This is a genomic window from Achromobacter sp. B7, from assembly GCF_003600685.1.
GTDB classification, from domain to species: Bacteria; Pseudomonadota; Gammaproteobacteria; order Burkholderiales; family Burkholderiaceae_B; genus Achromobacter; species Achromobacter spanius_B.
In genome coordinates this window covers 5,129,555-5,244,897 of the sequence record NZ_CP032084.1, presented here as the reverse complement: position 1 = coordinate 5,244,897, position 115,343 = coordinate 5,129,555, and the positions used below count along the sequence as shown (strand labels likewise).

The 115,343-nt window shown below is 64.9% G+C and carries 85 protein-coding genes and 1 pseudogene (1 of these 86 cut by a window edge); 37 read left to right on the top strand and 49 right to left on the bottom strand.

Translation table 11 applies throughout. From position 1 onward, the window contains the following. From DVB37_RS23715 to groES, 9 genes are all read right to left on the bottom strand, one after another. A protein-coding gene (locus DVB37_RS23715) for a branched-chain amino acid ABC transporter permease (protein WP_240433987.1) crosses the window boundary here: on the bottom strand, nt 1-527 show its 5' portion. The gene continues 460 nt to the left of window position 1, outside the view; the window shows 527 of its 987 coding nt (coding positions 1-527); its start codon is at nt 525-527; its stop codon lies beyond the left edge, outside the window. A gap of 10 nt (nt 528-537) precedes the next feature. Then, complete coding sequence (locus DVB37_RS23710) at nt 538-1,458, bottom strand: branched-chain amino acid ABC transporter permease (RefSeq protein WP_046803785.1); 921 nt, start codon at nt 1,456-1,458, stop codon at nt 538-540. 40 nt (nt 1,459-1,498) lie between these two features. After that, on the bottom strand, nt 1,499-2,674 hold the full coding sequence (locus tag DVB37_RS23705) for an ABC transporter substrate-binding protein (RefSeq protein WP_120156959.1): 1,176 nt from the start codon (nt 2,672-2,674) through the stop codon (nt 1,499-1,501). A 57-nt stretch (nt 2,675-2,731) separates the two neighbouring features. Beyond that, nucleotides 2,732-3,733 carry an amidohydrolase family protein gene (locus tag DVB37_RS23700; protein WP_120156958.1) on the bottom strand — a complete coding sequence of 334 codons (1,002 nt, stop codon included), beginning with the start codon at nt 3,731-3,733 and terminating at the stop codon, nt 2,732-2,734. 28 nt (nt 3,734-3,761) lie between these two features. Continuing rightward, the gene (locus DVB37_RS23695; protein WP_120156957.1) at nt 3,762-4,313 is read right to left on the bottom strand and encodes a 3-hydroxyanthranilate 3,4-dioxygenase; all 552 of its coding nucleotides are present in this window, start codon (nt 4,311-4,313) and stop codon (nt 3,762-3,764) included. 164 nt (nt 4,314-4,477) lie between these two features. Beyond that, nucleotides 4,478-5,455 carry a LysR substrate-binding domain-containing protein gene (locus DVB37_RS23690; RefSeq protein ID WP_120156956.1) on the bottom strand — a complete coding sequence of 326 codons (978 nt, stop codon included), beginning with the start codon at nt 5,453-5,455 and terminating at the stop codon, nt 4,478-4,480. 127 nt (nt 5,456-5,582) lie between these two features. Continuing rightward, complete coding sequence (locus DVB37_RS23680; RefSeq protein ID WP_120157625.1) at nt 5,583-6,506, bottom strand: YihY/virulence factor BrkB family protein; 924 nt, start codon at nt 6,504-6,506, stop codon at nt 5,583-5,585. A gap of 289 nt (nt 6,507-6,795) precedes the next feature. Next, nucleotides 6,796-8,436: a chaperonin GroEL gene (gene groL, locus DVB37_RS23675; RefSeq protein ID WP_046803791.1), complete on the bottom strand. Its 1,641-nt coding sequence runs from the start codon at nt 8,434-8,436 to the stop codon at nt 6,796-6,798. A gap of 37 nt (nt 8,437-8,473) precedes the next feature. Beyond that, entirely contained in the window at nt 8,474-8,761 is a 288-nt protein-coding gene (groES, locus tag DVB37_RS23670) for a co-chaperone GroES (protein ID WP_006221616.1), read from the bottom strand. A gap of 322 nt (nt 8,762-9,083) precedes the next feature. Here groES and DVB37_RS23665 point away from each other — a divergent pair, with 322 nt between their 5' ends. From DVB37_RS23665 to DVB37_RS23655, 3 genes are all read left to right on the top strand, one after another. Then, the gene (locus tag DVB37_RS23665) at nt 9,084-10,169 is read left to right on the top strand and encodes a mannonate dehydratase (protein WP_104142012.1); all 1,086 of its coding nucleotides are present in this window, start codon (nt 9,084-9,086) and stop codon (nt 10,167-10,169) included. Between the two features lie 6 nt (nt 10,170-10,175). Then, a complete protein-coding gene (locus DVB37_RS23660) occupies nt 10,176-11,243 on the top strand; it encodes a dihydroxy-acid dehydratase (RefSeq protein ID WP_120156955.1) in 1,068 nt (355 codons plus the stop codon). A gap of 88 nt (nt 11,244-11,331) precedes the next feature. Beyond that, the gene (locus DVB37_RS23655) at nt 11,332-12,705 is read left to right on the top strand and encodes an MFS transporter (protein ID WP_120156954.1); all 1,374 of its coding nucleotides are present in this window, start codon (nt 11,332-11,334) and stop codon (nt 12,703-12,705) included. A 14-nt stretch (nt 12,706-12,719) separates the two neighbouring features. Here the strand turns inward: DVB37_RS23655 and DVB37_RS23650 are convergent, their stop codons facing one another. After that, nucleotides 12,720-13,724, bottom strand: coding sequence for a LacI family DNA-binding transcriptional regulator (locus tag DVB37_RS23650; protein ID WP_120156953.1), 1,005 nt, complete (start codon nt 13,722-13,724; stop codon nt 12,720-12,722). Beyond that, on the bottom strand, nt 13,721-14,806 hold the full coding sequence (locus DVB37_RS23645; protein ID WP_162941278.1) for a LacI family DNA-binding transcriptional regulator: 1,086 nt from the start codon (nt 14,804-14,806) through the stop codon (nt 13,721-13,723). The genes DVB37_RS23650 and DVB37_RS23645 overlap by 4 nt, the downstream gene beginning before the upstream one ends. Nucleotides 14,807-14,869: 63 nt before the next feature. Here DVB37_RS23645 and DVB37_RS23640 point away from each other — a divergent pair, with 63 nt between their 5' ends. Both DVB37_RS23640 and DVB37_RS23635 read left to right on the top strand, forming a co-directional pair. Next, nucleotides 14,870-15,847, top strand: a complete 978-nt coding sequence (locus DVB37_RS23640) for a tripartite tricarboxylate transporter substrate binding protein (protein WP_120156951.1) — start codon at nt 14,870-14,872, stop codon at nt 15,845-15,847. Nucleotides 15,848-15,889: 42 nt separating this feature from the next. After that, nucleotides 15,890-17,086 carry a mandelate racemase/muconate lactonizing enzyme family protein gene (locus DVB37_RS23635; protein WP_120156950.1) on the top strand — a complete coding sequence of 399 codons (1,197 nt, stop codon included), beginning with the start codon at nt 15,890-15,892 and terminating at the stop codon, nt 17,084-17,086. Between the two features lie 88 nt (nt 17,087-17,174). On the opposite strand, the gene DVB37_RS23630 is transcribed toward DVB37_RS23635, so the two are convergent. Genes DVB37_RS23630 through DVB37_RS23615 form a run of 4 tightly spaced genes read right to left on the bottom strand, consistent with a single transcriptional unit; the run spans nt 17,175 to nt 20,384 of the window. Beyond that, a complete protein-coding gene (locus DVB37_RS23630; RefSeq protein ID WP_120157624.1) occupies nt 17,175-18,761 on the bottom strand; it encodes an aldehyde dehydrogenase (NADP(+)) in 1,587 nt (528 codons plus the stop codon). 31 nt (nt 18,762-18,792) lie between these two features. Further along, nucleotides 18,793-19,086, bottom strand: coding sequence for a Dabb family protein (locus DVB37_RS23625; protein WP_104142022.1), 294 nt, complete (start codon nt 19,084-19,086; stop codon nt 18,793-18,795). Continuing rightward, nucleotides 19,083-19,550: a nuclear transport factor 2 family protein gene (locus tag DVB37_RS23620; RefSeq protein WP_120156949.1), complete on the bottom strand. Its 468-nt coding sequence runs from the start codon at nt 19,548-19,550 to the stop codon at nt 19,083-19,085. Before DVB37_RS23620 ends, DVB37_RS23625 begins: the two co-directional genes overlap by 4 nt. A 24-nt stretch (nt 19,551-19,574) precedes the next feature. Then, the gene (locus DVB37_RS23615) at nt 19,575-20,384 is read right to left on the bottom strand and encodes a ribonuclease activity regulator RraA (protein ID WP_104142025.1); all 810 of its coding nucleotides are present in this window, start codon (nt 20,382-20,384) and stop codon (nt 19,575-19,577) included. A gap of 234 nt (nt 20,385-20,618) precedes the next feature. Here DVB37_RS23615 and DVB37_RS23610 point away from each other — a divergent pair, with 234 nt between their 5' ends. After that, nucleotides 20,619-22,172, top strand: a complete 1,554-nt coding sequence (locus DVB37_RS23610; RefSeq protein ID WP_240433986.1) for an IclR family transcriptional regulator C-terminal domain-containing protein — start codon at nt 20,619-20,621, stop codon at nt 22,170-22,172. Nucleotides 22,173-22,335: 163 nt separating this feature from the next. Here the strand turns inward: DVB37_RS23610 and DVB37_RS23605 are convergent, their stop codons facing one another. The 4 genes from DVB37_RS23605 to DVB37_RS23585 form a co-directional block, all read right to left on the bottom strand. Further along, entirely contained in the window at nt 22,336-23,472 is a 1,137-nt protein-coding gene (locus tag DVB37_RS23605; RefSeq protein WP_120156947.1) for an AAA family ATPase, read from the bottom strand. Nucleotides 23,473-23,482: 10 nt separating this feature from the next. Then, on the bottom strand, nt 23,483-24,349 hold the full coding sequence (locus DVB37_RS23600) for an RNA ligase family protein (protein WP_120156946.1): 867 nt from the start codon (nt 24,347-24,349) through the stop codon (nt 23,483-23,485). Between the two features lie 306 nt (nt 24,350-24,655). Continuing rightward, nucleotides 24,656-25,348, bottom strand: a complete 693-nt coding sequence (locus DVB37_RS23595) for a hypothetical protein (RefSeq protein WP_120156945.1) — start codon at nt 25,346-25,348, stop codon at nt 24,656-24,658. A gap of 196 nt (nt 25,349-25,544) precedes the next feature. Further along, nucleotides 25,545-27,005, bottom strand: coding sequence for an efflux transporter outer membrane subunit (locus tag DVB37_RS23585; protein ID WP_120156943.1), 1,461 nt, complete (start codon nt 27,003-27,005; stop codon nt 25,545-25,547). A gap of 89 nt (nt 27,006-27,094) precedes the next feature. On the opposite strand from DVB37_RS23585, the gene DVB37_RS23580 reads away from it, so the two are divergent. The 6 genes from DVB37_RS23580 to DVB37_RS23555 all read left to right on the top strand — a co-directional run bounded on the left by DVB37_RS23580 (nt 27,095) and on the right by DVB37_RS23555 (nt 35,933). Continuing rightward, a complete protein-coding gene (locus tag DVB37_RS23580; protein ID WP_120156942.1) occupies nt 27,095-27,709 on the top strand; it encodes a TetR/AcrR family transcriptional regulator in 615 nt (204 codons plus the stop codon). Nucleotides 27,710-27,788: 79 nt separating this feature from the next. Then, nucleotides 27,789-28,898: an efflux RND transporter periplasmic adaptor subunit gene (locus DVB37_RS23575; protein ID WP_120156941.1), complete on the top strand. Its 1,110-nt coding sequence runs from the start codon at nt 27,789-27,791 to the stop codon at nt 28,896-28,898. After that, the gene (locus DVB37_RS23570) at nt 28,895-31,984 is read left to right on the top strand and encodes an efflux RND transporter permease subunit (protein WP_120156940.1); all 3,090 of its coding nucleotides are present in this window, start codon (nt 28,895-28,897) and stop codon (nt 31,982-31,984) included. The genes DVB37_RS23575 and DVB37_RS23570 overlap by 4 nt, the downstream gene beginning before the upstream one ends. Nucleotides 31,985-32,458: 474 nt before the next feature. Continuing rightward, nucleotides 32,459-33,499, top strand: a complete 1,041-nt coding sequence (locus tag DVB37_RS23565) for a glycosyltransferase (RefSeq protein WP_371683090.1) — start codon at nt 32,459-32,461, stop codon at nt 33,497-33,499. Between the two features lie 104 nt (nt 33,500-33,603). Then, on the top strand, nt 33,604-34,419 hold the full coding sequence (locus DVB37_RS23560) for a hypothetical protein (protein ID WP_240433985.1): 816 nt from the start codon (nt 33,604-33,606) through the stop codon (nt 34,417-34,419). Nucleotides 34,420-34,511: 92 nt separating this feature from the next. Next, on the top strand, nt 34,512-35,933 hold the full coding sequence (locus tag DVB37_RS23555) for a DUF1254 domain-containing protein (RefSeq protein WP_120156939.1): 1,422 nt from the start codon (nt 34,512-34,514) through the stop codon (nt 35,931-35,933). A gap of 24 nt (nt 35,934-35,957) precedes the next feature. Here the strand turns inward: DVB37_RS23555 and DVB37_RS23550 are convergent, their stop codons facing one another. The 3 genes from DVB37_RS23550 to DVB37_RS23540 form a co-directional block, all read right to left on the bottom strand. Then, the gene (locus DVB37_RS23550) at nt 35,958-36,443 is read right to left on the bottom strand and encodes a DUF6644 family protein (RefSeq protein WP_120156938.1); all 486 of its coding nucleotides are present in this window, start codon (nt 36,441-36,443) and stop codon (nt 35,958-35,960) included. A gap of 16 nt (nt 36,444-36,459) precedes the next feature. Further along, nucleotides 36,460-36,846 carry a DUF6152 family protein gene (locus tag DVB37_RS23545; protein WP_104142044.1) on the bottom strand — a complete coding sequence of 129 codons (387 nt, stop codon included), beginning with the start codon at nt 36,844-36,846 and terminating at the stop codon, nt 36,460-36,462. A gap of 78 nt (nt 36,847-36,924) precedes the next feature. After that, complete coding sequence (locus tag DVB37_RS23540) at nt 36,925-43,983, bottom strand: autotransporter outer membrane beta-barrel domain-containing protein (RefSeq protein ID WP_162941277.1); 7,059 nt, start codon at nt 43,981-43,983, stop codon at nt 36,925-36,927. 202 nt (nt 43,984-44,185) lie between these two features. Here DVB37_RS23540 and DVB37_RS23535 point away from each other — a divergent pair, with 202 nt between their 5' ends. Further along, on the top strand, nt 44,186-44,956 hold the full coding sequence (locus DVB37_RS23535) for a response regulator transcription factor (protein WP_104142047.1): 771 nt from the start codon (nt 44,186-44,188) through the stop codon (nt 44,954-44,956). 139 nt (nt 44,957-45,095) lie between these two features. Further along, the gene (locus DVB37_RS23530) at nt 45,096-47,012 is read left to right on the top strand and encodes a histidine kinase (RefSeq protein WP_240433984.1); all 1,917 of its coding nucleotides are present in this window, start codon (nt 45,096-45,098) and stop codon (nt 47,010-47,012) included. Nucleotides 47,013-47,036: 24 nt separating this feature from the next. On the opposite strand, the gene DVB37_RS23525 is transcribed toward DVB37_RS23530, so the two are convergent. From DVB37_RS23525 to DVB37_RS23485, 9 genes are all read right to left on the bottom strand, one after another. After that, entirely contained in the window at nt 47,037-48,023 is a 987-nt protein-coding gene (locus DVB37_RS23525; protein WP_046803813.1) for a tripartite tricarboxylate transporter substrate binding protein, read from the bottom strand. Between the two features lie 98 nt (nt 48,024-48,121). Then, nucleotides 48,122-49,069: a hydroxymethylglutaryl-CoA lyase gene (locus DVB37_RS23520; protein WP_120156935.1), complete on the bottom strand. Its 948-nt coding sequence runs from the start codon at nt 49,067-49,069 to the stop codon at nt 48,122-48,124. After that, a complete protein-coding gene (locus DVB37_RS23515; RefSeq protein ID WP_162941276.1) occupies nt 49,066-50,259 on the bottom strand; it encodes a CaiB/BaiF CoA-transferase family protein in 1,194 nt (397 codons plus the stop codon). Before DVB37_RS23515 ends, DVB37_RS23520 begins: the two co-directional genes overlap by 4 nt. A gap of 156 nt (nt 50,260-50,415) precedes the next feature. Further along, on the bottom strand, nt 50,416-51,312 hold the full coding sequence (locus DVB37_RS23510) for a LysR substrate-binding domain-containing protein (protein ID WP_046803884.1): 897 nt from the start codon (nt 51,310-51,312) through the stop codon (nt 50,416-50,418). A gap of 172 nt (nt 51,313-51,484) precedes the next feature. Then, the gene (locus tag DVB37_RS23505; protein WP_046803815.1) at nt 51,485-51,802 is read right to left on the bottom strand and encodes an NIPSNAP family protein; all 318 of its coding nucleotides are present in this window, start codon (nt 51,800-51,802) and stop codon (nt 51,485-51,487) included. 130 nt (nt 51,803-51,932) lie between these two features. Next, nucleotides 51,933-52,934 carry a tripartite tricarboxylate transporter substrate binding protein gene (locus DVB37_RS23500; protein ID WP_120156934.1) on the bottom strand — a complete coding sequence of 334 codons (1,002 nt, stop codon included), beginning with the start codon at nt 52,932-52,934 and terminating at the stop codon, nt 51,933-51,935. An 84-nt stretch (nt 52,935-53,018) separates the two neighbouring features. Beyond that, on the bottom strand, nt 53,019-54,704 hold the full coding sequence (locus DVB37_RS23495; protein WP_120156933.1) for a thiamine pyrophosphate-binding protein: 1,686 nt from the start codon (nt 54,702-54,704) through the stop codon (nt 53,019-53,021). Between the two features lie 128 nt (nt 54,705-54,832). After that, entirely contained in the window at nt 54,833-55,732 is a 900-nt protein-coding gene (locus DVB37_RS23490) for a helix-turn-helix domain-containing protein (RefSeq protein ID WP_046803818.1), read from the bottom strand. A gap of 152 nt (nt 55,733-55,884) precedes the next feature. Further along, nucleotides 55,885-56,286, bottom strand: a complete 402-nt coding sequence (locus DVB37_RS23485; RefSeq protein ID WP_046803819.1) for a RidA family protein — start codon at nt 56,284-56,286, stop codon at nt 55,885-55,887. Between the two features lie 142 nt (nt 56,287-56,428). Here DVB37_RS23485 and DVB37_RS23480 point away from each other — a divergent pair, with 142 nt between their 5' ends. Continuing rightward, nucleotides 56,429-57,511: a LysR family transcriptional regulator gene (locus DVB37_RS23480; protein WP_120156932.1), complete on the top strand. Its 1,083-nt coding sequence runs from the start codon at nt 56,429-56,431 to the stop codon at nt 57,509-57,511. A gap of 49 nt (nt 57,512-57,560) precedes the next feature. On the opposite strand, the gene DVB37_RS23475 is transcribed toward DVB37_RS23480, so the two are convergent. Beyond that, nucleotides 57,561-58,742 carry an MFS transporter gene (locus DVB37_RS23475; RefSeq protein ID WP_120156931.1) on the bottom strand — a complete coding sequence of 394 codons (1,182 nt, stop codon included), beginning with the start codon at nt 58,740-58,742 and terminating at the stop codon, nt 57,561-57,563. 238 nt (nt 58,743-58,980) lie between these two features. After that, the gene (locus DVB37_RS23470; protein ID WP_120156930.1) at nt 58,981-59,538 is read right to left on the bottom strand and encodes a MarR family winged helix-turn-helix transcriptional regulator; all 558 of its coding nucleotides are present in this window, start codon (nt 59,536-59,538) and stop codon (nt 58,981-58,983) included. A gap of 251 nt (nt 59,539-59,789) precedes the next feature. Here DVB37_RS23470 and DVB37_RS23465 point away from each other — a divergent pair, with 251 nt between their 5' ends. The 7 genes from DVB37_RS23465 to DVB37_RS23435 all read left to right on the top strand — a co-directional run bounded on the left by DVB37_RS23465 (nt 59,790) and on the right by DVB37_RS23435 (nt 66,336). Continuing rightward, the gene (locus tag DVB37_RS23465) at nt 59,790-60,713 is read left to right on the top strand and encodes a tRNA U-34 5-methylaminomethyl-2-thiouridine biosynthesis protein (protein WP_120156929.1); all 924 of its coding nucleotides are present in this window, start codon (nt 59,790-59,792) and stop codon (nt 60,711-60,713) included. A 33-nt stretch (nt 60,714-60,746) separates the two neighbouring features. Continuing rightward, complete coding sequence (locus DVB37_RS23460; RefSeq protein WP_120156928.1) at nt 60,747-61,559, top strand: tRNA U-34 5-methylaminomethyl-2-thiouridine biosynthesis protein; 813 nt, start codon at nt 60,747-60,749, stop codon at nt 61,557-61,559. A gap of 51 nt (nt 61,560-61,610) precedes the next feature. Further along, complete coding sequence (locus tag DVB37_RS23455; protein ID WP_120156927.1) at nt 61,611-63,089, top strand: 2-hydroxymuconic semialdehyde dehydrogenase; 1,479 nt, start codon at nt 61,611-61,613, stop codon at nt 63,087-63,089. A gap of 7 nt (nt 63,090-63,096) precedes the next feature. Continuing rightward, nucleotides 63,097-63,534 (top strand): RidA family protein, encoded by a 438-nt coding sequence (locus DVB37_RS23450; RefSeq protein ID WP_120156926.1) that lies wholly within the window; start codon nt 63,097-63,099, stop codon nt 63,532-63,534. A 14-nt stretch (nt 63,535-63,548) separates the two neighbouring features. Continuing rightward, a complete protein-coding gene (locus DVB37_RS23445) occupies nt 63,549-64,412 on the top strand; it encodes an alpha/beta hydrolase (RefSeq protein WP_120156925.1) in 864 nt (287 codons plus the stop codon). Between the two features lie 68 nt (nt 64,413-64,480). Then, on the top strand, nt 64,481-65,341 hold the full coding sequence (locus tag DVB37_RS23440; protein ID WP_120156924.1) for an alpha/beta hydrolase: 861 nt from the start codon (nt 64,481-64,483) through the stop codon (nt 65,339-65,341). 29 nt (nt 65,342-65,370) lie between these two features. Beyond that, nucleotides 65,371-66,336 carry a tripartite tricarboxylate transporter substrate binding protein gene (locus DVB37_RS23435; protein WP_120156923.1) on the top strand — a complete coding sequence of 322 codons (966 nt, stop codon included), beginning with the start codon at nt 65,371-65,373 and terminating at the stop codon, nt 66,334-66,336. A gap of 51 nt (nt 66,337-66,387) precedes the next feature. Here the strand turns inward: DVB37_RS23435 and DVB37_RS23430 are convergent, their stop codons facing one another. Beyond that, entirely contained in the window at nt 66,388-67,206 is an 819-nt protein-coding gene (locus DVB37_RS23430) for a class I SAM-dependent methyltransferase (RefSeq protein WP_120156922.1), read from the bottom strand. A 306-nt stretch (nt 67,207-67,512) separates the two neighbouring features. Here DVB37_RS23430 and DVB37_RS23425 point away from each other — a divergent pair, with 306 nt between their 5' ends. From DVB37_RS23425 to DVB37_RS28570, 5 genes are all read left to right on the top strand, one after another. After that, a complete protein-coding gene (locus DVB37_RS23425) occupies nt 67,513-68,214 on the top strand; it encodes a response regulator (RefSeq protein WP_046803828.1) in 702 nt (233 codons plus the stop codon). Continuing rightward, nucleotides 68,207-69,514 (top strand): ATP-binding protein, encoded by a 1,308-nt coding sequence (locus DVB37_RS23420; RefSeq protein ID WP_120156921.1) that lies wholly within the window; start codon nt 68,207-68,209, stop codon nt 69,512-69,514. The genes DVB37_RS23425 and DVB37_RS23420 overlap by 8 nt, the downstream gene beginning before the upstream one ends. 193 nt (nt 69,515-69,707) lie before the next feature. Next, the gene (locus tag DVB37_RS23415; protein WP_120156920.1) at nt 69,708-70,928 is read left to right on the top strand and encodes a serine hydrolase; all 1,221 of its coding nucleotides are present in this window, start codon (nt 69,708-69,710) and stop codon (nt 70,926-70,928) included. A 169-nt stretch (nt 70,929-71,097) separates the two neighbouring features. After that, nucleotides 71,098-72,054: a glycosyltransferase family 9 protein gene (locus tag DVB37_RS23410; RefSeq protein WP_120156919.1), complete on the top strand. Its 957-nt coding sequence runs from the start codon at nt 71,098-71,100 to the stop codon at nt 72,052-72,054. Next, complete coding sequence (locus DVB37_RS28570) at nt 72,029-74,011, top strand: alpha/beta fold hydrolase (protein ID WP_205571584.1); 1,983 nt, start codon at nt 72,029-72,031, stop codon at nt 74,009-74,011. The genes DVB37_RS23410 and DVB37_RS28570 overlap by 26 nt, the downstream gene beginning before the upstream one ends. A 139-nt stretch (nt 74,012-74,150) precedes the next feature. On the opposite strand, the pseudogene DVB37_RS23395 reads toward DVB37_RS28570, so the two are convergent. After that, nucleotides 74,151-74,357, bottom strand: a pseudogene (locus tag DVB37_RS23395) (alpha/beta hydrolase); the annotation flags it as partial. A 195-nt stretch (nt 74,358-74,552) separates the two neighbouring features. Further along, entirely contained in the window at nt 74,553-75,473 is a 921-nt protein-coding gene (locus DVB37_RS23390) for a LysR family transcriptional regulator (protein WP_120156918.1), read from the bottom strand. Between the two features lie 93 nt (nt 75,474-75,566). Between DVB37_RS23390 and DVB37_RS23385 the strand changes: the two genes are divergently transcribed. The 5 genes from DVB37_RS23385 (at nt 75,567) to DVB37_RS23365 (ending at nt 79,536) form a co-directional block, all read left to right on the top strand. Beyond that, nucleotides 75,567-75,995 (top strand): DoxX family protein, encoded by a 429-nt coding sequence (locus DVB37_RS23385; protein WP_120156917.1) that lies wholly within the window; start codon nt 75,567-75,569, stop codon nt 75,993-75,995. A gap of 29 nt (nt 75,996-76,024) precedes the next feature. Then, complete coding sequence (locus DVB37_RS23380; RefSeq protein ID WP_120156916.1) at nt 76,025-76,453, top strand: nuclear transport factor 2 family protein; 429 nt, start codon at nt 76,025-76,027, stop codon at nt 76,451-76,453. Continuing rightward, entirely contained in the window at nt 76,453-77,382 is a 930-nt protein-coding gene (locus tag DVB37_RS23375; protein WP_120156915.1) for an NADP-dependent oxidoreductase, read from the top strand. The genes DVB37_RS23380 and DVB37_RS23375 overlap by 1 nt, the downstream gene beginning before the upstream one ends. Nucleotides 77,383-77,621: 239 nt before the next feature. Then, complete coding sequence (locus tag DVB37_RS23370; RefSeq protein WP_240433982.1) at nt 77,622-78,245, top strand: glutathione S-transferase family protein; 624 nt, start codon at nt 77,622-77,624, stop codon at nt 78,243-78,245. Beyond that, nucleotides 78,223-79,536 (top strand): MFS transporter, encoded by a 1,314-nt coding sequence (locus tag DVB37_RS23365; protein WP_120156913.1) that lies wholly within the window; start codon nt 78,223-78,225, stop codon nt 79,534-79,536. The genes DVB37_RS23370 and DVB37_RS23365 overlap by 23 nt, the downstream gene beginning before the upstream one ends. Nucleotides 79,537-79,551: 15 nt before the next feature. Here the strand turns inward: DVB37_RS23365 and DVB37_RS23360 are convergent, their stop codons facing one another. Next, complete coding sequence (locus tag DVB37_RS23360) at nt 79,552-80,568, bottom strand: helix-turn-helix domain-containing protein (RefSeq protein WP_120157621.1); 1,017 nt, start codon at nt 80,566-80,568, stop codon at nt 79,552-79,554. Nucleotides 80,569-80,764: 196 nt separating this feature from the next. Between DVB37_RS23360 and DVB37_RS23355 the strand changes: the two genes are divergently transcribed. Next, complete coding sequence (locus tag DVB37_RS23355) at nt 80,765-81,535, top strand: aldolase (RefSeq protein ID WP_120156912.1); 771 nt, start codon at nt 80,765-80,767, stop codon at nt 81,533-81,535. Between the two features lie 135 nt (nt 81,536-81,670). Here the strand turns inward: DVB37_RS23355 and DVB37_RS23350 are convergent, their stop codons facing one another. The 3 genes from DVB37_RS23350 to DVB37_RS23340 are packed head-to-tail and all read right to left on the bottom strand — an operon-like array spanning nt 81,671 to nt 98,782. Further along, nucleotides 81,671-82,429 carry a SapC family protein gene (locus DVB37_RS23350; RefSeq protein WP_120156911.1) on the bottom strand — a complete coding sequence of 253 codons (759 nt, stop codon included), beginning with the start codon at nt 82,427-82,429 and terminating at the stop codon, nt 81,671-81,673. Nucleotides 82,430-82,438: 9 nt separating this feature from the next. Continuing rightward, nucleotides 82,439-97,114 carry a filamentous hemagglutinin N-terminal domain-containing protein gene (locus DVB37_RS23345; protein WP_120156910.1) on the bottom strand — a complete coding sequence of 4,892 codons (14,676 nt, stop codon included), beginning with the start codon at nt 97,112-97,114 and terminating at the stop codon, nt 82,439-82,441. 24 nt (nt 97,115-97,138) lie between these two features. Beyond that, complete coding sequence (locus tag DVB37_RS23340) at nt 97,139-98,782, bottom strand: ShlB/FhaC/HecB family hemolysin secretion/activation protein (RefSeq protein ID WP_240433981.1); 1,644 nt, start codon at nt 98,780-98,782, stop codon at nt 97,139-97,141. Nucleotides 98,783-99,248: 466 nt separating this feature from the next. On the opposite strand from DVB37_RS23340, the gene DVB37_RS23335 reads away from it, so the two are divergent. Both DVB37_RS23335 and DVB37_RS23330 read left to right on the top strand, forming a co-directional pair. Continuing rightward, nucleotides 99,249-100,088 (top strand): DNA-binding response regulator, encoded by an 840-nt coding sequence (locus tag DVB37_RS23335; RefSeq protein WP_120156908.1) that lies wholly within the window; start codon nt 99,249-99,251, stop codon nt 100,086-100,088. Further along, nucleotides 100,081-102,822 carry a hybrid sensor histidine kinase/response regulator gene (locus DVB37_RS23330; RefSeq protein ID WP_240433980.1) on the top strand — a complete coding sequence of 914 codons (2,742 nt, stop codon included), beginning with the start codon at nt 100,081-100,083 and terminating at the stop codon, nt 102,820-102,822. The genes DVB37_RS23335 and DVB37_RS23330 overlap by 8 nt, the downstream gene beginning before the upstream one ends. Before the next feature lie 58 nt (nt 102,823-102,880). Here the strand turns inward: DVB37_RS23330 and DVB37_RS23325 are convergent, their stop codons facing one another. The 3 genes from DVB37_RS23325 to DVB37_RS23315 are packed head-to-tail and all read right to left on the bottom strand — an operon-like array spanning nt 102,881 to nt 106,835. Beyond that, on the bottom strand, nt 102,881-104,428 hold the full coding sequence (locus tag DVB37_RS23325; RefSeq protein WP_120157619.1) for an amidase: 1,548 nt from the start codon (nt 104,426-104,428) through the stop codon (nt 102,881-102,883). A gap of 11 nt (nt 104,429-104,439) precedes the next feature. Next, nucleotides 104,440-105,426 (bottom strand): tripartite tricarboxylate transporter substrate binding protein, encoded by a 987-nt coding sequence (locus DVB37_RS23320; protein WP_046803838.1) that lies wholly within the window; start codon nt 105,424-105,426, stop codon nt 104,440-104,442. 2 nt (nt 105,427-105,428) lie between these two features. Then, nucleotides 105,429-106,835 carry a D-serine ammonia-lyase gene (locus DVB37_RS23315; RefSeq protein WP_120156907.1) on the bottom strand — a complete coding sequence of 469 codons (1,407 nt, stop codon included), beginning with the start codon at nt 106,833-106,835 and terminating at the stop codon, nt 105,429-105,431. 133 nt (nt 106,836-106,968) lie between these two features. On the opposite strand from DVB37_RS23315, the gene DVB37_RS23310 reads away from it, so the two are divergent. Continuing rightward, entirely contained in the window at nt 106,969-107,892 is a 924-nt protein-coding gene (locus tag DVB37_RS23310; RefSeq protein WP_046803840.1) for a LysR family transcriptional regulator, read from the top strand. Between the two features lie 50 nt (nt 107,893-107,942). Here DVB37_RS23310 and DVB37_RS23305 read toward each other — a convergent pair whose 3' ends face one another. From DVB37_RS23305 to DVB37_RS23290, 4 genes are all read right to left on the bottom strand, one after another. After that, nucleotides 107,943-108,689: a hypothetical protein gene (locus DVB37_RS23305; protein ID WP_240433979.1), complete on the bottom strand. Its 747-nt coding sequence runs from the start codon at nt 108,687-108,689 to the stop codon at nt 107,943-107,945. A gap of 134 nt (nt 108,690-108,823) precedes the next feature. Continuing rightward, entirely contained in the window at nt 108,824-109,765 is a 942-nt protein-coding gene (locus tag DVB37_RS23300; protein ID WP_120156906.1) for an NAD(P)-dependent oxidoreductase, read from the bottom strand. Between the two features lie 2 nt (nt 109,766-109,767). Beyond that, complete coding sequence (locus DVB37_RS23295; protein ID WP_205571583.1) at nt 109,768-110,451, bottom strand: RraA family protein; 684 nt, start codon at nt 110,449-110,451, stop codon at nt 109,768-109,770. A gap of 73 nt (nt 110,452-110,524) precedes the next feature. Next, a complete protein-coding gene (locus DVB37_RS23290) occupies nt 110,525-111,493 on the bottom strand; it encodes a tripartite tricarboxylate transporter substrate binding protein (protein ID WP_046803843.1) in 969 nt (322 codons plus the stop codon). 179 nt (nt 111,494-111,672) lie between these two features. On the opposite strand from DVB37_RS23290, the gene DVB37_RS23285 reads away from it, so the two are divergent. Beyond that, a complete protein-coding gene (locus DVB37_RS23285; protein ID WP_240434178.1) occupies nt 111,673-112,392 on the top strand; it encodes an IclR family transcriptional regulator in 720 nt (239 codons plus the stop codon). Between the two features lie 49 nt (nt 112,393-112,441). Here the strand turns inward: DVB37_RS23285 and DVB37_RS23280 are convergent, their stop codons facing one another. Both DVB37_RS23280 and DVB37_RS23275 read right to left on the bottom strand, forming a co-directional pair. Then, on the bottom strand, nt 112,442-113,884 hold the full coding sequence (locus tag DVB37_RS23280; RefSeq protein ID WP_104142094.1) for a M81 family metallopeptidase: 1,443 nt from the start codon (nt 113,882-113,884) through the stop codon (nt 112,442-112,444). Nucleotides 113,885-113,913: 29 nt separating this feature from the next. Next, nucleotides 113,914-115,161 carry a D-amino acid dehydrogenase gene (locus DVB37_RS23275; protein ID WP_120156904.1) on the bottom strand — a complete coding sequence of 416 codons (1,248 nt, stop codon included), beginning with the start codon at nt 115,159-115,161 and terminating at the stop codon, nt 113,914-113,916. Nucleotides 115,162-115,343: the final 182 nt, after the last annotated feature.

The window sequence follows — 115,343 nt, the reverse complement described above, 5'->3', positions numbered from 1 at the left end:
AGCGCCAGCACCAACACCAGCACGCCGAAAGCCGCGTAGTACAGCGCCAGCGGCGTATCCAGCCGGAACGCACCGAAGTCACTGCCCGCAAACAAGGACATGCCGTCGTCGCCGCCAAAGCCGTCCAGCCCTGTGGCCAGAAAGTAGAACATCTGCGCGAACGCCAGCGTAATCGTGATGAAGGCGATGCCCGAGGTGCGCATCACGACGAACCCGCTGACCAAGCCCACCACGGCGCACGCGCCCAGCGCTCCCGCCAGATGCAGCCAGCCGCTTTCGATACCGTAGTGCGACATCACCCCCACCGAATACGCGCCCAGGCCCAGGTACAACGCATGGCCAAAGCTGACCATGCCGCCAAAGCCCAGCAACAGGTTCAGGGCCAGCGCCGCCACGCCGTACACCAGCACGCGGCCGAACAAGGCCAGTAGGAAAGGTTCACCCTGCCAGTGGGCATACACCGGCACCAAGGCCAGCAGCACCAGCAAGGCGGCGGCAACCAGAAAGCGCGCGGACGGAATGTGCATGCGATGCCCCTTATCCATGCTTGACGGGAAACAGGCCCTGCGGCCGCATGGCCAGCACCAGCGCCATCACCACGTAGATCAGCATGGACGCAATGGCGGGCCCGGCGGCATTGGCCGCGGCGGGCGGTAGCGTGGCGCGCAACAAGGTGGGCAGCAGCGCGCGGCCCAGCGTGTCGATCAGCCCCACCATCAACGCCGCCAGAAACGCGCCGCGCACCGAGCCGATGCCGCCGATCACGATCACCACCAGCGTCAGGATCAGGATGGGTTCGCCCATGCCCGTCTGCGCCGACAGGATCGGGCCTGCCATCAAGCCCGCCAGCCCGGCCAGCACCGCGCCCAGCACAAACAGCAAGGTGTTCAGCCGCGCAATGTTCACCCCCAGCGCGCCCACCATCATGCGGTCGGTGGAACCCGCGCGGATCAACATGCCCAGCCGCGTGCGGTGGATCAGCACATAGCAGCCGCCGGCCACCAGCAAGCCCACCACGATGATCAAAAAGCGGTACAGCGGATAGGTCACGCCCAGGATGTCGATGGTGCCCGACAGCCACGACGGCAGCCCCATGCTGATGGGCGCGGGCCCCCAGATGATGCGGGTCAGCTCATTGAAGAACAGGATGAAGCCGAAGGTGGCCAGCACCTGGTCAAGGTGGTCGCGGGGATACAGCCGCGCCAGCGCGATGCGGTCCAGCAGCAGGCCCAGCGCCGCCATGCCTGCGATGACGGCGGCGCCGGCCAGCAGAAACGACCCGGTGTGGCGGAACACGGTGGCCGCGATGAACGCGCCCATCATGTACAGCGACCCGTGCGCCAGGTTGATGAAGTTCATGATGCCGAACACCAGCGTCAGGCCAGCGGCCAGCAGAAACAGCAGGATGCCAAGCTGCAAGCCGTTCAAGGCCTGCACAAGCAGCAGCGTCGCGGACATGGTTGTCACCTTTGGCGCGGGGCCGGCGCGGCCCTGCGCATCACTTCATTACGCATTGCGCGGCGTACTGGTCGGACACTTTGGACAGGTCCGCGAAGATGGGGCCCTTGTTCACGAACGCCACCTTGCCGTCCGCACCGGCCTGCACGTCGGCACGGAAAAATCCGGCCACCGGAAAGTGATTGGGCTGATAGCGGAATTCCCCCCGCACCGAAGCAAAGTCGGCCGCTTCCAGCGCCTTGCGCAACGCGTCCTTATCGTCGACCTTGCCGCCCGTTTTCTTTAACGCCGAGCCGATCAGTTGCGCCGCGTCGAACGATTGCGCCGCATAGCTGGACGGTTCGCGTCCGTACTTCTGGCGAAACGCGGCGGCAAACGCCTTGTTGGCGGCGTTGTCCAGGTCCGGCGAATACGGCACGTTGGTCACGGCGCCCAGCGCATCCTGTTGCAGCGCGGGCAGCGTGGCACCGTCGATGGTGTCCACCGACAACAGCGGTATCTTGCCGAACAGCCCGGCCTGCCGGTACTGCTTGATGAAATTCACGCCCATGCCGCCAGGAAAGAACACATACGCCGCGTCCGGCTTGGCGTCGGCCAGCGCCGCCAGCTCTACCGAGTAGTCGGGCTGGTTGACCTGGGTGAAGACCTCGTTGGCAATCTGGCCTTTGTAGAAGCGCTTGAAACCGGCCATCGCGTCCTTGCCCGCCTGGTAGTTGGGGGCAAGCAGGTAGACCTTCTTGAACCCCATCTGGTTGGCCATTTCGCCGCTGCCTTCATGGCGCTGCGTGTTGTTCCAGGACGTGGAAAAGAAATAGGGCGAACAGTCCTTGCCCGCCAGGTTGGTTGGCCCCGCGTTGGACCCCACCAGGAACACGCCCGCGCTGGTCACCGGCCGTACCACGGCCAGCATCACGTTGGAATACACCACGCCGGTAATGATCGGCACCTTGTCGCTTTGCACCAGCTTGCGCGCGGCCTGCACGCCCACCTCGGGCTTGAACTGGTCGTCTTCCTTGATGACCTGCACCGGCACGCCGCCCAGCTTGCCGCCGCCCTGGTCCACGGCCAGCATGAAACCGTCCAGCTGGTCCTGTCCCAGCACGGAGCCGGGGCCGGTCAATGTGGTCAACAAACCAATCTTCACGTCGGCCATCGCGGCGCTCGACAGGGCCAGGCCCAGGGCCGCGGCGGCGGCCAGTGTGGTGGTGCGTTTCATGTTTTTTCCCTTGAGTTGCCGTGTGTCACGGTCGTGGTCTCTTGCCCCGCGCAGGGGTTACGGCTGCAATCCAAAAAACGTCATCGTGTTGCGAAACAGGATCTTTTGCTGCACCTCGGGCGCGAGTTCCGCGTGCGCCACCAGGCGGCCCACTTCCTGTTCGCCCAGCGGGTAGGGGTAGTCGGAACCCAGCAGCACGCGGTCTTCGCCCATCACGTCAATCAACAGGCGCAGTGAACGCGGGTCGAACACGGCGCTGTCGGTGTAGAAGCGGTCGGTATAGGAAGAGGGCAGGCGCGGGCAGTCTTGCCGGATGATGTCGCGGTGCCGCCAGGCGTTGTCCACGCGGCCCAGCAGGTACGCGAAGCTGCCGCCGCCGTGCGCGAAGCACAGCTTCAGGCTGCGCGGAATGCGCTCGAAGGCGCCGGACAAAATCAACGACAGAATGCCCAACTGCGTTTCGGCGGGCATGGCCACCAGCCAGGGCAGCATCCACTTCTTCATGCGGCCATCGGTCATCATGTCCCACGGATGCACCAGCACCGGGATGTCGTGGTTGGCGCAGTGGATAAGGAATTGCACCAGCGTGTCGTCATCCAGGTCGCGCGGGCCGACGTGGTTGCCGATCTGTACACCCAGGTGGCCGGCGGCGCGTGCGCGGGACGCTTCTTTGCAAGCCAGGTCCAGGTCTTGCAGCGGCACCTGCGCCAGCGCTTTCAGGCGCGCGGGCGCATGGGCGCAGTGTTCCAGCGCCAGGTCGTTCATGCGGGCCGCCCAGTCGGCGGCAAGTTGCCCGGGGTAGGTGTAGCCGAACATGATCGGCGTGGCGCACAGGATCTGCACGTCCACGCCATGCCGATCCATCTGCTCGATGCGCAGCGCCGGGTCCCACAGCGTGGCGTCCACCGGTCGGAACTCGCGATCGCCCGCCATGATCTGGCCGGTGGCGCCGTCGGCGTCCGGGCGCAGCCAGGGCGCGTGCACGGGATCAAGCGCCGCCGCTTCCTGCCGCGTGATCGGCGGAAAGAAATGGGCGTGCATGTCGATTTTCTGAATCATGGATAACGGCTTCGCAAGAGTTGGGGTGCTAGGCGGGCACGGCTTGTCCGGCGGGCGCGTGGCCTTTGCCGGGATGGACCTGGCCACAGCCGGGGCAGGTGCGCTTGTCGGTGCTGTCGTAGAACGCCTGGAATAGCGGTGGCAGGTCGGTGACGATGCTTTTCAACTGCACTTGAACCCGGTGCACCAGGTGGCCGCAATGCGGGCAATACCATTCAAAGCCATCCAGCAGGCCCACGGGGCGCTGGCGTTCAATGACCAGGCAGGCGCTGTCGGCTTCGGGGCGTTGCGGCGAATGGCGTACATGCGGCGGCAACAGGAAGATGTCGCCTTCCTTCAAGTCCACACGTTCGGGCTTGCCGTCTACCCACAGCGACAACCAGGCGTTGCCGCGAAATTGGTAGAAGAATTCTTCCAGCGGGTCGTCGTGATAATCGGTGCGGTGGTTGGGGCCGCCGACCACGGTGACGATGAAGTCGGCGTCTTGCCAGATCTGCTGATTGCCCACGGGCGGCTTGAGCAGATGCGCGTGATCGTCGATCCAGCGCTGGAAATTCAACGGCGGGCCGTAGGCGGGCATGAAGATCTCCGGGGGAGGCTTGGTTTGATGAAGTCTAGGGGGCGAGCGCGCCGAGGGAATAATAGAAATTGCGCGGTTGGATATGCGGCTTATCTATCGCGGGGTTTCCCGTAGGGAAACGGGCGCGCCTGGCCTGCGCACGTTATCCGCGCGATATTCGCGCGTTATGCGCGGCGGGCCGATGCCGGTTCGCGCTGCGCCGTGATGGCTTGCAGGTACTGCACCAGCCGCTGGCAAGCGGGCGTCATCGGACGATCGGCGCGCACGGAATAACCCACGTCGCCAAAGTCTCCGAACACCGTCGTAGGCAGGCGCGCCAGCAAGCCCATGGACAGGAACTGCGCTGCCGCGTCGTAGGGAATCAGCGCCAGCGCGTCGCTGTGCATCAGAATGCCGATGTTGGTCAGCAGCGATAGGGATTCCACGTGGCGCGCGGGCAGGCGCAGGCCCGCGTCGAAAAACGTGCGCTCAACCGAAGCGCGCAGGGGCGAGGTGGGCGCGGGCAGAATCCAGATGTGGTCGGCAAGGTCCGCCAGCGTGACCTCTTGCGCGGCGGCCATGGGATGCTGCGCGCCGACCACCAGGCACAGCGCTTCGCGATAAAGCTTGTGATGGTCGACCGCCACGCCCGATATCGACGCCATGTCGGCGCCGGGCAACCTGCCCACGACGATGTCAACGTCGCCCGTGGCCAGCGCGGGCAGCAACTGGGCCGACGGCCCTTCGCGCACGGTGACCTGGATGCCCGGGTGGTCGGTCATCATGCGGGCAATGGCTTCGGGCAGCAGCTTGGCGGACGCGGCGATCAGCGTGCCCACCACCACGTGGCCGCTGGCGCCGCCCAGTACCGCGTCGATGTCGTCGGCCATGTATCGCACCTCGGCCAACATGGCATGCACGCGGCGCCCCAGCACCAGGGCAAGCTCCGTGGGCGTAACGCCCCGGTTCGACCGTTCGAACAAGGTCGCGCCAAAGAAGGCTTCCAGGTCGTGGATGGCCTTGGTGACGGTGGGCTGGGTCAGATGCAGTTCGCTGGCCGCGCGCGACAGCGACCGGCGCGCCAGCACGCGTTCAAAGATCTGCAATTGATGCAGCTTCAGCTTATGGCTGAGCGCATTGGGCGTGATGCGGAAGTTCGACATGCTTGGAGGCGCCCGCCTTGATTGAAATCAGCAAGTGCGGGTGCGGCAACGGATGCACCGCAGCGCGTGTGCGGGCGGGGCCATCAGCGTCGAAGAACTCGCGGTAGACGCGATTGTATCTACCGGTCTAGGGTTGTGGGGGTGCCGCCTGGGCCGGGTCCGACACGGCAGGCTTTGCGGCATCGCCGAAGCGCAGCGCGAATTGCCGCGTGAACACCGCGCCAAAGAAGAAGATCTGCGCGGAATAGTAGATCCACAGCAGCAGGGCGATCAGCGAACCCGCCGCGCCATAGGCCGACACGGCCGCGCCCCGGCTCAGGTACAGCCCGATGCCCCATTTGCCCACCAGGAACAGCGCGGCCGTCACGATGGCGCCGGGGATCACGTCGCGCCAGGATATCTTTGCGCTGGGCAGCAACTTGAAGATCACCGCAAACAGCGCGACCACCACCGAAAACGAAAACAGCGTCGATGCCCAATCCACCACCCTGGCGACGGTGGACGCCATCCACAGATCGCCATACAGCTTTTGCGCAGCGCCCAGCGCGGCATTCACCGTCAACGACACCAACAGGAACAGCGCCAGCACCAGCACGAGGCCAAACGACAGCATGCGGCTGCGCACCATGCCCTGGATGCCGCCCTTCTGGTTGGCGGGCACTTCCCACAAATCGTCCAGGCTGGCCTTCAGTTCGGCAAAGGCGGTGGTGGCGCTGAAGATCAGCACAAAAATGGAAATCAGCGCGGCGATCCACCCGCCGCCGGATTCATGCGCGCTGGCCAACACCGTCTGGATGACTTCCGCGCCGCGTTCGCCGGTCAGGTCGCGCATCTGCAAGAAAAGCTCTGACCGTACCGCGTCTTCGCCATAGAACGCGCCGGCCACGGCGATCACCAGGATCAGCATCGGCGCCAATGAAAACACCATGTACAACGCCAGCGCGGCGCCCTTGCTGGAGGCGCGGTGGTTTGACCACTGGTTGGCGGAGTCCATCAGCAGCCCGCCGATCTCGGACGGACGCAAGGCTCGCAGGCTCTGGGGTAGGCGCATAGGGCTGGGCGGCGTGGGCGAAGGAATCTTCATTGTAGGGACGCATGCGCCTGGGGGAAACCGCGAGTTTGTGCGCAAACGTGTTCGCGCCGGGCGATAACGGGTGCGCTGGAAACAACAGGCAATGTGTGCGGTGGCCGGCCGCCGAATCCGTCGTCGGTAGCGGGCAGGAGCGCACAAAAGGATGGGCGCACAAAAAGAAAAACCCCCGGGGCGAAGGTCCGGGGGTTTTTCAGATACTGCATTCCCCGGTTTTGACGCCGGGGAGGCCGTGCAAGGAAAGCGGGACTTAGAAGTCCATGCCGCCCATGCCGCCCATGCCACCCGGCATGGCCGGAGCAGCGGGCTTGTCTTCGGCCAGTTCGACCACGGCGGCTTCAGCCGTCAGCAGCAGGCTGGCGACGGAGGCAGCGTTTTGCAGGGCGGTGCGGGTCACCTTGGTGGGATCCAGAACGCCTTGCTCGACCAGGTCGGTGTACTCGCCGGTTGCAGCGTTGTAGCCGTAGTTGCCCTTGCCGTTCAGCACGTTGCTGACCACGACGCTGGCTTCTTCGCCGGCGTTCGTGACGATGGTGCGCAGCGGCTCTTCCACAGCACGCAGGATCAGCTTGATACCGGCGTTCTGGTCAGGCGTGTCGCCCTTCAGTTCAGCAATGGCTTGCTTGGCGCGCAGCAGTGCAACACCGCCACCAGCCACAACGCCTTCTTCCACTGCGGCGCGGGTAGCGTGCAGGGCGTCTTCGACGCGAGCCTTCTTTTCCTTCATTTCGACTTCGGTGGCAGCGCCAACGCGAATCACGGCAACGCCGCCGGCCAGCTTGGCCACGCGTTCTTGCAGCTTTTCACGGTCGTAGTCGGACGTGGCTTCTTCGATCTGGATACGGACTTGCTTGACGCGAGCCTCGATCGACTTGCTGTCGCCAGCGCCGTCGATGATCGTCGTGTTTTCCTTGCCCACTTCGATGCGCTTGGCTTGGCCCAGTTCAGCCAGGCCGGCCTTTTCCAGCGACATGCCGGTTTCTTCGGAGATCACCGTGCCGCCCGTCAGGATGGCGATGTCTTCCAGCATGGCCTTGCGGCGGTCGCCGAAGCCCGGAGCCTTGACGGCGGTGGTCTTCAGGATGCCACGGATGTTGTTCACAACCAGGGTGGCCAGCGCTTCGCCTTCGACGTCTTCTGCAATGATCAGCAGGGGACGGCTCGACTTGGCAACTTGTTCCAGCACGGGCAGCAGGTCACGGATGTTGCTGATCTTCTTGTCGAAAATCAGGACAAACGGATCTTCCAGCACGGCAACTTGCTTTTCCGGGCTGTTGATGAAGTAGGGCGACAGATAGCCGCGGTCGAATTGCATGCCTTCGACGACGTCCAGCTCGTTTTCCAGCGACTTGCCGTCTTCGACGGTGATGACGCCTTCCTTGCCAACCTTGTCCATCGCGTCAGCGATGATCTGGCCGATGGAGGCATCGCTGTTGGCCGAGATCGAACCGACTTGAGCGATTTCCTTGCTGGTCGTGACCGGCTTGGATTGCTTCTTCAGTTCAGCCACGGCAGCGGCGACAGCCTTGTCGATGCCGCGCTTCAGGTCGATCGGGTTGAAACCGGCGGCAACGTACTTCAGGCCTTCCATGACGATGGCTTGAGCCAGCACGGTGGCGGTCGTGGTGCCGTCACCGGCGTTGTCGGAGGTCTTGGAGGCAACGTCCTTGACCAGTTGTGCGCCGATGTTCTCGAACTTGTCCTTCAGTTCGATTTCCTTGGCGACGGACACGCCGTCCTTGGTCACGGTCGGGGCGCCGAACGAGCGCTCCAGCACGACGTTGCGACCCTTGGGGCCCAGGGTGGTCTTAACAGCGTTGGCGAGAACATTCACGCCGCGGACGATACGCACACGGGCGTCGTCACCGAACAATACTTGCTTGGCAGCCATTTCTTAGCTTCCTTCGAAAATTCGTTTGAGGCGGGGTTTACTGAACCACGGCGAGGATTTCGTCCTCGCGGATGACGAGCAGTTCTTCGCCATCAACCTTCACGGACTGGCCGGCGTACTTGCCGAACAGAACCTTGTCGCCAGCCTTCAGGTCGACCGGCAGGATCTTGCCGTCTTCGGTCTTCTTGCCGGGGCCGACGGCCACGACTTCGCCCTGATCAGGCTTTTCAGCGGCGCTGTCGGGGATGACGATGCCCGAGGCAGTCTTGCGCTCGTTTTCGAGGCGTTTGACGATCACGCGATCGCCCAGGGGACGCAAGGCCATGAGGAACTCCTGTTTACTTGATTAAAAGTGAATGATCGGTTAGCCCCGGGAGGGCTGTTAGCACTCACCGGTGTCGAGTGCTAATTATAGGGATGATGTTGCAGGGTTCAAGGGGGGGAAGGACGGCTGTTACATATTCGGGGGTTCGGCTGGACGATGGCCAGACCAGGCCGCCAATTGTCACTCGCGTTCCACCATTTGAGATTCCGGCCCCCATGAGCCGGGCGCCGAACACTTCCCTGCTTGATCACCCAGGCGCTGCCGCCACAGAATGAACACGTGTCCATTTTGTGTTGGACGCGGTTGGAATTCTGGAGACACCATGTATATCAGCGAGCAACTGCTCAATCCTGATGAGCGCCGACTGCGCTTGTCGACTCAACTCGGCGTTCAAAGCGTCGTGCTCGACAACCGTGGCACCGAGCTCGTGTCAGCCCGCGGCGGTGTCAGCAAATGGGACGCCGCCAAGCTCGCCGCCTATCGACAATGGGTTGAAGGTTTTGGCCTGAAGCTGGATGTCTTTGCATTGGATGTGGGTTCCATTCTTCTGGATTCGATGATCGACATGGATAGCGCCAAGCGGCAGCGCGCAACCCTGGCCGACAACATCCAGAAGGCGGCGGATGCGGGCATCACTTGTCTTAAGTACAACGTCCAAATGGTAGGCATCACGCGCACGGGGTTGAAGCCCGGGCGCGGCGGCGCCCGGAACTCCGGATTTGTCTACCGGGAATACTCGCCAGAAAACGATCGCAAGCACTCCTACTGGGGCGTCGGGTATCCCAGCAATCAAGAGGAAGGCGGGTCGGAGTCGGCGCTGCTATGCGGCCAGAAGATGGCGCGTGTAGTGCCGCCGGTGACCGAGCAGGCTGGCTGGGACGCCATCGAATTCCTGGTTGAAGGCTTGGTGCCTGCGGCGGACAAGGCCGGTGTGCGGCTGGCCTGCCATCCGCACGATCCGGCGTACCCGGTCGGGGGCCTAAACGGGGTTGAGCATGTAGTCGGGTCGGCCGACGGCTTGCGCCGCTTCCTGGCCTTGTCTCCCAGCAAGAACCACGGGCTCAATTTCTGCCAGGGAACGGTTGCCGAGATGTTCAAGGAGCCCGCCAGGCACATGATCCCCGTGATCGAAGAGTTCGCCTCTACCGGCCGCATCTTCATGGTCCATTTCCGCAATATCCGGGGCGGCTACCTGGATTTTCAAGAGGTCTTTCCTGACGAGGGTGATGTCGACATGCTGGAGGCCGTGAAGGCGTACCAACGCGGAGGGTACGCCGGGCCGTTGTGTCCCGATCACGTGCCCGTCTCCGACATCGATGAAGGGCGGGAACGTTTCATGGCGTTCGCGCTGGGCTACACGCGCGGCCTGTTGCAGGCCGCCGGCGTGTGGTCGCCGCCGGGGCGCTGAATCGCCATGGCCGAAGCCAGAAAGTTGCGCAGCCAGCGGTGGCTCGCGAAGGATGATTTCCGAACCTTCAACCACCATAGCCGGTTCATGCAAATGGGCTTCGAGCGAAAAGATTGGGAAGGCAAACCGATCGTCGCCATTATCAATAGCTGGTCGGAGTTCAACCCCTGCCATATGCACTTTCGGCAGCGCGTCGATGACGTCAAACGCGGGGTCTTGCAGGCAGGCGGCTTTCCGTTGGAGATGCCCGCCATGTCGCTGAATGATGCGCTGGTCAAGCCCTCGGCGCTGCTCTACCGCAATCTGATGGCGATGGAAATCGAAGAAATGATTCGGTGCTATCCGGTTGACGCCGTGGTGCTGATGGGCGGTTGCGACAAAACGACGCCGGCGATGCTGCTTGGCGCCATCAGCGCCGGCGTGCCTGCGGTGTTCCTGCCCGCGGGTCCCATGCTGCGTGGCCATTCTCGCGGCAAGACGTTAGGCTCGGGATCGGATGCGTTCAAGTTCTGGGACGATCGCCGTGCCGGACTTATTACCCCCCATGTGATCGTGCTTCGCAATGCAGGCCGGAAGGGCGGTCCTGGCATGCCTGAATGGGGCATGATCCCCGTGCCGCTGAAGCTGGTCAGGCAAGGCGTGCGCGACATGCTGCGCATCAGCGACGCGCGCATGAGCGGCACCAGCTATGGCGCATGCGTCTTGCATGTGGCGCCCGAAGCGTATGTGGGCGGCCCGCTGGCACTGGTGCAGGCGGGCGACATCATTGCCATTGATGTGCCAGGGCGACAGATCCGGCTGGAAGTCAGCGACGACGAATTGTCTCGCAGGCGTGCGCAATGGCACGCGCCGCCCGCCCGATTCGGCAGAGGCTACGGCAAGATGTTCACCGACCACATCCTGCAAGCGGATCAAGGCTGCGACATGGATGTGCTGCTGACGCAGGCCGGCGAATGCGCCGGCGAGCCAGATATTTTTTGGGTTTCTTCCTGCTCAATTCCAGAGTCTGAGACAAAGGCACCTGATCGCCCGCGCGCCGCCTTGAGCGCGTGGAGGCGTCGGTACACACTCTGAACCTAGCACCGGGCGCGGTCCTGCGCGGTGTGCATTTCCCGCAATGCGCACGGTCTGCCCCCAACAAAAATAATCTGGAGACCTAGACATGTTGCGTGCGCGCCAGCGCTTTCTCATTCTCGCTTTGATCACGATCGTACTTGCCTTTAGCACGGGCGATCGCGCGACCTTGTCTGTCGCTGGTTCAGGCATGTCCAAGGAGCTGGGTCTGTCTCCTGTGCAGATGGGATGGTTGTTCTCGTCTTTCGCATGGGCCTATGTGCTTGCACATGTTCCTGCGGGGTGGCTGGTCGACAGGCTCGGCGCCAAGCGCACCGTACTGGGCGGCCTGGTGCTGTGGTCGGCGTGCACGATGTGCATGGGCGCCGCCGGATGGTTTGCTTCCGCGTTCGCCGCGTTGCTGGTTCTGCGCTTTCTGCTGGGCACGTTCGAGGCCCCGGTGGGTCCGGCCTCGGGCCGTGTGATCGCCGCTTGGTTTCCCGCGCAGGAGCGCGGCGTGGCCGGCGCCATCTTCAACAGTGCGCAGTATCTGTCGTTGGCCCTGTTCACGCCGTTGATGGGCTGGTTGGACCATATGTTCGGCTGGGAACATGTGTTTTCGGTCATGGGCGCGCTGGGCTTGTTGCTGGCGCTGCTGTGGTGGCGTGCCTATCAGGTTCCAACCGAACACCCCAAGCTCACCGCCCAGGAATTGGAATTGATGCGCAACGGCGGCGCACTCGTTGATCTGCCGGCCCATGGCGTGGCCCCATCCACGGACGGCGATGTGCAGCCCGATGCGGACGGCATGGTGCAGCGCACGCCCAACCTGCTTGATCTATTCCGCAGCAGGATGTTGACGGGCATTTTCCTGGCGCAGTATTGCATTACCGCCATCACCTGGTTCTTCGTGTCGTGGTTTCCGACCTATCTTGTGAAAGAGCGCGGCATGAGCATTCTGACAGCGGGATTTGTGGCGTCGTTGCCGGCCATCGCCGGCTGCGTGGGTGGCGTGCTGACGGGATTTGTGTCGGACTGGCTGCTCAAGCGCACGCAGTCACTGACGATTGCGCGCAAGGTGCCCATCACCATCGGCCTGCTGCTGACCTCGGTCATGATCGGCTGCAACTACGTTGATACCGACTGGATCGTGGTGGCGCTGATGTCGCTGGCCTTCTTTGGCAAGGGCTTCGGATCATTGGGCTGGACGGTGGTGGCCGATACTGCGCCCAAGTCGATGATCGGTTTGACTGGCGGCGTGTTCAATGCGGTCGGGAACACGGCGGGCATCACTACGCCCGTCGTGATTGGGTACATCCTGGGCACGACGGGTTCGTTCCACCAAGCCTTGGTGTTTGTGGGCTTGCACGGTGTAGTTGCCGTGGCGAGTTACTGGGTGCTGGTGGGCCGCATCCAACGCTTTGAGCCCAAGCGCAGAGCGCCGGCGTTGCGCGAGATTCACGCCCGTCCATCAAACCCGTGATGGGGTATTGGGCATCAGGCGCTGTCGCGCACGACAAGCGTGAATCCCAGGTCGTGAACGCGCTGGCCATCGTTGGATGCGCCGCGCAGGCGGCGCGCCAGCAAGTCGCCTGCGTGCTCACCCAGCGCGCGGGAATCGATTCTGATGGTTGTCAGCGCCGGGACGCTGGCGATGGCGACCGGCAGGTCTGAAAATCCGGCGACGGCAATGTTCTGGGGAACGCGCCAGCCGTGGTTTCGGGCCGCCAGCAGCGCGCCTAGCGCCAGGGTGTCGTTACCGCAAAACACACCGTCAAGACCGGGATGCGCATGCACCAATGCTTCCAGACCATGAACGCCATCCTGGATGCTGGAAGGCGGCTTGACAAGGTGCATATGAACGCTGGAGACGCCAGCTGCTGTCGCGGCTTCCCGGAACCCGCGCAAGCGCTGCGCGGAACGGGGTTCATCCGCGCCGATGAATCCCAGCTGCTGGCAGCCGCGGCCTGTCAGATGCCGGGCCATTGTGGCGCCGGCGTCCGCATTGGAAAAGCCCACCACGGTGTCAATCGGCGTATCGATCAAATCCCAGCATTCGATCACCGGTATGCCCGAACGTTGCAGCTTCGCTTGCACGGCAGGCAAATGCTGCGTGCCGGTTACGACGATGGCGTCGACGCGCCGGCCAATAAAGGCGTCAACCAATCGCTCTTCTTCATGCGGGTCGTATCGGGTCTGCCCAAGCAGCAATTGATAACCTGCTGCCGACAAGCGGGCCGACAGACCGTCCATCGTGTCGGCGAACCACGCATTGGATAGGGTGGGCACCAGGGCGCCGACAATGCGTGAACGGCGTGACGCCAGCGTGCCAGCATTCAGATTGGGCACGAATCCCAGGCGGGCGATCGCGGCCAGGACAGTGGCGCGCGTTTTGGGGGCGACGCTGTCCGGCGCATTGATCACGCGCGAGACCGTCACCCGCGCGACGCCGGCTTCGCGGGCGACGTCAGCCATCTGGACGCGGGTTGCGGCGTGCGTCATGTGCTGCTCCGTTCAATGACCTCGAAGCCAAGATCGGCGAATTTCGCGCCGGGCGCGGAGTTGCCCAAACGGGCAATCAACATCTTTCCGGCCCGTTCGCCCATCTCTGCACGGCGGATCCGGATGGTCGACAAGGCGGGAGAGGCCGCCCGGGAAATCGACAGATCGCCAAAGCCCATGATGGCAAGCCGCTCGGGGACCGGCAGGCCGTTTTGCCGGCAGGTGAACAGCAACCCTGCCGCCAGCAGGTCGTTGTTGCAGAACACCGCCGTGATGTCCGGGCGGCGTGTCAGCATCTGTTCCAGACAGGGTCCGGCCGCGTCGATCTGAACCGGAGGCGGGATGAACGCCGCTTCGATTTCAGGCAGGTCGGCGGCCAGCGCTTCTGCGCGAAAGCCTTGCAGGCGTTGCCGGGACCGCGCCTCATCGGCGCCAATGAATGCCAGCGTGCGATGACCTCGATCAATCAGATGGCGCGCGGCGGCGCGTCCTGCGCCTGCATTCGAAAACCCGACGGCCATATCGATCAGCGTGGTGTGCCCCGGGCCCGGTAGGCCCCAGGTCTGCACGACGGGCACGTTCGCGCGTTGCAGTTTCAGGCGCAGCGCTTTGGGCTGCGAAAAGCCGGTCAGCACCAAGCCGTCGACGCGGCGGCCCAGGAACGTATCCACAAGCGCTGCTTCCACCTGTTTGCTGTAGCCACTTTGGCCTAGCAACAATTGATATCCGTCTCCGGCCAGCGTATGCGTCAACGCTTCGATCGTTTCGGCAAAGACCAGGTTGGATATCGTTGGGACGATGGCGGCGACGATGCGGGAACGGTTGGAGGCCAGACTGCCCGCCATCAGGTTGGGCACATAGCCCAGCAGGGCGATTGCGCGGCGCACGGCCGCCAGCGTATCGCGAGACACCTTTTCGGGGGTATTCAAGGCGCGCGAAACAGTGACGAGTGAGACGCCCGCCTCTCGGGCGACGTCGCTCATGCGGGCATTGCCGGGTATGTGAGGCGAAAGTTCCAAAGTGTGGGACGCGAGGCGATGTCGATAAAAGGGGTGGATTGCGAAATCCGGACAGGCGTTCAAAATGAAAGCGCTTCCATAATTCTATCCATAAAAAATCGGCTACGACCGCACAGGAGACAAAGCATGAGCCGTAGATTTCTATTCACCGCGCTATGCCTGGTGGCCAGCATGGTGACACTGCCTGGCGCTGCTTGGGCGCAAGCTGACTATCCGTCGCGTCCCGTGAAAATTGTCGTGCCCTTTCCCGCTGGCGGCACCAGTGATCTGATGGGCCGCTTGATTGCCGATGTGCTCGGCCGCGAGCTCAAGCAGGCTTTCGTCGTTGAGAACAAGGGGGGCGCCGGAGGCGCCATCGGCACGGAGCAAGTGGCAAGAGCGCAGGCCGATGGCTATACGCTGCTGTTGTCGGGGATAGGCAGCAACGCCATTATTCACGGCTTCACGCCAAAGCCGTCGTATGACTCGAACAGCGACTTCGTTCATATTTCGCAATTGGCGGCCGGGCCGAATGTGCTGGTCGTGAACCCCGCCTTTTCTGCGAAGACCTTTCAGGAATTTATTGCCTGGGTTAAGGCACATCCTGGCAAATTCGACTACGGCCAGGTCAATGCGTCATCTGGTCACGTGACGACCGAATACCTGAAGCAGGTGGCGGGCCTGGACATGGTGGGCATCCCTTATAAGGGGGGAGCGCCCGCGTTGAACGATGTGCTGGCGGGCCAGATTCCCGGCATGTTCACCAATCAAGATGCGGTGTTGCCGCATGTGAAAGCGGGAAAGTTGCGGGCATTGGCCGTGACCAGCATCGAACGTAATCCGCTGTACCCCGATGTGCCGACCGTGGCCGAGTCCGGCTATCCGGGTTTCAGCGCCGTGTCGTGGACAGGGTTGTCCGCACCCAAGGGCACGCCCGCCGCTGTCGTCGCCAAGCTGGAGGCGGCGATGGTCAAGGGGTTCTCCGACCCCGCCGCGCGCGCCAAGCTCGAAGCCAGCGGCTTCGTCGTCGTGGCGTCCCGGTCGGCCGATTACAGCCGATTTGTGCAGAAAGAAATCTCGCGCTGGGAACAAGTCGTTCAGAAGGCCGGCATCAAGCTCAACTGAGCAGGCCCACATTTTTATTGTCCTTTATCCGGAATTGATCAAATGAAAGCTGTCCAATCCAACATCGTGTCTTATGCCAAGGCAGACGCCAACGTGCGCACCGCGGCCGAGAGCGGCGACCGTATCGAATGGATCAAGGTATCGCTGGTGCATCTGCCGCTGGCGACGCCCGTCAGTGACGCCAAGGTGCTCACAGGCCGGCAGAAGCCATTGACCGAGATCGCGTTCATCTTTGCCGAGATCCGCACGCGCGACGGCCATGATGGCATCGGCTTCGGCTATTCGAAGCGCGCCGGCGGTCCAGGCATGTATGCGCACGCCAAGGAAATCGCACCCAACCTGTTGGGCGAAGACCCCAGCGATATTTCCAAGCTGTTTACCAAGCTGCTGTGGGCGGGCGCGTCCATGGGCCGCAGCGGCCTGACGACACAGGCGATTGCGCCATTCGACATTGCGCTGTGGGACCTGAAGGCCAAGCGCGCGGGTCTGCCGCTGGCCAAGCTGCTGGGCGCGCATCGCGATTCGGTGCAGTGCTACAACACGTCGGGCGGTTATCTGCATACCCCGCTGGACCAGGTGTTGAAGAACGTGCAGATTTCGCGCGAAAGCGGCATTGGCGGCATCAAGCTCAAAGTGGGCCAGCCTGACTTGGCGATCGATGTCCAGCGCGTGGGCGAGGTGCGCAAGCTGCTGGGCAACGACTTCCCGCTGATGGTCGATGCCAACCAGCAATGGGACCGGCAGAAAGCGACGCGCGCTTGCCGCGCTTTTGAAGACTTTGATCTGACCTGGATTGAAGAGCCCCTGGACGCGTATGACTTCGAGGGCCATGCGCAACTGGCGAACCGCTTTGATACCGCCATTGCTACGGGCGAAATGCTGACCAGTGCGGGCGAGCACGCTCAGTTGATCCTGGCGGAAGGCAGTGATTTCATTCAGCCAGATGCCCCGCGCGTGGGCGGCATCACGCCGTTCCTGGAAATCATGGCGTTGGGAGCGTTCAAGGGCCGCAAGCTGGCCCCGCATTTCGCCATGGAGATTCACTTGCACTTGGCGGCCGCCTATCCCATCGAGCCGTGGCTGGAGCACTTCGAGTGGCTGGGTCCGATGTTTAATGAGCAGATGCACTTGAAGGATGGCCGCATGTACGTGTCGGATCGTCCCGGGCTGGGGTTCTCGCTGAGCGAACAGGCAATTGCCTGGCGCGCGGACTTCGAAGAGTTCGGCAAGCGTCCGTAGCGATCGAAAGGGCCGGCAATGCCGGCCAAGTAAAAAGCGCGCCAGTCTCTCGGGACTGACGCGCTTTTTTCTTGCCTTCTTAGGTGGGCTAGGCTTGTTTGAACGCACCATTCACAAGCCGCCAGAGATTCAGCGGGTTGTCCGCCAGCAGCTCAGCGGGCAGCAGGGCTTCCGGCACGTCCTGATAGCAAACTGGGCGCAAGAATCGGTCGATGGCTTGCGCACCCACCGAGGTGTACATCGCGTTGGTGGTGGCCGGGTAGGGGCCACCGTGAACCATCGCGTGGCAGACTTCCACGCCCGTCGGAAAGCCGTTGGCCAGGATGCGGCCGGCTTTGCGTTCCAGCACGGGCAGCAGCGTGCGCGCCAGCGGATGGTCGGACTCGTCCAGCAACAGGGTAGCGGTCAGTTGGCCCTCAAGATGCTCGGCGACTCGGTGCAGGGTGTCTTCATCCCGCACCCGGATGAGCAACGCAGCGGGCCCGAAGACTTCGGCCTGTAGTGCTGTTTCTTCCAACAGGTGCTCGGCATCGCTGAGATACAACGCGGCCTGAGCGGCGTTGGGGCGCCCTTCGGATGAGAGACCCGTCGCCACGGTGGATACCCCATCGGCAGCTTGCCACGCCGCCTTGCCCGAGCAATACGCGTCGTGGATGCCTGGGGTCAGCATGGTCTGAGCGGGCTTCTTGCCCACTGCCCGGGCAGCGGCGGCGACGAACGCATCCAGGCCGGGCCCGTCCACTGCCAGCACCAGGCCGGGGTTCGTGCAGAACTGGCCGGCGCCCAGCGTCAAGGAATCTACGAAGGCACGGGCCAGTGCTTCGGGACGGGCCGCCAAGGCGCCTGGCAGCAGAAACACGGGGTTGATGCTGCTCATCTCGGCGTATACCGGAATCGGCTCGGCGCGTTGTTGAGCAATGCGCTGCAAGGCCACCCCGCCTTGCCGAGACCCCGTGAAGCCGACCGCCTTGATGGCGGGATGGGCGACCAACGATTCTCCCAGTTTGCGTCCCGATCCGATCAGCAGAGAGAACACCCCCTCGTGCAGTCCCAGCCTGGCAACCGCTTGTTGAATGGCTCGGCCCACCAGCTCCGAGGTGCCCAAGTGCGCCGAGTGGGCTTTGACGATCACGGGGCAGCCTGCCGCCAGCGCGCTGGCGGTGTCGCCGCCAGCCACCGAAAATGCCAGCGGAAAATTGCTGGCGCCAAAGACGGCGACGGGACCCAGCGGCAGTTTGGACATGCGCAGGTCGCTACGGGGCAGCGGCTGCCGCTGCGGCAACGCCGTGTCCAGCGTGGCGCGCAGGAAATGCCCCTGGCGGACAACGCTTGCGAACAGGCGCAGTTGTCCGGTCGTGCGGCCGCGTTCTCCTTGCAGCCGAGCAACGGGCAGGCCCGTTTCTGCATGCGCCCGTTCAATCAGGGTGTCGCCCAGCGCCTCGATGTTGTCGGCGATGGACTCCAGCAAGGCGGCTCGGGTCTCCATGGGTTGCCGTCGATAGGCGTCGAAGGCCTGGGCCGCCAAACGGGCGGCGCGATCCACGTGCGCGGCGCCGCCCAGGCCGAGCGGGGGAGTCGGGATCGCCTGATTGGTTGCCGGATTGATGGCGTGGGCGACGCCTTCGTCGCCCGTTACGTCGGATGCTCCGATGAGCATGCTTCCAGACAGTGTCATGTTGCGGTCTCGCATAGGTTTCAGCGTTGCCCTACACCGTGTAGTCAACGGCGGCCCATTCGAAGTACGGCTTCAAATCAGCCACCAATGCGACATGCAGCGGGTGGAACAGGTAGGCATCGAGCTCGGCTGCGTTGTCGACTTCGGACTCCAGGATGTAATCCCAGCTGATGGGGCGCGTCAGTTCGTTGGCGGCAACGCGCCAGAACCGTATCGCCGGAATGTCGGCGCCCAAGGCGCTCATGCGCTCGGCCAGGCGCGCTTCAAGCGCCGCATCACGCTCGACGCCGGGACGCCTGCGGAACAAGACAATGTGCCGGATCATGTTGCTGCCTTCGTGGCGCTTTGCAGGTGATAGCCCCGATCGGCATAGTCAAACGCAACCAGTTCATTGATGCGGGCAGACGGGTCAGCGGGCGAGGCGTAGTAGGCGCGGATCTCTGAGATTTTTCCCGTCTCGGGATCAAAGTCGTACCACTCCGCGCCGCGCAGGGCCGTGCCGCTTTTGTTCTTCCAATGCGTCCATTCGATCATCGCCTCGGGCGTGTCGTGGCTGACGATGATGCGTTCGATGGTCCACTGGGAACCCAGCGTTTCGACACACCACACCCATTTCTTGGCGATGGTGTCGGCGGTGCGCCACGGCACTTCCGGCAAGCCGGCCGGGAAGTAGTGGACGGCGTCGGGGGTGAAGCAATCAACCAGCGCGTCATAGTCGGCGGCATTGCAGGCGTCGAAATAGCGGCGGATCAGCGCGGCGTGGTCTTCGGGGGTAAACGTTTTTCTCATGAGTGCATCCTGAATGCGGCGTGATCAACGGCTGCCTGCGGGCTTGGCGGCGGGGATCGCGGGGCGGCCGTCAGCGACCCATTGCTTGAATTGCGCACGCGTGGCGTCGCTGGGCGGATACAGGCCCCACAGCGGTTCGCCGGCTTGCACGCGCAAGGCCAGATACGCTTCGATGTCGTCACGCTTTTCGCACAGGTCCGCCATTTCTTCGGCCAGATGCGCGGGGATGACGGTGATGTTGTCGCCATCGCCATGGATCACGTCGCCCGGATAGATCGCCACGCCGGCGCAGCCGATCGGCACTTGCAGATCCGCCACATGGTGGTAGCTCAGCCGAGTGGTCGCGGTGACGCCGGTGCTCCAGATTGGAAAATCCATCTGGCTCAGTTCGGTGCCGTCGCGAAAGGTACCGTCCGTGATGACGCCGCGCGCGCCGCGCATCATCATCCGCGTGATCAGCATATTGCCCATGGATGCGGCGCGGCCGTCCTTGTTGCTGTCAATGACAAGCACATGGCCGGGCTCGATCTGCTCGACGCCCACCCATTGCAGGTTGTCCGCTGAGGGCGACGTAGTCAGGTTGCCATAGACATCCACATCTTCGCGCGCGGGAATGAAGCGCATGGTGTACGCGCGGCCGGCAAAGGGTTTGACCTTTTTGTTCAGCGGCGTCAGGCCGTGCAGCACCGGCTGACGCAGACCCTTGATATACAGCTGCGTGGTCAGCGAGCCGCTGGTTGCACGGGCCAGACGGTCCAGGACGGAGTCGGGAACATAAGGGGCCGGTTCGCGCTGGGGAATTACGGCCAAGGGGGGAGGGTTTGAGACGCTCATGGTGCGTGGCTGTCGCTTTACGTGAAGGGAAATCGGCGGTTTGTCCCAAATGGTGGAACATCCGGGGATGAATGCCCGCGCCGTCACGGCGCGGCATCCGTTCACGAAATGGTATTGAAGTTGCGGCGAACTTAATATGGAGACCAACAGCGCGCGAACGTCAAACTTGGCGCTTTTTTCCACATATTGAGACTTGCCCCGATGACAGCAAATACCGGTGATGGAACTGGCTCTTTGGAGAAAGCCATCGACATGTTGGAGGCGGTGGGCGCGGCACCCGATGGCTTGAGCCAGACCGATCTGGCGGCGCAGTTGGCGCTGCCCAGAACCACCACGTACCGCTTGCTGGCAACGCTGGTGGCGCGCGGCATGTTGCGCCGTGACCCGCTGCGCAAGGTCTATCGGCTGGGATTGCGCTGTTTCGAAATGGCGCGCCAAGCCTATACGATGCCGGACTTGGCCGCTGCGGCCGCCTTGGAAATGCGCGGTCTGCGGGACCTGACCGGAGAGACCTGCTATCTGGCGACGCTGGACGGCCTTGAAGTCATTTCGCTGGAACGCTGCGACGGTGCGCATAGCGTGCGATCCGCGGCGGTGTTGGGACAGCGCAAGCCGGTGCATTGCACCAGCCAGGGAAAAGCGATTTTGTCCGTCATGCAAGCCGCGCCACGAGAAGAAATTGTCCGCGATATGACGCTGAGATCGTTCACCCCCCACACAATCACCGACCGGAGGCGTCTGAATGCGGAATTGAAGATCACCGCAGCCCGAGGCTACGCCATCGATGACGAAGAAATCGTGCTGGGCGTGCGCTGTGTCGGGGCGCCTATCGTGGACGCATCCGGCGTGGTGCGGGGCGCCATCAGCGTGGCGGGGCCTGCCTATCGGCTGACGCGCGCCCGAGTGGAATTGCTGGGGCCCGAAGTGGCTCAAGCGGCCCGCCGCATTGGTGCGCAACTCGAAACCGTGAAGCCGCCTGCGGACGGAACTGCCGCAGTGGCCATCGCCGGGCCTTGGGCGTTTCATGGCGCGCATCCGCAATGGTGCCCGGACCGCAAGAGTCTGGTTTGGGCCGACGTGTTAGCGCCGTCGGTACGGCGCCTGGACATGTCGTCCAGGCCGCCGCGCGATGAGCTCGTCTACCGGCTTGAAAATCCGATCAAGGGCCTGTTGCTGGACGCGGACGGAATGTTGGTGGCGGGCGGCAACAGTGCGGTACGCATCGCGCAAGACGGCACGATCAATCCGCAGGCCGCATGGCCGGGCGCAACGTTGATGGCGTTGTGCCAAGGCGGTAATGCCGGCGAGGCCTGGGCGGCGTTCGAACAGGAGGAAGGAGCAGGCTGCGTGGTAGGCGTGATCGCATTGCCCACGGGTCGGTTTGAGCCCCATTGGGCCATCGCTGAACCCGTGCAGGCCTTGCAGTGGTGCTCCAAGGAATGTGAGCTTTACGCGGTGACGCCCGCGTCCGGCGCCATCCTGATTTTGCAACCGGGCCATGACAGCGTGCGCCGCCTGGCCAGCATGCCCAAAGGCTCAGGACTGCTAAGCGGACTTGCGCTGGACGCCGACGGCGGCATCTGGACCGCGCTCTGCGACGGCTGGAGCGTCGTGCGCTTCACCCGGGATGGGCTGCTGGATCGGGTGGTGGGCTTGCCGGTGCCCTGTCCGACAGATCTGGCGGCGGCTGGTGCGCGCATGATTGTCACGACAGCGCGCCAGCAAGTCGCCCTGGACACGTTGGCCAAGGCGCCTTTGTCCGGATGCCTGTTTGAGTTTCCGCTTTAGGCAACTTCGTACGCGAAGCTTTTGGCAGTAGGCACCGGCGACCCGCCACCTGTCTCCTCCGCATGAACGCCGGCCTTCGTAACCGCCGCGCGGCTTTTGTTTTTGCTTTTCCGGTGCTTCTCCGGTGCTCTTCCCGAGGGGCGGGCACGGTAGGTCCGTCGTGTTAAACCGCATACGTCACCCGGTGCGCCTCGGTCGGCAGCGGCAGGTCCCAGCGGTGTAGCATGCTGGTCAACGTCTTGTTCGATAGTGATGTGTCGCGCCGAGTGTTCCGGCGCAGCAGCTCGGCGCGCGGTTGTTCCAGATAGACCAGTTCAACTTGCGCATGATACGAATACAGCAGATCCAACGTCTTCTTGCGCATCAGCTCGCTAAGGTGGGTGGCGTTCCAGACGAAGGGCGCCTTGCGCCGCAGCAGTTCGCGGGCACGGTCGATAGCCAGGTGCGCCACCATGCCTTCGTTCTTGCCGTGGCGCAGGCCCAGTTCTTCTCGCGCATCGTCGAACGAAATCACCGGCAACTCGGGATGATGCCGGCTCACCCAAGTGTTCTTGCCCGACGCGGGCAACCCGGACATCACAATCACCCGCGATCCAGGTTCCTGAAACAACGGGTAATCGGGATGCACGTCGGCGCCGCGAAAATAGCTGACCGCGGTATGGGCATCGGCGAAGGCGCGTGGCTGACCAAAGCACCGTTCGTCGCGCGCCAGCTCGCAGAACAACGCGATGTTGTCCAGCACGCGTTGACCGTCCGGGCAGATGCGTCCACGCATGTCGGCTTCGGCCAGCATGGCCAGCAATGGAATGTCGACCTGCCAGGACAGTTCACGCACGATGAACTCGGGGGTCTTGCCGCGACGCGAGCCTTCCAGTGCGAAGAACGGTACCTGATGGACCGCGATCAACCGGCACACGGCCTCGCGCACGGCAAAGGGCACGCCTGCTTCCCACAGCGCAATACGCGCGTCGATGGCACCCTTGCGGGAGTGGCCGGGCTGGCCGATGGCGCCGGTGACCGGGTCGATGACGGTCGTGCTGTGCTTGGCGATGTCGTGCAGCAGCGCGGCAAGAAATACGATTTCCTGGTCGGCCCGAGCCGCCGTTTGGTATAGCGGCAATGCCAGCAGCGCTTCCACCACCATTTTCGTATGGGTCCAGACATCGCCCTCGCCGTGATAGCGCGGGTCTTGCGGCGTGGTCTTGGCCAGCTCCAGCGCGGGGAATGCCGCCAAGCAGGCGCTGAAATCCGGCGCCTTGCCCGGAGCAGGCGTAAGTGCCCGCAGTGCTTCGTATTGCATGATCTGTTCCTTATTGTCCGGCGGCGCCGCGCAGCGTGTCCCAGTCCACCGCGAGACGCGGCGCGTAGAGATCAACGCCGGGCGCCAACTGGTTGGGCACGTAGGGCTGCTCGGAATGATGTTTGTCCGAATCCAGGATGGCTTGAACGAAATCTCGTCTTACCCACTTGTAGCGGGCGATCGTCCTGCCGTCGGCTTCCACTTTGACGTACAGGCCTTCCGACAGGTCCGATTTGTCGCATTGTTTCCAGGCGCGCTGCAGGTCCAAGCCTTCTCGTTGCACGGTGGCTTCAAAAGCCTTGCGCCAGTCTGGCGTCTTGGCCAGCGACGGTCGCAGCAGGGCCTTGAGCGTGTCGAGCCTGGGCGGCGCCACGCCTTCATACAGGACGGGCACCGACAGCACGGGGCCATTGGCCAGCAAGACGCGGCGCGCCTGGGTGGACAGGAATTCGCCGCTGTGACGATCCAGGACATCGAACTCAAAAAAATGATGCGGCAAGGCGTCGTAGAAAACCGAGTGTTTCTTCGACAGCGTTTCGCCATACATCACGTAGCGATCCTCCAGGCGGTCAAGCAGCCAGTCGGTGTGCGCCGCGGCCCAGGCTTTTACGAAACTGAATTGCCGTTCGCGGCCGCCTCCCACCAGGTAGTGGCCGCGCGATTGCAGCAGCAGTTCGCCCGATGGGCTGAAGCTGATGCCGGTGTTCGCGCCGTCGAGCTTTTCTTCGACGACCAGGTGCAGGCCGGCCAATTGACGGTACGGCACGTGGTCGTGGCCTTCGTCGCCGTCTTGCAGGCGCGAGCCTTCCAGGTGGGGAGTGCGGGGATAGCGAAACAGGTCCAGCGATTGCGCGTAAGCGCAGAAATCTTGCGTCATGGGATCTTCTCCAGTGTGATGGAAAAGCCGACGACGCAGTCTGGACGGGAAAGGAAAGCGAGTGGGTGTGTGCTTCCTGGAACCGCGCCTGGACCCCATGGTGTGCGCTCAAGACTCAGGCGTCGAGCAGCACGGGGCGCGCAGGCAGACCGCGATTACCAGGGCGGTAGTCGTCGGCGTTTAGGCGTAGTGACGGATGGCAGACACGGTTGCACTCAAATGGAATAGCGGGTTGAAGAAGAGGCGGGATCCTAAGACATCGAAAAGGGTTTTGTCAATGCGAGGCATGACGCGGGTGATAGACGTTTACTTGGCTTGCGCGTCGCCAGCGATCTTCCTGGCCGTCAGCGTCACGGTGAAAAACTCGTTTCGCTTTTCGGCCGAAAGGGTATCCAGCTGGTGCGTTCCGTAATCGGTATGTTGCCCGCCTTCGAATCGGGGGTAATACCCTTTCCAGAAATAGCGCGCCTGGGTACCGCCCGCGAGCATTTTTTTCGCGGGCAGCCCGGCTACGAATCGCGTATCGGCATTATCCGTCCGCGCTTGCAAAGCGACGCGCGCTTCAGTCAATGCCCAATGGCATACCCCGCGCCCGTAATAGTCCTCGTCGAGCAGCATGTCGGCATACACGGTGCCCACGTACTCGGTGGCGGATATACGGGAAAGGCGGAACGGTTCGTGGCTGGACAATGTCGGCACGTGGCCGGACAGGGCGTTGGATTTTCCACAGCGGGCGCCGTTGCTGGCGTCGAACTGCACAGTGCCCTCTGCCACCCTAAACGGCGATTTGCCGTCGCCCGCGCTTGATAGATCGGACGCATTGGCAAGTGTGAGCCGTATCTCATAAGCCTGCGTCGCAGCGGGGTTCAGCTTGCGCAGCGGTGCCTTCGTCGTGCTATCGGCGTAACCGGACCCGCACCCGGCGGTGGCCAGCAGGGCTAGCGTCGGCAAAGCCCAACGTAAGGCCGGCGACGAAAGATATCGAAGGGCGCGCGACAATGTCGATGTTTCCTATGGGAGGGATTTATTGTCGAAGTTTGCCACGAAATTGAGCGTCGGCTTCTGCATCGCCGGTCCGATTACCGGCGTGCGCATGCTGGATGGGGCCGATGAGCGTTTCGCGGGGCGCACCGTGACCTTGCGGGCCGAGCCCTACCTGCCTCAAGGGGCTTGCCGCAGTGGAACAGGATGCCCGTCATCGAACCGCCACGGATTCGAATTGAGGGGGCTGCCAGCCGCCGCCAAGCGCCTTGAACACCGAGATGGCTGCTCGCGCTGAATCGGTCTGCGCTTGCGCCCGGGCATCCGAAGCCTGCAACAGCGTTTCGTCTGCGTGCAGGACATCGATCAGGCTGGCTGTGCCTTTCTCGTAGGCCATGAATGACGACTGACGCGCACGGGTCAGAGAATCTTCGCCACCGGCAAGCGTCGTGGCTTGCGTCTCGCGGTTGACCAGGGCGGAGAAGGCGTTCTCGACGTCTTCGGTGGCGCGCAGCACGGACTGGCGGTAGGCCGCGAGGGCTTCTGCTTCCTGTCCCTTGGCCTGATCGATCTGCGCGTTGATACGACCGAAGTCGAAAAGCCGCCACCGTAGACCTAGAACCGCCGCCGACTGGCTGGCGCCGCTGGAGAAAAGGTTGCCGCTGGAAATGGATGTGGCGCTACCCAGCAAGGCATTCAGGGAGAATTTTGGGTAGTACTCGGCGATAGCCACGCCAATGCGCGCGCTGGACGCGGCAAGCCGACGTTCTGCCACGATGAGATCGGGCCTGCGCCGTAACAGATCCGCGGGCGTCCCTGTGGACGCGATCCGCGGCGCCTTGGGGATAACACCGGTGGCCGCCAGTTCCGAGCGATTGGTGCCGGGCGGGGTGCCTAGCATTACGTCCAGTGCATTCATCGCGGCGTCCAAGCCGGTCTGGATTACGGGAACCGTTGCCAGCACCTGGGCGAGCGAGCCCTCGGTCTGCCGAACCTGGTACTCGGCGGCAAGGCCCTTGCTGTGTAGTAAGCGAACCTTCTCCAGTAACCCTCGTTGCGTCTTTACCTGGTGGCTCGCAATCTCCAGGCGCGCCTGCAATCCGCGAATGGTGATGTAAATGTCGGCGGTCTGCGCGGCGACGGCCAGTCGTGTAGCGGCAGCGCCCGCCTCGGATGCCTGGTATTCGGCCATCGCGGCCTGGCGTTCGCGGCGCAACCCTCCAAACACGTCCAGTTCCCAGCTTGCTCCCAGGTTGGTCTCGTACGAATTGCCGTACCGGTCAAAATCCGGGGTGGCGTTCAGCACCTGCCCGAGCGGAGTTTCAATAGACTGATAAGAACGTCCTGCTTGGCCATTGATATTCCCGGTGGGCAATAATGCGGCTGTCGCAGCGCCGAGGCCGGCGCGCGCCTGAGTCACCCTGGCCAAGGCCTGGGCCAAATCCAGGTTCTGCTCAAGCGCCCTTGTGACGAAGTGACTCAGTACAGGGTCTCCAAAGCCCTCCCACCAGATCGCAAGGCTGGCGGGGGTCGCTGCTGCCCGATTTTCGACGGCGCGCTGGCCCATGTAGTGCTCTGAAAGGGGAGTCTCCGGTCGGTGATAGTCCGGACCCACCGCACAACCCGTCATCAGGCAGGCGCTCATGACGAGGGCGAGAGAGCGAGGGGAAAGCATGGGGGATCCTTGAATGAGCAATCTGAGGTGACGATATTACTATATGGTCACTCGTTGTCAATCACAGTTCGTCAGGCTAAGCTAATTAAATGACTGAAAACGGCACTACCACCCATTCGCGTGGGCCTTCGGAGCACAACGTACGCGACCAGATCGTCGAGGCGGCGACCGAGCACTTCAGCCACTACGGCTATGAGAAGACCACTGTGTCCGATCTGGCCAAGGCGATTGGATTCTCCAAGGCTTATATCTATAAATTCTTCGATTCGAAGCAGGCGATCGGCGAGGTGATTTGCTCGAACCGGCTTGCGATCATCATGCAGGTGGTTGACTCTGTGATCGCTGATTCGCCCACGGCTTCAGAGCGATTGCGCAGGCTTTTCCGCGCTCTGACCGAAACCGGCAGCGATCTTTTCTTCCATGATCGCAAGCTGTACGACATCGCTGCCGTTGCCGCACGCGACCAGTGGCCTTCCGTGCGCGCCCTGGAGGCGCATTTGCGTCAGGTGATCCAAGGCATCCTTCTAGAGGGGCGCGAATCCGGCGAATTCGAGCGCAAGACGCCGCTGGATGAAGCGTCCAACGCAATCTATCTGGTCATGCGGCCTTATATCAATCCCGTACAGCTTCAGTACAACCTCGACATGGCGACTGAGTCGGCAGTGCAGCTTTCCGCCCTCATCTTGAGGAGCCTGTCGCCCTGAATGTGTAGTGACCGTTGACTTTACTGGTCACTAGTTTGAGAATGCGGTTCCTGTTCTACTCATTTAAGTAAGGGAACCCATGCTTCGGCTTCGACCTGCCACTATTGCCGTTTGCTTGCTGCCTTTCGTCTTGACGGCGTGTGGCGAGTCCTCCAAGGCCGACGATCCACGCACGCGCTCGCCACTCGTGAGATCGACAGCGGTCCAACATTCTTCCGACATATCCCGTTCGTTCACCGGCACTGTCGCCGCCCGGGTGCAGAGCGACTTGGGCTTTCGCGTTTCGGGCAAGGTCCTTGAGCGGCTGGTCGATACCGGACAGACCGTCAAGCGCGGTCAGCCCCTGATGCGGCTGGACCCCATTGACCTGGGCCTTCAGGCGCGCGCACAGCAAGAGGCGGTGACGGCCGCGCGGGCACGCGCCAAGCAAACCGCCGATGACGAGGCGCGCTATCGTGATCTGGTCGCGGCCGGCGCCGTGTCGGCATCGGCGTATGACCAGATCAAGGCAGCTGCCGACTCGGCAAAGGCGCAGCTCAGCGCCTCCATCGCACAGGCCGATGTGGCCCGCAATGCCTCGGGCTACGCCGTGCTGCTGGCCGACGCCGATGGTGTGGTTATGGAGACATTGGCCGAGCCCGGGCAGGTCGTCAGCCCTGGGCAGCCCGTGGTTCGACTGGCGCGGGCTGGCCAGCGAGAAGCGATCGTGAACCTGCCGGAGACGCTGCGCCCGCCTCCTGGCTCCACGGCGCAAGCGACGTTATATGGCAGCAACGCCGGTGCGGTATCCGCCAAGCTGAGGCTGTTGTCTGAGTCGGCGGACCGCCTTACTCGGACGTTCGAGGCGCGCTATGTGCTGGAAGGCGCGCTGGCTAACGCGCCACTGGGCGCGACGGTCACTCTTGATATTCCCGACGGGCCCGCCAACAAGCAGGTGCTTCAGGTGCCGATCGCTGCCGTCTACAACGCCGGCAAGGGAACGGGCGTGTGGGCTATTGCGGGCAACCCGGCCATAGTGACTTGGCGACCCGTGGACGTCTTGAGCCTGGGCGATGATGCTGCGCGCGTGTCCGGCGACCTGAAAGCCGGCGAGCAGATTATCGCGCTGGGTGCCCATCTGCTGCATGAGGGCGAGCAGGTTCGGGTGGCGTCTCAGGGCGTTTCCAGCGTAGCGGGGAGCCGTCCATGAGCGAGGGACGTTTCAATCTATCCGCGCTTGCAGTTCGTGAGCGCTCGATTACGGTATTTCTGATCTTTCTGATTGCGATTGCCGGGACCTTGGCGTTCTTCCAATTGGGCCGCGCCGAGGATCCGCCCTTCACCGTCAAACAGCTGACAGTCATTACCGCGTGGCCCGGCGCCACGGCGCAGGAAATGCAAGACCAGGTGGCCGAGCCGCTCGAAAAGCGCATGCAGGAACTGAAGTGGTATGACCGAACGGAAACCTACACCCGTCCGGGCCTGGCCTTCACCATGGTGTCTCTTGCGGACAGGACGCCGCCTTCCGAAGTCCAGGAGGAGTTCTATCAGGCGCGCAAGAAGCTCAGCGACGAATCGGGCAAGTTGCCGGCCGGTGTTATCGGGCCGATGGTCAACGACGAGTTTTCGGATGTGACCTTCGCGCTCTTCGCGCTTAAGGCAAAGGGCGAGCCGCAGCGGCTGTTGGTGCGAGATGCCGAATCGCTGCGACAACGTCTTCTGCACGTGCCTGGTGTTAAGAAAGTCAACATCATTGGCGAGCAAGCCGAACGTATATTTGTCTCGTTTGCGCATGACCGTCTTGCGACGCTCGGGGTCTCGCCACAGGATATTTTTTCTGCCCTGAACAGTCAGAACGTACTTACCCCGGCCGGCTCCATTGATACCGAAGGGCCACAGATTTTCCTGCGGCTTGACGGGGCCTTCGACAAACTGGAAAAGATCCGCGATACGCCCATCGTAGCTCGCGGACGCACGCTGAAGCTCTCGGATGTAGCAACCGTCGAGCGCGGGTATGAAGACCCGTCGACGTTCCTGGTGCGCAATAACGGCGAAGAAGCCTTGCTGCTGGGCGTCATCATGCGCGAGGGTTGGAATGGCTTGGATCTCGGCAAGGCGCTTGATGCAGAGGTAGTCAAAATCAATGAGGACATGCCACTGGGCATGACCCTGACCAAGGTCACCGATCAGTCTGTCAACATCAGCTCGGCGGTCGACGAATTCATGGTCAAATTTTTCGTCGCCCTGCTGGTGGTGATGGTGGTGTGCTTTGTCAGCATGGGCTGGCGCGTAGGCGTGGTCGTGGCGGCGGCTGTGCCGCTGACGTTGGCGGTGGTCTTCGTGATCATGGCCGCCACGGGTAAGAACTTTGACCGCATAACCCTGGGTTCTCTGATTCTGGCGCTTGGCTTGCTGGTCGATGACGCCATCATTGCCATCGAAATGATGGTCGTGAAAATGGAAGAGGGCTACGACCGGATCAGAGCCTCGGCATATGCCTGGAGCCACACCGCCGCGCCAATGCTCTCTGGCACACTGGTCACCGCAGTCGGCTTCATGCCCAACGGCTTTGCCCAGTCGACGGCGGGCGAATACACCAGCAATATGTTCTGGATCGTGGGCATTGCCCTGATCGCCTCTTGGGTCGTCGCCGTGGTGTTTACGCCTTACCTGGGCGTGAAGATGCTGCCGGAGATAAAGAAGGTCGAAGGGGGGCACGCGGCGATTTACGACACGCCTCGCTACAACCGCTTCCGCAGGGTGCTGACCCGGGTCATCGCCCGCAAGTGGCTGGTGGCAGGAACGGTAATCGCGGCATTTATCGTGGCGATCGCCGGCATGGGCGTGGTCAAGAAGCAGTTCTTCCCAAACTCTGATCGTCCGGAAGTACTGGTAGAGGTGCAGATGCCTTATGGCACCTCCATTGAGCAGACGAGCGCCACCACGGCGAAGATCGAAGCGTGGCTGCAAAAGCAGGAAGAAGCGAAGATCGTCACCGCGTATGTCGGTCAGGGCGCACCGCGTTTCTATCTGGCCATGGCGCCTGAGCTGCCCGATCCCTCGTTTGCGAAGATCGTTGTGCTTACCGACAGCCAGGAGGCGCGGGACAAGCTCAAGCTGCGCCTGCGCGAAGCCACGGCTGACGGACTTGCGCCGCAAGCCCGCGTGCGGGTCTCGCAGCTTGTGTTCGGCCCGTATTCGCCATTCCCGGTGGCCTACCGTGTGATGGGACCTGATCCGTCCACGTTGCGCGATATCGCCGGCCAGGTGCAGCAGGTAATGCAAGCCAGCCCCATGATGCGCACGGTCAATACTGACTGGGGACCGCTAGTGCCGACACTGCATTTCTCGCTGGATCAGGATCGTTTGCAGGCCGTTGGGCTGACGTCCTCGGCCGTCGCCCAGCAGTTGCAATTCCTGCTTACGGGTGTGCCGATCACGTCCGTTCGCGAAGACATTCGTTCGGTCCAGGTGATGGGGCGCGCAGCGGGCGATATCCGACTCGATCCGGCCAAGATTGAAGGTTTTACCCTGGTGGGTTCCGCCGGCCAGCGCATTCCTCTGTCTCAGGTGGGGGAAGTCGAGATTCGCATGGAAGATCCCATTCTGCGTCGCCGCGACCGCACGCCCACCATGACGGTAAGGGGTGACATTGCCGAAGGCCTACAGCCGCCGGACGTTTCCTCGGCAATCACCAAGGACCTGCAACCGATCATCGACAAGCTTCCCAATGGATATCGGATCGAGCAGGCCGGGTCGATTGAAGAGTCCGGCAAAGCCAGCACGGCGATGCTGCCACTGTTCCCGATCATGATCGCCCTGACGCTGCTGATCATCATTCTGCAAGTGCGTTCGATGTCGGCCATGGTCATGGTTTTCCTCACTGCGCCGCTCGGGCTGATCGGTGTGGTGCCGACTCTACTGATCTTCCAGCAACCGTTTGGGATCAACGCACTGGTGGGCCTGATCGCTCTGTCCGGCATCCTGATGCGGAACACGCTGATTCTGATTGGGCAGATACACCACAATGAGAACGAGGGGCTGGACCCGTTCCATGCGGTGGTTGAAGCCACGGTGCAGCGCTCGCGTCCGGTGTTGCTCACCGCCCTGGCAGCCATTTTGGCTTTCATTCCGCTCACGCATTCGGTGTTCTGGGGAACGCTGGCCTATACCCTGATTGGGGGCACGCTGGGTGGCACGATCATGACGCTCGTCTTCCTTCCGGCGATGTATTCCATCTGGTTCAAAATTCGCGCGGAGCAGGGCGGAAAGATCGAAGAGGCTCAGCACGCATAATGCGGGCGGCGGGAGATAGCGTTATTTGGTTTCCCGCCCCGCCCTCGTTACAGCAAAGCCATGGCGCAACGCTTTCGCGCCGGGCGTCTTGAATCAAAGACTCATCCGAAAAAGCAAGAACCGTTTGGTCGCCTGTTGCCGTACCCAACATGAGGTATGGATTATTCCTCTGCCGGCAAGTAGCGTGAAGCGCGTCGCTGCGCGCATTGCGTCGGTTGCCAACCGATCCGACCGGGGTTTCAGGGCATATTACTTTTGGTGGTTTTCTCGTTGCGTGGCATGTTTAAAAGCGTTAAGTATCGGTCGCTCGTATTCCCGGGTATCCGACTGTCTTGTTCGCCTTTATCCTGACGCTGTGCATACGGGTAGGCTCGATATGAATCGAAGCCGCAGCGGATTTATTGCGCATGTTCGACGAGTATGGTGGTGAACTTCCGTAGGTCGGCAGTCCTTCGATATCGAACGGGTCATACTGTGATCACATCGCTACCAAGTCCGTCTGAAGCCGTCAAGAAAGCGGTAAGCACGATTCAGATCTCGGTTGTCGTCCCGTTCTTGAACGAACAGGACGTCTTGCCTGTCTGTTATGCGAAGCTGAAAGGGATTCTTGGAGGGCTGGCCCAACCCTACGAAATCGTGTTCGTGGATGATGGAAGCACGGACAACAGCGTGGAGCTCGTGGCTGCGCTGATTCGACGGGATCCCAGGGTGCGAGTCGTGCGCCTGAGCAGAAACTTCGGAAAAGAAGCTGCGATGAGCGCAGGGTTGGCGCATGCCCGCGGTGAGGCCGTGATTATGTTGGATGCCGACCTGCAGGATCCTCCTGAGCTCATTCCGGATATGGTAAAGGCTTGGCGCGACGGCTTCGACATCGTCTCCATGCGACGACGCAAGCGCGAGGGGGAAGGTGCCGCGAAGCGGTTGTCTGCGTATGCGTTCTACCGGATCCTGAGTCGTATGAGCCGTTCGCGGATACCCGCAGACACCGGTGACTTTCGCCTTATGAGTCGAAGAACGGTAGAGGCCCTGCTTCAAATGCCGGAGCGGTGCCGCTATATGAAAGGTCTGTATTCCTGGATCGGATTCCCGACCAAAGTCATCGACTATGACCGCGCGCCCAGGGCTGCCGGCAAGACAAAATGGAACTACTTCGCCCTGTTCGGGCTCGCCCTTGAAGGAATCACCTCCTTCTCAACCGCTCCGTTGCGGTGGGCGACGGGGATAGGCGCCGTTGTGGCATTGGCAGGCGCCGCATTTGGGTTTTGGATTATCTTCAAAACCATGATGTTCGGTGATGACGTACCGGGCTATCCGTCACTGATGGCCATGATTACGTTGCTGAGCGGAATTCAGCTTTTGACTATCGGCCTATTGGGCGAATACGTAGGCAAGGGGTACTTGGAAAGCAAACTGGTCAGCGCGAGCTACAAGGGAGCCATGCTCTATGCCACCTATATCCCAGGTGCAAGCGGCACGGGTAACGTCCTTTTCATATTCGGCCGCTGGCGCTTCTAACGCCTCGGCCCCGCGCCCCGCCCCGGACGGGCAGATTTGCCGGGCTTGAATTTGCAATTAGCGGACTGATGTCGTTTCGATAGGGCCCCTTTGAGGGGGCCGCCGTGAGTAATTCACTGGCTCTTGCGGGCCGAGGCGGGACGATGATAAAGCGCATGCTTGGATGTCTGGTTGGCGGGCTGCTTTACGCTGGATCGAGTTTTGGCGCGGACCAGGTTGATACGCCTGTGTCCGACGGTCGGCGATCAGGCGAATGGGAATTTTCAGTCACGCCCTATGTCTGGGCACCGGCGCTGTCTGGAAAGGTGTCTCACCGACGGTTGCCGGTCATCGATGTAGACACGAGCTTTGATCAGATTCTCGAAAACCTGGATTTCGCGGCCATGCTTAGCGGCGAAGCACGTAAGGGCCGGTACAGCCTTTTCGGCGATTTGATTTATGCAAAGGTCGGCGCTCAGGGCGACACGCCCCGTGAGGTTGTGGCAACCACTGCGGACGTCCACAGCAAGACCTTCACCGGTCTACTGGGCGCAGGGTATTCGGTCCTGGATCAGTCACCTCACAGCCTTGACGTCGTGGCGGGTTTGCGCGTTTGGTCGGTAGACACCGACATCACGCTGAAGGGCGCACGCCTGAATGGCAGGAAAAGCAGCGATGGCGCCACGTGGGTGGATGCCGTCGTAGGGGTGCGGGGCAACTACGTTTTCACTACAAAACTGTACGCGACGGGCTGGGGCCTGGTAGGCGCTGGCGGCGCGAATGCGGATTGGGATGTTGGAATCGGCATGGGATACAACTTCAGCAAGAGCGTCTCAGCGACTGCCGGCTACCGCGCTGTGGGCGTGGATTACAGCGCCGGCGGCTTTAAGTTCGACGCTGTGCTGCACGGCCCAATGGCCGGCTTGACCATTCGTTTTTAAAGGCTGCTTGTCAGACTCGCTTCGACGCACCCAGTCTTCATTCAGTGGCGAGCCGATTCACCCGCTGGACTTAACAGATGGAATAGAGCCTCATGGACATCAAACTACCAAAAGCAGTTTGTCGCGCGATGCTGGTGATTGCGTCCTTCACATCGTCCTATGCCTGCGCGGAAATCAGTCTCTCCGAAACGCGGGCCATCGCGGAGGAAGGGTACATCTACGGTCTTCCTATTGTGATGAACTACGCGATCATGTACGAGTACGCGGTCGACAAGAGCTCGAGCCAGTACAAGGCTCCGTTCAACCAGATTCGCAGCCTGCACCATGTCGCGACCTACAAGGACACGGCCATTATCTCGCCGAACAGCGACACGCCGTATTCCATGATGTTCATGGACCTACGCACCAGGCCGATCGTTTTATCGGTACCGGCAGTGACTAAGCCTCGGTACTACTCGGTTCAGCTTATTGACGGCAGTACCTACAATTTCGGCTACATCGGAAGCCGTTCCACCGGGGACGAGGCTGGCGATTACATGATCGTTGGCCCCGATTGGAAAGGCGTAATGCCTCCAGGCATAAGAAAGGTTTTTCGATCCGAAACGCAGCTTCCCTTCGCGGTCTTTCGGACTCAACTGTTCAACCCGGCCGACATGCCCAACGTCGTAGCGATTCAATCGGGCTACAAAGCACAGCCGCTTTCTGCATATCTCAAACAGCCGGCACCTCCTGCCGCGCCCGCCATCGACTTTCCAAGAATCAATAACGATCTGGCAAAGACCGACTTTTTCACATACTTGGGTTTCGCCTTGCAATTCGGCCCGGCCGCGCCGGAAGAAGTGGCAATTCGTGCGAAGCTTGCTCGTCTGGGCATTGGCGCCGACAAGAAGTTCAGCTTCGAACAGCTGTCCGCCGAGCAAAAGAGCGCCGTCGTCCAAGGCATGCAAGACGGGCATGCCAAGGTCGAAAATGCTATCAAGAATCTGGGCACGAAGGTCAATGGCTGGAACATCGTGGGGGCCGGCGGCGACAGCGCCTTCTACCACGGCGACTGGCTGAAGCGGGCCGCGGTGGCGCAGGCGGGCATATACGCCAACGACGCTGCGGAAGCCACTTACCCCCTGACCACGACCTTGCCCGATGGCGAGCCGCTGGATGCTGGCAAACACAACTACACCATTACCTTTCGCGAGGGGCAGCTGCCGCCGGTCAATGCTTTCTGGTCGGTGACGATGTACGACGGCAAGACGCAGTTGCTGATCGAGAACTCCATCGATCGGTACCTCATTAATTCGCCGATGCTCTCGTCCATGACGAAAAACGCGGATGGCTCGCTGACGCTGTACCTTCAGAAAACGTCACCCGGCGCGGACAAAGAGAACAACTGGCTGCCGGCACCAAACGATCTCATGTACCTGGTCATGCGCCTGTACTGGCCGAAGACCGAGGCGCCTTCCATCCTGCCTCCCGGGAATGGCACGTGGAGTCCGCCCCAGATCGTCAAGGTGATGTAGCGCATTGCACTGAGCGACTCCCGACTACAGGAACCCTATCCATCTGCCCGCTACCAGGCAGCCCGTCCATAGCAGCAGCGAGACGGCGGCCTGGCAGCGCAGCGCGGTGGACGCGGGGCCGCCTTGTAGCACCTGTCCCCATGCCCCGCTCCGGCGCACCAGCCAGGCGTTGATAACCCCGGCGCCCAACAGGCAAATCTTCACCAAGAAGGCCGGATTTTCCAGGTATTCCTGCGCCCGTACGGTGAACAGCGTTGCACCGGTCAGTATGGCCAGCGCAAGGCCAACCGAGGCGGTGCGCGCCAGCACAGGCGCCAGAAGCGCCAAGGATGTGGGCTTGAGCACGCCGAGCAGCCGCAGGTCCAGCGGAACGATCGAACCGATCAATAGGCCGATGGCGCCGATATGGGCGGCGTTGACCAGAAGATAAAGCGTTCCGGATCGTCGCAGCCACAGCGCCGGGGGCAGGGCCGTCAGCGCGTCCAGCGCCAGCCGCAGCGGTTCAGGCATGGGTGAAAGCCGTGGCTCAGGGTTTCTTGATGCGGCTGGGATAGATGTCGTAGGTCTTGCCGCCCACCGTGACCTGGACGGCCTTCATGCGCTTGTTGCCGGCGTCCTGGTCGCGGTTGCCAATGGCGGTGATGGCGTCGCCCGGCTTGGCGGAACCCTCGACGAATCCCGCTTCCTTCGTCTGCGTGGGATTGCCCAGCTCGACCACCCAGACGCCATCATCGGCTCGCACCTTTAACGTGGGATGGGGCGGCGCGACCTGCACCTGCTCGACCGTGCCTTGCAAGGTCATCTGTTCGGATTCCGCCCATGACCAACCGTGATGCGCCATGGCCGTGGGGGCCACTGCGCACAGCGCGGATAGCGCCAGCCCTGCAAATAACGCGCGCTTCGATAGCTTCATGTCGATGCTCCTGGGTTGCGGTGGGGCCGTCGCCACGGCCCGCGCTGGGGCGTGGCGGCCAGTGAGCAAAGCATACCTCTAGAACCGATAAGCCAGCTTCAGCGAGCCCGAATGGCTGTTGCCCCGCGACGCGAACTCGCCGTCGTATTGCAGCCTGAAGTCCAGCGCATTGGCGTGCGTGACCTGGAAGCCCGCGCCGATGCGTCCGACCACATTGTCGGTGGGCATCGTGGTGGTGAAGCTTCCCGCGCTGTCGGGGGCGCCCGCGAGTTTGGACTTGGTTTTCCAGCCGTCTTCCGACAGCAGCGACACGCCTGCGTAGGCAAACGGCCGCAACACGGCGCCCTGCGGTAGCTCGCTGCGTCCGCCGACTTCCAACGTGGGGGCAAGGCCGAAGACCATCTGATCGCTGCTGGCCACCTTCAGATGCAGGGCGTCGCCCGACTCTTCATAGCCGGACATACGCGAGTAAGTCGCGTCCAGATCCGCATAGGGTTTCACGTAGACGTTGCCGTCGGTGAAGGTCCTGGCCACGCGTATGCGCGCGCCGAAGCTGTACACGTCGGGCTTGCTCGTGGCTTGCGACTTGAAATTGGGAATCGCCAGATTGCGGTTCAGGTCATACGACCCATAGCCCGCGCCCAGCGCGCCCGAAATCGTCCAGGGGCCGGCTTCCCGCTTGAGCACCAGACCGGCATACCCGGTGTCGCCGGAACCGGTGACGCGACGATCGTCGCCACGAAGATGCGAGTTCTGGTAGGCGAACGAGCCGCCCAGATACCAGTCCGGCGCGATCCGCCGCTGGCCGCCCAGCTGGTACGTCACGCTGTCCAGTGAGAACCCCGATGAGCCGTTGCCGCCGTCCTGATTCGTATTGCGGCCGGTGACCTGCCCCCAGACGCAATCCTGCTCCTGGGTCATGGGCCCGTTGCCCACGAACGTGGGGCAGGACATCATTGCGCCGGTGAAGCGCGCCATGCCCAGCTGCATTTGCGCGGCGGGCGCCAGCGCAACGCCGGGCGACAGGTCCGACAGGCGATTCTGGTACGAGCCGGCCCCTTGGCGCGAGGCCGCGTCCAGCACCGCGTACAGCTTGGCAAGCCCGGCGGTTCCGCCTTGATCCCAGTCGCGTTGCAAGTGGCTCGCCAGGCTTGTCGCGTTGCGCTTTAACTGCATCGAATCCGCGCTGAAGTTGGCGCCCACAGAGCGCACGTGGGTCGTGCCGCCATCCTGGCGCGCTTCGTAGTCGACCACCGGGGAATCCGATGCAAGCAAGGCGCCGGCCTGGATGCCGTTGACGTTCAATACGGCCAACTCCCGATTCGGCAACAGAGCGAGCGGCGCCACCAGCAATTTGCCATCCAGGGTGGCAGGCCCGTTGATGGTCAGGAAGTCGGATGCCATCTTGTCAAAGTCGGCCCCCACCTTGAGCGTGCCCTGCGCGGATTGCGTGTAAGTCGTGTTGAAGGTCGTGGCGATGAAGCGAGTGCGGTCATAACCCCAGTGGGTGCCTTCGCGCCCGCCCAGCGCAACCAGCCCGTTGTTCTGCAGCGATGTCCCCACGTATTGCGGGCCGGACGAAAAGGTGCCGGTATTCGTCATCCCGCCGCCGTTCTGGTAGACGTTGCCCATCAACAGGCCAGCGTTGTTGATATTGAGCAGGCCGGTGGTGGCCCGGACCGCGGTGTCAGCGGTCACCGAGCCCGTGCTTGCTATGTTCATCATGCTGTCGGCCGCGCTGTCCGTCCAGATGGCGGTTGCCGCCTCGGTGGCCGATCCACCGATGACGCTGCCGTCGATGGCGAGGGTCACGCCGTTTCCATTCGCGTTCTGCGCGAAGATGCCGATGCCATTGACCGCCGTCGACCAGACGCTTGCATTGGCGCCGACCGTGACATTGACAGTGGCGTTGCCGAGCCGTTCCGAAGTGCCTGATCCTGCATAGACCGTATTCCCATCCGCCGCCAGCATCAGGCCACCTGCGCCACTGACGCTTTGCGCCAGGATCCCGATGGCGCCGGCGCCCGTAACGGTGATGATGCCGTTGTTGGTCACCGAGACGTTGCCACCTTGCCCGTTGCCCGGCGATATGGACGCGGCTTGGCTTGCGTCGACGGTGAGGGTGGGCGCGGTGCCAGGCAGGCCGACCAAACCACCGCCTCCGCCCACCGATTGGACGACCAGGCCATGCGATCCGGTCCCGAAAGTCTTGATCCAGCTTTGTGCGCCAAGACTTGCAGTCACCGTGCCGCCGTCAGCCTGTGCGCCGCCCTCGGGTGTGCTGCCGAAAATGCTGGTGTTGATGCCTGCGGTCGCTTGTTGATTTTGCGAATTGATGACGATCCCGCCGCCGCCGCCCACGCTTTGCGCCAGCACCCCAAACGCGTTGTTGCCCTGCGTCGTGATGCGCAGGGCGCCGTTGTCTTGCAGCGTCACGGCGCCGCCGTTGCCTTCGCTTGTATTCTGGGTTTGGCCGGTCGACAGTTTGATGGCCGGTATGGGATCGTCGGCCACGGCAACCCGCACACTGGTGCCCGCACCCGCGAAGCCGCCGCCACCGCCAACCGATTGCAGCACCGTGCCGAATGCCGCTTCGCCCTGCGTGCCGATGGTCGTGATGTTGGCCGGGGCGCCCGCAGCGGTGGATAGCGTGACGGCCCCGCCATTGCCCGCACCACCGCCCGAACCGCCGTAGCCGACGCCGACGGTGAGGGTGCCAAAGAAGCCGTCCGAGCCGTCCGCGGCATGGCCGCCGCCACCGCCCACGCTCTGCGCGTAGATGCCGGCCGCGCCATAGCCGCTGGTGGCAATCGATCCGCCGTTCAGCGCCGTCGTCACACTGCCGCCGGTCGAGCCCTTGCCACCATCGCCGCCCACGCTGTAGTTGGAGTTCACGTCGACTTTCGTCGGATCCACCCAGCCCGAGCCCGTTGCAAGCGCGCCGCCCCCTTTACCGCCGCCGCCGCCGATGCTCTGGGCAAATATCCCCGCGGACCAATCGCCCGCGGTGGTGATCGTGCCTGTGGGATCCAGATTCACCGTGACCGTCCCACCGGTATTGCCCACGCCGCCCGCGCCGCCGACCGACACATCATGATTAAGGTTGAGCTGGTAGTTGGGCGGCTGCTCTTTCAAGAGCTTCTGGTACACATCCTGGAGCACGTTCTTGGCGTCGACGCGACCATCAAGAATGGACACGATGGGATTGTCCGCGGAACCATCCGACCCCGCCGATCCACCTTGCCCGCCACCACCGCCGATGGACTGCGCCTGCACGCCCGCGGCGTCACCGCCGTAGGTGGCGATGTTGCCGCCGACCGTCACCCCCACGGCGCCTCCCGCGCCGCCGGCCCCGCCCGTCTTGCCCACTTTGACGTCGAATGACGGTGATACGTGCATGGCCAGGCCAACGAAGTTATAGGAGCCGCCTTGTGACGCACCTCCGCCGCCGCCAATACTCTGCGCCAGCACGCCCATGGCGCCGGATCCCGCCGTCTGGATCTGCCCCGTGGGCAAGACCTCTACCTGGACCAGGCCCCCATTGCCGCCGACGGCGCCCGAGCCGCCTAAGCCGATGCTGGCCGTCAGGACGGACCCGGTGCCGAAATCTTGCGTGTTTGCGCTGCCGAAGCCGGCGTTGCCGCCCCCGCCACCGATCGATTGCGCGGTGATGCCGTTGGCATAATCGCCGTAAGTCGCGATAGTGCTGCTTGCGGTTCCGGCCGCATCGGGCGTGAACGTTGCTTGCCCGCCGGATACGTTGACCAGGCCCCCCAGGGCGCTCCAGACCGAATTGCCGTTGCCGCCGGCGCCGCCGTCCGCTCCCACGGCCACGGCCACATTCAAGGATAAAGAGAACGCGCCTTCGGGCACCGTACCGCCGTAATCCAGCGCAGCGGCCAGCGACGACGAGTCGCCGCCCGCGCCGCCGCCACCGCCGATGCTTTGGATCAACACACCGTGCGAGCCTTGGCCCCGGGTTTCGATCTGCGCGCCTTGCGCAGCGGCAAAGGTCACGTAATTGCCATCGCCCGCGATACCGCCAGTGCCACCGACCGCGACCGAAACAGGAATCGAAACCTGCGTACCCGCTTCCGTCACCGGGATCCCGATTGCCGCCGCCTTCGCCGTGGCATTACCGCCTAACCCGCCGCCGCCACCTATGCTCTGGATCACGGCGCCAAAGGAATCGATGGGCTGCGCGTTCGCCGTCAGGCAGGGGTCGGCGCAGGTGCCGTTGACCAGCCGCGAGGTCTGCCCCGTCTTGATGCTGCCGCCCAGCATCTGCGAACTGACGACGCCGCTGTTGCCGCCCGTGCCGCCTTGTCCGCCCACCGCCACGGCGACTGTCGCCAGGGGGCCGACGCTATAAGCGAACGCCTGGCCGCCGGTGCCGCCGCCTCCCCCGATGGACTGGCCGACCAGGCCTGCCGCCTTGGTTCCCTGCGTGACGATGTTGGAGTTGTTCAGGTTCAGCACCACGGACCCGCCCGTGCCACCGTCACCGCCCGATGCGCCAATGGCGACCGAATGGAAAATGCCAAAGCTGCTGGCATTGCCCCCGTTGCCGCCGCCACCGCCGATGGATTGGGCGACCAGGCCGTGCGCGTTGTCGCCGCCCGTAGTGAGCGCCAGGTTGGTGGGAGTGCCCATCACTGAGCCGCCCGAGCCGCCTTTGCCGCCGGTGCCGCCAACGCTGATCAGCCCCTGCGTAGCACCGCCCGCGCCGCCGCCGCCGCCAATGGATTGCGCCAGGACACCTATCGCGGACAGCCCCGTGGTGGCGATGGTGCCGGACGCGTTGAAGGTCACCGTGTTGGCATTGGACTCGAACGGGTTGGTGGTGGCATCGCCACCCAGCGAAACCCCCAGCCCGCCCGCGCTTCCCGCCGCGCCGCCGCTGCCGCCGATGGACTGTGCCAGGACGCCCATCGCCATGGTGCCGCTGGTGCGAATGGCGCCGGTGTTCGTCACGGTAATGACCCCGGCTGAACCGGGGGCGCCGCCCGTGCCGCCCTTGCTGTAGAAAATGCCGTAGTCGACCGACCCGGCGCCGCCCGCGCCCGCCAGGGACTGCGCCATGATGCCGACCGAATCCGTGCCGGCGGTCGTTATCGTGCCGGCGTTGGCTACGGTTATCGCGCCCGCCGAGCCACCGTTGCCGCCACTGCCGTCAACGCCGCTCAACTGGCCGTTGCCATTGCCGCCGTTGGCGCCGGCGCCACTGGCGGTTTGTGCCAGGATGCCGGGCGAGCCTTGCCCCTGCGTCGATATGGCGGTGTTTGAATCCGTCGATATCGTTACCGTGCCCGTCGAGCCCCCATTGCCGCCGTTGCCCCCCTGTACGTCCGTGCCTGTGGCGGACGCGGCGGTGCCGCCATCATTACCCAGGTTCTGCACCAGAATGCCGAAGGCGTTCGCGCCCCGCGTCGAGATCGATGTTCCGGCAAGGGACACGTTCATCGATCCGGTGGAACCGCCCGCGCCGCCATCGCCTCCCGAACCGCCCCCGATCGTTCCGGTAAGCGTGCCGCCGTCGGCGCCTTGCCCACCCTGCAACACCGCATAGATGCCATGGGAGTCGTTCGCTGCGGTGGTGATGGTGATGGGCAGGGCCTTGCTGCCCGCCAGTTTGACCGTCAAGCTGCCGGCGTTGCCACCGCTGCCGCCATTGCCGGCGTTGCTGCTGCCGAACCCCAACGCATCGCCGCCGTAGTCCCCGCCCGCACCGCCCGCGCCGCCGACTTGCGAGGTCTGGATCCCCGAAGCGTGATCGCCTGTGGTGGACAAGGTGATGGGGGCGGTGGCCGTGGTGACCCATACGCCCGCGTCGCCCGCCTGCCCGCCAAGACCCCCATTACGATCGTGATAGCTGCCGCTATTGAAGTTGCCGCCGCCCGCGCCGCCGCGCGCTGAAACCAGCAACGCCGGCAGCTGGCTTCCCGCCGTTGACACGCTGGCGTCCGTCACGTTGATCTGCAAGGGAACCTGCGAGCCATTGATGCTGCCCGCGTTGCCGCCATTGCCGCCCAAGGTGTCGTCTTCGTCGGCCAGGCCATTGCCGCCGTTGCCCGCCACGATGATCGCTGCGACGCCCGCTCCGGGCGCTGGCGGCGTGCCGCTCTGGGTGACGGTGACGTTACCGCCGCTTAGCAGGGTGACCTTGGCGCTGAGGTCGCTGGCGGCGCCAATGCCTGCCGCACCGCCATTGCCAAGGCCCTTGTCGGTCGAATCGCCGCCATTGCCCGATGTGGATTGAGCCAGCACGCCATACAGCGCGGACGAGGCGGTCGAGTTGTTGGTCCAGACCCAATTCAACGCGACATTGCCGGAGTTCGTGATCGAAGCACTGCCGCCGCCGCCGCCCATGTTGGCGCCGCCGTCGTATTGATCGGCGCCATTGCCGCCGCTGCTGGACGCCAGGATGCCTGCGTAGCGCCCCGTTCCGGCGAGGTTGACGTTGATGTTTCCCGTATTGACGATGGACGCCCCCGCCGACTGGCCGCCGGCACCGCTGGGGTTATGGTCGTCCGTGGTGCCGCTACCGGCGCCGCCCTGGCTCAGCGCGGCCACGGCCGCGCCGCCCGCTACCGTGACGTTGGGCAGATTGATGCTGACGTCGCCGTGATTGGTCACCGACACGATCTCGGTCTGCGACCGGCCGGCCACGCCGCCATTGCCGCCATAGTCGCCGTTGCTGCTGCTGGCGGCATTGCCGCCCTGCATCTGCGCGAATAGCCCGTAGAGATTGCCGTCGCTGACGATCGGACCTCCCGCGGACTGCAACGTCAGGTTGCCCGTGTTGATCACGGTCAGGCCTTGCGTGTCCGTACCGGTCAGCGTGCCGTCTGGATTGCCGTTGCCGCCTATCGACAAGGCCTGAAGCGCCGCCTTCGTTGAAGAACCAACCGTCACCGTGATGTCCGCGCTGGCGCTTACGTTCATGGGCGGTACCGGGTTGTAGTTTCCGGCCTGGAATATGACCGACTGGCCGGAAGTGCCTGACGTGTTGCAGGACAGTCCGCCGCTGCCACCGCCGCAGTTGTACGTCTGGCCCGACGCCGCAGCCCCCAGGAAGGTGCCGGCAATCGCGGCTGAGAGAGTGGTTACGCGAAGGTAAACCCGGCGGTTGGTCATGCGTTCTTCCGGTTATCAGGACAGCGTTGAGGTGGCTGGCGCAGCATAAAAAACTTGTGCAACACTGTATGTCCCTAAAACTGAGGACATGACGGAACAAGCCGATGAAGGCAGACTCGCCGCTTGTGCTCGCAGCGGGGCTCGCTCTGGCGATCCGGTGCGCCCTGTTCGATATGAATCGAAGCCGTCCGATGATCATCTGATGCGAAAAAAAGACATACAACAAAAGTCTGAACCGGCGGCGCAAACTCCCGACACGAACCAAGCGCTGCCGCGCGCGGACAGCGCATCGGCAGCCAGCGGACCGCCTATACGTGTGGCAACAGTCGAAGACGATGCGGTTTGCCAGCAGGCCTTGGCGCACGCCGTCCAGACCGCGCAGGGATTATGCATGGCCTGGATGGCGGCCAACCGGCGCGAAGCGTTGTCCCTGCTGCCACGCCAGCCGCTTGACGTGCTTTTGGTGGACCTGGGCTTGCCCGACGGCTCCGGCCTGGATGTGATCGCCGCCGCGCGGCAGGCATGGCCGGAATGCGCCGTGATGGTAAGCACGATTTTTGGGGATGAAACCCACGTCCTGCGCGCCATCGAAGCGGGTGCCATGGGCTATGTGCTGAAGGACTTGAGCGCCCAGGAGCTGGTCGCGGAAATCCGCAGCCTGCATGCCGGAGGCAGCCCGATCAACCCGATGGTGGCCAGGAAACTCCTTTTGCGACACACCGTGCAGGCGCCGCCCGTCGAGGCCGTTGCCGCCCCCGCATGCGCGCCGCTTGTATCGCCTTCGGCGCGCGAAGCCGAGACGCTGCGCCTGGTCTCACGCGGCTATACGGTGGACGAAGTCGCCAGCGCTTTGGGCGTTTCGCCGCACACCGTGCAGACCTTTGTACGGCGCATCTATACCAAGCTTCAGGTGAATTCGCGGGCTGAAGCGGTGCGCGAAGGCGCGCGACACGGGTGGCTGAGTGAGGATTGAACTGCCCGGGGGGGCGCGGCCCTGGGTGGCCATGGGCAGCTGGGACGCCGCGCTGAGGTTAATGCTTGGCCTTCTTCTGATTGCCGTTTGCGGGCTGGTGCAAGCCCAATCGCCCGTGCTCCATATCACTGAAGCGCAGATGTGGCCGTCATCGAGCACCACGTGGATGCAGCCGCCTTCGATGGCTGAACTGGACGCCGGGGACAGTGCCATGAATGCCGCCGACGCCGACTGGCAGCCGGTAAGTCTGCCGCATGCCCGGCCGCGAACGCCGTGGCCGGTAGCCGCGCCGGGATCGGCGGACCGTGCGCAGGTGCAGTGGTACCGCGTGCACATTCCTGCCACGGACTTCACGACGCCGCGGCTGCGGCTATACGCCGCGCGCTGGCAGGCAACCGGCACGCTGGCGGTATACGTGAACGGGCGGCGGGCCTGGCAATCACGTGGCGACCGCGCGTGGAACAACTTCAATCATCCTTTGTGGGTGGATCTGGGCGGCCTGTTGCACCCCGGCAAGGATGCATGGGTGTACGTGCGCGTGGCCAACCAGCCCAATACGGGTGGCGCGCTGTCGTCGATGTGGATCGGACCGACCGCCGACTTGCTGCCGTCCTGGCGCTGGCGCACTTTTCTGCAGACGGCGCTGCCGACCTATTGGCGTGGCTCTTTCCTGCTGCTGGGATTCTTTGCCTTGGGCATCGCCATCTGGCTGCGCACGAACCGCCGTCGCGATACCAGCCTGGCGCCTGCCGGCGGCGCGTGGCCGTTCGCGCTTTTCTTTTGCATGGCGGTGGCGCAGGCGCTGGCAGCCTTGCTGTTCCTGGTGGACGACGCGGGCCTGTCCATGAGCTTCGCCTGGTTCTCGTGGATGACGTTGGTGGGCATGGTGACCGTACCCGTCTGCGGATTTCATTTCCTTGGCATGGTGCAGCATCGCCCGCGCCCGCGCTTGGGCCGCGTCCTGCTGGTGTACTGGGCCGTCGTCGTCGTCGCGACGCTGCCCTGTTGGTGGGCGGATCGACCCGGGATTCTGGCCGTGCAGCGCCTGGCAATTCTGCCGCCGGCGCTGGCGCAGATCTATGCCGCCACGGCCAACGCCTGGCATGAACGCAGCCGCGCCAATGTGCTGCTGGCTGCATGGGGGCCCGTGTCGTTGCTGATGGCGTGGCATGACCTGCGCATGCAGAGCTTCAAGACGGACATGGAAGGCATATACCTGACGCCGTATGTGAATCTGGGCTTGCTCACCCTGTTCGTCTATGTCGCGTTCACGCGCTACACCCGTGCGCTGGCCGTGGCTGCGCGCGCCCGCGCGGTGCTGGCCGAGCAATTGGCCGCACAAGAGCGCGAACTGGTCCAGGCGCACGAGCGCCTGCGCCTGGCCGAGCGCGAGCAGACGCTATTGAACGAACGTCAACGCCTGATGAGCGAAATGCATGATGGCGTGGGCTCTTCTCTGATGAGCGCGCTGCGCCAGGTAGAGCTGGGGCGCACGCCGCTGGACATCGCTCAGGTTCTGCGGGAATGCATCGACGACCTGAAGATCGCCATCGATTCCCTGGAAAGCACCGATGCCGACCTGTTGGCCTTGTTGGGGGCCTTGCGCTTTCGATTGGGGCCGAGGTTGACCGGGGCCGGGATCGCGCTGCGTTGGCGGATGAGCGATCTGCCGCCATTGCAGTGGCTCGACGCGCAAAGCGCGCTACACGTGCTGCGTATCCTGCAAGAGGTGCTGACCAATATCGTCAAGCACAGCGACGCGACGGAGATCACCGTGACCACCGCCGAAGCGACGGCGGCCGCGGGCGGCGCGGAAGAGATCGGCGTGTGGGTGTGCGTGCAGGACAACGGCCGACCGTTCATGCCACCGCCGCCCGAGGTGGCATTGCCGGGGCGGCGGGGCGTGGCGAATATACGCAATCGCGTGACGGTACTTGGGGCGCGGTGCGCCTGGCAGCCACTGCCGGGCGGCACGCTGTTCAAGCTGTGGCTGCCCTTGTCCCAGCATTACGGTCAGCAGCAGAAAAAAAGCGCCCAGAGTCTCGTGGCGAACTAGGAACCAGGAACCAGGCCCCCCCCATCAATTCGCCGTGATGTTCGCGGCCTTGACGACCTTGCCCCAGCGGTCCAGTTCCGACTGGGTATACGCGCCCAGTTCCTTCGGCCCCATGAAGATGGCTTCGGCGCCTTGTTCGGCGGCCTTCTGGCGGAAGGCGTCGGTCTTCATGATCTTCTGGATTTCACCGGCGATCTTGTCGACGACCGGCGCGGGCGTGTCCTTGGGCGCGTACATGGCGAACCACGATGACACGATCAAGTCCGGGTAGCCGGCTTCGGCGGCGGTGGGCACGTTGGGCAGGGACGGCAGGCGGGTGTTGCCGGTGACGGCCAGCGCGCGCAGCTTGCCGGCGGCGATCTGGCCCAGCAGCGGCGGGGGCGTGGTGATGGTCATGTCCACGGCGCCGCCCAGCAGGTCGTTCAGCGCGGGGCCGGTGCCCTTGTACGGGATGTGCGTGATCTGCGTGCCGGCCATCTGGTTCAAGAGTTCGGTGGCCACTTGTTGCAGCGAGCCGTTGCCGGATGACGCGTAGTTCAGCTTGCCCGGGTTGGCCTTGGCGTAGGCCACCAGTTCCTTGAGCGAGTTGATGGGCAGGTCCGGGCGCACCACCACGACTTGCGGCGCCGACAGCACGTTGGCGACGGGGGCGAAGTCCTTGATGGGGTCCCAGCCGGCGGCAGGCGTCACGTGGGGCGTGATGACCTGAAAGCCCGAGTATTGCAGCAGCAGCGTATAGCCGTCGGGCTTGGCGCGGGCGACTGCCTGCGCGGCGATGCCGCCGGAGGCGCCCGGCTTGTTCTCGACGACGACGCTTTGGCCCAGCGCCGTGCCCAGGGGCTGGGCGATCAGGCGGGCGGCAATGTCGGTGGTGCCGCCGGGCGCGGCCGATACGATCAGCGTGATGGGGCGATTGGGAAAGTCCGCTTGCGCGCTGGCTGCGCTGGCGCCGAGGGCTAGCGCGGCGGCGATACCGGCGCGCAGAAGGGTGGGCAGGCTGGGCAATGTCATGGGATGTCTCCTTGCTTTTTTATAGGTGTGGGCAAAACAAACGGATGAAACGGTTGCGCGTTTTGGGCCGCGCTGCGTCGTACTTCACTGCATCACTGCTACTGCGGAAATCTCTCAGCCAGCCAGGCGGGCGCGGCATGCGTTGCCAAACGTGGCCCTGCTTGCAGCAAGGCGTTGCTAAGGTCGCGCTGCACCAGCGCGGGCAAGCCGCGCACGATGGCCAGCAAAGGCTCCAGCGGCACGCCGGTGTCCACGCCCATGCAGGCGAACATGTGCACCAGTTCTTCGGTGTTGACGTTGCCGCTGGCGCCGGGCGCGTACGGGCACCCGCCCAGGCCGCCGGCCGCCGCGTCAAAGCGGGTGATGCCGGTTTGCCAGGCGGCCATCGCGTTGGCCAGCGCCATGCCGCGCGTATTGTGCAGGTGCACGGTCAGCGCCACACCCGGCAGGCGCGCGGACGCCTGTTCGCACAAGGCGGCCACTTGCGTCGGATACGCCATGCCGGTGGTGTCGCACAGCGTGATGCCGGTGGCGCCCGCGTCCGCCAGCCGTGCGGCCAGGTCCAGCACCTGGTCCACGGCCACGTCACCGTCAAACGGGCAACCGAAGGCGGTGGACAGCGACACGTTGCACGGCGTGCCGCTGCGGGCGGCGGCGGCCAGCACCTGCGACAGTTCCGCAAGCGACTGATCGCGCGTCATGCGCAGGTTGGCGCGGTTGTGCGTCTCGCTGCACGACATGACCAGGTTCATCTCATCGGTGCCCGCTTCCAACGCGCGTTCCAGCCCGCGGATGTTGGGCACCAGCGCGGTATAGATCACGCCGGGGCGGCGGCGGATGCGGCGCATCACCTCCGTGGCGTCGGCCAGCGCGGGGATGGCCTTGGGCGAGGTAAAGCTGGTGACTTCGATGCGCGCAAAGCCGCAGTCGGACAGGGCGTCCACAAAGGCGACCTTGTCATCGGTGGCGACCAGGTTCTTTTCAATTTGCAGGCCGTCGCGCGGGCCGACTTCGTTGATCTCGATCTTGGCGGGGCCGGCGTTCATGCAATCACTCCCTTAGCGCGCAGCGCGTCGCGTTGTTCGTTCGACAAGCCCGCCTGCGCCAGCACGGCATCGGTGTGCTCGCCCAGCGTGGGCGCGCGTTCGCGCACCGCGCCGGGGTTGGTGGACAGATACGGAAAGACGGCCGGCATTTCCACTTGCACGCCGGCGGCCGATTGCACGGTGGTGATGGCATTGCGGGCGCGGTAGTGCGGGTCGGCGGCAATGTCCGCCACGGAATAGATGCGACCGGCCGGCACGTCGGCTTCGCGCATGGCGGCCAACACGTCGTCGATCAGCCGGGCCTGCGTCCATGCGCCGATGGCGGCGTCGATCTCGGCAACGCGGCGGGCGCGGCCGTCGTTGTGCGCCAAGGCCGGGTCCTGGCCAAGGTCGTCGCGGCCGATGCGCGCCATCAGCCGGGTGTAGATGGCGTCGCCATTGCCGGCGATCAGCACGTAGCCGTCCTGGCAGGGATAGGCGTTGGACGGTGCAATGCCCGGCAGCGCGGCGCCAGCGGGCTCTCGTACGGCGCCGAACACGGAATATTCGGGCAGCAGGCTTTCGCTAAGGTTGAACAGGCTTTCGTACAGCGCCGCATCGATCACTTGGCCGACGCCGCCACGCGCATCGCGCTGGTACAGCGCCATCATCACGCCCAGCGCGCCATGCAGGCCCGCGATGGTGTCGCCCAGCGACAGGCCCGCGCGCACCGGCGCGCGACCCGGCTCGCCGTTCAGGTAGCGCAACCCGGCCATGGCTTCGCCGATGGCGGCAAAGCCCGGTTCGCGCGCCTTGGGGCCGGTCTGGCCGTAGCCCGAGATGCGCAGCATGATCAGGCGCGGATTCAGCGCATGCAGGGCTTCCCAGGACAAGCCCCATTTTTCCAGGGTGCCGGGGCGAAAGTTCTCGATCAGCACGTCGGCCTGTTGCGCCAACAGACGCACGATGTCCTGGCCTTCCTGCTGGCGCAGGTCCACACATACCGACTGCTTGTTGCGCGACTGCGCTTCCCACCACACCGACGTGCCTTCGTGCAGCAAGCGCCATTTGCGCAGCGGGTCGCCCTGCCCGGGGGGTTCGATCTTGATGACCTGCGCGCCAAAATCCGCCAGGGTCTTGGCGGCGAACGGCCCCGCTATCAGTTGGCCCAGCTCCAGCACGCGGATGCCAGCAAGAATCTGCCCAGCCATTTCGCCTCCTTGGCAACGCTTGATATTGATGATTGACAGGCGGCAGTGTGCCCGCGAAGCGGCGGGAAGCGGAATGGACAATCGGGGAAAGGGGTATTCCTGGAACGAGAAACCCCGGGCAAACCCGCAGCGGCAACCGCCTTCTTTGTCGCCGCCTTAGTGGTCGCCGCGCAGATGCGCCAGCAACAGGCGGGCGCCCACGGTCAGCGTGTCGGCATCGCGCACGCCCAGCAGCAGCCAGCGGCGCGCCCATTCGTCGGTCAGGGGGATCAGCTTGAGCGGCATCGAGCGCGCATGCGGCTCGGCGGCGATGCGCGGCAGGATGCCCACGCCGCCCGTGGCCGTGACCATGCGGCAGATCGCGTCAAAGCTGCGCACCTGGATGCGCAGCCGCATTGCCCGGCCCAGGCGACCGCTTTCTTCGGACAAGCGGGTGGCCAGCGACGTGGCGGGCGGCAGGCCCACGTAGTCGTAGGCCAAGGTGTCGGCAAACGCCACCTGCACCTCGGCGGCCAGCGGATGGCGCTGCGGCACGATCAGCACCAGTTCATCCAGCCGATACGGAAAGGTCGACAGCCCCTCGGCCGCCGTCCGGTCGGCGAATACGCCGATATCGGCGCGGTTCTCCAGCACGGCGGTGACGATGTCGCTGCTGTTCTGCTCTTCCAGGTCGATGCGCACCGCCGGGTGTCCGTCCATGAAGGCGGCCAGGTCTTCGGGCAGAAACTGCGTCAGCGACGAGGTATTGGCGGCAATCCGAACCTGCCCGCGCACGCCTTGGGCAAAGTCCGACAGCGCGCCCGTCATCTGCTCGACTTCCTGCAACACACGAAGCGCGTGGACCAGGCAGGCCTGGCCCGCGTCGGTCAGCTCTACCCCGGCGGCGTTGCGGTACAGCAGCGCGGTGCCCAGGGCGGCCTCCAGGTCGGAAATGCGTTTGCTGGCCGCCCCAACCGCCAGATGGGACTGGCGCGCGCCGGCCGAGATGCTGCCCTGGCGCGCAACGGCAACAAACAAGGCAAGGGTGACGAGGTCGATGCGGGCAAGGTTCATGGAAAATCGGGCACGGATAGGCCAGGGCGGGCGGCGGGCGCAAGGCGACTGCCGGGGTGCCAGGGCAATAATTATGTCCGAATTTTTTCTTCCCGCCCGTTGCGGCTCAACCGGGTGTTGCGCCGCCTAGGACGGTCCTCGGCCCTTGGCCCTTGGCCTGGGCCTTGGGCCATCAAGGCTGGAAGAACGCCGTGGGCGTCATCAGCCGGTTTTCCTGGCGGATCAGATAGCCGGCCTCGGCGCTCTTGGTCAGGTAGCCGGCCCAGGCGGGGTCTTTTTGCAGCGCCAGGCGCTTGGCTTCGCGGTCGGCGGCGCTGTCATAGACCCAGATGTGCATGTAGCTGTTGACGTCGCCCGTCTCGGTCTGCATGTAGGCCAGCGGCTTGCCCAGGTGGCGGCTTTGCACCGCATAGCCGTGCTCTGCATAAAGCGCCAGGTGCTTCTTGATGGTGCCGGCGCGGCAGGTGTAGGTCCGTACGTCGTAAAGCATGGTGTTTCCTTTGAGGGGTTGCGATGGGGATTGCGAAGGGGATTGCGAAGGGGGCAACGCGGGCTGCAATGGGGGGGCAACGCGGGTTGCAAAGCGGGCTGCAACGCGCATTGCAGGACCTGATCGATCGTCAGTCCGCCGTGGCGCCGGACTGTTTCACCAGCACGCTCCAGCGATCGACTTCCTGGTTCACGTACTGCTGGAACGCGGCATGGCCGTCGCCGACCGGGTCGGCGCCCAGCCCTTTCAGCTTGTCCTGCACGGCGGGGTCGGCCACGCCCTGGGTGATGGCCTGCGACAACTTTTCCACCACGGGCGCGGGCGTGGCTGCCGGCACGAACAGGCCGAACCAGGACCGGGCGTTCATGGCGGGGTAGGACGTTTCAGAAAACGCCGGCACGTCCGGCAACGCCGCATGGCGCTGCTTGCCGGTGACGGCGATGGGCCGCAAGCGGCCGGCCTGCACCTGCGACAGCACTTCGGGCAAATTCGCGAACATGATCTGGACCTGGCCGCCCATCAGGTCATTCAGCGCCTGCGAGCCGCCCTTGTAGGGCACATGCGTCATCTGCGCGCCGGCCAGTGAATTGAACTGGGCGCCCGCCAGGTGCGACGCCGTGCCCGTGCCGCCCGAGGCGTAGTTCACGCGGTTGCCGCTCGCCTTGGTGTAGGCGGCCAGTTCTTCCGGCGTCTTGGCCGGCACCGACGGGTTCACCACCAGCAGCAAGGGCACCGATGCCAGGTTCGACAGGCCGGCGAAGTCGCCCGTCAAGCTGTAGTCCAGCTTGTGATACAGCGTGGAATTGATGGCATGGCTGGACGTGGCCATCAGCAGCGTATAGCCGTCCGGCTCGGCGCGCGCGGCCATGACGGCGCCAATGTTGCCGTTGGCGCCCGCTTTGTTTTCTACCACCACCGGCTGGCCCAGGCGGGTGGACATGGACTGCGCCACGGTGCGCGCAATCACATCGGTGGCGCCGCCGGCGGCGAAGGGCACGATGATGCGCAAGGGCCGCTCGGGGTAGGCGGAGGCGGTGTCGGAGGATGCCGCGAACGATGCAGCGCCAAGGGTCGAGGCGGCCAGCATCGCGGCCACGGCCAGCCGCCGCAGGGCGGGCAGGGGGGTATTCATAGTCTCTCTCCAGGTGTGGATATTTTTTATGGGATCGCCGCGCGCCGTTCTTGCGACTGCTGCGCGGCAATCCGATCCTGAACGTCAGGAAGCGGCAAGCTGCGCTTGTTTGCGCAGGCTCGTCAGGGTGGCCCGGGGCGTGATCACCTCGGGGTCCAGACAAAGTTCGATCAGATAGGGCGACCCGCTGTCCAGCGCCCGCGTCAAGGCGGGCGCGAAGCCTTCGTGGCTGTCCACGCGTTCGGCCGGCACGCCGAACGATTCCGCGTAGGCCACGAAGTCGGGGTTGCAAAGGTCCGTGCCGATGGTCCGGCCCGGGTAGTTCTTTTCCTGATGCATGCGGATCGTTCCGTACATGCCGTTGTTGAACACGATGAAGACGATGGCCAGGCGGTGCTGCTTGACGGTCGCAAGCTCCTGCGAGGTCATCAGAAAGCAGCCGTCGCCCGCCAGGCAGACAACCTGCCGTTCGGGGTGGCGTAGCTTGGCTGCAATGGCGGCGGGCACGCCGTAGCCCATGGCGCCGCTGGTGGGCGCAAGCTGGGTGCGCGGGTGGCTGAAGCGGTAATAGCGATGCGCCCAGGCGCTGTAGTTGCCCGCGCCGTTGGTCAGGATGGCGCGCGCGTCCAGCCCTTCGCGCAGGGCAACGATGACACGCGCCGGGTCCATGGGCAGATCGCTGGCGGGCGGTTCCGTATAGCGCTGGTAGCTCTGGCGCAGCCCCTCCAGCCAGCCGCGCCACGGGGCGGCGTCCACCGGCTCCAGTGCGGCGGCTGCGTGGGCGAAGGCGTCCAGGCCCGACGGTATCTTGAGGGTGGGCTGATACACCCGCCCCAGCTCTTCGGGGCTGGCCAGCACATGGATCAGCGTCTGCCTGGGCACGGGAGCTTGCAGCAGCGTATAGCCGCCCGTCACCATTTCACCCAGGCGCGCGCCCACCGCCAGGATCACGTCGGCGTTGCGCACGGCCTCAGCCAGTTCCGGGTTGACGCCTATGCCCACCTCGCCCACGTATTGCGGGTGGTGGTTGTCGTACAGATCCTGCCGGCGAAAAGAGCACGCCACCGGCAGGCCATTGCGGCGGGCGTAGCGGGCCAGGGCGTCCAGGCCGGCGTCGGTCCACCCGGACCCGCCCACTATCATCAGTGGCCGCTGCGCGCGGGCCAGCAGGGCGCGCATGTCGGCCAGCGCGTCGGGCGCCGGATGCGCCTGCGGAAACTGGATCGTGCCGCAGTCCTGCGGCGCGGCCAGCTCGGTCAGCATGTCCTCGGGCAACGCCAACACCACGGGGCCGGGCCGGCCAGACATCGCAACCGCAAACGCGCGGTTCAGGTATTCGGTGACGCGCGCGGCGCTGTCGATCTGCGCCACCCATTTGGTGAACTGGCCGAACATGCGCCGGTAATCGATTTCCTGGAACGCCTCGCGCTCGACCATGTCGTTGCCCACCTGGCCCACCAGCACGATAAGCGGCGTGGAATCCTGAAACGCCGTCTGCACGCCGATGCTGGCGTTGGTCGCGCCGGGGCCGCGCGTGACCATGCAGATGCCCGGTCGGCCGGTCAGCTTGCCGTGCGCCTCGGCCATGAACGAGGACGCGCCTTCGTGGCGGCAGGACACCAGGCGTATCCGCTCGCGTTCCGTGTACAACGCGTCCAGCACGTCCAGATAGCTTTCGCCGGGCACGCCGAATACCGTGTCCACGCCGTGTTGCAGCAGCGCGCGCACCACATGCTGGCCGCCCGTCATCAATGTTGGGGTGTCGTTCATCGCAGTTTCAATCAGGCCGCAAGGCGGCGGGTTTGGGTCTGGATGAACTGTACGCAGCCCGGCGGCGGGCGCGTTAGGACAGATCAGAGCTTGTATTGCACTTTTTCGCGCCTCTGCCCGCGCGGCCGTCAGCCGATGGGACGGTCGTACTTCTTGCGGAAATCGCCCGCGGTGCTGCCGGTGTGTTTCTTGAAGAAGCGGGCGAAGTACGAGGGGTCTTCGAAGTTCAGCTGAAACGCAATTTCGGCGATGCCAAGGCCCGTATTGCTAAGCAGGCGCTTGGCCTCAAGCGCAACGCGCTCTTGCACCAGCTGGCTGGCGGTGCGCCCCACGCTGCGCTTGACGGCATCGTTAAGCTGGCGTTCGCTGACGCACAGCGCGTCGGCGTACTGGCGGATGGCGTCGAAGTCCAGATAGTGTTCTTCGATCAGCATGGTGAACCGCTTGGCCAGCGAATAACTGGGGCCGGCGGTGGTCTCGCGCTCGTCGGCCGGGTACAGGCGGCGCAGCTGCGTCAGCAGGATCAGCAGGTACGAACGCACCACGTCAAAGCGCCCGGTCTGGCGGTCGCGCGTTTCGCGTTCGATTTCATTGAGCAGCGGCAGCATGCCGTCGTGCTGTTCGCGCGACAGATAGATGGCCGGCGAGCCGCCCGCCAGGTGAAAAAAGGGAAACTTGGCGATGTCGTCCGCGCGCGGGAACATGTGGGCGAAGAAGTCCGTGCTGATATTCAACACGTAGCCGCGCGGCTTGACGGACGAGGTCCAGGCGTGGATCTGGCCGGGCGACAGGAAAAATACCGAGTGGTCGCGCACCTCGTGCTGCTCGAAGTCCAGCATGTGGGTGCCGCTGGCCTGGCTCATCCAGAGCAAGTGGTAGTAGTTGTGCCGATGCAGGAAGCCGCGCGGGATATCGTCGCGGTCCTGCAGGCGGACAAGATCGAAGTAGAACGAACCCTCGCCCGAGAAATCGGAAGTTTCAAAGGTGGGGAAGGGTTGCGCGTTGGGCGTGTGCGGGCCTGCGGACAAGCGGGAAGTCTCCTTGGCGGCGCGCGAGGCGGCTCGATTTTTTTGCCATGATATCGCCAAACGTGCCCAGCCGCGGTTGCCGTAAACCCGGTATTGCCCGCCCTGGGGTTTCGGCGGCGGGCCGGCGCCGCCCGAGGCTGCCCGGGGTTGCCTTACGACCCTTCGGGCAGTTTCGCGATCACCTTGATCTCGAAGTCAAAGCCGCTTAACCACGTTACGCCCACGGCCGTCGCGGTGGGATACGGCGCCTGGCCCCAGTATTGCGGCACCACGTCGGTCCAGATCCGTTCGAAGTGCGATTGCGGGTCGACCATGAAGACGGTCACATCCACCACATCGTCGAACGTGCAGCCCGCCGCTTTGAGGATGGCGTTCAGGTTGTCAAACGCCAGCCGCACCTGCGCATCCAGCTCGGGCTCTGGCGTGCCGTCCGCACGGCTGCCCACCTGCCCGGATACGAAGAGAAAGCCATCGGACCGGATGGCGGGCGAATACCGGTGGCGCGCGTACAGCGCGTGGCGGTCAGGCGGAAAAACGGGGTCTCGCGTCGTCATAGAAAGCTCCTTGAATCGGGCCGGCATGGCCCGTCGTTAGCGATGGGTTCACTGTAACGACGCGCCCACGGCCGATAAACGCGCAAGCTTGTCCATCACTGTTTGTAGAATCCAAACATTCTTCAACCGGCGGGGGCCGACGATGGACCGTTTCGATGCAATGCAGGCGTTTGCCCGCGTGGTGGAGGCCGGCAGCTTCACCAAGGCGGCCGAAACGCTGCACATCAGCAAGACCACCGTGACGCAACTGGTGCAGCAGCTTGAGGCGCGCCTGCGTGTGCGACTGTTCAACCGCACCACGCGACGGGTGAACGTGACCGCCGACGGCGCGGCCTATTACGAGCGCGTCATCAAGCTGTTGGCTGACATGGATGATGCCGAGACCAGCCTGTCGGTGGCCTCGGCCTTGCCCCGGGGGCGCTTGCGAGTCGACGTGCCCAGCCCGCTTGCCCGCATGGTGCTGATCCCCGCGCTGCCGTCGTTTCACGCGCAGTATCCCGACATTCAATTGGACATGGGCGTCAGCGACCGCATCGTCGACGTCATCGCCGACAACGTGGACTGCGTGGTTCGGGGCGGCGAGCTGACCGACCTGTCGCTGACGGCGCGCCGCGTGGGCGATCTGCAATTGGCGGTGTACGCCGCGCCCAGCTACCTGGAGCGCGCCGGCAACCCCACGCATCCGCACGACTTGGAAAACACGCATCACCGCGTGGTCGGCTATTTGTGGCAGCGGCTGGGCAAGGCGTTTCCCTACGCCATGCATCGCGGCGACGAGCATGTGCGGGTGCATGGGCGCTATGTGTTGGCGGTGGATGACGGCAACGCGTACTTGGCGGCGGGGCTGGCGGGGATGGGGGTATTGTGGCTGCCCCAATACATGGCCGAGCCGCATGTGGCGACGGGCGAATTGACCCCGCTGTTTCCGGACTGGCGGCTGGACCCGATGCCGTTGACCATTGCATTTCCGCCCAACCGGCACGTCAGCACGAAGCTACGGGTGTTCATCGATTGGGTGGTGGCGCTGATGGGGCAGTACGCACCGGCGGCCGGCGCACCGGCGGCGGGCGTATCGGCGGCCGGCGCACCGGCGGCAGGGGCACAGGCGGCACCGAAGGCAACAGCGAAGGCGGCAACGAAGGCAAAAGCGCAGGCAAAAGCGAAGGCAAAAGCGCAGGCAGCGACGCGATCAGAGACGCAGAATAGGAACGATCCGCCGACTTGATCGCCCCGACATCACAAGCCTGTATCCCCGCTTCAGGGCGCGAACAAGCTCAACCCTGCGCGCGCCGAGGCAGCCAGCGCCAGAACACCCCGGCCGCCACCAGCCCCAGCGTGCCCACGCCGAACGATGCGCCGCCCAGCGATACCAAGGCGGTCAGCACCGACAGTGCCACCGGCCCGCCGCTGGCGCCCAGGTCCGCCATGAAGCGCCAGATGCCCAGGAACTGCGTGCGCGCGCCGGGCGGCGCGGCGTCGGCGCCCAGCGTCATCACAATGCCGGACCCGATGCCGTTGCCAAAGCCCAGCAGCGCCGACACCAGGATGAAGCTGGCCACGCCGCCGGTCAGCGGGATTGCCATCAGGCTCAACCCCATCAGCAACGTGCAGGGCAGCGCCACCCACAGGCGGCCGCGCTGGTCCATCACCTTGCCCGCCGGATAGAACACCGACATATCCACCGCGGCCACCAAGCCGTACACCAGCGACGTGGTAGCGGCATCCAGGCCCAGATGATCGGCCCATAGCGGGATCACCACCTGGCGCGACGCGCGCAGCGCGCTGATCAGCATCACGCCCACGCCCAACGTGGCATACACGCCGCGATGGTCGCGCGCCACCTCGCCGATGCGGGCACGGGGGCCGCCCTTGTGCGCGCTGCCCGAGGGTTCGATGTCGGGCGCCTTGATCGCGATCAGCCCCGCGCCCAGCATGGCGCAGATGGCAATCCAATAGGCGCCGTCCAGCCCCACGAAATGGATAAGCGCCGCGCCCGCGAAGGGGCCGATAAAGGTGCCGATCCGCGTGGTACCGCCCAGCGTGGACAACGCCCGCGCGCGATAGGCCAGCGGCACGACTTCAATCATGTAGCTCTGGCGCGCCAGCTGAAACACCGACTGCGCGCAGCCCTGCATCAGCATGGCCACCGCCAGCACCCACAGGTGCGGGAGGCCGATCACCAGCGCCAGGCCAACCACGCTCAACAGTGCCGCGCCCGCCATTGCCCGCTTCTCGCCGAAGCGTTCGGTGATCAGGGCGGACGGAATGTTGGACAGCAGAGAACCCACCCCGATCAACGCGGCGATCAGGCCGGCAGTGGCCACCGAAGCGCCGTGGTCGCGCGCGGTCAGTGCGATAACGGGAAGGATGGCGCCGTTGCTGATGCCGTAGAGCAGCGACGGGCCGAACGCCGGAACGGCGATGCGCTTCAGATTGAACGAATCAGATTGCGACATGAAGGAACGGTGGGAACTTGGCCGTCTGCCGACCACCTTGCGCGCTGGCGCGGGGCTGGCCCGGCGACCATGGATGCGGGATTCCGAGAGTGTAGCGGTAGCCCTGCGCGGCTGCCTGTCAGGCGGCTGACAGTGGGGCTGAAAAGCGGGCTGAAACGTGGGCTGAAAAGCGGGCCGACAATCGTGCTGACGACCGGCAGACGCAGACGCGCGCCGGTCACGCCCAACGGCGCTCCCATCAATCGGGCTTTGACGCCTCTGTCTCGGTACCGGACTCGGCAATCATGCGCAGGCATTTGACGAACAGGCCACGGTATTCCTCGGGCAGCCGAGCCAGCAATTGGTCTTCCACCACCACATCGCGCGGCATCACCCTGCACAGCAGCTCCAAGCCGGCCGGCGCGACATACAGCTGGTAAGCGCGGGCATCCGTGGGTGACGGCCGGCGTTCTATCAGCCCGCCGCCATGCATGCGCCTGACCATTTCAGCAACGGTGTTGCGGTCCATGGCCAAGCGCTCCGCCAGGGAATTCTGGCTAAGGCCGGGCTCTTGGTAAAGCAGCACCAAGGCGGCCTTTTGCCGGGGCGTTACCCCTTCGCCCGCAAACGTAGCCGCGAAGATTTCCTCGGCCTTGAAGTGCGCGCGCCGCAGCAGATGCGACGGCACCTCTTCAAGGCGGAAATTTCGCAGCAGGGATTCGACTTGCGCTTCGGCGGCCGATAGCGAAACGCCCGCCGGCGCTGACGTGCGGGCGGACGTGAGTTGGGCTGTCTTGGAGGTAGGTGATCGGGCCATTGTGATGGAGTTTTCTACGGTCGTTGTTGCGATTAGGATGGGTCCCTGCGTAGTTACAATAACACGTACACGTACAAGATAAGCGCGTTTCAAACACCCAGCTGACCATTTTCAGGCAATGAATATAGGGTAATTACGCGTTTCTTGCCGTGTCGCTCCGCCCTACGATAGTACGCATACGTCTTATAAGGCCACCCCGCCGGATGCCGCGACCGAGGTGGGCTTCAACTGTCAAGGTAAGGAGCTTCACCATGAGCGAAGGTCAAATTCTTTCCGGCTTCCTGGCGCCCCATCCGCCTCATCTGGTCTATGGCGAAAACCCGCCCCAGAACGAGCCGCGCTCTGAAGGCGGCTGGGAGCCGCTGCGCTGGGCGTATGAGCACGCACGCGAAAGCATCGAACGCCTGAAGCCCGACGTGCTGCTGGTCCATTCCCCGCACTGGATCACGCAGGTAGGGCACCACTTTCTTGGCGTGCCCAGACTGGCGGGACGATCCGTCGACCCCATCTTTCCCAACATCTTCCGCTACGACTTCGGCATGAACGTGGATGTCGAACTGGCCGAGGCCTGCTGTGCAGAGGCCGCCAACCTGGGGCTGGTCAGCAAGATGATGCGCAACCCGAAGTTCCGTCCGGACTACGGCACGATCACCACGCTGCACATGGTGCGGCCGCAATGGGACATTCCCGTGGTGGGGATATCCGCCAACAACACGCCGTATTTCCTGAACACCAAGGAAGGGCAGGGCGAGATGGACTTGCTGGGCCGGGCCACGCGCGAGGCCATCCGCAAAACCGGACGCCGCGCCGTCCTGCTCGCCAGCAACACCTTGTCCCACTGGCATTTTCATGAAGAGCCGGAGCTGCCCGAAGACATGACCAAAGAGCACCCCGAACGCTATGACGGCTACAAGTGGGACGTGCGCATGATCAACCTGATGCGGCAAGGCCGCATGCAAGAGACCTTCCAGCTGTTGCCGCAGTTTATCGATGAAGCGTTCGCCGAAGTGAAGTCCGGCGCCTTCACCTGGATGCATGCCGCAATGGGCTATCCCGAGCTGGCCGGCAAGTTGCATGGCTACGGCACCGTCATCGGCACCGGCAACGCGGTGATCGAATGGAACCTTCAGGACGCGGGCCTTTCACGCCTGGCGTCGGCTGCCCAGGCCGCCTGATCGCACCGTCTGCAAAAGAAAAAGGGGAATGACATGAGCATCGTATCCGCGTTTCTTGTACCGGGCAGTCCGCTGCCGCAGTTGCGCCCCGACGTGGCGCCGTGGGGCCGCCTTCGAGACGCCTTGGCGCAAGCAGGCAAATCGCTGGCCGAATCCAAACCCGATTGCGTGCTGGTCTATTCGACGCAATGGTTCGCCGTGCTGGACCAGCTATGGATCACCCGGGCACGCAGTACCGGCCTGCATGTCGATGAAAACTGGCACGAGTTCGGCGAGCAGGCGTTCGACATCTATTCGGATGCCGCCCTGGCGCACCGCTGCGTGCAGGCTTGCAATGACGCCGGCATCAAGACACGCGGCGTCGACTATGACCAGTTTCCGATCGACACGGGCACGATCACCGTGACCACGCTGATGAACTTCGGTACGGCCGCGCTTCCCGTCGTCATCGCCGCCAACAACCTTTATCACAGCCCCGAGCAGACCGAGCAGCTGGGCGCCATCGCCGCGTCCGCCTTGCAGGACAAGCGCGTGGCGGTGGTGGGAATCGGGGGCCTGTCCAACAGCATGTTCCGCGAAACCATCGACCTTCAGGAAGACCACATTCTTTCCGACGCCGATGACACGTGGAACCGGCGCCTGCTTGCCCTGATGGAAAGCGGCGACGTCCAAGCCCTGCGCGCAAGCCTGCCCGACTATGCCAAAGAAGCGCATCCGGACATGGGCCTCAAGCAGTTCCATTGGCTGCTGGGCGCGATGGGCGGAACTTTCAAGCAGGCAATCGTGCATGGGTATGCACCGGTATACGGCAGCGGCGGCGCTGTCGTGGAGTTCAAGCTCCAGTAGCGTGTTTCCGAAGGGCCGGCCAGGCCAGCCCTTATTTGCCAAGGAGCAGTCGTGTTCAAGCAGTACAGAAATTTCATTGATGGCCGGTTCCAAGACAGCCAGAAGCGGTTTGCCGGCATCAACCCGGCAACGGGCGTTCGCTTTGCCGACGTGCACGAGGCCACGCAAGCGATGGTCGACGAGGCGGTCGCGGCGGGCCACCGGGCGGTACGCAGCTGGGGCGCCACGTCGGTTGCCGATCGTGCCGACATGCTCTACCGCATCGCCGACGAGATCGATCGCCGCGCGGACGACTTCCTGGACGCCGAGGTCAGCGATACGGGCAAGCCGGTGTCGCTGGCGTCCAAGCTTGATATCCCGCGTGGCGCGGCCAATTTCCGTATTTTTGCGGACATCCTGAAGACAGCCCCGCTGGAGACGTTTCGCACCGAACTGGCGGGCGGCGCCCACGCCATCAACTACGCCGTCAGAAAGCCGCTGGGCGTGGTGGGCATCATTTCGCCGTGGAACCTGCCGCTGCTTTTGTTCAGCTGGAAAGTCGCGCCGGCATTGGCGTGCGGCAATGCGGTAGTGGCCAAGCCCTCCGAAGAAACACCGGGCACCGCGACGCTGCTTGCCGAAGTGATGCAGTCGGTGGGCTTGCCCGACGGCGTGTTCAACCTGGTGCACGGCTTTGGCCCGAACTCGGCGGGGGAATTCATCACCCGGCATCCGGACATCAGCGCCATCACATTTACCGGTGAATCAAAAACCGGCACGGCCATCATGCACGCCGCCGCCGCCGGCGTGAAGCCGGTGTCGTTCGAGCTGGGCGGCAAGAACGCGGCCATCATCTTCGCCGACTGCGACTTCGAGAAAACCGTGGAAGGCATGGCGCGCGCGGCGTTTCTGAACAGCGGCCAGGTGTGCCTGTGCTCCGAGCGCATCTTCGTCGAGCGGCCCATCTACGACCGCTTCGTGGGCGCGCTTGCGGAACGCGCACGGCGCATCAAGCTGGGCGATCCCACGGACGCGTCAACCGACATGGGGCCAGTGATTTCGGCGGCCCATCGCGACAAGGTGCTGAGCTACTACGCGCTGGCGCGGCAAGAGGGCGCGCAGTTCATCGTGGGCGGCGGCACGCCAAGCTTCGGCAATGCGCTGGACGGCGGCTTCTGGGTCGAGCCCACCTTGATCGCCGGGTTGGCCGATGACGCCAGATGCGTGTCGGAAGAAATATTCGGCCCCATCGGCCACGTCACGCCGTTTGATTCGGAAGCGGAAGTCATCCGTCGCGCCAACGCGACGCCGTATGGGTTGGCGGCCACCATCTGGACCAGCAACGTCAACAAGGCGCACCGCGTCGCGCAGTCCATGAATGTGGGCGTCGCCTGGGTCAACGCCTGGTTCCTGCGGGACCTGCGCACGCCCTTTGGCGGCAGCGGCCTGTCGGGAATCGGCCGCGAAGGCGGGCTGCATTCCCTGAATTTTTACTCCGAACTCACCAACGTTTGCATTCACGTGGATGCACCGGACGCCGTCAATGACTGAGAAACCCATGGCCCAAAGCAAGCTGTCATCCACCGTCGTCCAAGGGCGCGCGCAGCCACGCGGCAAGTTCCCGCACATCAAGCGTGCCGGAGACTTTCTCTTTGTATCGGGCACCAGTTCGCGCCGCCCCGACAACAGCTTTGCGGGCGCCGACGCCGACGCCATGGGCGTGCTGGACGCCGATATCCGCGCGCAGACGCGCGCCGTCATCGAGAACATCAAGGCGATTCTTGAAAGCGCGGGCGCCAGCCTGAAAGACTTGGTCGAAGTCTCTACGTACCTGGTCGATATGGGCGACTTCAAGGGCTACAACGAGGTCTACGCCGAGTACTTCGACTACGACGGCCCCGCCAGAACCACCGTCGCCGTGCACCAGCTGCCGCATCCGCTGCTGCGCATCGAAATCAAAGCCGTGGCGTACAAGCCGATGGATTCCAACGCATAGGCGCCGGGGGAAATATGCCGACCTTGTATCGCGACTTCAAGACGCAGGACGAGATAGACGCTCAGTACGACGTCGAGAAATCCGTTCCTGATTTCATGATCTATGCCAAGCACTACGTCGCGGAAAGCGAGCACGTACGACAGCGCCTGCCTGCGCACCTTGACGTCCCTTACGGGCCGACGCTTGACGAGACCGTGGACATTTTTCCGGCTGCGCAAGCCGGCGCCCCTGTGTTCGTCTTCATCCACGGCGGCGCATGGCGCATCCTGAGCAGCAAGGAGTTTTCGACGGTGGCCAGCGGCCTGAGTGCACAAGGTTTCACCACCGTCGTCGTCAACTACTCGCTTTGCCCCAAGGTCAGCATCGACGAGATAACGCGGCAATCACGCGCGGCGGTGGCTTGGGTGATCCGCAACATCGGACGTTTTGGCGGGGACCCCAAACGCGTCGTGCTGGGGGGGCATTCCGCCGGTGGCCATCTGACCGCGATGTGCCTGCAAACGGATTGGGAACACGAGTACGGGCTGCCTCGGGACCCGCTGGCGGGTGCGGTCATGGTCAGCGGCGTGTTCGAGATCGAGCCGTTTCGCTGGTCGTCGATTCAGCCGATGCTTCAGATCGACGATGGCGTCATACGCAGAAACTCGCCGCAGCATCGTGTGCGCGCCTGCGCCACGCCAGTTCTCATCTCGTGGGGTAGTGACGAACCATCGGAATTCGCCAGGCAGTCGCAGGATTTCGCGCGCGTGTGGACGCAGGCGGGAAACCAGGCACAGACGCTGATGCAGGACGGCAGAAATCACTTTGACGCGATCTACGGTTTCGAAGATCCCAACCATCCGTTAACGGAATGGATAGCAAATGTGGTGACACGCTGAACCGCAGCGGTTTGCGTCATCGAATATTCCTCCACGCAGTAGAAACACGCTAATCAACGCGGATCGCCATGAGCTTTACCAATCTTGCCCCACAACCCCCGCTGTATCCCGCCGAAGCCGAGGACTACGCCCGCGCGGCGTTGGCGCTTTCGGCTGCGGCGGTACAGCGCTGCGAACGCATCGCCGACATTCAGTACGGCGACACCGCCACGCACAAACTTGACGTGTACCCAAGCCGAAAACAAGCGGGGCAACCCAGCCCGGTCCTGGTCTTCGCCCATGGCGGCGCGTGGACGAATGGCTACAAGGAATGGGTGGCGTTGATGGCTCCTGCCTTGGTCGCCGCGGGCATTACGTTTGTCTCGATATCGTATCGACTCGCGCCAGGCTTCAAATGGCAGGCGCTATTGGACGACTGCCATGCCGCGCTGTCGTGGGTGGTTCGGAACATTCACGAGTATGGCGCAGACCCCGCTCGCATCGCGGTGGGAGGTCATTCCGCCGGTGGTCATCTGATGACGCTTGCCGCATTAAGCGCGCAAGGCCTGCACCGCCACGGCATTCCCGCGTCGTCGATCATTGCGTGCTTGCCCCTGTGTGCGCCGCTGGATATCCGGTATCCCGAACGCACGCCGGGCAGCGGCGAAGAGCGCACGCATCAGAACCTGCTGGACGACGTAGCGGAAGCCGAATCGGCAAGCCCCGTGTGTCGGGTGAATCAGGACACGCCGCCGATGTTGCTGGCGTACGCCCGGGAAGACCTGCCTCGCATCATCAAGGGCAATCAAACGATGGAGGCCGAGCTGCGTCGGCTGGGTCGGCCCGTTGAAACCATGGTGTTAGCGGGGGATCATTTTGCGCCGGCGATCGCGGCAGGGCAGGCGGACTCGCCCTGGATGAAGCGCCTGATTCAAATCATGCAGGGATGAGCCCTGTTTAAGAAGACCCGGAGAATCCGATGAAAATTTCCCAATACTTGGCGCTGTTGGCCCTTACCTTGTCGACGGCCGTGCAGGCGCAGTCCTGGCCGAACAAGCCCATCAAGCTCATCATTCCGTATGCTGCGGGGTCTGGCCCCGACGTGGCGACGCGTCCCGTCGCCGAACAGATCGGGCGAATACTGAAGCAGCCGGTGATCGTGGAAAACCTGGCCAGCGCGGGCGGCATCGTCGGCACCCGCACGGTGGCCAAGGCGGCACCGGACGGGTACACGTTCGGCTTTGGCAACAACATCACCTTGGCCGTCAATGCCAGCTTCTATCGCAGCCTGCCCTATGACCCGATCAAAGACTTCGCACCCGTCGGCTTGCTGTTCGACAACCCTTATATTCTTGTCGCCGGCAAGGACTTCAAGCCGAATTCAATTCAAGAGTTCATGGCCTATGTGAAGCAGAACCCCGGCAAGGTGAACTTCGCCTCGGGAACCGGGGTGGGCTCGGGCAGCCACCTGACCGGCGAAATGATGAAAGCGGTCGGCGGCCTGGATATCACGCACGTACCGTACAAAAGCGGGTCGATGGCGCTGTCCGACGTGGTCAGCGGCCGGGTCGACGTGATGTTCGATAACGTGAACGGCGTCCAGCAGTTCATCAACAACGGAACGTTGAAAGCGTTTGCCGTCACCAGCCCCAAGCGCCTGCCCACCATGCCCAACGTGCCGACGATGGCCGAATCCGGGTTTCCCAACTTTGAAGCGGTGGCCTGGGGCGGCGTCGTGGCGCCCAAGGGCACGCCGCAGGCCATCATCAATCGCATGAACGAGGCCATCGGCCAGGCGTTGAAGACGCCCGAAGTTGTGCAAGCCAACGCCGCGATGTCGCTGAACCCGATCAGCTCGACGCCGGAAGCATTTACGGCATTCATCGCGGCCGAAACCAAACGGTGGGCCGAGACGGTCAAGGTGTCGGGGGCCAGGGCAGAGTAGGGGTGTGAACGCGGGTGGCGAACGCGGGGAGCGAACGCGCCGGGGGACTGCCTATCGCGTCGCCACAACGACGTGCGCCTGGATCTTGCCCGTGATGCCAGCCGGGCCAAAGCGGTCTTCAACCGCCGAAGCGGCAACGTCCGTTGCCTTCTCCAGAATGCCGGCGTCGCGCGCTTCCAGTTCGGCACGCATCGGCGTGCCCTGGCAATAGGCGACGGCGACGCTGCGGGGTGACTCGCCGAGGCTTTGCATGGCCATCGTATCGAAGGTGATGGCCCCGGTAAACCCGCCCGCCGCCAGCGCGCTGCGGATCTGCGCCTGGTCGTAATAGCCGTGCGGCACTTTCACCATGAACCGGGGCGGGTCTGCCGGGAACAGCGTTGCCATTGCCTGCGTGACGCAGTCGGCGAATTCGTTGTCTTCTATGCGATCCCAGACGTTGAACAGGAATGTGCCACCTGGCCGCAGCACCCGGTACGCTTCGGAAAAAGCCCCCGCCTTATCCGGAAAGAACATGGCGCCGAACTGGCATACCACCGCATCGAAAGCGCCATCGGCAAAGGGCAGCTTCATGGCATCGGCCTGGCGCCACGTGACGGGGCGGCTCGTGCCCAGGCTCATGGCATGTTCCAGCATCGGCTGGCTAAGATCGGTCGATACGATAGAGGTGCCGGCGGGCAGTTGGGCCGCCAGATGGCGTGTGACCGCCCCGGTGCCCGCTGCGATTTCCAGCACGGATGACGGGGCCAGGGCCGCGACTCGCCGCGTTATGTCCCGCGCATATCCGTCGAAAATCATCGGGACCAGATACCGCTCGTATAGCTGGGGAATGGGTCCGGCAAAGGCGCGTTCGCCACTGGACGTGTTCATGATGATCGACTCCACAATAGGTCGATAAGGCCGCCCGACGTTGTGGGCGGCGCGGTTGCCGCTGTGTGCGACGGCGTCATGCCGCCCGCCTTGTAGTGATGGCTTTACGCGCATGCATGAACACCAACGATAGTACGCCTCAAAACCCCATTTCCGATGCGGCGTGGGCCACTTTCATGGCGTTGCCACCCTCAAGAAGGGGGCGCCGAGGCGCCGTTTTATTCGGTGTATGCTTGCCGGGCAAAAATGCCCGGTAGCCATTGCCATCCGGTCCGTTATCTTCCGATCTCCTCTTGTCCCGACACCATGATCAAGGCCTTGTTAGTTGAAGACGATCCGAAGCTCTCGCGCCTGATTGCGCAGTTTCTGGAGCAACACGGTTTCAAGGTCGCCCAGGCCTATCGCGGTGACCAGGCGGTAGAGGCGTTTCGGCGCCATGACCCGGCCATCACCATCCTGGACCTGATGCTGCCGGGTCGCGACGGCTTGCAGGTTTGCCGCGACCTGCGCGCGTTTTCTTCCGCGCCCATCCTGATGCTGACCGCGCGTGAAGACGATCTGGACCAGATTCTGGGGCTGGAGTCCGGCGCGGACGATTACGTCATCAAACCCGTGGAGCCGCGCGTGCTGCTGGCCCGCATTCGCGCCTTGATGCGCCGCCGCAACCAGACGGACGCGCAGCCGGATCAACTGGCGTTCGGTCCGCTGTCGATTGACCGCCAGACGCGTTCGGTCGCCCTTGCCGGGGTGGAAGTCGATCTGACGACCATGGAATTCGAGATGCTGTGGGCATTGGCCAGCCAGGCCGGGCAGGTGCTGACGCGCGACGATCTGCTGAACGCGGTGCGCGGCATTGAATTCAATGGCCTGGACCGCAGTGTGGACGTGTGCGTCAGCAAACTGCGCCGCAAGCTGGACGATGACCCGCGCGACCCGGCACGTATCAAGACCGTCTGGGGCAAGGGATACCTGTTTTCTCCGAAGGCGCACGAGCTCGGCGATGCTTAAGTTCGTTCTGCGCATCTTCGTGGTGCTGGCGATCGGTTTTGTGCTGTCGAACGAAGTGGTCGATCGGGTGGCCAATTACCTTTTCGAGCCCGAGACCGCGAACTACACGCGCGAAGCGGTGCGCGGGCAGCTGCACAGCCTGAAGCTGGAATTGGCCAATGTGCCGCCCGAGGCGCGCCGCGACTATGTGCGCGATACCCTGGCCCCGCATTACGGTCTGGCCTTGCGGGTGATGGACCCGGCCGACTACAACTCGCCCGACTTCGCGCTGACTGACGACGAGCGGCGCACCATCGAAGCGGGCGGCTTCTTTCTGCGTGACAAGCAGATGAGTTTCGTGTCCGCGCTGCCCGGGCCGGGCGCGCAGTGGTTGCTGGTCAAAATGCCGCCCGAGCCGCTTGTCGGCACCTGGGTGATCGTGGCTATCTACACCGCGCTGGGCTTGCTGCTGTGCGGCTTCATGCTGGTGTGGGCGCTGCCGATCTGGCGCGATCTGGAAGCGCTGAAAACCGCCGCGCACCGCATGGGGCAGGGCGATTTGCAGGCGCGCGCCCGCCTGTCGCGCTATTCCAGCATCCGTGGGCTGGGCGATACGTTCAACCAGATGTCGGATCGCATTGCCGCGCTGATCAGCAATCAGCGCGAACTGACCAACGCGGTGTCGCACGAACTGCGCACGCCCATTGCGCGGCTGTCGTTCGAGCTGGACATGATCGACCGCGAGGCGGACCCGGAGGCGCGCAAGCGCTTGGTCGAGGACATGAAAAGCGACGTGGCCGAGCTGGACAGCATGGCTTCGGAACTGCTGATGTATGCGCGCTTGCAGCACAAGAGTGCAGACGTACCGTTACAAGCGCAGGACGCGCGCGGCTGGCTGGATGCCGTGGTGCAGCATGCCGCGTTCGAGGCCGAGCTGCTGGGCGTGCATTGCGAGGTGACGCGGTGCGACTCGGATGACGTCCACCTGCACCCGCGCTACATGACGCGCGCCTTGCTCAACCTGCTGCAAAACGCAATCCGGCACGCGGGCGAACGGGTACAGGTGGGGCTGACCAGCCCGGCCCCGCAGCACTATGTGCTGACGGTGGACGACGACGGACCCGGCGTGCCGCCCGCCGACCGCGAACGAATCTTTGAACCGTTTATCCGGCTGGACGAAAGCCGGGCGCGCGACACGGGCGGCACGGGGCTGGGGCTGGCTATCGTCAGCCGCGTGGCGCACTGGCACAACGGCATGGCCCAGGTGGCCGACAGCCCCCTGGGCGGCGCCCGCTTCGTGATCAGCTGGAACGCCGCCTGACCTGGCGCGGCCCGACCGAACGCGCCCCGACCGAACGCGCCCCGACCGAACGCGGCCCGACCGAACGCGCCGCCGACGAGGTCGCGTGCGTCACGACAAAGATCTTCACAAACTCCATACAAAGCGGGAAAGATCCCGCGACGCGGCATGGATAGCATCACGGCATTCCTCTTTCGCAGGGTATGCGTCCTCCATGTTTTCGCTAAGCCGCCTGGTCGCCATCGGATCGCTGTTGCTTGCCGGCGGCGGTTGCCAGACGCTGCCGCCCGCCGCGCCCGCCACGATCGCCAAAGGCGATTACGCGGCGGTCGTGAGCTACCTGACCCAGCGCATTCCCTACGACATGGCCCTGGCCAAGGTGCCCGGCGTATCGATCGCCATCGTTGAGGACCAGCGCATAGTCTGGAGCACGGGCTTTGGGGTGGCGGATGCGTCGCGGCACCGCCGCGCCACCGGGGACACGCTGTATCGCGTGGGCGCCATCAGCAAAATCGTCACGGCGGCCGGTGTGCTGCATGCCGCCGACGATGGCCGGTTGTCGCTGGACGCGCCGGCCGCGGGCGCCTTGCCCGATTGGCACGTCGAGCCGCGCCGCAACGCCATGCAGTGGATGGGCGCCGCGCCTTACACGGCACGAAACTTGCTGAACCTGCACCCCGGCACGCTGGAGGACACGATGGGCCGCGCTCGCGCCGACATGGCTTACGCCTTGTTGGGCGACATGGTGGCGCACGTGGCCGAAGAACCGTTCGACGCCTATGTGCGCCGCACAATTCTTCAACCCTTGAACATGCCGCGCGCCGGGTTTCGACCGCACGAGCGCATGCTGGAGCAACGCGCGGTGGGCTACCGGCGCGGCCGGCCCTGGGCAGAGGCGCCACAGCCCAACGAGGCGGCGGACGGGTTATGGGTCAGCGCATCCGAGATGGCGCGCTTTAGCAGCATGTTGTTCGCGGGCGGCGCTTACGGAAGCCGGGCTGCGGGAAATCCCGGAGGCAGGGCCGAAGTCAATGTCGACGTCAGCGCCGCCGTCAGCGCCGATGTCAGCGCCAAAGTCAGCGCCAAAGTCAGCGCCAAAGTCAGCGCCGATGCCCCGCGCGTGCTGACGGCGCAATCCGCACAAACCCTGTTGGGGCTGCAAACGGTGGCGGGCGACCGGCTGGACCTGGATTGCCGATTCGCCTTGTCGTGGCTGGCCGCGCCCTGTGACGACGGCGTGGTCACCGCCACGTCCCTGCGCGAACACAGCGGGGCGACGGAAGCGTTTCATTCGCGCTGGGTGCTGGCGCCGCAGGACAGGCTTGCCGTGCTGGTCATGGGCAATTCGGATTCCAGCGAGGCGCTGGTGGCGGCGGTGGCCACCCTGGCGATGCGCATGATGCGCCAGGCCCGGCAGGGCGCCGGTCCGGGATGAAAAACGTACGTGTGGGCACGCGGCGCGTCTGATAAATTGTGTAGACGTTTTAAGTGCCCTCGTACCTTTCTTTACAAAGGTTAATGAGATCAGAGAACTTTTCCGCTCTCGTCTCGATACATTGCCGCCTGCGGCCAATCGGCCGCTTTGACAAGCATGGAGGACGCCGATGTCGGAAATCGTGGTGTATGTCAGAAGCCAGCAAAAGCTGGGCGACCAGATCGTTGCCATGCCAACGCTATATCAGCTGAAAGAATGGTGGCCGTCTCGACGAATCAGCGTGGTTGCGCGTGACGATGTGGGCGCGTTCTACCAGGCGCTGCCGTGGGTGGATGAATTTGTGCGCACCTCGACACTTGGCGGCTATCTGCGCTGCCTGAAAAAAGAGACGCAGGTATCCGTCAGCCTGCATCACAGCAGCGAACGTTTCGGCCTGGTCAATCTGCTGCGCTTGCCGCCCATCCGCCTGGGCTTTCGCCACGGACGGCTGACCGACATCGTGTGGACGCATTGGCACCGCAAGAACATCGCCGAATATATCGGGCAGGCCAACTTGAACATGCTGGCTTCCTATCGTCCCTTTGACGTTGAGCGCGTGCCGCGCGCCTGTTTTGAAGCGCTGGCGGGCTCGCATTTGCGCACCGCGCAAAGTGCCGATGTGGTGATGATTCCCGGCGGCGGATCGGGCGCGTTCAAGCGATGGAGCCTGGCCAACTATGTGCAGTTGGCAGACGGCCTGAAGCGCGTGATGGGCGAGGGCGCCCGCTTCCTCTTCGTGCTGGGCCAGCAAGAGGCCGCTGAGCGAGACGCCTTGCAGGCGATGCAGCGGGCGGACTTTGCGGTTGCGTATTGCCGCACGATTCCAGAGCTAAGCGCCATCATGCTGCGCGCGCGCCTGGTGGTCGCCAACGACTGCGGGCCCTCGCATATCGCGCAAGGCGCCTGTGTGCCCTACGTGGGCATTTTCAACGAAACGAATCCTGAGTGGTTCTGGCAGCGGCCCGGCTCGGCCGCTGTGGTGCCGCGCCGCCCTCAGGACGGCATCAACGCCATCACGCCCGACGAGGTCCTGGCTGCCTGCCGCAACGTACTGGAGCATCATGCGCATCCTGCACACGCTGGCTGAACCAAGTCTTGGCGGGCTGGAATTTCGCACGTTGGAACAGGCAAGTTGGCTGCAAAGGCATGGCTACGACGTAGCTATCGCAGCGCCCTCGGGCAGCGCCGTCAGTGGCGCGGCGCGCGAGCGCAACCTGACAACCGTGGACATCGACTTCAAGCCGGCGTACGCGCCGTCGACCGTGCTGGCATTGCGCCGCGCGGTGAAGGCATTGAATATCCAGGTGATCGACAGCCACAGTCGCGTCGACGGTAAAGCCGCCGCGCTGTGCCGCGACCTGTGCGCGGTGGTTCGAACCCGGCATTTCGCCAAACCCATGCGCACGTCGCCACGCCGGCGGCTGGAATGGCGTTTTGGCTGCGATCACGTCATCGCCACCAGCAACGTGGGCAAGCAGGAACTGCTGGCGGCGCGGCTGTTTCGCGACGACCGCATCAGTGTCGTGGGTGAGTGGGCGGGCGACGAGTTCTTCCGCCAGGCCGAGGACGCGGACGCGTCATTGCGCATTCGCCGAGGCCTGGAGATGCCGGCCCCGGACGAGGCATACGTCATTGCCACCGTGGGCATGTTGCGTCCGGAAAAAGGCCAGGCCGATCTGCTGCGTGTGGTGCATCGACTGCGCGCGCTGGGCGTGCCTGCCGTGGCGCTCGTCGTGGGCATGCCCACCGCCGCCACCCGCGCCTATGCGTACGAGCTGTACCGTTTGGCGATAGAGCTGGGCATCTCGGACCACGCGGTGTTCGCCGGACACCGCAGCGATGTGCCCGACATGATGCGCGCGGCGGACGTGGTGCTGGTGCCCTCGGCAGCGGAAGCCTGGTCGCGCGTGGTGCCCGAGGCTTACGCCATGGGCCGGCCCGTTGTCGCCAGCGACGTCGGCGGCCTGCCCGAAATTGTCGTGCCCGGCCAGACCGGCTGGCTGGCCGCGCCGGGTGACATCGCGGGCTATGTCGACCGCATCTTGCAAATCCGACACAACGCCGGCGATGCGCAGGCGGTCGTGACCCGCGCCCGGACGTACGCCGAGACGAATTTCCGACTGAGCGAAAAGATGTTCCACACGCTGGACGCGTACCGCCGCGCCATGGAGCCGGGCTTGCGCGCGGGTGCTTACCGTTCGCCGTCAGCCGTGTGCGCCGTCCGGGCCTATATCGAACCGTTTGAGGTACAGGCGCACGAATATTTGTTGACCGGCACAGGCGCGCGCGGTCGCACGGGCATCCTGCTGGTTCATGGCCTGGCGGGCACACCGGAAGACATGCGTGCGCTGGCGCTGGGGTTGCACCGTCGCGGCTACACCGTGCTGGCCGTCAAGCTGGCCGGTCATTGCGGCACGCTGGATGAACTGGTGCGCACAAGCTGGCTGGATTGGCTTGCAAGCGTGCGGCGCGGTGCCGACCTGCTGGCAAGCCGCGTCGATCACTTGGTGGTGGGCGGACAGTCGGTCGGCGCCATGCTGGCACTGGCCCTGGCGCAGGAACGCCCGCTGCACGTGGCCGGCGTACTGGCGCTATCCCCCGCGTTCCGTCACGACGGCCCAGGCTTGCCGCGCTACGCGAGGCTGGGCTTGCTGTTGCCGCTTTTGCAAACGCTTTTGCATACGCTGCGCATCGGTCGCCATCGCGTGATTGCGAACCGCGACGCGTCGCTGCCCCGCATCCCCTGGGGGTCGCTGGCCCAGGCGCGAAAACTCGCGGTGTCGGTATGGCGACGGATGCATATATTGCGCGCCCCGTGCCTCGTCTTGCACGCGCGCAACGATGACATCGCCTCGGTCTCGAACGCCTTCGACATTGTGAACCGCGCCTGCAACGCAAACGTGTCCCTGCATTTGGTGGACGACAGCCGCAACGCAATGACCCCGCTTGCCCTCAAACGCAACGACGTGATCACGCGGGTCGCCGCGTTCGTCAACGACATCGTGGAAACGCCGGCGGGTCAGGAGGCCGTCAATGTGGCGTGACGGGCGGGATGGCAAGGCAATTGCAGCGCGACGACCGATCACTTTGCGTCGTCGATGCTGCAAAGCCCAGGCAATGAATCACGGTGTGACGCTCTGCAAACGTGTGCAGGTTCGGCCAGCCCGTCGGCGCCGATTCCCGTCAACGCCCCGCCACCAGTAGCGCCGCGTCGGCGAACGCCCGCGGCGCCTCTTGCGGCAGGTTGTGACCGATACCGCCGGTGATCGTGCGGTGCTGGTATTTGCCCGTGAACTGCTTGGCGTAGGCGGCGGGTGGCGGGTGCGGGGCACCGTTGGCGTCCCCTTCCAGCGTGATCGTGGGTACGGTGATCTTCGGAGCGGCGGCCAGTGTCGATGTGGTGGCGAGCAGGCGGCGGCGCTGCGGGTCAGTGGGTTTGGTCATCGTGAAAGCTCCTGAAAAAGTTCGCGGGTTTGGACGGGCTGCGAACGATTTATAGGGACTGCGCGATGGTGTCGGGTGTCGCAATGTACCGTCCCGGCAGACGGATACAGTGCGATGCAAAACAGGCGGTATTTCCCTTATCTACCGACCCAGCGCGTGCGCCGTCTCTTCCGGTGGCCCCTTCAGCCGCTTCAGGAACCATCTGCCCGCCGGCCCCGGTGGCGTGTCTTTCCGGTAGATCGCGAACATGGCGATGGGCGGGGTGCGCGGTTGAAAAGCCTCGATGCGCAACTTGACCAGCGCGCCGGCCTTCAGGTCCGACTGCACCATTTCCGTGGGCATGTGGCCCCATCCGAAGCCGGCACGCAAGAACGCGTGCTTGGCGCCAAGATCGGCAAGCCGCCAGATCTGGGGCGAAAGCACGCCGAATGTCGCGCCTTCGGTCAGCGTGGTGCGGTCTGTCAGCACCAGTTGCACGTGTTCCTCCAGGTCGCGCGTGCGGATAAGACCCTGATGCGACGCCAGCGGGTGTGACGGCGCGGCCACCGTCAACATGGGCACGTCCAACAGCTTTTCTGCGTCGAGCAGATCCGGCACCGCCGGCATCGAACCGCTGATGCCAAGCCGGCAAGCCTGTTCCAGCACCGGCTGCACGACGGCGCCCAGGGCTTCGACATACAGCCGCAGCGGCGTGTGCGGAAACGCTTGGCGGAAAGCGCCAACGGTGTCCGTCAACGATGCCATGGGGTACATGACGTCCACCACCACCGACAGTTCAGCTTCCAGCCCCTCGGCAATCGCGCGCGCCTTGGACTTGAACCCGTCCATGCCGCCGACCACCAGGCGCGCTTGCGCCAACAGCGCGGCGCCTTCTTCGGTCAGGCGGGGATAGCGGCCATTGCGGTCAAAGAGACGCACGCCAAGCTGGTTTTCAAGATTCGCCAGCGTGTGGCTGACCACCGACTGGGCACGCCTGAGTTTGCGGCCCGCGGCTGAGAAGCTTCCTTCGTCAGCGGCGGCAATGAAAGTGCGCAGCTGGTCTAACGAAACGGCGTCGAGCATATATCTATGAAGTAGATGGATTGCATCTAGAAATATAGGCTATGTGGATACGTGTCAAGTCTCTATTCTGCGGACATCAACTCTTTGGAAAGGATGATTCACATGACCTCGAACCTCAATGCCCACCCCGCCATCCCGGCTATCGGCCGCGCTTTCATCGCGGCAATCTTCCTGCTTAGCGGTATCGGCAAGCTGATGGACCCCGGCGCCACCTTGGCCTATATCGGGTCGCTGGGGCTGCCCAGTCCGGAGCTGGGCCTGGTGGCCGCCGCGGCGCTGGAATTGGGTGGCTCTCTGTTGCTGATAGTCGGTTACCGCACGCGGCCGACCGCCCTGCTGTTGGCCGTTTACGCCCTGGTGACCGCGCTGATCTTCCACCATGCGTTGGCCGACCAGAACCAGATGTTTCATTTTCTGAAGAACCTGGCCATGGCAGGCGGCCTGCTACAGGTCGTGGCGTTCGGCCCAGGCAGCTTCAGCGTGGACAACCGCCGTGCGCAAGCCAAGCGCGCGCTGGCCTGATCGCATCCACCGGAACAAAGGAAACCATCATGACCATCGCGACAGAACTGCTACGGCAACACCTGCAATTGCTGGTTGACGACAACCCGACGTGGCAGACATTGATTCATGACGACATCGTGTGGGACCTGCCCTATGCGCCCAGCCTGGGCCACCCGTTGCAACTTGAGGGCCGCGATGCCGTCCTGCGCCACGCGGGTTGGTTCGTGGACGCGGTGAGCGACTTCCGCTTCTTCGATACCCAGATCGTCGCCACCGACGACGCGCACCATGCCGTCGCCCGAGTACAGGCGGAAGGCAAGGTTGCGGCGACGGGACGGCACTATCAACAAGAGTACGTGGTGTTTTTGACCGTGCGCGACGGGCGTATTGCCCGGCTGCGTGAGTACTTCGATCCGGTGAAGGCAGCATTGGCCTTCGATGCCCCGATTGTGGGCGTTCCTTCAAGGAGCATCTGATGAAAGCCATCCGTGTGTTTGCCTACGGCACCCCCGACATGCTGACCCTGGCCGAAGTGGACGATCCCGTCCCCGGCGAAAACGAAGTTTTGATCGACGTCGCCACGGCGGCGGTAAACCCGATTGACTGGAAAATCGTCAGCGGCTCGATGCAGGCGTTCATCAAGCTGGCGCTGCCGTTCACCCCGGGCGTCGATGCCGCCGGTACCGTCGTCGCCGTCGGACGTAATGTCACGACGTTGGCGCCGGGGGACGAGGTAATGGGCTTCATCGGCATCGTTGGCGCCTACGCAAGCAGGGTAGTCGTCGATGCGGCCCGGCTGGCGCGAAAGCCGGCGGGGCTGAGTTTTGCCCAGGCGGCCGCCATGCCCGCGGCAACGCTTACGGCCTGGCAGGCGCTACACGAACACGGCGCGCTGCAATCGGGCCAGTCGGTCTTGATTCATGCGGCGGCCGGAGGGGTGGGAAGCGCAGCGGTTCAGTTGGCCAGCCTGGCGGGCGCGCAGGTGATCGGCACCGCGTCGGCCAGCAACCGCGGCTATGTTCTTGAACTTGGCGCCACGCAATTCATCGACTATCGGGCAGGCGACTTTTCCCAGCAGGTGCCCAAGGTTGATCTTGTGATTGATCTGGTCGGCGCAAGCACGCAGGCGCGTTCGTGGTCTGTACTGAAGCAGGGAGGCACCCTGGTGTCGACGGTCAGCCGGCCGGACACCGACCATGCCGACATCCCGGCGGGGGCAACCGGAAAGCACTTCACAACCCGCTCCGACGGGCAGCTGTTGACGGATCTGGCGGCGCTATACGCATCCGGTGGTCTGCACGCCCATCTGGATTCGGCCTTTCCCCTGGCGGAGGCAAACCGTGCCCTCGAACGCAGCATGGGCGGCCACGTGCGCGGGAAGGTCATTCTTGATATGTCGGCTTGACGCGACGGGGTGCGAAGGCGCTTGTCGGCAGCGGCAGGTCGGCAAGCGTCCCGTTACCGGCTTCCGACCGCCAACGCCTGTCGCTTCCGGTCAATCGCCGTGCGCGTCTTGTCAATTCCCCCCGAGCGGGCGCCCCTAAGATTCCCTGCATCTCCCCGTGCAGGCACTCTGACAGGCATCCGGCCCCGCTCCCCATGATTACGCTCTACGACCATCCCCGATCCGGCAATTGCTACAAGGTGCGCCTCTTCCTGGCGTTGATCGCATTGCCCTATCGGCGTGAGTTCATGGATGTGCTGGCGCGCAAGAACCAGACCGAGGCGTTCGAACGCATCAGCGCATGGAGGCAAGTCCCGGCGATCGATGACGAGGGTCTGGCCGTTTGGGACAGCCACGCCATCCTGATGTACCTGGCGCAGAAGCACGCCCCGCAGTGGCTGGCGCCGCTTCCTCATAGCGCGCAGATGCACGCGTGGCTGTCGGTGTCGGCCAACGAAATTGCCAACAGCTTGCAGCCGTTGCGGCTGACCAAGGTGGTCAGCCATGCCGAGGCCGCGGATCACCTGGGCGTCAGTGAAGCGCTGCTTGATGTGCAGGGGCTGGAGCGGCGGACGGATCGGCTGTTGAAACAGCTGGAAAAGCGCCTTGGCGTCAGCCCTTGGCTGGCGACCGTACGCAGCGTCGCGGACATTGCCTGTTATGGCTATCTGGCATTGGCAGAAGAGGCCGGCATCGATCTGGACGGCTATCCCGCCCTATCGGCTTGGCGCCGGCGCATCGAAGAACTGCCGGGTTACGTCGCGCCACAACACACCAACACAAAACACACTGGGGAAAAACATGGAAGCGATCTCTCGACCTGACGTGAACGTAGGGGCTGGAAAAAAGCCGAACCTGCTTCGAATCTCTGTGGCCACGGTGGTGGGCACAGCCGTTGAAGCATTTGATTTTCTGGCGTACGGCACCGCCGCCGCACTGGTATTCAACAAGCTGTTCTTCCCGCAGTTCGACCCCTTGACCGGCACGCTGGCGGCGTTTGCGGCCTTTGCCAGCGGCATGTTGGCGCGGCCCATCGGCGGGATCCTGTTCGGGCACTTTGGGGACCGCATCGGGCGCAAGTCCATGCTGACGCTCAGCCTGCTCATGATGGGCATCTGTACGGTGCTGATCGGGCTGTTGCCCACCTACGAGCAAATTGGCGTGTGGGCGCCGATCTTGCTGGTGGCGCTACGCATCGGGCAAGGCCTGTCGTTTGGTGGCGAACTGGGCGGCGCCATGCTGATGGCGGTGGAACACGCGCCACCGCGATGGAAGGGCTTGTTTGGCAGCCTGCCTTTAGTGGGGTCGCCGCTGGGCATCCTGTTGTCGGTGGGCGCCTTCGCCCTGGTCACGCGGCTGCCTGAAGAAGACTTTCTGTCGTGGGGCTGGCGGCTGCCGTTCCTGGCCAGCGCGGTGTTGATCGTGGTCGGGATATTGATACGCCGTGGCATCGACGAGTCGCCCGATTTCGCCCGCGTCAAGGCCGAGCAAACGCAGGTCAAGCTGCCCGTGGCGGAATTGCTGGGCAAGCATGGCAAGGCGTTGTTGCTGTGCGTGGGATGCAAGCTGGCCGAAGTGACGTTGATCTACACCTTTCTTGTTTTCTCGGTGTCGTATGCGGTATCCACGCTGGGCTTTAGCCGATCAGACGCGCTGCAAGCGCTGCTTTACGGCGCGGCCGTGATGACGTTCACCATTCCCGTGTTCGGCATGTTGGGCGACCGCTTTGGCGCAAGACGCGTTTGCGGATGGGGTGGGCTGTTGCTGGCCGTGATGGCAGTGCCGATTTTCATGGCCGTGGGCAGCGGCTCGCTGTTTGCTTACAGCGTGGCCGCGTTCGTCGCCATGGCCTTGAACTACGCCATGATGATTGCCCCCCAGTCCAGCCTTTACGCCGCCCAGTTTCCGCCAGAGCTGCGGTACTCGGGCCTGTCGATCGGCGTGCAGTTTTCCGCCGCAATCGGGGGTGGCCTGGCGCCCATGGTGTCGGCAATGTTGGTGGCTCGGTTCGATAGCATCGTGCCCGTGGGCGCGTACCTGGCGGTGCTGGGCGTCGTTGCGGGCACGTCGGCGTTCTTGATGAAGCCCACCACCCGGGCACGCTCCGCGCCCTGATCTTCAGCCGGCCGTTTACTGATCCCGCTCCAGCGCCGCCGCACGATATTTGTTCGGTGGGCTGCCGAAGCGTTGCTGAAAGCATCGGCTGAAGTGGCTGGCGTCCTGAAACCCACAGCTCAGCGCAATGTCCTTGACGGGGACATGCGCCCTGCACGGATCTTCCAGTGCGCTGCGGGCCAGTTGCAGCCGGCGCTCGCGCACGTACTGGCCATACTGGATGCCGCGCATCTGGAACAAGCGATGCACCCAGCGGCTGGAAGCGCGCAGCGCGCGCGCCACCGCTGCCACGGACAAGTCGTTGTCGCTGATGTGCGTATCCACGTAGCTGGTAATCGCCTGCCAGCTTTCGATGGGGCCGCGCTCGGTGGTCGGCAATTGCTCCAGCGCCTGGCTGGTGTAGATGGCCGCCAGCAAAGAGATCAACGCCTGTTCCGCAAACATGCTGGACGTGGGGCTGACGGCGTCGGGCTGCTCAAAAAAAACATGCCCCAGGCAGTGATGGGCCGTGCGCACCATCGGCAGTGTCGACGCCGCGCGTTGCGCCGTGAACTGCGAGATATCCTGCAAGTGCATGCCCAGCAGGTTCAGCAAGGACCCCTTGATCACGACCAGCCTGGAGTCCGTCAGCATGCGCACTTCGGAAGGCAGGGCGGTGGTACGAAAAATGATGTCGCCCGTTTCCACTGGCAGGCTCGCGCCGTTCTGGCTGATGGTGCCGTGTCCTTCGATGATGAAGCTGGCCAGGAATTCCGCCCGCAGCGCATCGGCCGCGTGTTCGGCCCGGTGCTGCACCGTCATGGGGGTGGATTCCAGGTTCACGGCCAGGCCGCCCGCGCGCAGGCGGCATGCCTGCAAATGCAGACGCGGTTGCAGGGTCAGCGGCAGGAAGTCTCCCGGCAGCACCAGCTTGTTCAGCCGCGCCTGATAGCCGGACAGTTCGGCCTCGTAAAAGGGACGAAAACGGGGGGCGAAATTCAGGTCCGGCTCTTGCTGGGAAGCGGCAGGCGGAAGCGGTTGGGCGGCTTGCATGTCGATGGATGAACCCGACTTTCTGGGCGGGCCAAGCGCCCGCGAAATCATTGTATCGACGCTGATCGCGCACGCACCTGCCGTTTACCCTAGGCCCTGGCACTCTCGGACAAGCCCTGTGCAGTTGGGGGCAAGGCCCGGAAAACCGCTGCCGGATGTAATGGCAAGGGTGTGCCACCCGGCAAGGCTTCAGGAGATGAGTGTGGATGACAAGGCAATGCAGTCCGACGCGTTTTTCAAGCGCTCGGCCGACAAGCTCGATTTCGGCAACTGGAACGTGCGGGAAAAAATCGCCCTAAGCTGCCGCATCCTGGCAAGGGAAGGGCACTCGGAGACGCTGGCAGGGCAGATCACCGTGAAGAACGATGACGGCTCCTACTACACGACGGCGCTGGCCCAGGCCTTCGACGAGATCCGGCCCGACACGGTGATTCGCATCAACGACGACATGGACGTGCTGCAAGGAGAGGGCACGCCCAATCCCGCCGTGCGGTTTCATTTCTGGGTCTATCGCAACCGGCCGGATGTGCGCTGCATCGTGCATACCCACCCGCCTTATGTGTCGACCCTGGCCATGACCGGGCGCCCGCTGGTGGTGTCGCACATGGACGCAACGCCGTTTCACAACGACTGTGCGCATCTGAAGGAATGGCCGGGCTTGCCGATCGCCGACCAGGAGGGCGAAATCATTTCCGCCGCCTTGGGCAAAAAGCGCTGCGTGCTGTTGGCCAACCACGGGTTCCTGGCGGCGACCGCTTCTGTGGAAGAAACCTTGTATCTGTCGGTGCTGATCGAGCGCGCCGCGCGTAATCAATTGCTGGCCGCTGCCGCCTACGGCGAGGTGAAGCCGGTGGACGATGCGCTGGCGGCCGAGTCGCACGACTTTCTGCTCAAGCCCAGCATCGTGCGAGCCAGCTTCGCCATGTTTGCGCGTCGTATCGAACGGCAGGGCATTGCGCAGGCATAAGCAAAGCCTTCGGCGAAAAGCCACAAGACCGCAACAAGACCGCAGCAAAACGGCCCCAAGCCAAAGGGCCGCCTCATGACAAAAAAGGCCGGCCGCAAAGAGCGGGCCGGCCTTTCTGATCCACCACGACACGACTTACGCGTCGGCGGCGCCTTCCTCAGCCACGGCCGTCGGCTGCACCTGGTTAATCAGCGCGGGCCAGGTGTTGATCGACAGCAGATGGCAGTACACCAGCGGCAGCCAGCCATTGGCGCGCCAGCGCAGGAACTCGTCGTCCGGCAGCTTGTTGAACTTGGCTTCGTCGATCACCTTGAAGCCGGACATGGCCAGGCGCTGGCCATCGGGCAGGGTGATGTCGGCGCGGTTCTCGATCAGCAGATCGGCGGCGGCCAGGGCCTGCGCGAACTCCATCGTGTAGGCGTGCTGGTTCTGGTAGTCGCGGCAGAATTCCAGCGCGCTGCGGGCCAGGTCGGTGGGCTCACCGGCTTCGTCGAAGAACGGATTGTCGCGGCCTTCGACCACCGAGGCGGCCTTCTCGTCGACGCATAGCGTGAACTGGCTGCGGTCTTCGTTCTCCATGAAGATGAAGGGATAGCGGCGCACGTAAGCCGGGATGTAGGTGCCGGCGCGCCATTGGCCGTCGGCGTCGACGAACAGGTTTTCCTGGCCGCGCACGCCCAGCACCGCGACGGGCGTGGGCTGATCGCCGTCAGTGAAGACAATGGGAAAGTGGCGGCAGGCGGTCGGCAGCTCGGTGGCCACCAACGGCACGGCGTTGGTGGTGGCGGCATAGGCAAAGCCCGTGTTGCCGGCCAGCGACAGGTTGGCGTGCACGCCGGCAGCCAGGGGACGGGGTTGTTCGTAGAACAGGGGAAGCGAAGTCTGCGTAGTCATGGTGTCGAATCAAAGAGTGCGGGATTGCGCGTCGTTGTCGCGACGCTCGTCGTCGGAAGACGGGCTGCCTTCGGCGACGGGTTGTTGCGGATTGGCGGCTGGGGCTTGCAGTACCGACGTGTTGCCGTTCGGAACGTTCAGCATGGCGTTGTCGCCGGAAGGCAGTTGCCAGTTGAAGGTGGCCGAGGCCACTTTCAGCACCTGCGGATCGGCGTAGGCGCCCAACGGGTCCGGGCCGAAACTATCAGACGGGACCGTACCACGGAACAAAGATGACGCGGTAGGCGTGGTCGGGATGACCGGCTGCGGCGCGGTGATGGCGGACAGGCGGTCGATAACGCCCGTCGGACCCCACGTGGTGCCGTTCAGGTAGTACGGCGAGCCCACCAGCGAGCTCTTGATGGAAGCGGCCGCCACGGCGCCCGTCTTGCCACCTAGCGTGCCCCACACGTCGGCCGAACCGGCGGTCGGAACGGTCAACGAGGCCACGTTCAGCTTGTGGCTGAGATCGGCATCGTTCAGGCCGATGCGCAGCGCGCCCAACGGGCCGGCGGCCAGCGTCAACGCCGTTTGCGGGCCCACCAGGCCAACGGCGGTGATGTCGCCGTTGGTGCTGATGGTGGCATTCGCGCCTTGCAGCGTGGCGGGTGCGCCCAGGTTGATGGGGCCTTGGGTCACCAGCAGCTGCGCGGGCAGCGTCAGCCCGGCGCCGCCGGTTTGCGTGAAGCCCGTGGCGGCTTTCACCGTCGAGCCGGCGGCGAACGTCGTCGTGCCGGTCGGGTCGGTGTTGGTGATGCGGATCGGACCCGTGTCGGCGGTGACGTCCTTGCCGAACGCAACCTTGCCGCCCGTGATGTCGATGCCGTCAGGACCCGAGGCGCGCACGTTGCCGTTGTAGCTGGCGGACTTGGCTTCCAGCTGCTGCACGCGGTAGGCGCTGACGTCGCCGTTGAACACGATGGTGTCCACGGCGCGCAGCGTTAGCGAGCCCAGGCCGGTGGCGTCGCCCGCCACCAGCACGTTCTTGCCCGCGTTGATGGCCAGGTTGTTGCCGTTGCCGTCCAGCTTGCTGCCCAGCACGACCGAACCCGTGGTGCTGGTCAGGTCGCGGTCGCCGGTCAACGTCACCGCGCCGGTGTAGACCTGGTCGCCGGTCGTGACGACCTTGCCCGGGCCCATCGTGGTGGTGCCTTCGATCGCCAGGCCGCGCAGCGGCGTCGTCGCGCCGATGTCGCCCTGGATGTCGGCGTTGCCGGCAATGATCAGCCCTTGCTGGCCCGACTCGGTGCCGTCCACGCCGGCCTTCAGTTGCACGTTGGTGCCGGTCAGCGTGGTGTCCACGCCGGACAGGATCACGTGCTGGCCATACTGCTGCGAACCCGTGGTGTCGACCGAACCGCCGTTGATCAGCAGGTCGCCGTTGCCGCTGGTTTGCAGCGACGCGGTGCGGACCGGGCCGTCCAGAACGGTGTCGCCCGACGCATTGATCGTCAGGTTGCCCAGGCGCGAACCTTGGCCGACCGGGCCTGCAAACTCGACGTTGCCCTTGTCCGCCGACACAGTCATGTCGTGCCCGCCGTCAACGGCGTCGTTGAAGCGAATGTCGCCGTCGCGGTTGGCCACGGTAACGTCGCCGCCCAGCGTGACCGCGCCTTGGTACGACTGGTCGCCCGTGGTCGCGATGCTGCCTTGGCCCAGCGTGGACTTGCCGTTCACCGTCAGGCCGGCCAGCGCATTCTGTGCACCGATCGGACCCTTCAGCACGGCGTCGCCGTCAATGGTCAGCTCATGCGAGCCGTCGGCGCCGCCCAACAGGCCCACCGTGCTGCCCTTCAGGACGGTGTCACCGCCCAGCACCACGCGTTCGCCGTAGGACTGCGCACCGGTCGTGTCGACCAGGCCGCCGTTGATGCCGATTGTGCCGCCCACGTCCGACGTGACCGACGCCGCGTACACCGCGCCGTTCAGCGCGGTCGCACCCTGGCTGGCGATGGTGATGTCACCCAGTCGGCCACCCGCGTCGTCACCGACGGCGTCCGTAAACGTGACATTGCCCGCACTGGCCGAGAGCGACAGATCGTGCCCGTCGCCCTGGCTGCTGGCCACCTTGTCGTTGAACGTGATGCTGCCGCCTTGCGTCGTCAACGCCACGTCGCCGTCTAGCGTGACCTCGCCGTTGTACGACTGCTTGCCGCTCGTGCCGATGCTGCCGTCCAGGCTGGACGTGCCGTTCACCGTCAGGCTCGCCAGCGCGTCCTGCGCACCGAACGCGCCCTTGAACACGGCGTCGCCGTCGATGGTCAGGTCGTGAGGGCCGTTGCCGCCACCCAAGAGGTTGACGCTGCTGCCCTTCAACACCGTATCCGCGCCTAGCGTGACCCGTTCGCGGAAGGTTTGCGTGCCCGTCGTGTCGACCAGGCCGCCGTTGATCGCGACCGTGCCGGGGGCGTCCGTCTGCGCGGACGCGGCGTATACCGCGCCGTTGAACGTGGTCGCGCCGGCGGTGTTGGCCGTCAGGTTGCCCAGGCGTTGTCCCGCGCTGCCCACGGCGTTAAAGCTGATGTCGCCCGCCGCTGTGGAGTCGATCACGACGTTGCGGCCGCCGATCAGCGCGCCGTCGAACGTGACGTTGCCGGTGGTGGTGGACAGCGACTGGTCGCTGCCCAGCGTGACGTCGTCCTGGTAGTGCTGGCTGCCGGTGGTGGCGATGCTGCCGGTGGTCAGCGTGGCGGGCCCGTTGACGGTCAGGCTGGCCAGCTTGGTGTTGGCGCCGATGGCGCCGGCCAGCGTGGCCGGGCCGTCGACGGTCAGCGCGTACGCGCCGTCTACGCCATCGGCCAGCGTGACGCCGCTGCCGCTCAACGTCGTGTCGGCGCCCAGCACCACAGCGGCGCTGTAGGACTGCATGCCGGTCGTTGTGACGCTGCCGCCGTTAAGCGCAGTGACGCCGGTGCCGACCTGGTTCAGCGATGCGGTGTTGACCGCGCCGCCGTAGGTGGTGGCGCCGGCCGTCAGAACGGTCAGCGCGTTCGCGCCCGAGACGTCGCCCGTGAACGTAACCGCGCCGTTGCCCGTGTACACGTTGACGCCGCCAGCCAACACGGTGTCGCCATCGACGCCGAAAGCGCCGTTGCCGGTGGTGTACAGGCCACGCAGCGTGGTGTCGCCGTTGTACTGCTGGGCACCGCTGGTCGCGACGTTTTGCAGGCTGATGTTGGCGCCGTCGATGCTCAGGCCGGCCAGGTTGATGGCGTTGCCGCCCAGCGTGACGTTGCCGTCGTTGGCGACGATCACCGCTTGCTGGTTGCCACCGTTCAGCGCGCCCGAGATGTTGACATTGCCGCCGTCGCCGTTGGCGGTCAGCGTGCGCTTGCCGCCCGTCAGCGTGGCGTTGCCCGAGATGTCGATGGACGCGCCGGTCAGGTCGCCGCCAAGCGTGACGCTACCGTTGTAGGTTTGCGCGCCAGCGGTGTCGACGGCTGCCGTGCCGATCTGCGCGCCAAACACCGTCAGGTTGTTGACCTGGCTGTTGGTGATGGCGTGGTTGATGCCGACGTTGCCCGATGACGATCCCAGCAACACGTCGCCGTGATTGCCGGCGGTAAGGCCGACGCTGCTGATCAGGTCGCCGTCGGCGGCGATCTGGATGCTGCCGTCCGCCGTCGCAATATTGCCCAGCGTCAGCGGGCCGGTGGCCTCGACGACGATGTCGCCGGCGCCCAGCACGTTGGCCTTGAGATAGCGCGCCGACGTGGTGAAGGCGGCGTTGCCGTCACCGATGCCGTTCTTGCTGGTCAGGTCCAGGCTGTTGGTCGTGACATCGCTGCCCAGGGCCACCAACGAGCCTTCGGCGGCGGCCAGCACGACCGTGCCGTTCGCAGCGCCAGCGTTGATGGTGCCGACCACCACGTCGCCATGCTGCGAGCTCAGGTCGATGCCGCGGTTGTTGCCGGCGGCCGTGGCCGACACGTCCAGCGTGGCGGTGGCGTTGGCGGTGATGTTGCCGTTGGCGGTGGACAACGAGGCGGTCAGCGCGCCGGTATTGTTCAGCGTCAGGTTGGCCGGCGTGGTGACGCCGGTCAGGTTGACGTTGGCGTTGGCCACCTCAGTGGTCAGCGCCGTGTTGCCGCCCGCCGCGCCACTGGTGATGTTCAGCGTATCGCCGCGCGCAATGATGTTGCGCGGCGTGGCGCCCGCTGCCACCACGTCTTGCAGGCCCACCAGAGTGATGGTGTCGTTGGCCTGCACGCCCGTGCCTGCCACCGTCAGCGTGCCGTTCGAGGACAGCAGCACGTTGTCGGCGGTATTGGACAGCCCCGAACGCGCGTCCAGGTCGCCCGACGAACGGAGGTAGACCGAGCTGTTGTCGCCCGTTTGCGTCACGTCGCCGGTCAGCGTCAGGGCGCGCGTGCCCACGTTGTTCAGCGCGATGACCGCGCCGTCGGCACCCGTGGTCAGGTCGCCCAGCGACGCAACGTTGGTGCGCAGGGCGATGCCGCCCAGGCCGGTCGCCAGGTTACCCACCGTGCCGATGCTGCCGCCCGCCGTGGCCGTCAGGCTGTTGCCGAAGACCAGGTTGCCGGGAATCGCGCCCAGGATGGATCCGGCCGCCTTCAGCGTGACGTCGCCCAAGGTCAGGGCGTCGATCGTGTTGATCGACAGGTCGCCGTTGGACGTGGCGATCGAGATGTCGTTGGTCGCCGAGTTGGTCTTGGTGCTGGCGCTGTTCACCAGCGTGGGGCCGGCGGTGGTGATGCCGATGGCGCCGTTCTGCGTAGCGATGGCGTTCAGCGTGGTGCCGGCCGCGCGGTTGTCGTCCAGGAAGATCGAGCCGTTGCCGGTAACTTCCGCGTTGATGAAGGCGGCGGTCGTCTGCACGTTGTCGGCCGAGCCTTCGGCGCCGCCGATGCCCGCGCCGGCTTTCAGCGTGACCGAGTTGCCGATGATGCGCGTGGATTCCTCGCGATCGTCAACGATGGTGCTGCCGGTCTTGCTGTAGTCGATGTTGACCGTGCCCGTGCCCGCGTCGATGTTGCCCGTCACCAGTTGGCTGTTGGTGCCGTTGCCCACGATCTTGATCGTGCCGCTGCCGTTGCTGGCGACGGCGTTGGCGATTTGCAGGTTGCCGGCCGCCGCGATGTCGATGGTGCCGCCCGACAGGTACGAGTACACGGCGTTGTTGTCCGCCGCCAGATACATGCCGCCCAGCGTGGTCGCTTCGACGCGCTGGCCGCTGGCGTTGATGCGGCCGTTGGCGGTGTCGACGCCGATGCCGCTGCGCGCGTTCAACGCGACGCCGTACGCCTTGATGTTGGCGCCGCCCACGTCGGCCAGGATGGCGCCGTTCTCGGCGTTCAGCGTGACCTGGCCTTGGGTGGCGCCGGCCTGCACGTTCTTGACGAAGATGCTGCCCGCCGTCGCCTTCACCGAAATGCCGTTGCCCGCTGCGTCCGTGCCCGACGTCATGCTGGTCAGGAACAGGCTGCCCGACGACGTGATGCGCGTTTCGCCGTTGGCCACCGAGGTGCTCAGGCCGCCTTGCATGCTGCCGACGCTGTCCAGGTACAGCGAACCGGCGCCGGTGACGCTGGCGGACACGGCGTTGTTCAAGGCCGCGATCTTGATCGCCGCGTCGGTGGTGCCGATGCCGTTCTTGGCGGTCAGCGTGATGGCGCCGGTGCCCGAGCCGGAGATGGCGCCGCCGCCGTCCAGGATGCTGCCGTTCTGCGCGTTCAGCGTCAGCGTCTTATTGCTGCCGTAGCGAACGGAGCCGACCAGGATGTCGCCCGTGGTCGTCGTGACGGACAGGTCTTCGCCTGCGTTGAGGTTGCCCAGGTTGATCGAGCCCGCCTGGTTCAACCAGATGCCGCCCGAGGCCGTGGCCGCGATGTTCTTGACCTGCGTGTTCAGGGCGCGGGTGGACGAGCCAATCGCGTTGGGCGTGTCGCCCGACCCGGTGGACAACGTCAGGTTGCCCGCCGTGATCTTCGACGTGCCGGTCATGCCCTGGATGGAGCCGCCGGTGTAGTAGTAGGGGTTGGTCGACAGGTTGACCGAGCCATTGGCCGTGACGTCGATGTCGTTCAGCGTGATCGAGCCGATAGCCTGGTACGTGAAGTTCAGGCCGGTGGTGTCACGAACGATGGTCAGCGCGGTGTTGTTGCTGGTGTCGGCCCCGCTGAACGTCAGGTTCTGCGCGTCGATGGTCAGGAACCCGTTGCTGCCGTACTGGTTGCCCTGCGCGTTGTTGCGGTTGATGGTCAGGTCGCTCAGGTCGGCCAGGTTGTCGACGTAGATGCTGCCCGGGGTGTTCAGCGTCAGCGATGGCGTGTCCAGATGGATGCGATTGGCGTTGCCCGAGCCAATGCTGCGCGATGTGCCGTAGTCGGCCGTCAGCGTGACGCTGTTGCCGGTGATGCGGTTGCTGTTGTTTGCGCCGACGATGTTGCCCGTGCTGGTCGACAACGCGACCGCGCCATTGCTGGTGCTGATGGTGCCCACCACCAGGTCGCGGCCGCCGCGGGCGGTATCGGCGGTCAGCGTGATGTTGCCGTCGCCGGTGACCGAGGCGGCCTGCAAGCCATAGGTTTCGATCAGCGCGATGCTGCCGTCCGCCGTGGCCGTCTGGTTGGCGCTAAGGTTGACGATCGTCGTGCCGCCCGAGCTCAGGTTGGTGGTGCGGATGGCGCTCTTGTTGCCGATCGAGCCATTGGCCGTCAGGGTGACGGTGGTGGCGTTGCTGATCGTGCCGCTCAGGATCGAGCCGCCCGAGTTGTTGACGGTGAAGCTGTTGCCGTTGGTGTTGACCGAGCCCAGCTCGATGTCGCCGACGGTGTTGCTGACCGAGCTGGCGCCGGTCGAGGTCAGGCTGGGCAGGCTGGTGTTGCCTTCCACCGTAATGAACGCCCCGCCGCCGACGGCGCGGCCGCTCAGCGTGCTGACGCGGGTGTCGATGGCGTTGCCGACGCCGCTTGCGCCGATGGCGGCGTTGGCGGTCAGGTTCAGCGACGCGGCATCGATCTTGGTGTTGGCATCGCCATCGCCCAGCAGCGACGCGTTGCGCGAGGTCAGCGACACGTTGTCGTAGCCGACGTTGATGGTGCCCACGGTGACGTTGCGGTCGCTGCTGACGGTCAGGTTCAGGCCGCCCGCGTCCGTGATGTTGCCCAGCACCAGGCCGGCCGTGCTGCCGCTGCCGCCGTCGGTGGCGGTAAAGCCGATGTTGCCCTGGCCGTCGCGGGTCGGGGAATTGATGCTGTAGGAACGCGCGCCGTTGCCCGTCGAATACAGAGACAACGCATCGATGTGCTTGTCGGAATCGATATAGACGTCGCCGGCGTTCTGGATGTTCAGCAGCGGGGCCGACAGATTGATCTCGCGGCCCGTGCCGCCGATGGCGCCCGAGCCCTGCGTGGTCAGCGAAACCTGGGCGGCCGTGATGCGCTGGCTGTCATCGGCGCTGCCCAGGATGCTGTTGTTGCTGGACAGGCGCACCGTGCCGGTGGACTGCGTGTCGATGGTGCCGATGTCCTGGCCAACGTTGCTGGACAGCATCAGGTTCAGGCCGGTGTTGTCGCGGACATTGTTGACTTGCAGGCGGCCGTCATGCACCACATCGAACAGCAATTCGTTCGACGTGACGTCGTAGGTCGAAGGCGCGACACCCGTTGCATACAACGACAGGCTGGCCAGGTCGACGTCGTTGTTCACGTAGACGTGGCTGCCGCTCGTCAGGTAGAGCTCGCTGGTGGTGGTGTTGATCTTGTCGGCCGGACCCGAGCCGATCTGGCCGGTGGCGAAGAGCGACACCGAATCGCCCGTCACGTGCGAGGTGGGCGACAGGTTGACCAGGTTGCTGCCCGCACCGTTGGCGGCCAGGCTGACGGCATGCGCGGGGCCGGTGTCGATGTTGCCGATGTACACCGTGCGGTCGCCGGAGAACGAGAAGTTCAGGCCGGTGGTGTCGCGCACGTCAAACAGGTTGTAGCCGCCGGTGTCCGTGACGTTGAACGTCAGGCCCTGCGCCGCGACCTGCACCACGTTGTCCGCCGACGGGTTGGCGTGATTGGCCGTGACGTTCAGGCTGAACAGGTTCGACGCGTTGTTCAGGTACAGATCCTTGCCGGTCTGCGTGGTCAGTTGCCGCGTGTCGGCCTGCACCGCATTGCCGGCGGCGCCGATGGACTGCGTGGCGGTCAGCGTCAGCGAGGGGGCGACGAAGCTGCTGCCCGCGCCTTGAAGAACCGACCCGTTGGTGACGTTCACCTGCGCGGAGCCCGCGACGTTGTTGTTGCCCAGGGTCAGGGTCTTGTTGTTCGAGATCCACAGGCTGCCGCGCAGGTTCGAGGACAGCTTGTCCACGCTGACGTACAGCGGCTGGTTGGTGTTGTACGTACCCGTGACCGAGCTGGCATTGAGCGTCAGCGCGCCCGTGGTGATGTTGGGGCTGCTGGCGCTGCTGCTGTTGCCGTAGATGTTGCTGTTGCTGCCCAGCGTGACCGAGCCGCCGGCGCCGGTGGCCACGTTGTTGACGGTCAGCGCGCGGTCGGACGAGATCGACAGCGCCAGGTTGCCCGCGGTGGAAACGTTGCCAAGCGTCAGCCCCGAGGTGCCGGTCGAATCGCTCAGCGAGAACGTCAGGCCGGTGGCCGAGACGCTGTACGAATTGTTCTGCGAGCCGCTCGAGCTGGCGTGGTTCGCGGTCAGCGACAACGACGTCAGCTGCTTGTCGTTGGAGACGGACACGTTGCCCGCCGACGCGATCGACAGATTGTTCGTGCTGGTCGAAGCGGCGACGCTGCCGTTCGTGCCCAGCGCGTTCAGGCTGACGTTGTTGCCGGTAATGACGCCCGAGCCGCGGCTGATGGTCGGCAGGAACGACGTGTTGGCGTAGCGCGAGGTCAGCGTCACGGAACCCGTGGCGCCGGTATTGATCATGCCGGTGGCAATGGCGGAATCGGCGTTGACGGCCAGTGCGGCGCCGTTCATGTCTGCCGCGATCGTCAGGCTGGTGCCACCCGCGATCGACAGCGTCTGGCCGCCCAGCCCGCTGAAGGCATAGGCGTTGGTGTCGAAGTTGGTGGTGCTGGCCGCATCGCGGCGGCTCAGGTTCAGGTCGATGCTGCTTAGCGCCTGGTTCCCGTTGTTCAGGAAGATGTCGCCGTTGTTGGTAATTGCCAGGTTGGCGGTCGTGGTGCGCAGCGCGCGGCCGGCGGCGCCGATGGCCCCGGTGTTTGCATCGCGCGCGGTGTAGCTGTCGCTGCCGGTGGCCGACAGCTTGACCGTGCCCGCCGTGATGCGGCCGGAGCCGGCGTCACTGGTGATGCTGGAATTGACGCCGCCATAGGCCGTGGTCAGGCTGACCAGGTTGCTGGCGGCAATGGCGCCCACCTGGATGTTCTTGCGGCCGCTGAAGCTGAAGTCCGTCAGCCCGCCCGTGATCTGTTCCAGGTACTGCGTGGTGCCGTCGTCGGTGATGCGGATGGTCTGGCCCGCGCCGCCGCCGATGGCGATGGTGCTGGTGGCGCCGGACGCGCGCTGGCTGTTGATCGCCAGGCTGCGCAGCACGGTGTCGCTGGCGACAAAGAAGTCGATGCCCGCCGACAGGCTCAACGCGGACGTGCCGGCCAGGGCCAGCGTGCCGCCCGTGGCCGACGAGCCGATCGAGCTGCTGGCGCCCGCCGTCAACGCGACGTTCGCCGCGCGGATCGTGCCGGGGTTGGCCAGGTCGTCGTTGGCGATGTTGCCGCCCGCGATCAGGCTGACCTTGCCGCCCGCGCCGGCATCGATGTTGCCAACCCACAGGTTCTTGCCGTTGGCCGAGAACCCGAAATCCAGGTCGGTGGAACTGGCGATGTCCTTCAGGTGGATGCCGTTGGCGTCGTCCGTCAGCGTGAAGGCCGACAGGTTCGGTGCGGTGATCGCGTACGAGCCATAGACGTAGCCATTGCGCGTGACGGCCAGGCGCGTCAGCCCGGTCTCGTTGTTGACGGTGATGTCGCCACCGCTGGTCAGGCTGACGTCCGGCGCCTGCAAGGTCAGCGCGGCGCCGGCCGCGCCCAGCGATCCGGCGGCCGACAGCGCGATGCTGCTGGCCTGGATCTTCGTGGCGGCGTCGCCATCGTCAAGGATGGAACCCGCGCTGTTGGCCAGCGACGCGGGGCCGGCGGCCTGCACGTTGCCGATCAGAGTCGTGCCGTTCCCTTGCGTGTAGCCAAGCTGCCCGCCTGCCGTTACCGACGCCAGCTTGATGTTGCCGTAGGTGCCGTTCAGATAGAGGTCGCCGCCCGCGTTGGCCAGGACGTTGACCTGGCTGGGTCCGCCCACGCCCACATAGCGCACGCCGCCGCCGTAGTTGCCGCCGATGGAGCCGGTTGCGGTCAACGAGATATCGCCACCGCCCGCGTACACATTGCCCGAGCCGTTGCCCAGGATGGAGCCGTTGGCGGCGTTGATCGCGACGTCGCCGTTTGCGCTGCGCACCGTGCCGGACACCAGCAGGTCGCCCTGGCGCGCGTCGATCCGCACCGCGTCGGTGGCCGTGATGTTGTTCAGCGTGATGACGCCGGTGGTGTTGCTCGAACCCGTGGGCTTGGGCAACTGGACGTAGAAGCCGCCATTGCCGGCCGAGCCGTACAGGTTGCTGGTCAGGACGTCCAGATAGCCGGTGCCGGTGGCGCCGATGGCGCGGCCGGCCGACAGGCTCACCAGATTGGCCAGCAGTTGGGTGTTCTTGTTGCCGTCGTCGGCAATGGAGCCCGTGGTGTTCAGCGTGATGGCGCCGCTGTAGCCGGCGTCGATGCTGCCCACCGTGATGTCGCGGTCGCTGGCGAAGTTGAAGGTCACCGAGTTGCTGTCGCGCACCTGGTGGATGGTGTGGCCGGTGGCATCGTCGGTGATGTTGAACAGCAGCGACGGGGCGCGCACGTCCAGCACGTAGTGATCGTCCGGCCCCTTGTGGCGAGCGGTCACCGTCAAGCTGTTCAGGTCGGCGATGTTGGTCGCGTAGAGGTTGCCGCGCGTGTCCAGCGACAGCAGCGGCGCGTTGACCGAGACGAAATCGGCGTTGGTGCCGATGTCCTGGGCGGCGGTCAGGCTGACCGAGCTGGCGGTGACGCGCGTGTCCGCGATGCCGTCGTCCAGGATGCTGCCTTGGGTGGACGTCAGCGTGACGCCGCTGCCGGCGCGGATGTTGCCCAGCTTCAGGGTCTGGTCGCCGCTGAACACGAACTGGTTCAGCAATGAGCTATAGACCTGCTTCAATTCATACGCATTGCCCACATCGTCGTTGACGTCGAACGCGAGGAAGGGCGCGGAGACTTGCAGGACGTTCTTGCGCAGCGGGTCGGCGTGGGTGTTGCTGACGGACAAGTAGGTCAGCGTCTTGCCCGGGTTGTCGACGTAGATGTCGCCGCCGCTGCCCAGCGTCAGGCTGGTCGAGGCCGTCTTGATGTGGTCGCCCGCCGTGCCGATGTGCTGCTGCGCTTGCAGGTTGATGGCGTTGCCCAGCAGTTCGCTGTTGGCATTGGCGCGCAGGATGTTGCCGCCCTGGGCGTTCAGCCACAGGGTGCCCAGGCCGGCGTCCACCTTGTTCGCGGTCAGGTCCGCCACGCCGATGACGGAAATGCCGTTGTAGGCTTTCAGGTCATCCAGCAGCACCGAGCCCTGGGCCTGGTTGATGTAGATGCTGCCGCCCGTGGCGTGCAGTTCACCCGCCGCCGTGCGCAGGTAGGTACCCGTCGTGCCCACGGTGTAGCTGCTGTTCGATGCCGGCGCCAGCAGGGTGACGACGTTGCCGGTGATGAGCGATGCCGACGTGCCCGTGATGTTGCCGGCCCGCGCGGTCAGCGTGACGTTGCCCGAACCCGCGTTGACCTGGCCGGCGGAAATGCTGTTGCCCGTCAGGTTGACGGCGCCGCCGCCGGAACTGACGTTGTTGGCCAACACGCTGCCCGCGCCGGTGATCGCGATGGCGGCGTTGTCCGCCTGGGCCTGCGTGATGGTCAGGCTGGTGTTGCTGCTGTCCAGATACACGCCGCCCGGACCCGCCGTGGCGGACACGTTGCCGGCGTTGGTCTTCAGGCTGCGCGACGCGGCGCCGATGGCGCCGTTCTGCGCCGACAAGGCCAGCGTGTTGGTCGAGATCGTGGTGGCGTCGTCCCCGTCGTCCACGATGTTGCCCATGATCGAGGTCAGCGACGTCGAGGCGCCCGCCTTGATGGCGCCCACGGTCAGGTGGCCGCTGCTCCACACGGACAGCGGGCCGGTGGTTTCAACGGAACGCAGGTTCAGCGCGCCGGTGTTGTTCAGGTATACGCCGCCGACGCCGCTGGCGGCCGTCAGCGTGGCGGTCTGCGTGTTCAGGGCCTGGCCGGCGCTGCCGATGGCGCCGTTGTTGCCGTTGCTGCCGCTGGCCTTCAGCGCGATGCTGCCGGCGCTCATGCTGCCCGGGATGTTGCTGGCCAGGATGTCGCCGGCCGTGGACGTCAGCGCCAGCGTGCCGGAGCCCAACGAGACGGTGCCCACGCGGATCGTGCGGTCGCCGGTGAACGAGAAGCCCAGGCCGTCTTGCACGACCGAGTTCAGCTGATAGCCGCCGTTGTCCGCCAGCGAGAAATCCAGCCCGCCCGCCGAGGTGAGCTGGTACGTGTTGTTGACGCCCGGTTGCGCGTGGCGGCTGGTGATGTCCAGCGTGCTCAGTACCGAGCGGTTGGCCGCGAACAGGTTGCCGCCGGTGGCAAGCGCCAGGCGCGATGTCTGGGTGTTGACCGCGTTGCCGGCCTCGCCGATGTTGCCGCCGCTGGCGTCCAGGGTGACGGTGTTGCCCGCCACCACCTGGTTGGCGCCGCCCACGTTGCGGATGCTGCCCGCGCTGGTGCGGACCAGCGCCGCGCCGCTGCCGGCGTCAATGACATTGGCCAGGTTGATGTCGCCGGTGGCGTTCAGCGTGATCGCGCCGCCCCGGCTGGTCAGCTTGCCGATGTTGCTCAGCGTGCTGCCCACGCCCAGCGCTTCCAGCGTGATGGCGCCGCCCTGGGTGCTGATTTCGGTGTTCGAATTCTCGAAGCGGATGCCGCCCGTTTGCGTCGAACGCAGCGTGAAGCTGTTGCCCGAGGTCGTCTTCAGGTTGATCGCGGCCATGTCCGCAATCGTGATCTGCCCGGTGGCTTCCAGCTTGATGTTGGTGGTGCCGGCCAGGCTTTCCAACAGGCCGCGCGACACGGTGTTGTTGGCCGCGTTGGCGTCGCCGCTGTTGAGCGTGCCGTCGCCCGCGCTGCCGTCCAGCGCGCCCGAGCCGCTGCCGGAATCGACGATGCGCAGGTCGGTCGGGTCGATCAGCAACAAGCCCGTCTTGCCCTTGGGCGCGCGCATGTCCACGGAGCCGGTCAGGCCGATGTTCTTCTTGCTGGAGACTTCGGCAAAGCCGCCGTCGCCGCCTTGCTCGCCGCCGCGTGCCGACAGGCTGCCGGCAAAGGCGGTGGCCTCGTTGGACCACATCGTGACGCTGCCGCCGTTGCCGTTGACGCGCGCATCGGCCTTCAGCGTGGCGCCCGCCGCCACCTTGACGGTGGACGACTTGCCGCTGAACGCGGCCGAGCCGTCGTCCGGGGCAACGCCCAGGCTGCCCAGGGCGATCTCGCCGCCGCCCGCCGCGCCGGACACGTCGATGGCGGCGCCGCGAGCCACGTCCACGTGTTCACCGGTGACCACGACCTTGCCGCCTTGCTGGCCCGCGCCGGCGCCCGTGGCGTCGACCGTGCCCGCGATCTTGACGGTGCCGGCGTCGCCGCCGGACAGCACGATCTTGCCGTTCTGCGTGCCGACCGACTGGGCGCTGATGATGCCGTCGGTGTTGACGACGTTGTCGATCACGCCCTTGACGGCGCGCGCCGTCATCAGCACCGTGCCGCCGTCCGCGCGGATGACGCCGGTGTTGGTGACCAGTGCCGATACCGGCTTGCCGCTGGCGTCCTTGGGCAGTTCGCCCACGGTCGAGGTGGCGTCAAACGACAGCAGGCCGTCGCCCTGGAAGTCCACCGTGACGGTGTTCGCGCCCGCCAGGGCCACGCGGCCCAGCTTGGCCTGGATCACGCCCGAGTTGCTGACCGACGGCGCCACCAGCGCGGCCAGGCCGCTGTCCTTGATGGTGATCGTGCCTTCGTTGACGATCCGGGCATTGGCCTTGGTGGACGCCTGGTTGAACTTGTAGTTGCCGGCCAGGAAGTCCTTGTCGCTGATGTTCGCCGTGGTGGCGACCAGTCCGCCCACGTCGATGCGCGCGCCCTTGCCGAACACGACGCCGTTCGGGTTGACCAGCATCACCGTGCCGTTGGCGTTCAGCTTGCCGAAGATGGCCGACGGGTCGTTGCCGACCACGCGGTTCAGCGTGACGCTCTTGCCACCGGGCTGGCGGAAGTTGACCGTTTCGTTGGCGCCGATGCTGAAATCTTTCCAGTTGATGATCGCCTTGCCGCTGGACTGGTTGATGTCCAGCGTGCCGTTGCCGCGGTCATTGATGGTGGCGGCGCCGCCCACGACGTTGCCGCCGGTGGGGTTGGCGTGCGCGCCGCCGGAGGCGAGCGAGCCGATCAGCACGGCCAGCGTGCTGAGCGCGGGCAGGGCGGTGTCTTTCTTTATGCGCATGCGGCGAGCGGATTGGGCGAGGCTGCGGGATTTGCGATTCATGGTCGGTCTCTTGTCGTTCGCTGCTTAGTACTGCGCCGAGATGCTGAAAAATACGCGGGGATTCTTGTTGCCCTGGGTCAGGACGTCGCCGCTTGTGGGCTTGGCCACTTCGAACGTTGCGTACAGGGTCTTGCTGAGGTTGGCGCGCATGCCCGCGCCAATGGACGACACGTTGGCGCGCGTCAGCGGCGCGCTTTCGCTGCGCGACCAGATGCGGCCGCCGTCAACAAACGAATAAACGTGCGCGCCGTGCGGCAGGAAGTTGTCGGTGGACACGGCGTAGCGCAGTTCCAGCGAGCCGGCCAGGCCGGAATCGGCGGACATTTCGCCGTCGTCATAACCCCGGCCGAAGTTGGGGCCGCCCAGCGCGAATTCCTCGCTGGCCAGTAGCGGGCTGGCGCTGTACTGGCCGGCAAAGGTGGCCACCAGCGACAGGCGATCGGTCAGCTGTTGCAGGCGCGTCAGTTCGGCGGTGAGCTTCAGGAAGTCCGACCGGCCCTTGGCGCGCGAGGCCAGCTCGGCGCCTTCTTGCGTGGCGCCCATCGCGTCCAGGCCCTGGTGCACCGTGCCGCGAATGGCGGTGATGCCGTTCCAGCTGTCGGTGCGGTCATAGCTCAGGCCAGCGCGCAGCACGCGCAGCCGGTCGCGCGTAAAGGGCGTCTCGGTAATGTCGGTGGCCACGTTGCGCACGTCGAACATGCCGAAGGCGCGCAGGTTTTCCAGCCGCGAGCGGATCAGCGGATAGGTGACGGTGGCCGTGTAGGCCTGCACGTCGCTGGCCACGTTCAGCGGGGCCAGGTCGCGGCCCGGCTCGCTCTTGGCGTAGCTGGCGGCCAGCCCGAAGGTCATGCCGCTGTCGCTGACCAGCATGTCGTAGTTGGCGGCAACGGCCTGGCTGCGGTAGGCCGGAAAGCCCAGGCGGCCGCTCAGCGTGAACGTATCGGCGCGGGCGCCGAACGAATTCAGCGTGACCTGGCCGGTCATTTCGCTCCAGCCCAGGTAGGGCGAGCCACGGTTATCAATGCCCAGGCGCGCATCGACCGGCTTGCGTTCGCTATGCACCACCAGCACCGAGCCGCCCACTTCCTTGGGCGAGGCCTCCAGCGACGCGCGCACCACCAGGCCGTTCAAGTCATTGGCCAGCAGCAGTTGGCGTTCGACTTCGGCCACGTTGATCGGGCGCACGCCACGCAGGCGCTGCACCAGCTTTTCCACCGCCGCTTGGGCGGGGCCGATATCGCCGTCGTACTTCACGTCCGACACATAGCCTTCGACCACCACGATGCGGAACACGCCGCCGTCCACCGTCTGCGCCGGCACGATCACGCGCGTGGTCACGTAGCCGTCATTGCGGTAGAGCAGTTCGATGTCGTTGGCCACCTTGAAGGCGTCGGCCACGGTGATCGTCTTGCCGACCAGTCCCTGGTAGAACGCGCTGATCTTCTCGGGCGCGTAGTGGGTCACGCCTTCCACCCGCATGTTGGCCAGCGTGAAGCTCAGCTTGTCGGCGCCCACCGGGGCCTCGGACGCGCTGCCCTGCTGCACCGTCACTTCGGGAGCGGTCGTCATGCTTTCCGGCATGGCCGGCTGGGGTAGTGCGCGGCCGGGTTCGGCGGCGGACGGCAACTGCGGGCGCACGCTTTGCGCGGCGGCGGGGCTGGTCGCCAACGCCAGGGCCGTTAAGGCCAGGCCGACATGCAGGGAAAGGGGGGAGAGGCAGAGGACAACGGGGCGGCAAAATCGGGATAAACGGCGCATGAGTACTCGGACGGCGGCTTGTTACATTCGGATTTAATAGATGCTATTTGACATATTTGTCACGCTTGGGTACACAGAATTTTTGCAACTTCCAAGCCTTGGGATATGCCTACGCTCGTGACGCCGTCACCGGTAGAGCGGGCAAATACAGGGGAATCCCGGTGTCGTGGGTCTGTGGCGGCAACGCCACAACGACACGAAAACATCCCTTCGCCGACCAGTTTCGCGCTGTAACAAACATTATCGTAAGTACGCAAATATTCCATTACCGAGGTTTGCTGGAATGTCAGGCAGGTTTGCCGCAAGGAAAATTATTCGAGTCCAGGGCCCGGATTTGTCTCGTGTTACCAACGCTAAAGCGGGCCAGCATGAAAGAATGCGCGGCATGAACGACGCCTTCTTTTCGATGGCTCCGGGCCAGCTCGCGGGCTTACGCGTACTGGTCGTGGAGGACCGCCCCGAAGACCGCATGCTGCTGGTCGATTTCCTGACCAGCCAGGACTGCCGCGTCTATGTGGCCGAGGACGGCAATGACGGCTACCGCAAGGCGCAGCTGGTGCAGCCGGACATCATCCTGATGGACGTGACCATGCCGGTGTGCGACGGCCTGGCCGCCTGCCGCCTGCTGAAAGCCGACCAGGCCACGCGCGGCATCCCCGTCATCTTCCTGACGGCGGCTAGCCTGCCCGGCGAACGCGTGGCGGGTCTGTCGGCCGGTGCGGTGGATTACGTGGCCAAGCCCTTCGACTTCGAGGAAGTGCGCCTGCGCCTGCTGATTCATCTGCGGGTAGGAGCCACGCCCAGCGCCACGCCGACCCCTGTTCCCACCGTGGCCGAAACCCATGCGGACGATGGCACCTCGGCCGCCGCGGCCGGTGCGACGCTGGACGGCGTGCTGTTTCGCGCCGCCCGCAAGCTGCTGCGCGAACGGCTGGACCACACACCGGAATTGATGGCGCTGGCGCAGGCGCTGAACACGAACGCGCGCCGGCTGAACCAGGCGTTCCGGCGCTGCGCCGGCACGACGGTCTTTGAATTCCTGCGCGAAGAGCGCATGCGCGAGGCGCGCCGCTTGCTGTGCGAAACCAGCCTGGATATCCAGGCCATTTCGCAGGCGGTGGGCTATGGCAATCGGGGCAATTTCTCTACGGCTTTTCGCGAGCGCTTCGGCATGCCCCCCACGGCCTTGCGCCAGGAGCATGATCCTTATGCATGATCGCCGCCTGGGCTTGCCGGGCAGGCTGCCGTTGAACGTGATGTTGCCGTTGTTGTTGCTGCTGTTGCTATGGGTCCTGTCATGCGTGATGTCGCCCGTGCACGCACAGCCCTTACCGCCTGCAACGCCCGTCGTCGACCTGAACGCCGTGACCGGCAAGCTGCCCCTGAACCACGAATTGCTGGGGCAGGAAGACACGACCGCGTCCAAGGACGTCGGCCAGATCCTGGACGGGCCCTGGCAGCCCGTGGCGCCCGCCTGGCTGAATCGGGGCTTTTCGAAATCGGTGTACTGGCTGAAGCTGGACGTCAGCAACCCCACGCAGGGCTTTGTTGAACGCTGGTTGTCGTTCGGCGTACCCCGGCTGGAAGACGTGCGGTTCTATCTGTATCCCGCCGGACAGCGGGAGCCTTCCCAAGTCATCCTGGCAGGCAACCGCGAGCCGCTCGCATCGCGACAAGTGCCGTCGTCGGTGTCGGTGGCCGCGCTGCTGCTCAATCCGGGTGAACGCATGACGGTGCTGGTGCGGGTGCAAAGCCGCTCGGCCATCAGCATGGAACCCACCTTGTGGACGCCGGGCGCGTTCGTGGGCGCGGCGCAGCGCGGCACGCTGGTGCTGGCGCTGCTGATCGGCGCGCTGCTGATGGTGACGATCTACACGGGGGTGCTGGGCGTGGCCCAGCGCGACCTGGTGTTCCTGCTGCTGTCCGCCGCCATCATTACCGAAATCCTCTACAGCATTTCTTACCAGGGCTTGCTGTACCGCTATGTGGTGACAGGCGGCGGCGAAGTGGTGTTGCGCGCGCCCAGTGTGCTGGGCACGCTGGCGGCCACGGTGTTCGGGTTCTCGGTCATGCTGTTCGCCGATCTGCATCGGGTGCGGTTGTGGCGCTGGGTGTACGGCGCGCTGATCGCCGTGGGCCTAGTGGGCTCGGTCTGGGCGGCGTTTGGTGAGTATCGCGCCAGCGCGCAGGCGCTGGTCGGGCTGATCTTCCTGTGGGGCCTGGTCTGGCCGATCTCCATGGCCAATGGCTGGCGGCGCGGACATGCCAACGCGCGCATCTTCCTGCTGTCGTTCGCGGTGTATTGCGCCTGCCTGTTCCTGCGGCTGGCATTCATCAACGGGCTGCTGCCCGGCCGGTGGGAAGGCGGGCCCGAGGTGGCGTGGGACCTGTTGTCGGTGTCGCTGATGCTGGCCGTGCTGGTGCACGGACGAACGCGCCAGCATCGGCAGGAAAAGCTGGCGGTCCAAGCCGAGCTCACGCAGGCGCGTGAACGCGAGCACCAGCGCCTGGATTACGCCGTCAGGGAACGCACGCAGGCCTTGCAGGAAGCATTGATCCAGGCCGACGAAGCGGGCCGCGTGCGCCAGGACTTCCTGGCGCGCATCAGCCATGACCTGCGCACGCCGCTGACCTCGATCATCGGTTTCGCGGATCTGATCCAGGCGGGCGGGCGTGACGATGCGCCGCGCGGCGCCATCATTCGACGCAGCGCCGACCACATGCTGGGCATGGTGAACGACCTGATCGATTACGCGGCGGGCGTTGGCGGCCAGGCGCTGCGCGTATCGCCGGAATACGTGCACGCCTTGCTGGATGCCGTGGCCAAGGAATCGGCGCCCATTGCAGCCCGCCATAACAACCAGTTTGTATTGCGCGTGTCGGACTCGGTACCCGCCGTGTTGGAAATGGACGGCAAGCGCGTGCGGCAGGTGTTGTCCAACCTGATCGATAACGCGGCCAAGTTCACCCGGGGCGGCGTGCTGACGTTGACGGCCGATTACGCGGCGTCTGCCCCTGCTGCTATCGACGCTGCGGGGCAGTTGGTGTTGTCGGTGCGCGATACGGGTTGCGGTATCGCGCCGTGCGATCGTCAGCGCATCTTCGAACCCTTCCATCGGCTCGCGGCCGCCGATAACCAGCCGGGGGTAGGGCTGGGCCTGGCCATCGTCCAGCAGTGGGTGGAGCGCATGGACGGCGATATCCGTGTGGAAAGCCACGTGGGCCTGGGCACCTTGATCAGCGTGACGTTGCCGGTCAGGAAGATGGACGAGTCCCGCATCTCGCATCACTACATCGCCGCCGCGCCGCATGTGCTGCCAACGCTGGACGGGTCGGGCAAGCATCTGTGGCTGGCCGAGGATACGCCCGAGATCCGCGAATTCCTGGTCGAGGAACTGGCCAGCATGGGCTTTCAAGTGGACAGCGAAGCCGATGGCCGGGGCATGGTGGCGCGCATCCAGGCGCAGGACGCGCGGCGCCCCGATTTGATTCTGACCGACCACCGGATGGAAGGCGTGGATGGCTCGGTGGTGCTGGCGGCGGCGCGCGCGCGCTGGCCGGACCTGCCCGTGGTGGCGGTGTCGGCCACCCCGCACGACACCCTGGCCTTGGGCGGCGCGCGCTATGACGCCAGCCTGCTCAAGCCCATCAGCCTGGTCGAGCTGCGGCATGTGTTGGGCAGGCTGTTGAACCTGACGATCAAGGCCGTCGGCGACGAGGGCAAGCCTGCGTCATTGCCCTCGTTTGCGCCGCGTTTGTCCGGCGCCGAGCTGGCGCAGGTGCAAGTGCTGCTGGATAGCGGCGCCATCTCTGACCTGATCGACTGGTCGCGCGCGTTGCAGGCGCGCGATGCGGCATTCAAGGACTTTTGCGCGGCGCTGCAACGCCTGGCTAAACAGGGCGACATCGGGGCGATTCGCAAGCTGTGCGAAACCATGCGCGCGGGCTGAACGACCGCGCCGGAAACGCAAAGGGGCCGGTCGCCCGGCCCCTGCATGCCATGTCGGCTTATACCGCCGACACGTTGCCCGTGGATTTTCCCGCGGGTTCGCCCGCCGTGGTGGCGGCCGCCACATCCGGGGGCACGGTCACGATCGATGTCAGCGACGGGCTGGCGGGCTTCAATGCCGCCAGGTCCGGACGCGGACGTTGCAGTTCGGCGTTGCCGGCAAAGGCCTGCTCCATGCCTTGGGCTGCCGCCAGCACCTCGCGGTCGCCGCGAAAGCGCCCGACGATCTGCATGCCAAACGGCATGCCTTGGTGGTCCAGGCCGCAAGGCAGCGTCAGGGCGGGGTGCGTGGTCAACGTCACCACATACGTCAGCGCCAGCCAGCGATAGTAGTTTTCCTGGCGGCGGCCGTTGATGGATTCAGCGTACAGCTGCGTCCACGGAAACGGCGACACCGGCGTGGTGGGCGACAGGATCAAATCGTAGTCGTCAAAGGCACGCTGGAAGCGCTTGATCAGGCGCGTCTGTTCGGCTTGCGCCCAGGCGCAGTCTTTCAGGCTCATCGCGGCGCCCATCTCGAAGTTGGCGCGGCTGTTGGGGCCCAGGCTGTTGGGGTCTTTCTCGTAGGCGTCGCGCATGCCCGCCACGAAGGCTTCGGCGCGCAGCACGTCAAAGCAGCGATGGGCCTCGCCGAAGTCCAGCTCGATGGGGTCGCAGGCCGCGAACAGATGGCGCATGGCCGCGATCTTGGCGCGGAAGGTGGCGCGGATGCCGTCGTCCACCTCGCACTGGCCGAAGTCTTCGGTGTAGGCCACGCGCAGGCGTCCCAGGTCGGCCGTGCCCGGCGTCAAGAATTGCAGCGGGTCCAGCGGATAGCTCAGCGGGTCACCGGCGTCGGGGCCGGCGCTGGCCGCCATTTGCAAACACGCGTCCGCCACCGTGCGGCCCATCGGGCCGACGACGGAGATCGGCGTCCAGCCCAGCAGCTTGCGCACGCTGGGCACCACGCCCGGCGACGGCCGAAAGCCCACCACGCCGCACTTGGATGCCGGAATGCGCAGCGAGCCGCCCGTGTCCGACCCCGTGCAGACCGGGAACATGTCGCTGGCCAGCGCGGCGGCCGACCCGCCCGACGATCCGCCGGCATTCAGGTTGGGGTTGAACGGGTTGCCGGTTGCGCCCCACACGGTGTTGCGCGAATTGGCGCCCGCGCCCATTTCCGGCACGTTCGTCTTGGCGGTGACGATGGCGCCGGCGCGGCGCAGGCGCGCCACCAGCGTCACGTCTTCGGTGGGGATGTGATCGCGATAAATCTGCGACCCGAAGGTGGTCAACAGGCCGGCGGTGGGCTCCAGGTCTTTCACGCCCAGCGGCAGGCCGTGCAGCAGGCCCAGCGCGTCGCCGGCCATCACCGCTTGTTCGGCGGCGCGCGCTTCCAGGCGGGCGCGTTCGAACGCGGTGGCGGTGACGGCGTTGATGTACGGGTTGACCGCCTCGATACGCGCGATGCACGCGTCCAGCAATTCCACCGGCGAGAGCTGGCGCGCGCCGATCAGGCGCCGCAGCTCCACGGCCGACAGCGAGACGAGGGAATCGTCCAGGGTCATGAAAACTTCCTTCAATCGATTTTGATATTGGCGCGCTGCGCAACGTCGCGCATCTGCGGCAGTTCCTTCTGGATCAGCGCTTCGCCTTCGGCCGCGCTGGAGAACGCGGCTTCAAAGCCCTGCGCCTCCAGACTCTTGCGCACGTCCGGCGATGCCACCGTGGCGCGCAAGGCGGTCTCAAGCTTGGTCTTCACGTCGGCGGGCAGCCCGCGCGGCGCGGTGAACATCAACCACGTGTCCATGGCCACCGACGGATAGCCCTGTTCGGCAAAGGTCGGCACGTCGGGCAGGAAGGCCGAGCGCGTGGGGGCCGACACCGCCAGCACACGCACCTTGCCCTGCTTGCTTTGCGGCAGCGCGGCCGCCACGGTGTCGACCGAGAACGGGATCTGGCCGCCGATCAGGTCGGTCATGGCGGGGGCGCTGCCCTTGTAGGGCACGTGAATCATCTTGATGCCGGCGGCCGACAGGAAGGCTTCGCCGACAAAATGCGCGGTGGTGCCCGCACCGAACGAACCGTAGGCCGGCGGCTCCTTGTCGCGCGCCTTGGCGTAGGCCACCAGTTCCTTCAGATCCTTGACCGGCACCTGCGGGTTGGCCAGCAGCGCCAAGCCGGTGCGGCCCACGATGCCCAGCGGTTCAAAGCTCTTGACCGGATCGTACGGAAGCTTGTTCTGGATGGCCGGGTTGACCGTGAAGGTGGTGCCCGAGCTGACCAGCAGCGTGTAGCCATCGGGCGCGGCCTTGGCGACGAAGCCGGCGCCGATTGCGGTGCCCGCGCCCGCGCGGTTTTCCACCACTACGGTCTGGCCCAATTCCTGGCCCAGCTTTTGCGCGATGACCCGGCCCAGCACGTCGGTGGCGCCGCCGGGCGGAAAGGGCACCACCAGCGTGACGGGTCGCGTGGGGTAGCCGGGCTGGGCGGCGGCCGGGGCAGAGGCGGCAAGGGTGCCCGCCAGGGTGACACCAAGGGCAATCAAGGCAGTCTTCATGGTCATGCTCAACGAGAGTGGTGGAGGAAAGGCGCTTGTGTCGGCGCCTGAGGGTCGGCCGCGAGTCGTTGCCCGCGGCTCAGGAATTGCTCATATTCGTCGGCCGGCACGAACAGCCCGCCCGTGGTCCAGGCCAGATGCGTGGCACGCGGCAGGTGCGGCAGCAAGCCGCGCTGGCGCAGCCACTGTTGGCCCGCGACGCTGCCTAGCAAGTGGCGCGGGCCAGAAAAGCCCGCTGCCGCCGAGGGCTCGATGCGTAGGCCTTCGCTGTCATGCAGGCGCGCCAGGTCGCCGTAAAGCGTGTCGTCCGCCACGGTGTAGACGCCGGCCAGCAGGTCGCCCACGGCGGCATACGCCAGGTCCGACGCGCGCGGCACGGCCAGGCCGTCGGCCTCGGTCTGGTTGGTCAGGCCGATGTCGTAGACCGACGGCGGCACCGGCACGCCCGGCAGTTGGCCATTGCCGGCCATCATGCGCAGCAGAAAGCACGGCGACTGGACCGGCTCGGCAAAGAAGCAGTGCACGTGCGCGCCGAACAGCAAGGACAAGCCAAAGGCGATGCCGCCGGGCGCGCCGCCCACGCCGCAAGGCAGGTAGACAAATAGCGGATGCTCGGCGTCGACCACGATGCTGGCTTGCGCCATCTGCTCGCGCAGCGCCAGCGCGGCTGCCGCATAACCCAGGAACAGCGAGGCCGAGCGTTCGTCGTCAACGAAGTAACCCTTGGGGTCGGCCTCGACCTGGCGGCGTCCGGCCGCCACGGCTTTTTCGTAATCGCCGGGATGTTCCACCACCTCGACCCCGCGCGCGCGCAGCCGGGTTTTTTTCCATTCCTTGGCGTCCGCCGACATGTGCACGGCGGCCCGAAACCCCAGCGCCGATGCAATCACGCCAATGGACAAACCCAGGTTGCCGGTTGAGCCCACGGCTACCTGGTATTCCGCGAAACAGGCGCGGGCCTCCCGCGAGGCCAGCTTGATGAAGTTATCGCCGGGCGCGATCAGGCCGCGTTCCAGGGCCAGCTTTTCGGTGAATTCCAGCACTTCGTGGATGCCGCCGCGCGCCTTGATCGACCCCGCCACGGGCAACGCGTGATCCGCCTTGATCCACAACCGTCCCGACGCCTTGGGCAAGCCCAACGCGTCCTGCATGGCGGGGGTTTCCAGCAACGGCGATTCGATGACGCCGGCGGTGGCTTGCAGCTCTGGAAAGCGCTGCGCCAGTAACGGTGCGAAGCGCGTGAAGCGGTCCTGCGCGGCTTGCACATCGGCCAGGCTGAAGGGGGCAACGGTGGGCGCGGCGACGGGTTCGGCAACGGGGGCAACCCCCACAGCCGGACGCGTCCACAACACGGGCCGCGCCGCGCGCAACGCCTGCAAGGAAAGGGACGAAACAGAAGCGGGGGACGGGATCATGACTGCGCTTGCCTAAGGGGGGCGTCCAGAAGACGTCATCTAACGGTCACATCCTAGGCTTGCCCTTAACGTTGCCGCAATATGAATTGATAGAATTGTCCGTTGCGTTTTGCGCAAACCAAGGGCAAACCCGATGAACCCCCAGATTCTGCAAGAAATGGCCCTGCGCTACTTCCTGGAAGTGGCGCGCTGCGGCTCCGTCAGCGTGGCGGCCGAGCGGCTGGAGGTGGCGCCGTCGGCCGTCAGCCGCCAGATCGCCCGGCTGGAACGCGAGCTGGGCACCTTGCTGTTCGAGCGCCGCTCGCGCGGCATGGCGCTGAACGCGGCCGGCGAATTGTTGGCCGCGCACGCCAAGCGCGCGCAACAGGATGTGGACCGCGTGACCGGCGAAATCATGAGCCTGCGCGGCCTGCGCCAGGGGCTGGTGCGCGTTGTGTGCACCGAGGGTTTCGTGCACGACGTGGTGCCCGCCGCCATCGCGGAATTTCGCAAGCAATATGCAGGCATTCGCTTCACCCTGGACGTGTGCTCGCAGCGTGAGGTGCCTGTCCGGGTGCGCGACGGCGCGGCCGATATCGGCATCACGCTCAGCCTGACCTCACACCGCGACGTGCGCGTGGAATTGCGCATGCCCGCGCCGGTACGCGCGGTGGTGGCGGCGGACCATCCCTTGGCTGCGCAATCTGAAGTGTCGCTGGCGCAATTGATGGCGTATCCGCTGGCATTGCCCGACGCCGATTCCACGCTGCGGCAGTTGATCGACATCAGTTGCAGCCGCCAGCAATTGCAGTGCGAGCCCGTGTTTTCCAGCCGCAGCGTCGATGCGCTGGTGGCGTTCGCGGGGGCGGGTGGCGGCGTGGCGTTCTGCGGGGAACTGGCGATCCGCTATCGGTTGCGCGGCAAGCAGGTGGTGGCCGTGCCGCTGCGCGACCGGGAAATGAACGAACGCCACTTCGAGGTGCAGACGCTGGCCGGACGCGTGCTGCCCGAGGCCGCCAAGGCGTTCATCGCCAGCCTGCGAGCGCAGCTGGAAGCGGAGGGCGGGGTGGTGGATTGATGCGCGGTGATCAGTGCGCCGTGAGCGCTGCGCCGTGATCAGTGCGCGGATCAGCGCCGCACGCCATCCCGATACGCCACCGCCACCATCGCCGCCACCACAAACGTCATCACCGCGAACAGCACGACATACCCGGCGGTCCACAACAGCCCTGCGTTCGTGGCGTAGTGTAGATATTCCGTCAGCCCGCTGTGGGCAAAGCCGCCCAGGCTGACCAGCACGGCCAGTGCCAACACCAGCGGCCAGCGCGGATAAGGCATGGCGGCGCGAATACCTTGCAAGCTCGCGTCGCCCGTGACGGCGGTGCGCGGCAGGCTCAAGGCCAACACCGCCACGCAAACCAGCACCGGCAGCCACACCACCAGCACGGCCGGCACCAGTGCCGCCAGGAACTTGTTGGTGTCCGGCCCGTTCATCAGCATGTAAAGCACATAGGGCAGGTCGCCCGTCGCGCGCGCCAGCACGGCCACGATCAGCACCAGCACGCCGAATACCATCAGGTGCCGCGCCTCGGCCGAACCGCCGCGCGCCGCGTCGGGGTTGGCGCCGCTGCCCAGCACCACGACACGATGCCAGGCGAACGTCACGCGCGCGAACGCGATCAGGTTGATCAGCGCCAGCAGCATGTACAGCGCGCTACCGGTCCAGGCCAGCGTCGCGGCCAGGATGGCGAATGGCAGCGACAACAGAAATGCCGCCAGCGACCACGGCGCGGCGGCCAGCATGGCCCGGCCTTGATGGCGGATGACGCTGGCCGTGGCAAAGAAGTATCGACGTGCTCCGAATGTTTGCGACAAGGCGGCGCCTGCTTGGAAACGAAGGGGGTTCGTTTATACCGCAGCTGGGGGCGGGCGGTGCGGCGCCGTCAAGACCGCCCGGGACGACGCGGTCCGGAGGGTCTGAAGACGCCGCCGTGGGACGGCGCCGTGGCTTAAACCGCCGCCGCGCTGCGGGCCAAACCCGCCAGCACGTTGCGCGCCGCCGCCACGCCCATGTTCACGTAGGCCGCGCGGGTCACGCCGCCGATGTGCGGGCTGAGCAGGATGCGGGGCTCCTGTTGAAACGGGTGTCCCGCCGTCATGGGTTCGACGGCGAAGCTGTCCAGGCCCGCGGCCATCACCTGGCCACTACGCACGGCGGCCAGCAGCGCCGCTTCGTCCACCAGGCCGCCCCGCGCGGTGTTCACCAGGATCACGCCCGGCCGGCACTGCGCCAGCGTGTCGGCGTTGACCAGATGATGGTTGTCGTCCGTCAGCGGGCAGTGCAACGACACGGCATCGCACTCCTGCCAGATGCGGGGCAACGCCACGCTCTGGATATAAGGCGGCAGATCTTGCGCATAGGGATCGTGGCCAATGACACGCATGTTCATGCCGTGCGCCATCGCCGCAAAGCGCCGGCCGATGGCGCCCAGCCCAACCACGCCGACCGTCTTGCCGTCCAGCTCCACGCTTTTGTGCGTGGCCTTGTCCCAATGGCCCGCCCGCATGCGCGCATCCAGCGGCACCACCGATTTGGCGGCGGCAAGCAGCAGCGCCAGCGCGTGCTCGGCCACGGCCGCCGCGTTCGCGCCCGCCGCCGCCACGACCTCGATGCCGCGTTGCGCGGCGGCAGCCTTGTCGATGGTGTCGGTGCCGCTGCCGTGCTTGGAGATCACGCGCAAAGACGGCGCGGCGTCCATCGCGGCGGCGCCCACCTTGCTGTAGCGCACGATGATGGCCACCGGATCGTGCTGGCGGCACAGCGCCACGATGTCGTCTTCCGACGGCGCCTTGCCCGCGTAGACGATGTTGAAGCCGTCCAGCAGCGCCAGGGCTTCGGTGGCCAGGTCGGCGGCGGTAACGACCAACGCCGGTTTAGGCGCAGCAGGCATGGTCACAGCGCCTCTCCTTCCTTCAGCACGCCGGCGCTGCGCAGCGCGGCCGTCAGCCAGGTGGCTGCGGTGTCGCCGGCCTGAATGGCGGCGATGCGGGCGGCTTCGTCGCGCACTTTCTTTTCCGCCGCGGGCAGCAAGCCTTCGATTTTTTCGCGCTCGACGACGACCACGCCGTCGGCATCGCCAATGATGAAGTCGCCGGGGTGGACCGTCACGCCGCCCACCGATACGGGGTGGCCGATGCGGCCGGGCACGTTCTTGGTCGGGCCGTTGGGGTTGGCGCCGGCCGCGAATACCGGGTACCCCATGTCGATGATTTCGGTGGTGTCGCGCGCCGCGCCGTCGATGACCACGCCGGCGATGCCTAGCTGGCGGCAGGCGGTCATCATGATGGTGCCCATCAGCGCGGCGCTCAGGTCGCCCTTGCCGTCGATCACCAGCACGTCGCCGAATTTGGCCAGCGAGATGGCCGCGTGAATCATCAGGTTGTCGCCGGGCCGCACCTCAACGGTGAAGGCGGTGCCCGCCAGCTTCATGCCGGGGTCCAGCGGCCGGATGCGGCCACTGAGCGCGCCGCGCCGGCCCGCCACATCGGCCAGGATGGCCGGCTGCAACGACGCGGCGCGGCGCACGATGTCGGCCGGGATGCGGGGAAAGTCTTTGATGATGTCGGGGTTTGCCATGGAAATTCCTGTCTGAAGAAGACGATGTGGGGTTCGGTTTTTTTGGCCGGGCGGTGCCTGCGCGGCCTGGGTCTCATTCGACGCGGGCGCCCGAGTCCTTCACGATCTTTCCCCAGCGGATGCGGTCGTCATGGATCAGCTTGGCGAATTGTTCAGGCGTGCTGGTCAGCACGCGCGCGCCTTGTTCCTGGTACTTCGTACTGAGGTCCTGCGCTTGCAGCGCCTTGTTGAATTCCGCGTTCAGACGCTGCACGATGTCCTGCGGCACGCCGGCCGGCGCGGCCAGGCCGAACCACGTCACGGCCTCGAAGCCGGGGTAGCCGCTTTCGGCAATGGTCGGCACGTCGGGCATGTCGGGCACGCGTTGCGCCGAGGTCACCGCCAGCGCGCGCATCTTGCCGTTGCGCACGTGGCCGATCAGCGTGGGCACCGACGACAGGTACATGTCGATCTGACCGCCGATCAGGTCGTTGGACGCCTGGGCGGCGCCCTTGTACGGCACGTGCGTCAGCTTGATGTCGGCGGCGTTCTGCAACTGCACGGCGGCCAGGTGGGCCACGGTGCCGTTGCCCGAGCTGGCGTAGTTCAGCGCCTCGGGTTTGGCGCGGGCCGCGGCGATCATGTCCTTGAACGATTTCAACGGCGAATTGGCCGGCACTACCAGCACGAGGGGCGCGTCGGCGATCAGGCCGATGGCGGACAGGTCGGTTTCCGGGTCGTAGGGCAGCTTGGCGTACAGCGTGGGGTTGATGGCCAGGTTGCTGGTCTGCCCCAGCACCAGCGAATAGCCGTCCGCCGCCGACTTCGCCACGGCGTCCACGCCGATATTGCCGCCGGACCCCGGGCGGTTTTCCGTGACGATGTTCCAGCCGGTGTTCTTTGCCACCTTCAGCGCCGCTTCGCGGGCCAGCACGTCGGTGCCGCCGCCCGGAGGGAAGGGCACGATCAGGCGGATGGGTTTGTCGGGGTAGCCCTGGGCGGCGCTGATGCCCGCCACGCAAACGAGGGCCAAGCCCGACAACACGCGCGCAATCACTTTCATGGTTTGTCTCCAGTCGTTGTTTTGATCCGCGCATTGTGCGAGCGTGTTCCGCCTAATACAATCCAGGTTCGCAGTACGAAACACGTTTCGTATAGCGGTCGATTTAAAAGACTTGGGGGCGAATCGTGAACGACAACGGCAATGACGGCAAAGACCGCGAAGGCGGCGGCAGCGCGGGAATAGAAAATGACGCCGACGGCGCCGAAGACGGCGTGGTCGCCGTCCGGCGCGCCATGCGCATCCTGGAGGCCTTCGGTGTGGACGACGCCCACCTGACGCTGGCTGAACTCAGCCGCCGCACGGGCTGCCATCGGTCCACCGTGCTGCGCCTGGCGCGCACCCTGGCCATGGACGACTACCTGGCCCAGCGGCCGGACGGCACGTGGCGCCTGGCGCGCGCGGCCGGTTGGCTGGGCGCGTGCTACCAGGCCACGTTCAACGTGCAGGAATTGGTGCAGCCCGTGCTGCGCGAGCTGTCCGGCGCCACAGGGGAAAGCGCAACGTTCTATGTGCGCGAAGGCAATCAGCGGATTTGCATGGCGCGCGTCGAAGGCCCGAAGTCCATCCGCCACCACGTGCGGGTGGGCGCGGCGCTGCCCTTGAACCTGGGCAGCCCGGGCCGCGTGCTGCTGGCGTTTTCAGGCGAGGCGGGCGACGAGTACGAGGCCGTACGACGTGCCGGCTACATGATTTCGCTGGGCGAGCGCGACGCCGAAGTCTCCAGCATTTCGGCGCCGGTCTACGGCATCAACTGGACCTTGCTGGGCGCGATCTGCATCTCTGGCCCGATCTCACGCTTGAACGAAGCGGTGCTGCTGGGCCATAAAGAAGCCATTCTTTCAACGGCCAGCCGGCTGTCGCGGTCAATGATGGGCGCGCGGCAAGGCGGCGCGGGTTAGGGCACGGGCCAGGGCATCTCTGAGGCGGCAAACATCCGCGGGGCGAGCATCACCCGATCGGCCATTTGGGCAGCCGTATCTTGCGGTACGGCAGGCTGCGCCAGTCGGGGCTGGCCGAGCCGGGGGCGGCCACGTACACCACGGCGCGCGCCAAGGGCGCGTACTGCGCATGGAAGTGATGGGCCGACTTCACCACGATCAGCCGTTGCGCCGTCAGGTCGCACCCCAACTGCGTGAACAGGTCTGTGTGATAGGCCTGTGTGCGCAGTGACACCAATGCAATCAGGATGCCGCCGGCATCGACCAGCGCGCAGTCGCCCAGCGCGATGCGCGTGCCGGAATTGCCCGTCATGAACATATCGGCGTGGGTTGCCACAACGCGGCAACGCGCGTCCACGGGCGCGCCCGACAGCGGGCCGACCTTGCCGCCGATGCGCAGGTCAAGTTCGGCGCCCACGCCCGCATCGAAGGCGATGCGGGCGGCCACCGGGTCCCACATCGGGCCCAGCGCCGCGTTGCGGATGCCGCGTTCCCGCATGCGCGCCAGCAGATAGGTGGAGTCTCCGGCCGCGCCGCTGCCCGGGTTGTCGGACCGGTCGGCCAGCACAACGGGACCCTCGCCAAACGCCAAGGCTTCGTCCAGCGCTTCGTCCACGCCGCGGTACGGCACCATCAGTTGTTCGCGCATGCCGATCAGTTCATCGGCAAGCGTGCGCGCCAGCGTCTTCGCGGCGGCGGCGTCGCCATCGGCATAGACCAGGACCTTGGTGCCCATCTCGGGCACGTCGCCCGTGGCGAAGCCTTGCGCGACCGACACCGACAGAATGCCGTCGCGCCCTTCCAGCGCCTTGATGCGGCTGACAAAGCCGCGCGCCGGTTCGCGCGTGGTGTGCATCGGCACGACCATGTCGCAATCGACCAGCGCGGCAACGGGATGCTGCCGCCGCTGGTGGGCCGCGTGGCACAGGTCCACCAGTTCACAGGCGCGCTCGTAGACGTCAACGTGTGGGTATTCCTTGAACAGCACCAGCACCGTCGCCTGCTCCACCATCAACGGCGTCAGGTGCGCGTGCGGGTCCAGCTCGGCGCCCACCGTTACGTCGGGGCCGACCAGCTCCCGCACACGGCGCAGGATGTCGCCTTCGCAATCGTCATAGCCGTCGGCCACCATCGCGCCGTGCAGGCCCAGCAGCACCATGTCCACCGGCAAGGCCGCGCGCAGGTCAGCCAGCAGTTCGTCGCGCAATGTCTCGTAGGCGGCTCGCGTGGTGGTGCCGCCCGGTTGCGCCGAGGCCACCAGGCCCTCGATCACCGTCCAGCCCTGTTGCGCGGCGCGCTGTCGCGCAACCCACAGCGGCCCGCCGTAAAACGTCATGTGATCGGGGTGGGTGCCCGCGCGCAGATACTCGCGCGACGTGAACGCGGCCAGGCCGGTGGGCAAAGGGGAAAACGTGTTGGTCTCGGTGGCGAGAGCGCCGGTGAAGATACGCATGGGACGGCTCCTGGGGGCGCGCGCGGCGCCTACGGTTGAAAGGGCGCGGCGTTGATCGGCACGGGTTCGCCGTTCATTTGCGCGGTCAGCAAGGCGGCGCTGCCACAGGCAAGCGTGAACCCTAAAGCGCCCTGGCCGATGTTCAGCCACAGGTTGCCGGCCGCGCGGCTTTTGCCGATCAGCGGCTTGCTGGTCGGCGTGGCCGGCCGCACGCCCGCCCAGGCCTGCGCGCGCGACAGGTCCAGGCGCGGAAAGGCTTCCTTGACCTGATGCCGCAACGTCGCCATCCGCGACGCGTCAACCTCGCCATGCTTGGCGCCGATGTCGACCATGGCCGCAATGCGCAGCACATTGCCCAGGCGCGCGTAGACGATGCGCCGTTCGTAATCGGTCACGCTGATGGCGGGAACATCGGCGGTGTCCGCCGTAATCGGCACGCTCAGGCTATAGCCCTTCAAGGGATACAAGGGCACGCGTTGGCCCAATGCCGCCAGCAGCGGTCGGCTGCCGATGCCCGAGGCCACCACGAACGCATCCGCTTGCAGGTCGCCGGCATCCGTCTGCGCCGCGACGATGCGGCCGCCTTCGCGCCGCAGCCGTTGCACGCGCGTGTTCATGTGGACGCTGACGTTGGCGTGGCGCCGCAGCCGCTGAAACAGGGTGTCGGTAAAGCGATGGCAGTCGGCGGTTTCTTCGCTGGGCGTGTAGACGGCGCCGGCGATGCGCGCGCCCATGCCGGCCAGCGCCGGTTCCGCCGCCAGCGTTTCGTCGCGTGACAGCACGCGCTGGTCGGTGCCGTGAGTCGCCTGGTAACGCACCAGCGACGCGGCCTTGTCCAGTTGCCCGGCATCGCGGTACACAATCAGCTTTCCGGTTTTTGACAGGCCGAAATCCATGGGCGCCTCCGCCAGCATCGCGTGCAGCGTGTCGCGGCTGAGGTAGGACAGGGACAGCAATTGGGCGGTGGACGCGCGCGACACCGAGGCGCGGCACGCGCGCAAAAATCCCGCCAGCCACAACCATTGCGAAACGTCGAAGCGGTAGCGCAGGCGCAGCGGCGAATCGCGTCGGAACAGCCAGCCCGGCATGTCGGCCAACGCGCCCGGTCCCGCCAACGGCGCCACATAGCTATAGCTGAGCTGCCCGCCGTTGGCGAAGCTGCTGCCCAGCGCGGGCTCTGCCCGTTCGTCCACCAAAACCACCGCGTGTCCCGCCCGCGCCAACAGGTGCGCCGTCGTAACGCCGACCACGCCCGCCCCAATTACGCATACCCGCATGACTCGCCTCGTAGGTTCAGGTAGGGCACGATTCTGATCCGCGCACCGGGGTGGGGCAAATTCCAAATCGCGTCCCATCCATAACCTTGCGATATGTGTGCGGGCGCGGCGTTGCCGCCCTATCGTTTTCCCTAGCGGTGGTGCGCATCAACCTCGCTTTTTCTGCGTTTTCCCTGCGTTTT

Excerpts from the sequence above, each read along its gene's own strand:
- DVB37_RS23710 (WP_046803785.1), bottom strand. The coding sequence starts at position 1,458 with ATGTCCGCGACGCTGCTGCTTGTGCAGGCCTTGAACGGCTTGCAGCTT.
- DVB37_RS23705 (WP_120156959.1), bottom strand. The coding sequence starts at position 2,674 with ATGAAACGCACCACCACACTGGCCGCCGCCGCGGCCCTGGGCCTGGCC.
- DVB37_RS23700 (WP_120156958.1), bottom strand. The coding sequence starts at position 3,733 with ATGATTCAGAAAATCGACATGCACGCCCATTTCTTTCCGCCGATCACG.
- DVB37_RS23695 (WP_120156957.1), bottom strand. The coding sequence starts at position 4,313 with ATGCCCGCCTACGGCCCGCCGTTGAATTTCCAGCGCTGGATCGACGAT.
- DVB37_RS23690 (WP_120156956.1), bottom strand. The coding sequence starts at position 5,455 with ATGTCGAACTTCCGCATCACGCCCAATGCGCTCAGCCATAAGCTGAAG.
- DVB37_RS23680 (WP_120157625.1), bottom strand. The coding sequence starts at position 6,506 with ATGCGCCTACCCCAGAGCCTGCGAGCCTTGCGTCCGTCCGAGATCGGC.
- groL (WP_046803791.1), bottom strand. The coding sequence starts at position 8,436 with ATGGCTGCCAAGCAAGTATTGTTCGGTGACGACGCCCGTGTGCGTATC.
- groES (WP_006221616.1), bottom strand. The coding sequence starts at position 8,761 with ATGGCCTTGCGTCCCCTGGGCGATCGCGTGATCGTCAAACGCCTCGAA.
- DVB37_RS23665 (WP_104142012.1), top strand. The coding sequence starts at position 9,084 with ATGTATATCAGCGAGCAACTGCTCAATCCTGATGAGCGCCGACTGCGC.
- DVB37_RS23660 (WP_120156955.1), top strand. The coding sequence starts at position 10,176 with ATGGCCGAAGCCAGAAAGTTGCGCAGCCAGCGGTGGCTCGCGAAGGAT.
- DVB37_RS23655 (WP_120156954.1), top strand. The coding sequence starts at position 11,332 with ATGTTGCGTGCGCGCCAGCGCTTTCTCATTCTCGCTTTGATCACGATC.
- DVB37_RS23650 (WP_120156953.1), bottom strand. The coding sequence starts at position 13,724 with ATGACGCACGCCGCAACCCGCGTCCAGATGGCTGACGTCGCCCGCGAA.
- DVB37_RS23640 (WP_120156951.1), top strand. The coding sequence starts at position 14,870 with ATGAGCCGTAGATTTCTATTCACCGCGCTATGCCTGGTGGCCAGCATG.
- DVB37_RS23635 (WP_120156950.1), top strand. The coding sequence starts at position 15,890 with ATGAAAGCTGTCCAATCCAACATCGTGTCTTATGCCAAGGCAGACGCC.
- DVB37_RS23630 (WP_120157624.1), bottom strand. The coding sequence starts at position 18,761 with ATGACACTGTCTGGAAGCATGCTCATCGGAGCATCCGACGTAACGGGC.
- DVB37_RS23625 (WP_104142022.1), bottom strand. The coding sequence starts at position 19,086 with ATGATCCGGCACATTGTCTTGTTCCGCAGGCGTCCCGGCGTCGAGCGT.
- DVB37_RS23620 (WP_120156949.1), bottom strand. The coding sequence starts at position 19,550 with ATGAGAAAAACGTTTACCCCCGAAGACCACGCCGCGCTGATCCGCCGC.
- DVB37_RS23615 (WP_104142025.1), bottom strand. The coding sequence starts at position 20,384 with ATGAGCGTCTCAAACCCTCCCCCCTTGGCCGTAATTCCCCAGCGCGAA.
- DVB37_RS23605 (WP_120156947.1), bottom strand. The coding sequence starts at position 23,472 with ATGCAATACGAAGCACTGCGGGCACTTACGCCTGCTCCGGGCAAGGCG.
- DVB37_RS23600 (WP_120156946.1), bottom strand. The coding sequence starts at position 24,349 with ATGACGCAAGATTTCTGCGCTTACGCGCAATCGCTGGACCTGTTTCGC.
- DVB37_RS23585 (WP_120156943.1), bottom strand. The coding sequence starts at position 27,005 with ATGCTTTCCCCTCGCTCTCTCGCCCTCGTCATGAGCGCCTGCCTGATG.
- DVB37_RS23580 (WP_120156942.1), top strand. The coding sequence starts at position 27,095 with ATGACTGAAAACGGCACTACCACCCATTCGCGTGGGCCTTCGGAGCAC.
- DVB37_RS23575 (WP_120156941.1), top strand. The coding sequence starts at position 27,789 with ATGCTTCGGCTTCGACCTGCCACTATTGCCGTTTGCTTGCTGCCTTTC.
- DVB37_RS23570 (WP_120156940.1), top strand. The coding sequence starts at position 28,895 with ATGAGCGAGGGACGTTTCAATCTATCCGCGCTTGCAGTTCGTGAGCGC.
- DVB37_RS23555 (WP_120156939.1), top strand. The coding sequence starts at position 34,512 with ATGGACATCAAACTACCAAAAGCAGTTTGTCGCGCGATGCTGGTGATT.
- DVB37_RS23550 (WP_120156938.1), bottom strand. The coding sequence starts at position 36,443 with ATGCCTGAACCGCTGCGGCTGGCGCTGGACGCGCTGACGGCCCTGCCC.
- DVB37_RS23545 (WP_104142044.1), bottom strand. The coding sequence starts at position 36,846 with ATGAAGCTATCGAAGCGCGCGTTATTTGCAGGGCTGGCGCTATCCGCG.
- DVB37_RS23540 (WP_162941277.1), bottom strand. The coding sequence starts at position 43,983 with ATGACCAACCGCCGGGTTTACCTTCGCGTAACCACTCTCTCAGCCGCG.
- DVB37_RS23535 (WP_104142047.1), top strand. The coding sequence starts at position 44,186 with ATGCGAAAAAAAGACATACAACAAAAGTCTGAACCGGCGGCGCAAACT.
- DVB37_RS23530 (WP_240433984.1), top strand. The coding sequence starts at position 45,096 with ATGTGGCCGTCATCGAGCACCACGTGGATGCAGCCGCCTTCGATGGCT.
- DVB37_RS23525 (WP_046803813.1), bottom strand. The coding sequence starts at position 48,023 with ATGACATTGCCCAGCCTGCCCACCCTTCTGCGCGCCGGTATCGCCGCC.
- DVB37_RS23520 (WP_120156935.1), bottom strand. The coding sequence starts at position 49,069 with ATGAACGCCGGCCCCGCCAAGATCGAGATCAACGAAGTCGGCCCGCGC.
- DVB37_RS23515 (WP_162941276.1), bottom strand. The coding sequence starts at position 50,259 with ATGGCTGGGCAGATTCTTGCTGGCATCCGCGTGCTGGAGCTGGGCCAA.
- DVB37_RS23510 (WP_046803884.1), bottom strand. The coding sequence starts at position 51,312 with ATGAACCTTGCCCGCATCGACCTCGTCACCCTTGCCTTGTTTGTTGCC.
- DVB37_RS23505 (WP_046803815.1), bottom strand. The coding sequence starts at position 51,802 with ATGCTTTACGACGTACGGACCTACACCTGCCGCGCCGGCACCATCAAG.
- DVB37_RS23500 (WP_120156934.1), bottom strand. The coding sequence starts at position 52,934 with ATGAATACCCCCCTGCCCGCCCTGCGGCGGCTGGCCGTGGCCGCGATG.
- DVB37_RS23495 (WP_120156933.1), bottom strand. The coding sequence starts at position 54,704 with ATGAACGACACCCCAACATTGATGACGGGCGGCCAGCATGTGGTGCGC.
- DVB37_RS23485 (WP_046803819.1), bottom strand. The coding sequence starts at position 56,286 with ATGACGACGCGAGACCCCGTTTTTCCGCCTGACCGCCACGCGCTGTAC.
- DVB37_RS23480 (WP_120156932.1), top strand. The coding sequence starts at position 56,429 with ATGGACCGTTTCGATGCAATGCAGGCGTTTGCCCGCGTGGTGGAGGCC.
- DVB37_RS23475 (WP_120156931.1), bottom strand. The coding sequence starts at position 58,742 with ATGTCGCAATCTGATTCGTTCAATCTGAAGCGCATCGCCGTTCCGGCG.
- DVB37_RS23470 (WP_120156930.1), bottom strand. The coding sequence starts at position 59,538 with ATGGCCCGATCACCTACCTCCAAGACAGCCCAACTCACGTCCGCCCGC.
- DVB37_RS23465 (WP_120156929.1), top strand. The coding sequence starts at position 59,790 with ATGAGCGAAGGTCAAATTCTTTCCGGCTTCCTGGCGCCCCATCCGCCT.
- DVB37_RS23460 (WP_120156928.1), top strand. The coding sequence starts at position 60,747 with ATGAGCATCGTATCCGCGTTTCTTGTACCGGGCAGTCCGCTGCCGCAG.
- DVB37_RS23450 (WP_120156926.1), top strand. The coding sequence starts at position 63,097 with ATGGCCCAAAGCAAGCTGTCATCCACCGTCGTCCAAGGGCGCGCGCAG.
- DVB37_RS23445 (WP_120156925.1), top strand. The coding sequence starts at position 63,549 with ATGCCGACCTTGTATCGCGACTTCAAGACGCAGGACGAGATAGACGCT.
- DVB37_RS23440 (WP_120156924.1), top strand. The coding sequence starts at position 64,481 with ATGAGCTTTACCAATCTTGCCCCACAACCCCCGCTGTATCCCGCCGAA.
- DVB37_RS23435 (WP_120156923.1), top strand. The coding sequence starts at position 65,371 with ATGAAAATTTCCCAATACTTGGCGCTGTTGGCCCTTACCTTGTCGACG.
- DVB37_RS23430 (WP_120156922.1), bottom strand. The coding sequence starts at position 67,206 with ATGAACACGTCCAGTGGCGAACGCGCCTTTGCCGGACCCATTCCCCAG.
- DVB37_RS23425 (WP_046803828.1), top strand. The coding sequence starts at position 67,513 with ATGATCAAGGCCTTGTTAGTTGAAGACGATCCGAAGCTCTCGCGCCTG.
- DVB37_RS23420 (WP_120156921.1), top strand. The coding sequence starts at position 68,207 with ATGCTTAAGTTCGTTCTGCGCATCTTCGTGGTGCTGGCGATCGGTTTT.
- DVB37_RS23415 (WP_120156920.1), top strand. The coding sequence starts at position 69,708 with ATGTTTTCGCTAAGCCGCCTGGTCGCCATCGGATCGCTGTTGCTTGCC.
- DVB37_RS23410 (WP_120156919.1), top strand. The coding sequence starts at position 71,098 with ATGTCGGAAATCGTGGTGTATGTCAGAAGCCAGCAAAAGCTGGGCGAC.
- DVB37_RS28570 (WP_205571584.1), top strand. The coding sequence starts at position 72,029 with ATGCGCATCCTGCACACGCTGGCTGAACCAAGTCTTGGCGGGCTGGAA.
- DVB37_RS23390 (WP_120156918.1), bottom strand. The coding sequence starts at position 75,473 with ATGCTCGACGCCGTTTCGTTAGACCAGCTGCGCACTTTCATTGCCGCC.
- DVB37_RS23385 (WP_120156917.1), top strand. The coding sequence starts at position 75,567 with ATGATTCACATGACCTCGAACCTCAATGCCCACCCCGCCATCCCGGCT.
- DVB37_RS23380 (WP_120156916.1), top strand. The coding sequence starts at position 76,025 with ATGACCATCGCGACAGAACTGCTACGGCAACACCTGCAATTGCTGGTT.
- DVB37_RS23375 (WP_120156915.1), top strand. The coding sequence starts at position 76,453 with ATGAAAGCCATCCGTGTGTTTGCCTACGGCACCCCCGACATGCTGACC.
- DVB37_RS23365 (WP_120156913.1), top strand. The coding sequence starts at position 78,223 with ATGGAAGCGATCTCTCGACCTGACGTGAACGTAGGGGCTGGAAAAAAG.
- DVB37_RS23360 (WP_120157621.1), bottom strand. The coding sequence starts at position 80,568 with ATGCAAGCCGCCCAACCGCTTCCGCCTGCCGCTTCCCAGCAAGAGCCG.
- DVB37_RS23355 (WP_120156912.1), top strand. The coding sequence starts at position 80,765 with ATGAGTGTGGATGACAAGGCAATGCAGTCCGACGCGTTTTTCAAGCGC.
- DVB37_RS23350 (WP_120156911.1), bottom strand. The coding sequence starts at position 82,429 with ATGACTACGCAGACTTCGCTTCCCCTGTTCTACGAACAACCCCGTCCC.
- DVB37_RS23345 (WP_120156910.1), bottom strand. The coding sequence starts at position 97,114 with ATGAATCGCAAATCCCGCAGCCTCGCCCAATCCGCTCGCCGCATGCGC.
- DVB37_RS23335 (WP_120156908.1), top strand. The coding sequence starts at position 99,249 with ATGCGCGGCATGAACGACGCCTTCTTTTCGATGGCTCCGGGCCAGCTC.
- DVB37_RS23330 (WP_240433980.1), top strand. The coding sequence starts at position 100,081 with ATGCATGATCGCCGCCTGGGCTTGCCGGGCAGGCTGCCGTTGAACGTG.
- DVB37_RS23325 (WP_120157619.1), bottom strand. The coding sequence starts at position 104,428 with ATGACCCTGGACGATTCCCTCGTCTCGCTGTCGGCCGTGGAGCTGCGG.
- DVB37_RS23320 (WP_046803838.1), bottom strand. The coding sequence starts at position 105,426 with ATGACCATGAAGACTGCCTTGATTGCCCTTGGTGTCACCCTGGCGGGC.
- DVB37_RS23315 (WP_120156907.1), bottom strand. The coding sequence starts at position 106,835 with ATGATCCCGTCCCCCGCTTCTGTTTCGTCCCTTTCCTTGCAGGCGTTG.
- DVB37_RS23310 (WP_046803840.1), top strand. The coding sequence starts at position 106,969 with ATGAACCCCCAGATTCTGCAAGAAATGGCCCTGCGCTACTTCCTGGAA.
- DVB37_RS23300 (WP_120156906.1), bottom strand. The coding sequence starts at position 109,765 with ATGCCTGCTGCGCCTAAACCGGCGTTGGTCGTTACCGCCGCCGACCTG.
- DVB37_RS23295 (WP_205571583.1), bottom strand. The coding sequence starts at position 110,451 with ATGGCAAACCCCGACATCATCAAAGACTTTCCCCGCATCCCGGCCGAC.
- DVB37_RS23290 (WP_046803843.1), bottom strand. The coding sequence starts at position 111,493 with ATGAAAGTGATTGCGCGCGTGTTGTCGGGCTTGGCCCTCGTTTGCGTG.
- DVB37_RS23280 (WP_104142094.1), bottom strand. The coding sequence starts at position 113,884 with ATGCGTATCTTCACCGGCGCTCTCGCCACCGAGACCAACACGTTTTCC.
- DVB37_RS23275 (WP_120156904.1), bottom strand. The coding sequence starts at position 115,161 with ATGCGGGTATGCGTAATTGGGGCGGGCGTGGTCGGCGTTACGACGGCG.